The following is a 96,735-nucleotide window of genomic DNA, read 5'->3' as shown; positions in this document are numbered from 1 at the left end:
GGGGGCGGAAGGCCCTAAGGGCCTTACCCCCGGCCTGGCGGCCGGGGCGCCGCTGACGCGGCGTCAGTCGGGGGGTGACGGCTGCGCCGTCACCGTGCGTGGTGTGGCCCGGCTGCGCCGGGCTGGGCGGTGCGTGGCTGGGGGAATTCGCCGGTGGCGAATTCGTGGGCGCGGCACGCGCCGTCGGGGCGGGCGTCGGGCGTCGCTGCGCTCCGCCATTTCCGGGGCGCTGTCCCGGGCCTACGGCCCGTCAATCGGTCGGCTTTCCGGCTTTCTTGGGCTGGCCTTTTGGCGGCCCTACGGGCCGGTTTGCTGACTGGGTTTCCCGGGCTGCGCCCGGGGGTGAGCGTTGACGATGTGACGCGGAATTCGGGTAGTGGCCCATCCCTCCGATCGGGCGGGGGTGCCGGCCCGGGCCTGCGGCGCCGGGCGTTGACGATGTGTCGCGGACTTCGGGTATCAGCCACAACCTCACCCCCCTGGCCCCTCCCCCGGTACCGGCCGATGGCCGGTCAGCCGCCTGGTTGCTGGGCTGTCGGCCCATCCGCCGCCCTCCGAGCGGGGCCTGCGGCCCTCGGGGCCACCTTCCGGGCCGCCGGTCCGGCTCGGGCCTGCCCGGCCTCCGTTGCGGGCCCTCATGGGCACCCCGCACGGCGGCCCCTGACGGGCCCTCAACCACAGATTCGGGACCGACATCCGAAGCACATCCGGCGGCCTTTCCCCGGCTTCCGTACAGCTCTATCCTACCGGCCCCCGGACGAGCCCGAGACGCGAACAGCCAACCTCGCCGCAACCATCCATCCCGGCTCTATCAGGCCGCCCTCCCGGCGAGAATGCGAATTCCCTTCCGCTCTCTTCCAGGGCGAAATCAGAAAGCCCCGCGCGGCGCAGCGACAAGAAATCGAATTCAGGCACGCAGGAAAGGGGCCTACGGCCCTCGCCACCGACACCGCGACCGCCAATCCAGACCACCCGGAAAACAAGCGCACACCGTCAACCGGGTAATCCCCGGAGCGGCACCACCAAACCGAACACCGGGCCAGGACAGCGGCCCGGACGGACGGTCAGAGCGCAGCAGCAGGCAGCACGGCGGCCAGGGCCCAGCGGGGCAGGGCAGGACAGCCAGGGCGGCCGAGCCGGGCGCAGCGGGCGGGCAGGGCACGGCGGCCAGGGGGCCACCAGGACCCCGGCGGCAGGACCGCCGGACCAGGCGCAGCAGGACGGCCTGACGGCCGACCACGACGGCGACCAGGGGCCCGGCAGCGGAGCTCGGCACCAGGCGGCGCGGACGGGGGCACCGGGGAAGAGCCGAGGCCGGCGGACCGGCGCAGCCCGCTGCAACACGAAGTGCAACACGCCCGCCCCGGGCCCCTCCCGGCCACATAACGCCTGGTCAGACCCGCAACACAGCCCCGTGTTGCACCCCGGTGAAACACCGTGTTGCACCCCCGCGTGGCACCCGCCACCCAGCCACCGAGCACCACCACCCGGCCACCGAGCTCCACCACCAGGAGAAGGCCGGCCCCAACCAGCGGCCCGCCGCCCCGCCACCACCCAGCCACCCCGGACAGCGCCCCCGGGACGGCGTCGGCGGCACCGGACGGCCAGCGCCTGACGGTCGCCGGCCCCCAGGACGCCAGCCCCGCCCCGCGGCTGTCGCGGGAGCTGTCGCGCCCAGCCCACACACAGGGGAAACCGGGTATCCGCCCACGTCACACCACACGACACCACCCCAACGCGACAGGCAACACGACAGCCAGCGCGACAACCCCCACCCACCACCAGGACGACCACCAGAACAGCCACCAGGCGGCCTCCAGGGCGGCCTGACGACCACCCAGCCACGGCGCAGCAGGAACCCGGACAGCGGCCGCCCGGCAGCACCCGAACCGACCCGGACAGCGGGACAGCGCGGCCGAGCCCGGCGCAGCGAAACGGGCCTGGCGGCCGACCAGGACGACGGCCGGGCCCAACAGCGGCCGGGCAGGCGAGCGCCGGGGAGGCGGGGAGCCGCCGAGGCCGGCGACCCGGACGGCGGCCACCGAGCAGGGGGCGCAGCACCAGGGACGGCGGGCCAGGCAGGGGGCACCAGCCCGGACAGCGGCACGGCCCGGACGGCGGCGCCAGCGCCCGGCCAACCCCGGACGGCGGCCACCCGACGGCGACCACCGAGAAGCACCCGGCCCGACCCCCCGCCAAACCGAACACCGGCCCGCCACCACCCCCGGCCACCACAATTCCGACCCGAATTCACACCACCACCCGACGGCCAATCCACCAAAACAACCCGGCGGAATACCCGGCAGAATTCACACCCGAAAACCCGCCCACAACACCCCACCCGCCCCCGAGACGGCGTCAGCGGCACCGGACGACAGCCACCACCACACACAGTCACCAAACCCCACCCCACACCCGACCCCGCCACCACCCCCAACAGGCACAACCAAAGGTCCAGACAACACCGCGAGCAAGGCCAAAACACGCCCACCACACCCAACAGGTCACACCCGACGGCCCTTCGCCGGGTAGAGCTTCGCGTGCAGCACCCGCTCCTCCCACCACGGGTCATCCGGGGTGGAGACCAGCGCGGCCATCTGCTGGCGCTTGGTCGGGGCGGGCAACACCAGCAGGCCCAAGTCCTCCCGCTCGCGGTCCCATTCGCAATTCGGGCACTCCAGCCGGTCAGGGCCAGCCTTCTCGGTCAGCTCCAGCCCCGAGCCCTCCTTGCCGCCGATCGAGCCCCGGCACGTCCAGCACGGGCGCAGCACGGCGTTCGCCGACCGGGCCGCCTCCAGCCGGGCCCGGGCTTCGGCCTCCAGCTCCTCCTCGCGCCGCTCTTGGTCCTTCTCGTGGCAGTTCCAGCAGCGGCCACCCGGGCGGCGGGTCCACCTCTGTCGTCGTCCATCCGGGCCGTGCTCGTCGGTGCTCTCCTGCCAGGGCACGTTCCCGCAGTCGGCGCAGGCCAGGGTCTCCATCAGCTCGTGGTGGACCTGGTCAGCCTTCCTCTCCCTGGCCTTCTGGCGCTCGTCGTACGCCTCGCGGGTGTCCGGGCTCTCCAGCGCGTCAAGCAGGGAGTAGCGGGCTCCGTCGCGGCCGTAGCGCCACCACACCGGGCCGAGGGGGCCGTGCTCGGCCAGCAGCTCCAGCGTGGTGGCGATGACCGGCACCGCGTCGTCGTACTCGCGCCAGCCGTCCCCGCCCGCGTTGTCGGAGCGCATGGTCCACCAGGAACCGCCCCAGGCATCGCGCGCCAGGTCTGACACCGCCTGCTGCCGGTTGGTCAGCGCCGCCGGTCCGGCTCCGGTGACGACCAGGGCGACGGGCGGGTAGCCGGGCCGGGTGTGGGGGCCGGGCCAGGTCCGGCGCCACCAGTGGACCATCCGGTCGGCCGGCTCCTCGTCGGCCAGCGCCGGGTCGGTGCTCTTCACCTTCGTGCGGAACAGCTCGCGGTAGGCGGTGAACTTCGCGGCGACCCGCTCCGACGACATCGTCGAGCGGTCGACCTCGACCATCAGGACCGGCACCCCGATCTCCGGGGCCTGCCACACCGCGTCCGGGCGCACCTTGCGCCTGCCGCCCGGCAGCAGGAACTCGGCCTCGGTCTCCCAGTCGGTCACGGTGCCCACCCCGCCCGGGGCCTGCGGCGCGGTGCCGCCCATAACGAACGCGGTGATCGTCTCGTTGACCGCCATCGCGTGCTGGGCACCGGAGCGGCCGGCGCCCCGGGCCGTCGATCCCATGTCGGAGCGAGGCAGGCCGAGCACCTGCCCGGCCGCCTCCAGCCCGGCCGTGCCCTCCAGCCGCCAGGTCTTGTGCCGGTCCCGGGTGTTGCCGTCGGAGGCGACCAGGCCGTGCAGCGCGAGATCGCGCAGCGCCTGCCGGATCACGGTGTTCGACGCCGCCCGGGAGCGCAGCAGTCGCTGGAGCTGGTCGGCGGTGGCGACCTTGAGGACGCCGAGCGCGCCGAGGACGTCGGCGCGCAGCGCGGTGGTCGAGCCGTTCGGGTTGGCGGCACCGCGCCGGTACGCGGTCCGGCCCGGCCGGGACGGCTGCGGCGGTTCGACGGCTGCGGCCTGGTCGTCGTTGTCGTCGGGCTGGGCGGGGCTCTGACGGGTGCTCACGGGCGTCTCCCGGTGGTCGTGGTCGGCTGCTTCCTCTCCGGGATATCCGTCGCTCCTGACAGCGGCCAAGCCCGTTCCCGCCCGGCGCGCCGCCCCCGTCCCACCACCCCCCAGCCCGCCTTTGAGCGGGCGCGCGGCCGGCCCCGCCGGACGCAACGAGAAAGGGCTAAGCGGCCCGGGAGCGTCCGTCCGCAAAACCCGCGAACGAACTCCCCCAACCGCCAACCACAACAACCACAAACCAAAAAGCAAAAGGCAGGGAGAAAGAGGGTTGTCGGAATGCGGCTGCGGCCCGGATTCGGGCGCTGAGCTGGGCGGATTCGCCCCTCGGGCCCGAGGTGGCCGGTAGGGGCAGCGGAGGGGGAAACGGAAGGGGCAACGGAAGCGTTCCGGCAAACTCACCAGGCCCACCAAGGTACCGGTTAGTTTCCTTGATAGGCCGTCAAGGAAACTCACCGGGGCACCTTGATGGTCATCCCAGCAGGTCAGAGGCATGCCGATGGAGCCAACGGGGGCTCTGAGGTTGGGACGGGTTGGCGGACGGGATTACGGACCGCATTTCGGACCGGCAAGAACGCGGGATACCTTGGTAGTGGAAGTTATCAGATCGTTATGAGCTGCCAACCTTGATGGTGAGAAATCCGGTGAGTTTCGTGGGGTTCCATTCTCCGAGCACGGGATAAGCCCGCGCTTCGGACTGAGGGAGCACATTCGTGCACGGGGATCTGGAGACCGACCACGACGTTCTGGTCACGCTTCACCGCTTCGCGCTGGCGACCGCCGAGCAGCTCCACCAGCTGCACGGCGGCACCGCCGGGATCAAGCAGACCCAGAAGCGCATGGCCCGCCTGCACACCGAGGGCCTGGCCGAGTTCGTGACCCTGCCGCAGGCCGGCCGGGCGAAGGCCTGGCACCTCACCGCCCAGGGCGCGGCGGTGGCGGCGACCTTCCCCGAGGCCCGCCGCCCGGCCCCCGCGCCGGAGACCGAGCAGCTCGCCGTGCGGCACGGGCGCGAGCACCTGCTCGACGTCGGACGGATCCACTCTGCCTTCGTCACCGACGCCCGGGAGCGCGGCGAGGCCTGCGGCCCGCTCGACCTCCTCCCCGCCCCGGAGCTGCCGGTCGAGGGTGGCGGGGTGTACCGGCCCGCCGCCGAGCTCGCGTACACCGCCGGCACCGGCGAGGAGCGGCACCGGCTGCGGGCGTTCGTCGAACGGCACCGCCCCGGTGTCGGCGCCGAGGAGACCGCGGCGCAGCTGGCGGCCTGCGCCGCCCTGTGGGAGCAGTCGGGTCCGGGCGGCCGGGGACGGGCGTGGGAGCGGCGCTGGCGGTCCTTCCCGCGCCTGCTGGTGGTCCTGGTCGGCACGGCGGCCACCGGGATGCGCGGCGCGGTGGCGGACCTGCGCCTGGCCGCCGAGGAGAACCCGGCCGTCGCCGAGCTGCTGGCCGCCGTCCCGGCCGGCGCCGCCCGGATCGAGGACCTGGTCCAGCGCGGACCGTCCGCACCGGTCTGGCACCCGCTCGGCAGCAGCGGGCGGGCGTGTGGGTGGACGGAACTGTAGGCGGCGAGCGGGAGCCGCTGGGTGGCCTGCCGCAGGCCGTCCCGGCCGCCCTCCTCCTCGCTCCTCCTCCCGGCCGGTGGCGCCGCGAAGCGGGGCCGCCGGGCCGCCGCGCAGCGGACAACCCGGTCACGCCGTCGGCGCGCAGCATCAGGTTGCCGGATCTTGTCTCCGCTCCTGCTCTGCGCGCCGACTCTTCTGCTCCTCGTCTCCTTCCACGCTTCGGTGCCCGGACTTCACCCGGCACCCGCCAGGGTGCCCAGGGAGAAGTAGTCGGCGCCCGCCGGCCTATGGACAACGGGCGCTGAGCTGCGCAAACCCGCTTCCAGCGGCACCGCCTGACGCAACCCCGAGAAGCAAGCCCGAGAAGCAGCCCCGAGTAGCAAGCCCGAGTAGCAATCCCAGAGGCAACCTCAGAGGCAACCCGCGCCGGGCCGGCTGCGGCCTTGTGACTGTGCACCGTAGATGGCCACTTTCCAGGGTTGATGGCCAAAGTTTTCACGCTATCTGGCCAGACTGAGCAGGCTGGTTGGCCACGGGTCATGTCACTGGTTGACCGGCGTGTGCTGCCGACCGCCCTGCTGGCCGGTCCCCCGGGACCAGCAGACGGCCTGCTACCGGTCAGGCCCGACGGACGCCGTTGATGATCCGGCCGATGACAGCTGCGGCACCCTCCGGGTGTTCTTCCAACCACCTGCCGAGGTGTTGCTGGACGGCCTCTTCGATGCAGACTCGCACCGCGGCGTTGCCCAGCAAGTCGCGTATGGGGCCCTCGAACTCGGGATGGTCCAGCTTCACCGACACGACCGCGGTCAGGCCCTCGCCGATTCGATCGCCTTCGAGGTCGGGGTCCGCTGTTGTCAGCTGTCCCTGCTTCCGTGCGTACGCGGTGACCGCGGCCGCCGCTCCGTCGCGGAAGCCGCGCTCGTGGGTGCCACCGAAGGTGGGCCGGCTGTTGGCGAAGCTCCGGATTCGTTCCTCTTGGGAGTCACGCCAACGGAGGGCGACCTCCACGGTTCCGGCCATGCGCGGGTCCTCCCGTTCGAAGCCGATGATGTGCCGATGAACGGGTGTCTCTTCCGGCTCGTCGAGGAGGGTCACGAAGTCCCGCGCGCCGTCCGGGTACCTGAACCGGGCCGCCCGGGACTCGCCCGGACGACGCTGGTCGGTCAGAGAGATCTCCAAGCCCTTGTTCAGCAGAGCGAGTTCCCGAAAGCGCTCGGCCAGGCCGTCGAAGGAGAACTCCACAGCCTCGAAGATGTCGGCATCGGGCCAGAAGGTGATGGTGGTGCCACTTCCGGTCGAGGTGCCGGCCTCGGCGAGCGGGGTGATGGCCACGCCACGCGCATACCCCTGGACCCAGCGGGCTCCCCCGCTCCGCACTTCGGCCGTCATCCGGCTCGACAGGGCGTTGACGACGAAGGGCCCCACTCCGCAGAAACCGAGCGTCACGTCGTGGCGGCCTCCGGTCCCCGGCCCGGTCTGAAAACGGGTCAGCAGGGCTTCGAGGCCGGACATACCACTGGTTCCCGCTTCGTCGATACGGACTCCCCGTCCGTCGTCGGCGACACGGACACCGCCGTCGGGTGTGAGGGTGACGTCGACGCAGCTGGCGTGGCCGGCGAGGACCTCGTTCACGGCCCGGTCGGCGATCTCGAAGACCATGTGGAGCAGGCCGCGTTCACCGGTCGAGCCGATGTACATCCCGGGCCGCTTACGGACGGCCTCCCACCCTTCCAGCACCTGTATCTGGCTGGCGTCGTACTTGTTGGCTTCCCCGCTCATGATGACCCCTCCGATGCGGTCCGGCAGAACTCCTCACCCTAGGCGAATCTCTGGAAAACACCAGGTCAGGCTATGTTTGCCGAATCCACAGACGGGCAGGTGCGAGGCCGTCCGGAGGCGGTCGACCCGGGAGTCGCGAACTGGTGCCGCACTTCCGGCACGGGCCCGGCGAAGCCGCGTACGACACCATTCCCATCGGCTCCGAGGTCACCAATTTCATGAATTTCGCGCGCCGCCCAGGAGTCCACCGCCGCAGCCTCACTACAGCACTGGTCCGGTCCACTCTCCGAGCCCCTACATGGGTCAGCGGTGGGCGAGGAGGGCGGCCTGGAGCAGGAACAGCCCACCAAACTGACGGCCCGGCTGATGGGGGCCCCGAGGCGGCTGTGCCTTGCGGCGCAGCCGCCTCGGCGTCCTCCGAGCCGAGTTGGTCTGCGGCCCGCCCCGGTCAACGAGTTGCCCGCCCGCTGGCCAAGTAGCGTGCAAACCTGGCCATCTACCGTGCACAGTCACAGGCCTCCGCTCAGGGGGTCAGCGCCACCGGTAGGACGTGGTGGTCATCGCCGGGAGCAGCAGCGGCCCGCCGGTCGCGGCGGTGTCGGGCCGGACGGCTTGGTCGAGGACGGCGGCGACATCCGGGTACAGGTGGAGGCCGGCCGCGTTGGCCACCGGCAGCCACACCACCGGCGCCTCGTCGGGAGCGTCCTGCTCGGCCGCGGCGACGGCCGCCACCAGGTGGTCGGGCAGGTGGGCAACGTAAACCAGGTGCCGGCGCCGGAACGGCTCCACCTCGCCTGGGCGCGCCGTCTCCTGGTCCTGGACGAAGCGCAGCACCGGCAGCGCGGGCAGCGTCGCCAGGTCGAGGCCGAGCTCCTCGAGGAGCTCGCGGCGCAGCGCGCCGATCGGGTCCTCGCCGTCCTCGTCCTCGACCACGCCGCCGGGGAAGGAGAGTTGTGCTCCGGCCGGGCGCTGGCGGCGGATCAGGCAGACGAGGCCGTCGTGGAGCAGGACCGCGCACACCCGCACGCGGACCGTCCCGCTTGCCGTGCCGCTGCTCGTCATGGCCGGTAGGGGGTCGCCGCCGTGGCGGCTTCGTCGGCGCCGGGCGGCAGCGTCGGCAGCGGCCAGGACGGGTCCGGTGCCCAGGTCGGCCAGCCGCCGGCGAACGGCCCGGTGCGGTCGTCCAGCATGCCGATCGCCCGGCCTCGGGCCTGCTCGACCTGGCGGCCCACGTAGTCGTCGACCACGCCGAGGCGGCGCAGCTGGGCGTACTCCTCGGTGTCCTTCCAGTGGTGCCCCGACAGGTCGGGGGTGATGACCAGGTCGAGGGCGAGGTCCATGGTGTCGACGCCGAGGCCGGGGCGACGCCGGTAGGGGTGCTCGAAGTTGACGTACCAGCGCAGCGGTTCCTTGGTAGCCGCGTCCTGGAAGCAGTGCACCGAGAACCACTCGCCGTTCAGGAAGTGGGACAGCAGCTCGGTGCCGGTCCACCGGTAGTGGTCCAGGGTCCAGGCGCCGGCCGCCAGGTCTGCCAGGCCCTGCTGGCGGGTGGTGTCGTCGCCGGTGCGCGTGGAGGTGATCCAGGTCGTCGGGGCCAGGCTCTCGATCCCCGGCCAGTAGGCCAGCGTCAGCACGTGGCCGGTGTCGTCGATCACCCGTTGCGGCATCGCGGTCCACACCCGGCCGGCGTGGACGTCGCGGCGGATCGCGGTGGTGCCGGGCTGGAACAGGGTGGTGTCGGTCATGGCGGAGAGTGTTCCCGGCCTGGGGGCCGGGAAGTCCGCTCGAAGGTGTGACAGCGGGTCAGGGCTTGGGGAAGCCGTAGCGTTCGGCGGCCCAGCGGTTCGGCGGCTGCGGGGCGTCCAGGCGCTTGCGCAGCTCCTGGACGGCCCGGGCGAGCTCCTCGCGGTCGGTGGCGTTGACCGTGCTGTCCAGGAAGGCGGAGACGTCGGCGAAGGTGCCGTCCTCCCCGAGGCGGCCGGCGCACAGCTGGACGCGCAGGTACGGGGCGAAGGCGTCGATCCCGACCCACCAGCCGTCCCCGTCGTGGACCACGCGCAGCTGGGAGGGCAGGTGCCCGAGGAGCACGCGAGCCTGGTCCTGCCAGCCGCACACCTCGATGATCCACTCGGCCACCGGCTCCGGCCCCAATCGGATCGGCTGTGTCATCGGTCCACCCCTCCGCGTCGACAGTGCGTCGAGCCTATCCGCGCTGGGGTGCCGGGCGGTCCGGAACGACCCGGTCACCCGGCCGTTCCGGACGGCCGGGCCCACGTCGAGCAGACGGGCTCGTGCCAGGTCGTCCGGACGACCATCCCGCCCGGGGTCAGGTGCTCGCTGGACCAGGTCCGGCAGCACCAGCCGCCGCCCGGCCGGGCCGGGGCCGGCGGCCATCCAGCGCGGACCGGGGCGGCGGGCGCGGACGCGGTGGGCGCAGCCGGACGGCGGCGACGGTCGCGGCGCCTGGTCTGGGGTGTCGTGATGTCGCAGGCTCTGCCCACGACGCCGCAGTGCCGAACCCCACCGCCACCCGGACGGCGTACCGCAGTCCGTTCTAACCGGCCGCTGACCTGCGACGACGCCCGAAACTCACCGGGCCGGGGCGAAACTCACCGGGTCTGGCGGGCAAACTCACCAGCGGCCCGGGGTGAAACTCACCGCCTCCGGGGCGAAACTCCCCGCCGCAGGTCAGCGGGGGTGCCCAAACTCCCCAGTGCAGGTCAGCGGCTTGTCGCTCCTCCGGGGTGAGGGCGGATCGGGCGGGCTGCCGCGCTTCGGCGGTGCCCGGCCCGTGTCCGGCGGGCCGGGCCGCTCGTTGGCGCGGTGTGGGAAAGGCGAGCGGTCAGCGCAGGGCGCTGGGCCCCGGGGGCACGCTGGCGGGCCGCCTGCCCGTTCCACCTCCCCGCCCCGAGGCCCCGGCCGCACCCAGCAACTCGGCCGACCAGCTTGTCCAGCAGGTCGTGCTGACGGCCACCCACGCGGTGCGCACCGAACCCTGGCGGGCCGTACTCGATGGCCTCACCGTCGCCGAGCTGCAGAACGCGGCCATCGAGGCCACGGCGGCCGGCGCCGACCCGGCGCACGCGGTCACCTCCCGCATCCGGGCCGCGCTGCGGGCGCTGGCCCGCTGGGACGAGATGGTCGGCGAGCTGCACGCCGAACTGGCCGCGGTGGCCGGCGAGGCGGGGCTGTGCGAGAAGGCGCTCGAGGCCGGACTGGCGGAGGAGGCCCAGCTGGAGCTGGCCTGGGTTCACGTGGCCGAGGTGGTGCTGCGCTACCACCACGGAGGCGGCCAGCGCCCGAGACCCAGCCGCCGCTGGTGACCACCATGGCGGGTGAGGGCGGGTCAGGACCGGCGCCACCAGGAGCCGGTTCGCTTCGCCTCGGCGGCCGCGGCTTCGGCGGCGGCCCGCTCGCGCTCGGCGCCCTCCCGTGCCTTCCGGTCGGCGGCGGCCTGGCGGCAGCCGGCGCACAGCCCGTCGTCGCCCCAGGCCCGGGCCCGCTCCTGCTCCGCCCACCGCTCGTCCGAGAACGGCAACGTGCAGCGGGTGCAGGACGGACGGCTCGCCTCCCGTTCGGCGTCCTCGCGGGCACGGCGGGCGGCAGCCGCGGCCTGGCGCTCGACGGCCAGGAGCCGGTCGCCGTCCGGGTTGTCCAGCGCGCTGGTGAGGGTGTGCCAGCCGGTCCGGCCGAAGCGCCGCCACACCGGGGCGGCGGCGCCCTGGTCGTCGAGCAGCTGCAGCGTGGTGGCGACCACCGGCAGCGCCAGGTGGTAGTTGCCCGCCGTCACCCCCGGATACGGGTACGGCCGCGGACTCCAGAAGGTGACGGAGCCGGCCTCCACCGCGTCGAGGCGGCGCAGCAGCCGCTCGTGGTCGCGTTCGGCTTTCGCGGCCTGCTGCTCCGGGGTGAGGGGCTTGGTGCCGGGGCGGTCGCGTTTGCGGCCGGGGATGAGGACCAGGGCGACGGGCGGGTAGCCCTCGTGGCCGGTGGGCGGGTAGACGGTGCGCCAGTGCCGGTGGTCGTGGACGGCGGCCCCCTGGTGCCGGGCGGCCTTCGCCTTGATCTTGTCGGCGCCCTTGGCGAGCAGTTCGCACCAGGCGGTGTAGGTGGCGAGCTTCTCGACGAGCTGGCCGACCGTCTCGTTGTCGCGGTCGACCTCGACCAGGAGCACCGGCACGTCCGTGCCGGGGTCGCGCAGCACGAGGTCGGCGTAGCGGGCGGTGCGGCCGGGCACCGCGTGGCGGACCTCGGTGGTGAGGGTGAGCGGCGATCCGTGGCCGGCGCGGGTCAGGTGCCCGGCGGTCGCGGTGACGTCCAGGGCGTGCTCGTCGTAGCCGGCGCTCTTGTCCTCGCGGACGGTGGACAGCTTGGTGCCGGGCGGCAGCAGGCGGGCGGCTTCCTTGTGGCCGGCCTTGGTCAGGCACCAGAGCTTGCGGCCGCGGGCCCAGCCGTCCGGGCGGGCCTTGCCGGCGTCCTGGAGGTCGAGCAGCGCGTCGCGGGTCGCCTTGTCGCAGGCCTGGCCGGGCAGCGCCAGGTGCCAGAGCTCACGGCCGGTGGCGCGCTGGAACAGGACGAGCGCCACCATGACCCTCGCCCTGGCCGGACCCGTCGCCCGCTGCTTGCGCCTCGGGCTTCCAGGAGCAGCGGTAGAAGGGTTGTCGCCACTGCGGCGGCCCCTTGTCCGGGGCTGCTGGCCTGCGGAAACGGGCTTCTCGCCGCGCGGGGCGGTGGAGGTGCGGGCGGAGGTGTCGGTGGAGGCGCCGTGCGGGTCCTTGTCCCGGCCGGGCGAGGCCTTCGCCGCCCGGTCGGTCGGGTGGTCGGCGGCCTGGTCGCCGTCGTCGGGGCCGGGCGCGGCGAGCGAGGTGGTGGTCATCGGGTTGACCTTCCGTCAGCGGCAGGCCAGAACGGCGCGGTGGCCGGCCCGGCACCCGGGCGAGCACCCGGACGCGGCCGACGATGCACACCGCCCCCTTGTCCGCGGCCTGACCGAACCCCTTGACCAGCGTGTTGTCCCGCCCGATTCGCCCCGGCCTGGGGCCTTGTCCTCCCGATATGTCCGTGACCGACACCACACGGCGTCAGCAGGCCGCGCGCCCAGGAACCGGCGCGCGCGGCCGGACGCCCAGCGTCGCGCGGTGCGGTGCGCGCGGTGCGGTAGCGGTGCGCGCGGCCGCGCAGTGCGGTAGCGGCGCGACTACCGCACCGGCCTTCGCGGTGCGGTGCGGTCGGGTGCGGCATGGTGCGGACGCCCGCGCGGCGCGCGTGGCCAGCCCTTTGTCCAGGGGAAACGCGCCGTTGTCCAGGGGAAACGCGCGGCACTGGTCGGCACGGTCAGCGCGCGCGGCCGGGTGCGCGCGGACTCTGCGCGGTCTGTCCATAGGCGCGCCGCGCGCTGCTGGGACTGTCCATCGCGCGCGGGCCGGCGCGCGGTGCGGGCATGGATCGCATGGTGCGGTGCGGTAGCGGCGCGACTACCGCACCGGCCTTTGCGGTGCGGTGCGGAAGCCCGCGCGGCGCGGTGCGGGCACGCGGGTGCGGACCGCGCGGTGCGGAGCGGTCGGCGCGCGCGGAACCCGCGCGGTCTGTCCATAGGCACGCCGCGCGCTGCTGGAGCTGTCCATCGCGCGCGGGCCGGCGCGCGGCCGCGTCGGTCGGCCCGGCCTACCAGCGGGTGAGGTCCTCCCCCAGCGCCCGGCGCAGCAGGGCGAGGGCGCCTTCGGCGCCGGGGCCGCGCAGGGGTTCGCCGCTGGCGCCGTCAGCGACGAGGCTGCTGTCGATCAGAGCCGTCCAGGTTCCGCGCTGGACGTCGTACTCCTCGATCCAGCCGACCGGCCGGCCGCCCTGCTGGAGCTCCTGGACGCCCGGGTGGTCGGGCCAGGTGAGGTGGACCAGGCCGTCGCCGAGCGCCTCGCGGTCGGGGTCGCCGAGGCCGCGGGCGGACGGCACGATCCAGCCGGTCGGGCGCTTGAGAGCCAGGCGCGCAACGCCCGGCATCGCATGCTCGGGGCGCAGCAGTTCGATGTGCGTGCGGTGCAGGACGTCCAGGGCTTGGCCGACGGAGCGGTGGGTGCTGGCCCCGCTGGTCGGGTTCGTCAGGGTCACGGCGGCCTTGGAGCCCCGGTGGTGGGCGGCGATGTGCCCGGCCTGCCCCCACGGTCCGTCCGGCAGCGGCGCGGTCCAGCCGATCGGTCGGCCCCGGTAGAGCAGCTGGTGGACGTCCTCGGCCTGCGGGTCGTCCCAGGAGGCGAGCAGCCAGCCCTCACCGACCGTCAGGTCCAGGTCGTCGAGCCGGTCCGGCTCGCCGAACCGGAGCGTCGGAATGGTGCAGGCGACGCGGCGCAGCGCCTCGAAGGCCTCCGCCTGCTGCTCTTCCGTGGCGGCCGGGGCCGGCGCGGCGGCAGCGGGGCGGATTTCGGCCCGGTCCGAAAATCCCGGTGCCGCCGCCCCGGCCGACACGGGCGGCTTTTCGGCTCGGTCCGAATCAGCGGGCGCAGCCAAGGGCACGGCCTGGCCGTGATTTTCGGACCGGTCCGAATCAGCGGGCCGGGGCGGGTACGCGGCCAGGACTTCCGGGGAGACGCGAGCCAGGACGTCCGGGCGCATCAGCGTCTCTTCGGCGCGGCGCAGCTCGCGCTGCGGCTCGGTCAGGTCCGGCCAGCGGACCTCGTCACGCACGATCTCCGCCGCCTCCCGTTCCCGGGCGCTCGCCTGCACGGTGCTGCGCCAGTAGGTCTCGTACGCGGCCACCGGATCGTCGTCCACCGTGTCCAGGAACGTGCGGACGGCGTCCAGGGCCTCCTCGGCACTGCGCAGCATCTCGGCCCGGGCGCCCTCCACGGCGGCGCGGGCAGCGTCGGCGGCGTCGGCCTTGGCCTTGTCCCGGGCCGCCTTGGACTTGCACGCCGGCGAGCACCACTTCGGGCGGCGCCCGCGCTTGCCGGGCTCCGGCGCCGGCACCGTCTTCCCGCACCCCTCGCGCTCGCACACCGCGCCGACCGCCACGTCGAACAGCACGTCAGCAGCACCGGAATTTCGGACCGAACCGTTTTGCATGCCCGGATCGTAGCCTTGACGAACACCCAGGTCACAGCCCATTTCGCACCGGTCCGAAACTCCCGGCCGCCCGGGTGGCCATCAAGGAACCCGGATTGCGGACCGGTCCGAAACTCCCCGGCTGCTGCACCAGGTGCAGCGGTCCGCGCAGTGCTGCACCGCTGCTGCCGCACGGGACAGCGGTGCAGCGGGGGGAGTGCTGCTGTTGCACCTGGTGCTGCACGTTGTCCCGCTGCCCGGCGCAGCAGCACAGCATGTTGTCCCGTCACCGGCCGTAGCCGCCCGCCCCCTTGTCCTGCTACCCGCCGACCCCTTGTCCGGGGTTGTCCCGCGCAACGGCCCCGTTGTCCCGCTGCGCATGCGCAACCCCCTGCGCAACGGCGCCTTGCACATGCGCAGTGGCCTGCCTGCCAGCATGCGCATGCGCATCCGCCGGACCCGGCCCGGTGCGCAATCGGCCCGGCCGGCCGCCCGGCCAAGGCCTGCGGCGGCCGCGTCTGCGATCCCCGTCGCACCGCCCCCACCTGCGGATTCGCACCCGGCGCGATGGCGGCGCGCCCGCCGTTGCGCAGCGCGGGCCGGGCGGTCGCGATCCCGGATCGCACCGTCGCACCCGCCCGGGCCGTTGCGCAGCCGGCGGTTGCGCGGGCCGTCGCAGTCGCAGCACCCGACGGTGCAGCACGCGCCGCTGCTGCACCGCCGGAAGCAGCGGCAAGGTGTAGCAAGGGCCGCCTTGCTACACGGGAAGCAGCAGCACGCCCGGGTGCAGCAAGGGTGGCCTTGCTGCACCCGTGACCGTCCGGTCCAGCGAGCGGTTGCACCGGCATGACGACCTCTCCGCTGTCCTGGCTTCCGCTGCCCTCCCCGACCGACCGTGCCGAGGACGAGCCCGCATCCGAGTCCGAGTCCGAGTCCGACGACCAGGCGCTCGACCCCGTCCAGCTGGCAGCGCTCCACCGGGGCCGCGACGCCGGGGAGGCCGCGGCCGTGTGGGTGCGGGAGCTGGCCGGCCGCCAGAAGAACGAGGACCACGCCCGGGCCCTGGAGCACGCGGCCGCGGGGATCGAACGGGCCAGCCACCAGGAGGTGATCCCCGGCGGCGAAGGCCAGCTGACCGAGCAGCTGCGCTACACGCTCGCCGCGGACGTGCTGCTCGGCGCCACCCACACCGCCACCCTGCCCGACCTCGCGCCGGGCGAGCGGATGCCGCTGGTCGCGGTGTGCCCGCTCGCGGCCGCCATGCCGTCCTGCGTGCTCGGCGACCTGCCGCGCGAGCTCACCCTGCTCGCCGACGAACTCGACGCCGCCACCACCGCCGGCCGGGCCGCCACCACGGCCACCGGCTGGACCGGGTGAGCACGACCAGGCGCCGGGCGCTCGGGCCCGGCGCCGCCCGGGTGCTGACCGACACCGTCCGGGCGCCCCGCACTGCGCCGCCGTGGTCGCCGGCCGCCGCCGACACCGCGCTGCACACCGTGCTGGAGGAGTTCGAGCGGACCGCCGAGCCGTGGCGGGAGGCCTTCGAGGACCTGGACGAGGACGTCCTCGCCGAGACCGCCGCCGAGGCCAGCGTCTTGGGCACCGGGTACGCGCTTGGCGACCACTCGCGGTGACCACTCCGGTCCCTGGGGCACGAAGAGGCGGAGGTCATTTGATTCTCTGCCAGGTGTCCTCGCCGATGATCTTCTCAACGATGCGCAGAAGCTTCGATTTCAGCGCTCCGACGATACCTTTCGCGAAGCCCTTCAGCTCGACGTACGACTGATGTCTGAAGGTGATGTACGTGGCGGTGGAGAGCAGCCATGGAGCCACCACGAGAACATCTGCCGACCGGATGTCCAGACCACGGGTGAGGACCAGAGCCATTAGGGCGGCTCCACTCACAGTGACAGTCACTTGCAACGCGGTAGACCCGACCATCACCACCCAACATGCAGCAAGTCCGAGCACCGCGCCGGCCGCGGTCGGTAGCGGTTCAAGCCGTCCACCCACCAACAGCACTCCGCTGGGCACCGACATGGCCACCGCGCCGAGGAAGGCGATGTTCCACGGCGTCAGGAGTGTTCTCAGATTCCGACTGTCCTCCAGAACCCGTTGCTCACCGCAGACCATGCCCGGTGCCGTGCCTGGAAGTTCCAAGAGGGACAGGTGGTCCACGTGCGGCAACTTGAGGTACGAGAGGAGAAGTCGCACATGAGTCTTTCCGTGGAGCGGCCCCTGCGGGATGTACCAGCTGTCGTCGGACGTCGCGCGACAGAAGCTGGTTCCCTCGAGTAGCCAGGTCATCAGGACGAACATGACGCCGAAACAGTAGAAGTAGAACGAAGCGACGACGGAATACGGACTGTACGGCGGCTCCGATGCTGCGAAGGCTCCTACCAGGAAGCGAATAGCGTAGCCCACACCAACGATGAACCAGAGGGACAGTGCGGCTGCAGGATGGCCGTCTTCGTAACTGCGGAGGGCTTCGTACACAACGGCGAAGCCGAAGACCACCACGATGAGAATCAGAATATTTACGGTGCGTCCCAGCGCAAGGCCGACCAGCAGGGCTGCCAGGAGTCGAAGCGCAGCGACGGTGAGGCTGGAGTAAACGACGAACCGCGCGTGCTTGCGTGATTCGACCCGGGGAAGCCGCAGGCGATCGGCGCTCAACGGATGGCTACTGTCGTGCTGCAGACCGCGGATGTCGTTCCATTGGTACCGGGCCGAGTAGACGAGGAACTCGGCGACCAGCACGGCGAGAAACATGTTCTCCCAGTAGAAGTCGCGCCCCCGTCCCCAGGACGTGGTGACGAAGGCCAGTGGGATGAACAGCCACTTCACCCAGTCCTCGGGACGCGGCACCAGCAGGTACGCAGCGAGGCTCCGGCCGCCGTCTGCTTCCAGGGAAGCCCCCTGGAAGAGCCCGTAGTCCTGCTGGCGGGCAAAACGGCGGGCGATGCGGATGAACATGCTCCGCGCACCGAGAGTGATGGAGGCGACTTCGAAAACCAGGAACCCGAAGGCGATGCCGTACACGATCAGCATGGAGAAGCGATAACGCTCATCGAGCTTGAGAGCGATGTACACGGTCCCGCTCGCGAAGGCGAAGAACGTGATGAGCATGATCAGAATCGAAAGGACCCGGTACCCGCTCCTCCCTCTTCTCAGGGTCGTCAGTTCGGCCAATAGCCCCGCGTAGGAAGGCGACCGAATCTCGGCGACCGGTCCGAGCTCGGGCAGCGGCGTCATCGCGTACTGTCTGAGCTCCTTCTCCAGGGCCCTCATGTAGTAGCTGCGCAGGGCTGCGGAAGTGCCGAGGATCTGCATCAGGGCAAGTGCGGCGAGGGGGATAGAGGGAGCCGCAGCGAGGAGGGCCGATGGGGGCTTTTTACAAGGCTGCGTCTGACCCAGCTGACAGGTGTCGCTCAGGAACGCGGCGAGCCCGGCCAGCAGTGCCACCGTGAGCGCCGCGACGGCGACCTGGATGTTAAAGAACGTCCGCTCGTCTTCGCGGGCCATTTCGTAGTCGAGCGCGAGGACGTCGAACCGCTTGCTGACTTCCATCGTTCCTAGGCTCCTTGCGACTAACTCGTCACGGACACTCGGACGGTGCCCACCCGACATCATGAGATCGCATACGGATGGATCAGATGCCGTTCAACGGTCAGAGGGTCTCGCGACCACTCGTTTGGGTCCCGGACAACGCGCCAACGATCAGCAGCGGCCACCGTTGGCGCCACCACACCGGATCACCTGTTCAGCAAGGAAGTCGGCCAGGGCTGCCGCGCTCGACTACGACGAGGAGCGAATCCAGAGGCGCCGATCTCGCGCCGAGATCCAGCCGGCGCTGCTGGAGTGGTCCGGCCGCTACGACCACCTGCGGGAGGTCACCCGCGAGCGCTCATCGCGACCAGAGACGCCACCGCTGGGGCAGCAGGAGAGCCAGGTCGTCGTCCTGCGGTCACCGTTCCGCCCTTTGGCGGCGTCATCCAATGTCTTTCCCAGGCCGACATCGACCCCGACAACCGGCGCATCACCATAGGCGGGCACGTCCGCCACTCGGCAACCTGACCCAGAGGGACAAGAGCCCATGCCCATCCGGGGATACGCGACACCTCAACAGGTGAGCTCACCAGTCAACCGCCGCAGGTCAGAAGCCTGCGGCGCGGCGGCCCGAAACGGTCAGATCTGGCGGTCCGGGTCAGAGAAGGTCAGGCCGCCGGGCGAGAGGCGGCGACGGGCCGGAGCGGGTACGGCCGCGGTCTCGCCGGGCGGCTGGCGGAAGTCCGCGCCCTGCTCGACCGGCAGCCGGCGCACACCAGACTGGACGGGCAAGGGCCTGGCGGTCGCGGAGAAGGCGGGCATCGCGAGAGGACGGCGGTCGGTCATGTTATGTAGGTCCACCAGTTCTGTCCGTTGTCCGCCGTTCAGGCAGAGGTCACCCGGCTCCCCTGCTTGTCACTGATCAGCGGCACACTACGCGCATGAGCACTCATCGACATGCCGTCCGGAGGACCCTCGATCTGACCTGGGTCGAATCCATGGGCGGTCCGCTGATCGTCGTCCCGGTGTCCGCGCTGCAGCACTGGGGTGGCTGCACCGAGGACGGCATGATCATCGGTGACAGCGACCAGCCCGATGACTACGACCGGGCCTGCGAAGTCGAGGGGCTGGCTGAGGTGATCGGCCTGCGGGGCCCCGGCGTCGCCTCCGCGCTGGTGCTGGGCGACGAGCCCGCCACCACCTGCTATCTGCCTGAGCAGAAGGCCTTCATGCGCTGGCTCGCTGCCGACTCCGACACCGAGTTGCTCACCGCCACCGAAGCAGTACTGAACGACCCGGCGACGCCGTGGGAGGAGTGCGGCCTCTGGCAGACCGACGGACCAGCGGTCCTCATGGACTCAGTCGAAGCCGGCGAGAACCTCGGCATGCCCTACCCGGACGGCAGAGGCGAGCCAGACCAAGCCCCCGTCGAGCTGCCCGCAGGATGCTGGAGAGTCCGCGCGTTCCATAAGACCGGCGACTCCCCCTGGATCAGCGTGGTCCAGCTCCTCCCGGACACCTCTGCCCAGTCGACAACGGCTCCTTGACTCGCAGATCGAGGGGGCGTCATTCCAGCCGTGCTGTATTCGAAGCTGACTGATGTCAGCACGGTGTCCGGGGCGAGGGCTATGGTGCGTGGCCGTGGACGCCACTGATCTTGACTACCGGGCCCGGACGCGATCCGGCTGTATCCCGCCGGAATTGGTTGCACGACTGCTCGAACGAGGCCACCGTGACGTGGTGGAGCTGGAAGCCAGCCGCGGAGAGTGGTTCTGCGCGCTGGCGTGGGCACGGATGCTCGGAGAGCACGGCCAGCAGGCCGACGCGTTGGCTCTGCTCAACCCGTACCTCGCCACCGGCTGGTGGACGGCCACGGAGGCCACTGCCGAGTTGCTGGAGCGCTGGGGCCGGGTGGAGGAAGCGATTGTGCTCACTCGCGTCCGGATGGAGGCCGGCCACCCGATGGCCTTGGAGTCCTACGCCCGCCTCCTCGCCCGCCACGGCCGCAGCGATGAGGCGTTCAGCCTGCTGCAGCCGCACCTCGACGACTGGTCTCTCGCCAGGGCCCTGGTCGACGTGTCCGCCGGTGCCGGGCGCGACGAGGAAGCCGCCGCGCTGCTCGCCGCCCGGATCCGGGCCGACCATCATTGCTCCGACTTCCCGTTTTGCTGCCGGGGCCTGGACCCCGACACGGCGATCGGCCTGCTCGCCACGATCCGCGAACGCCAGGGTCGCATCGACGAGGCGATCTCTCTGCTGCGCACCCGCAGAACCACGTCGCTCAACAACCGTGACCAGCTCGCCGACTTGCTCGCCCGGCAGGACCGGATCGAGGAGCTGCGGGCTTACGCGGCGGCCGACGACCTGGAGCACGCCGCGCAGCGGCTCGCGGAACTGCTGGAGGAGCGTGGCGACGTGCAGGGCGCGATCGAGGTCTACCGGAAGATCGGTGAACCACTCGCCCACCGGCCCCACTCGGCCGTGCTGCTCGCACACCTGCTAGCCCGTCACGGCCGGGGCAATGAGGCGATCAACGTGGTGCGCGAACTGGCCGACTCCCGCAGCGGTGACGACTGGGTCCTCCACACCCTGGCTGACTTGTGCCTCGACCAGAGCCTCCCCAAGGACGGGCTGGCCCACCTCGATGCCCTGGCCGCACGACGAGGTGGCGTGGAGGAATGGGACCTGTTCTGGATACGGCTGCCGTTGATGGCCGCCTGCGGCCGCACCGATGAGGCTATCGATCAGGTCCGGGCCCATCCCGAGGGCGCCACCGCGTACGCCGCACCGCACATCGCCGACCTGCTGGCCAGTACAGGACGCACCGAGGAGGCTGTAGCCGTTCTCGAACAGCACTGGCCGGCCAATCGTCATACCCTGGCGCGCCACCTCATCGACCTTGGGCGCATCGAGGAGGCCTTGGCCGTTCTGCGCCGGACCGAGCCTCGGTCTCGCGTCGAGCCGTGGACCGGCGCCCGGCAGGACGAGCCGCCGTTCTAACAGCCAGCACGGTGCCCTGGCCGCTTTGCTGACAGACACCCAGACGCTTCTGGTCCGAGTTCGAGCTGTCACAGTAGGGGGCCGACTCCGCCGTCATGGCCACGGCGGCGTTCGGCGAGGCTGGTCACCCCGCTCAGTGCTTGCAGCTCGTCCTCCAGGGCGGCCTTGTCGACGGTCAGCTGGCGGATCGCCTCGGCGTAGATGCGGACCAGCTTGCGCAGGTCGCTGTTCTCACGCCGGAGGCGGGCGGTCTCGTCGTCGGGCCGGGCGCTGTTCTTCGGCGCCGTGGCCGAGCGGCGCCGGTCGGCGAGTCGGCTCTTGAACCAGGCGATCGATTCCGGGTAGTTGCGGTAGAAGGTCGCGTGGGTGACGCCGAGGCGCTTCTCGACGTTGGTGACGGTGGCGCGGCGGCCGGAGGCCTTGCTCTCGGCGAGCTCGGTTTCCATAGCGGTGCGGACCTGCGCGTCGGTAGGCAGGTAAGGGCTCACAGGTTCTCCGTCACGGTGTCCGGGTCGGTGTCGACGGTTTCGGTGAGGAAGTCGGCGAGCTCCTGTCGGCGGGCTTGGAGCCGGTGCCGGACGAACGGTGCCAGCTGGTCTCCACGGGCGAGTTCCTGGTCGTGGGCGTCCAGGGCCGCTCGCAGGTGGGCGGTGTTCTCGACGGACAGGGCGACGTTGCGGCAGCGCAGGGGTTGGCAGTCCGGCAGTGACGGGCCTTCCTTCCCGTCGGTCCGGCGGCAGAGCGCCCGGTCCGGGTTCACCAGTGTCGCAGCCCGGACGGGGTCGGGTAGGCCAGACCGCTATCACCGGTGGTAGCGGTCTGGCCCTGGCCACCGGGGCCGAACCCGAGGCCGGCCACTGTTTCAGATCTCCAGAACAGAGCGGTTAAGCCTCTGCTACCGCTTCCTGCCTGTCCGGCCTGGGCGAAGCTGGCGACAGGCCGGTGATTTGCCGGGGTGCCGCGTACGCCTCGCGGTCTGGCCCTGCCAGCAGGGCCAGACCGCTATCACCTGTGCTAGTGCTTTGGCCCTGGCCAGCAGGGCCAAAGCCGAAGCCGACCGCTCACCTGGGCCGACGCGCGGTTCGGCCCTGCAGGTAGGGCCAAACCGCTATCACGGGTGGTAGTGCTTTGGCCCTACTGGCAGGGCCAACGTCGACGGCCCGGGCGGTTGCCCGGGCCGTCGACGGTCTTCGTCCGCTACGCGCTGATACCGAGGTTGGCAAGCTGGCCTTCGTAGCGCTGCCGCATCCGCTCGCCGAACCGCTCGGGGTCGAGGGAGTCAATCTTGGGCACCGATGCCAGGCCGGCCCGCATCTTCCCGCCGGTCAGCAACGGGTGGATCTGGTAGACACCTGGCTCCAGGAGCCAGGCCAGGCCCTTGTCCGCCAGTTGCTTCACGGCCCGGTTGACGCTCGGCGCGCTCAACCCGAGCAGGGTGCCCATCTCGACCTGGGAGAGGCCGGCACACCCGGTCTCCGGATCCTGGTAGGCCAGCAGCGTGGTGAGCAGGCGGTGACTGTTCGCGGTCAGCTCGACCAGGCTGAGGACGGCCAGCGCCTCGCGGCTGATGGCCACCATCTCGGTGGTGGGGATCGGCGGGACGTACCGGGTGGTCGTCATCTGGAGTCCTCGGTCAGGGGCGCGGGCGCCCACCGGCTAGCTGATACGTTGAGCATCCAATGTCAGGTTAGGCCCGCTCCGGTGCAACGGAGCGGGCCTCGCCGTCTCTCAGGCGCTCCGGACGGCCCGAACCTTCGGGGCCGCCGCCGGCATCTCGTTCTTCTCCGCCTTCGAGCCAAGCAGCACGACGTTCGCGGCCTTGGCCACCGACCGCTGCTCCTCGCGGCGCTCCTTGCGCCAGGCCGTGGCGTACTCCGGGCCGGGCATCAGGAACTCGGGCACCTCCGCGACCCAGACGTCCTGCGCCGCCTCCTGGTCGGCGCTGGACCCGGCGAAGGTGAGGAACGGGTTCAGCTGGTAGACCGAGCGGCGCGCGGTCCGCAGCCAGCCGATCTCGTTGAAGAACAGCAGCGATTCGCCGACGTAGGTCCGCGAGACGCCGGAGGCGGCGCTGATGTCGCGGTGGGTGGTCTTCACCATGCCCAGCGGCGCCCGGCGCGGGGCCTTGCCGCTCATCTGCTGGAAGCCGACCAGGGTGCACCAGGTCCGCATCCAGGTCTGCGGGATGTCCATCTGGGCGAGGGTGAGCATCATCAGCGGGGCGTCGGTGGTGTAGCCCTTGGTGGTGTCGGACTCCGCGAAGGTGCGGCCCGAGATCTTCTGCACCGAGTAGACGACGTTTCCCCGGCTGTCGAGCCGGGTCACCAGCTGTTCGCCGTAGCCCAGCTTGGGCTTGTCAGCCATCGGCGCTCTCCAGGTTCCTTGATCCAATGCCACCAGGACACTATCACGGGTGATAGTGCTTTGGCCCTACCGTTAGGGCCGAACCGACTCGGCGAGTCGCCCGGCCGCGTCCGACGCTAGGTCCGGGAGCCTGTGGATAACGCCCGGTTTGGCCTGGCCAGCAGGGCCAAAGTCGAGAGCGTTTGGCCCTGCTGGCCAGGGCCAAACAATGCCTGATACAAAGTGGTCGTTTTCGCAGGTCAGAGCACGTTTTTGACCGGTTCTTGCGGGCGGGGCTCTCTCATACTCCCGCCGCGCGGGAGAACACGCGCTCCCGTACCCGCAGGCCCTGCGGCACCTTGCGTCACAGCAGCTACCGCAGTGGGCCTGACCTGCGGGTTTGCTTCTGGAATTGCCTCCGGCGGGCTGGCTGCCCGTGCCGCTGCCGCCGCCCGGGCCGGGCTCCGTTTGGCCCTGCTGGCCGGGACCGGCCGGTGTCACTGCGCCAGTCATGGAAGTCCGGCTGCCGCCGGACCCGGGCCCAGGGGGCCCTTTCCATGCCTACGAGGTCCAGCGGCCAGTACCCGTGCCCTGCCGCTGCTGGCGCCGGGGCTCAGTGACCAGTGCGGGCTGCGGGTAGTCCCGGCCGGCGCTCCCAGGCCGTGAAGGTGGGCAGCAAGGTGTTCGTCGTCAGGTGGGCGGTGACGTCGGCACCGGCTCGGTGGCGGGCAGGCTGCGGTACTCGGTGCAGGCCGGGTCGGCAGGTGGCCCCGCCGAGTACGGACACCCGCCGCTGCTCCAAGGGGGCGGGGGCCAGGTCGGGCCGTCCACGGCCCGACCGGTGAGGCGACGGGCCGACGGCGGGGCCGGCCACGGCCCTGCCGTCGGATCCGGCGGCTCAGGCCCTCGACCGGGGGATGGTCCAGCGCATCCAAGGCGCTGGCCACGGGTGCGGGGGGCGGAGCACGCCGCGCCCAGCCAGGCCCGGATCCGGCGGGCCGCGATGGTGACCCGGTTGCCGCCCGTACCCGGTGGTGCGGCAGGGCAGGTGGCGCGCGGTCCCGGGGTGGGGAAGAGCGAAGGGGAGGGTCTGTTGTTGAGGCAGCTGGCTGGCGGCCGGTCAGGGCACGATGTGCACGGTGACGTAGAGGTCGCCGTTCTCGCCGCCGTTGGTGCCGCGCTCGCCCAGGCCGCGGAGCCGAACGCGCTGTCCTTCGCGGAGACCGGCGGGGAAGCGGACCTGGTGCTCCTGGACGCGCTTGGGCACGAGGCCGGTCCCACGGCACAGCGAGCACCAGCCGTTGTCCTGGCGGCGGGGGTCGCCGGTGCAGTCGGGGCAAGAGCTCCGGGCGTTCTGCCGTAGCGGCACGGTGGCGCCGTGCCGGGCTTCCTCCCGGCTGAGCGTGACGTCGGTGTTGAGGTCCTTGCCGCGCCGCGGTGCGTGGCGGCCGTAGTAGCGCTCGCCGATCTCGTTGAGGGCGGTGCGCGCCTGGTGGGCGTCCTGGAGTCGGTCGTCGGGGTCCTTGGCGAGCAGGCGGGCGACCAGGTCCTCGAGTTCGGGGTAGACGTCGGGGCGTAGGGCGCGCAGGTCTGGGGGTGGCTGGGTGGCGTGCTGGTGGGCGAGGTTCCAGAAGGCGGCGCCGGTGAACGGGGGTGTGCCGGCGAGGGCTTCGTGGAGAACGCAGCCGAGCGCGTACAGGTCGGAGCGGTGGTCGAGCTCGCCGGCGAACGCCTCGGGGGCCATGTAGGCCGGGGTGCCGATGAGGACGCCGGTGGTGGTGATGGCGTGCTTGGTCTCGGTGCTCTTGGTGATGCCGAAGTCGACCACCTTCGCGGTGGAGGCGGCGGACTCGTCGTCGAGGACCATGATGTTGGCGGGCTTGATGTCGCGGTGGACCAGGCCGGCGTCGTGGGCGGCGGCCAGGGCGTCGGCGACGCAGTAGGCGATGTCCAGGGTCTCGGCTCGGCCGAGCGGTCCGTCCTTCAAGGCGGTGGAGAGCGGGTCGCCGTCGATCAGTTCCATCACCAGGTAGGCGACCTGGCGGCCGTCGTGGACGGTGGAACCGAAGTCGTGGACGGTGACGATGCTCGGGTGGGACAGGCTGCCTGCGACCGCGGCCTCGCGGGCGAACCGGGCGACCTGGCGGCTGCTGTCGGGGCTGCCGTCTGCGGTGAGGACCTTGACCGCGACCCAGCGGTCGACCTTGGGGTCGTAGGCCTCCCACACCTGGCCGAAGCCGCCCGCTCCGATCCGCTCGACGAGCTCGTAGCGTCCGTCCAGCACGGTTCCCGCCTGCACGAACTCCCCTTCCGGTAGCGGCCGGTGTGTCCGGTCCGTCGGTCACGCTACGCGGAACTCCCCGCCGGGGGCAGGGGGCGGGCGGGTCGCAGCGGGACGGCGCCGGAACGGACGGTCGCCCGGCGGTAGATGGCCGGGTGTTGGGTGTCGGCTGCGGCCTGGCGTTGCCGGGAGTCTCGTGAAATTTTGCCTGCCTGTCTCTATTTCGCATGGGATGAGCCGGTGATTTGACGAGTTTCGCTGAATCTCACTAGATTCTGGTAGCTGACAGATCATCAACTGGTGAGAGGACGGACCTGTGGCCGACACCCCCCGGGTCCTGCGGATCAGCTTCGAGTTCCACGTGCACCGCGAGCTGAGCAGGAACATCCACACCTCACGGGTCAACAAGGCGCTGGACACCATCGCCGACCGCGTGCTGGGCCTGGCCGAGGGCTTGTTCCCCTGGGCACACAGGGTCACGGTGCGCAAGGAGTGGCTCTACAACTGGAGGGACGAGTGCTACCCCGTCGACCTTCCCGCAACCAAGGACAACACGCCGGACACGCAGTAGCAGGGGTGGCCGGCACCACCGGCCGGAGCTTGGAGGGGAGATCCGTGGACGAGCAGGACGCGGCACCGGGCGTGGCGCCTGACGCCGAGACCGAGGCGGTGCTGCGCAGGCTGATCCTGCCGGAGGCGTTCGCGCGGGCGCTGCCGCAGGTACGGCCGGTGGTGGTATTCGTGGCCGGGCAGGCGGGCAGCGGCAAGACGGCTGTCGTGGATCTGGTGCACACCGCGCTCGCCCAGCGGGGCGGCGCGGTGCGGGTGGACCGCGACGCCTACAAGGCCCTCCACCCCCACTACCGCCGGTTCCTCGCCGAGGACGTCCGTACGGCCGGGGTGCGGGTGCGCACGGACACCTACGGATGGCAGGCCCAGCTGGAGGAGTGGCTGCGGGAGAGCCGGTTCGACGCGGTGGTGGAGGCAGCGCTGGGCCGCCCCGAGGAGTTCCTCGCCGAGATCGCCGCGTACCGGCGGGCGGGCTACCGCGTGGAGATCGTGGCGCTGGCCGTGGCCGAGGCTCTCAGCCAGCTCGGCGTCCTGGACCGCTACCTGCGTCTCGCTGTTGAGGGCCGGGCCCGTTACGTGGGCTGGGACAACCACGATGCCTGCGCCGCCGCACTGCCCGCCGCGCTCGACGCGGTGGAGGCCGGGCGCCTGGCCGACAGGGTGTTCGTGGTGCGGCGCGGCACCGACACCCTGCTGGAGACCGTGTACGCCAACGAGCTCGCACCGAACGGGCACTGGGCGAGCCCGGCACGCGCTGCCCAGGCCGTGGTCGCCGAGCGGACCCGCCCGTGGAACGCCCCGCAGACCGGCCGGTTCCGTCGGGAGCTGGCCGCCTGCGACCGGCGCGCCAACGACCCCCGGATCCCGCAGGACTGGGCCCTGGCGGCGAGCCGCGACGCCGAACGGGCCGCGGCGCTGGCCGAACCAGTCCGCCGCACCGCCCAGCCACTGAAGCAGGCGCCCGGCGTCGACTACCACCGGCTGTCGGCGGACGAGCACGGCTTCGTCTTTGACACGGTGATCGTGCCGTCCATGCTGGAGCCGGTCACCAGCCAGGACCATCCGGTCGTGGTCTACATCGCCGGGCAGCCCGGCGCGGGCAAGACCCGGGCAGCCCACCTGGTCTGGCGATCCCTGCGCCGACCGGTCCACCTGGCCGGCGACGACTTCAAAGCCTTGCACCCGGACTACCTGCAGCTGCTGCGTACCGATCCGCGCCGGGCCTCGGAGCGGATCCGCGCGGACTACCGGGCCTGGCAGGACCGGGCCGAGGCCTACGTGCGCGAGCGGCGCGGTGACCTGCTCATCGAGACCACCCCCGCCGACCCCGTGCGGTTCGCCGCGGCGGCGCAGGCCTACCGGCGGGCCGGCTACCGGGTGGAGCTGCTGGTCCTGGCCGTGCGCGCGGCCGACTCCCGCCAGGGCACCGCCCACCGCTACGCCCGGCTCAGCGGGCGCGGCCTGCCCGCCCGGTTCACCACCGCCGCCGGCCACGACGTCCACTACCGGGTGCTGCCCGACGTCGTCGCGGCCGCCGAGGAGCTGGCAGCGGTCGACCAGGTCACCGTGATGCGGCGCGACACCAGCGCCCTCTACAGCAGCCGACCCACCGGCGGCGGGCGGCGGCCAGAGCGCGGGGCGGCGGCGCTGGCGTTGCTCGCGGAGCAGGCACGCCCCTACACCGACGAGGAGGCGCACCGGTTCTGGGCCGTCCAGCGCGATCTTCACGCCGCGATGCCGCAGTACCGCAACGACCTCAACGCCATCGCCGCCCAGGCCATCGCGCTCATGCCCCCCGCGATGCAACCGCGCCGGCTCGATGCGCCCGCCGGTGCCGCCGCGCTGCCTGCTCTCCCTGGGACAGGGCTTCCTTCCTTCTAGCGGGGCCGGAGCCCGGGGCCGACCGACGGCCTGCCGCTGCGGCGCCGGCCTAGCCCTCGCCGGCCTCCAGGTTCCTCAGGCGCTCGGTGTACAGGTTCTTGATGCGCTCGACTTCCTCGGGTGCCGCCTCTGCGAGTCGGCGCCGGTCCTCGACGCAGGCCTGCATCCGCTCGGTCAGCTCCTCCAGGCGCTGCTGGGCGCCGGTGCGGCGCGCGTCCAGGAGTTGGCGGCCGTACCAGGCGATGACGGCAGTCGCCGCCTCCTTCGCATCCTCGTAGGGGGCGCTGCCGCCCCCCGGGGACGGGGACGATGCGGGTTCGGGAGTGTGCACGGCGAACCACCTCACGGCTTCGAACGGTCGCGGGGCGAGACGTCGCCGCCGACCGGCCCGGGCGGGCCGGCCAGTGGCCCGTTCCCGGCCCCTTTTCCGACCGATCCTGCCCCCTGACCTGGTCCATCGCCTAAATTGGCCTCAGATGACATGTCCTGGGGGCCTCTCGTGACCGACCTTCGTGCGCTGTTCAGCTCCAACGACCCGTCAGGGGTGGAGAGCGCGGAGGCGTTCACCAACCGCCAGACCCAGTGGTCCCTGGTGGCCACCGCCGTCGAGGAGCACCTGCGGACCATCGCCGCCGCGGGCTTCGATGTGGAGGACCTGGAGGCATCCCGCACCAACGTGATCGCCTTCTACGGCGTCGGCGGCATCGGGAAGACCACCCTGCTGCGCAAACTCGAGGCCTCGATGGAGGCCGCCGAACGGCGGCCCCAGCAGTGGGGCACCGGCATCGGGGCCGGCGAGCGGCTGCTGCCGGTGCGCATCGACCTGGCCCGCTCCGCGTCGACCGGATCCGACTTCGAGCGCGTCGTGCTGACGATCCGCCTCGCCCTGGCCGGCGCCGTCGGCCGCGCGATGCCCAGCTTCGACCTCGCCCTGCGCCGCTACTGGGACGCCCAGCACCCCGGCGAGCCGCTGGAGGAGTACATCCGGCGCACCGGGCTGATGGGCAAAGTCGGGGAACTGCTGCCCGGCCAGCTGCGGGCCGCCGTCGGCGAGGTCGCCGGCTCCCTGCAGCTGCCCAGCGTGGTGGGCTCCGCGGCCGGCCAGGTCGCCTCCGCGCTCGTCACGGCGCTGCGCGAACGCCGCGAGCGGGCCCGGGCCCTGGCCGGCTGCGCGCGCACCGCGGCCCTGCTGGAGGCCGACCCGGACCTCGAGGCCCTCAGCTACTACCCGCACCTGCTGGCCTGGGAGATCAGCCGGCTGCCCGCCAAGCACGCGGTGGCGCCGGTCGTCCTGCTGGACACCTTCGAGGACACCGAGGACCGGCACCGCGACCTGGAGCGGCTGCTGCAACGCCTGGTCTGGATGATGCCGAACTGCTTCTTCGTCATCGCCGGCCGCAACCGCCTCGCCTGGGGCGAGGACGCTCTGCAAGGGCAGCTCGACTACACCGGCCCCGCAGCCTGGCCCCACCTGGCCCCCCAGGAACGGCAGCCGGCCCGCGCGGCGGGCGGCGCCCGCCAGCACCTGCTCGGCGACTTCTCCCCCACCGACTGCGACGACTACCTCGCCCGCCGCCTCACCCACGACAGCCGCCCGCTCATCCCCGAGGACGTGCGCGCCGTCATCACCGCCCGCTCCCACGGCCTGCCCCTGCACCTGGACCTAGCCGTCGCCCGCTTCCTGGAGATCCGCCGCACCGGCCGCACCCCCCAGAGCGCCGACTTCGACCACACCTTCCCCGCCCTGATCGCCCGCACCCTGTCCGACCTGACCGACGACGAACGCCACGTCCTGCGCAGCGCCAGCCTGCTGGACGCCTTCGACCTCGACCTGGCCACCCAGGCCGCCGGCCTCACCCACCAGACGGCAGCCAGGCGTCTCGTGGAGCGGCCAATGGTCAGCGAGGACCCCTACGCGATCTGGCCCTACCACCTGCACGGCGCCATCCGCACCGCGCTGCAGAGCGACGACACCCACACCGCGGACCGCTGGACTCCTGCCGACTGGCACCAGGCGGCCGAGCGCGCCCTGGCCGCGCTCGGCGGGCAGTGGCGCTCCCACGCCCCTGCAGCCGGCCGGGCATGGCTCGTTGCGTGCCTGCGCCAGGGCCTGCGTCTCGCGCGCGACCACCGCCTGGACGATCTCGCCTGGCTGACGGACGCCGCGTTCGCCTACGTCGACGACTCCGTGTGGGAGCCCATCGCCCCACCCGCCCCCAAGACCGCACCGGGCCAGGGCCCGGCCGCGGATACTCCCGCCGACGCCCTGGCCGAACTCCTGACCGCGATCAGCCGCCGCCAGCACGAGCACCGCGACCGGACCGCCCTCCGCCTGACCGCCGTCCTGGACGGCGGCCTGCTCACCGACGAGCTCACCGAGCTCGCCCTCTACTACCGTGCCAAGGCCGACAAGGACCTCGGCCGCACCGCCGCCTCCCTCGATGGGATGCGCCACGTCGCCGCCGCTGGCGGGCGCCTCGCCCCGCAGGCGCAGCGCGGCATCGCCAACCTCGCCCGGATCCACGGCGACTTCCCCGCCGCGCTGGCCGCCGCCTCCACCCTGACCTGGAAGAGCCGCCGCCACCGCGTCCGCGGCGACATCCTCTGGCCGCAGGGCGACTTCACCGCCGCCGCCCAGGCCCTGCGCGACGGGCGCGCCGAGGCCGAGCAGCACGACGCTCCCGGCGAACGGGCCATCGCCCAGACCCGCCTGGCCCTGGTCACCGCGTTCACCGACCCGGCCCGGGCCGACGAGGAGATCGACCTCGCCCGCCAGTACCTGGAGCCGCTCGACCAGCGCGCCACCGGCCTGCACCTCCAGGTGGCCGGCCTGGTCCGCGACGCCGGCACCGACGACCGCGACATCGCCGACCGCGTCACCGTCCTGCGGGCCCAGATCGACGTCGCCGGCCTGCCTTGGCTCATCCCGCTGCTGGAGACCGGCCTCGCCTTCCACCACGCCGTCCTGGGCGACCAGGACGACCTGGCCGCCACCCTCGCCCGGCTGCGCGAGGCCACCGCAGACGGTGACTTCGCCTACTACCTGGACATCGCCCACTTCATGGCCGGCCTGCCGCTGCCCGCACCGTCCACCACGCAGTGGCTCGACGACGAGGAGACCGTCCGCAACCGGTGGCACGCCCTCGTCACCGAGCGGCAAGAGCGCCTTCGCACCGCGCGCTGAAATGGGTGAGGCGGCCCCCCGGTCCGGGGGGCCGCCTCACCCATTTCGCGTCGGCTGGGCTTACTCCTTGCCGCTCAGGCGGCGCAGCTCCTCCAGAACCGCCGTCTGCCCCGTCACCAGGGTCTCCAGCATCCGGGCGTGCTCCGCCTGTCCAGCGACGAGGACGCCAACGGCCTCCGCGAGGCCGGTCACCGCCTGGCGCTGTTCGATCTGGTCCTCCCGGATCGCGTTCAGCACCTGGGTGTGCCCGCGCAGGGAGGCGCGGACCTCGGCGCTGTCCCGGTCGGCCATCGCCGCCATAGTGCGCGTGGCTGCGGACTCCTCCCGAAGCCGGTCGACCTCCGCCTCCAGCGCCGCCAACCGCGCCCGCAGATCGTCCATCTCACTCATATCCGCCATCGTCCCAGGTCCCTCCCTGCTCGGCCGTCCGCCATTCAGCCTAGCCTGCCCCGCACCGCCTGCTGAGCTGGGCAAATACGGTCGGCGGCGTTGTCAGCCCACCCCGGTCAGCCCAGGTTCCAACCGTTGCGGAAGTTCTCGACCTCCTCGGTGTTCCCGGGCAGCTCCGCAGCGATCACCGCCGACAACGCAGCCTGTTCGACGGTCGTGATCCACAGGTGCCCGGCATGCACGCCCAGGCCGCTCCTGCCACCCAGCCGTTCGCCGATGAGCTGCGCGAGGGCGTCGCGCTGGTCGGCGGCCACCTCGCCGAACCCGGAGAGAAGAAGGCCGGCGAGTGCGATCTCGGTGGGACGGGCAAGGGTCAGGCGAAGCGAGCGGTCGAGGTTGCCCAGCAGGAGGTAGCCGCTCTTGGCGGTGACCGAGAAGGCGTGCCAGAAAGGGCCGCCCGGCAGCGCGGTCCCACGCCCGAGCCGCCGGGTTCACCGCTGTGATGGCCTCCTCCCCGCGCAGGCGGGGGTCAGCCGGCGTCCAGCTCGATTGCCTCGAGCGGCAGGATCAGCGGCTCCTCCGATGCCGAGCTGCCCAACACCGCCGTTTGGATCCGCCGCTTGTCACCCGGCAACGACAACCCCCGAACTCGGGCCTGACCATGGCCACTTCATGGTGCCATCACGCTGTGCCGGGCACCGGGGAAAGCGCAAATCCCCCTCGGCCTGGCCCGGCGATGCCGGGGGTCAGGGCGTCGGCGGTGGCGTGACCTGGCAGACGACGACGAGCTCCAGGCGCGGGACGACATAGTAGGCGAGCAGACCGCCGGCGACGTCGAGGTAGCGCATCGGCTCGCCGCTGCCCTGGTAGGAAGTGCCGTCCAGGTAGAGCGCTTCGGCAGCGCGGACGAGTTCGGCGGCCCGCTGCTCGACGGCGGCGAGGAAGTCGGCCGGGGCTCCGGCGGTGACGTGCTGCTCGCTGGGAAGGTACTCCCAGCTCCAGGTCACGCGTTCACCGCCGCGTAGGCGGCGCGGTAGAGCTCGGCGACGGTGGTGGCGTGCTCCCGGCACTCCTGGACGGTGCCGGCGTGGTTCGCGAGGTAGTTCGCCCGGTGGTAGGCCTGGGCGGTGGCCGGGTGCCGCTCGATCTCCACGACGGCGGCCCAGTGCGCAACGAACGAGCGGATCGGCTGGACGCTGCCCGTGCCGATGGCCTCGGCCATGGCCCTCGTCTGCCCGTCGATCATCTCCGGGAGGCGGTCCGCGGCGACGACGGCCAGGGCGGCCTTGAGAGCGGCCGGGTTCTGTTCGGGCTGGGGGATCAGCTCGACTCCGTCGTGCACGGGCTGACTCATGGCGCTACTCCATCTCTCGTCTGCTGTGAGGCTACTCGTTTCGGGGCCTGTGGTCGGCAGCCTCATGCGGCACCATCGGGCGGGCGCCCTACTCAGGCCTTCGTGGCCGCTTCGGCCAGAACGGCGCGGGTTGCTCCGGCCAGCTTCGCGGGGTGGGAGGCCAGGAGGGGGAACCGTCCCAGCATCACCATGGAGAGGGGTTCCTGCGGGTAGTCGTCGAGGAACCACTCCTCCTCTCCTGCGTAGAAGAAGAGACGCCAGCGCTTGCCGTTGTACTGGAGCTGAACGAACCCCTGGTGCTGGGGGTCATCAGGATCTTCGAAGATTTCAGCCGTAGTGCCGGGGACGACCAGGTCCGCGAGCAGTTCTGCTGTCTGGTGCAGTGCTTTCGGCGAACGTGCTGGGCATGGGCCGCAGCAGGGGAATGGAGGAGAACTGGGCGAAGAGGCGGTCTGCGGCGCGCGGGGACGGTTCCAGCTTGAACAGGTCCCTTGCCAGTTTGATCGGCTCGTCCGGGTCGTTGCCGAGCCGGGGGAGGTTCACGTCGCCGCGTTCTTCCATGGCCTTCAGGACATCGAGCAGCCGGCTTTTTGCCTGCGCGGCGTGGTGCTGGATCGTGGTCAGGGCTGCGGCGATGGCACCGGCCTGCTCGGGAGTGTGGAGGGCCCAGGGGGAGGACAGCAGCGCTGCCAGCCCATCTGCGCTGGCCACGGCGGTCTCCGCCAGCCAGGCTGCGGCCTCCGGGCGCCCTTCCGAGCCGGCGACATCGTTGATCCCGCAGCCGTTGAAGGTTCCGCCCACATCCTCCAGCAACTCCTGCCAGGACGTCTCGGTGGTGTCGCTCATGCGGCGCCTCCTTGGAGTGCGAGCAGGGCGACACGGTGGGGTCCGTGGACCGTGACGGTGTAGACGTCGTCCCAGTGCCCGTCGTTGTCGGCATCGGGGCAGACGGGACCGCCTTCTTCGCCAAGCACGACCCATACTCCGGGCCAGTCGGAGTGCCCGTCGGTGACCAGGCTGCCGCACTGGGAACACTCGCGGGCCGGCAGGCCGCGGCGGCGGAAGTCGTCGACCTGGTCGGGAGTGGGGTCGATCCGGTCGTCGCTGAAGTACTTCATCGCGAGAAGCAGCGGGCCGAAGTCGTTGCGTTCGTCGGCCTCGTCCCAGCTGGCCAGATCCTCGGCCGAAGTGGCCTTTCGGTATCCGAAGAGCGGGACGGGGCCGGCTCCTTGCTCCTGGACCACGGCGAGGCCGTCGGTTGGGGTGCCGTCCGGGACGACCGACCAAAGGAACGCCTTGACCGCTTCGGCGGTCTCGGGGTCAGGGTTGGGGTGGTTCAGCCAGGCCGTGGCGATCAGGTCCTGCCACTCCATGTGGGGGTAGATCGTGTCCTCGACGATCGCCCCGTCCCCGGTCGACAGCACCTGCCGGCGAAAGTCGATGTGCTCATGACTGGCCAGCAGCACCTCTCGGCCCTGGGCTGCGGCCTCCGCGGCCGCCCAGACAGTGGGGAACCTGGTCAGGAAGCGACGCCACTCCGGGAGCAGGCCGTCCGAGGCCGGAAGTCCGCGCAGGGACCGGGCGGTGCGCTGGCGTACGACCTTCTTCGCCTTGGTGTTCGTCGTGCTGCGCTTCTTGCCCACGGTGGCTTCCTTCACTGCGGTCGGATCGGCAGTCCAAAGTAGTGGCCGTCTGAGGTGGGGCAGGGCTGTTTGGTGTCACCCGATCAGGTGACTCAGGCCGACTTCGCGGTGCTGGCCCGTGCGACCGGGCACGCCGGACGCAGCGGGATCGCCCCGGCTCGGGTGGCGCGGGCGACGGTGAGAGCGGCGCGGTGGCGTTCGCGCTGCTGCCGGGCGTGGTCGTCGGCGTCGGTGACCACGATGTCCTCGGGCTCGCGCAGCCGGTTGTAGTTCCGGCGCAGGATCGCTTCCGGGCCGGCGGCGGCCTCGTCGAGCGCGGCCTGGCGGGCGGCGGCGTCCTCGCGCATCCGGCGGCGCAGTTCCTGGTAGGCGTGATGGTCGGCGAGCGGGGGCCGGGTCGGCTGGGCGGCGGGCCGATCGTCGCGGCGGGTGGGCTGGTCGTCAGGGTCCTGGTCGTGCTGCACCACGGGGGCGGGGCCGACGCGGACGTCGATGGCCCGGACGGTGCCAGGGCGCAGCTGCTCGAGGTCGGCGAGGATGCGGCGCAGGCCGGGGAGTCGGCGACCACGCGCAGGCGGCGGGTGGTCGGGTCGTAGCCGGCGAGGTGCCAGTGGGTGGCGGCATCGGGGCCGACGATGTCGGGCCAGCGGTCGCGCAGGCCTCCACCGGCGGTGCCGAGCGTCCAGCCGTGGGCAGCGACCAGGGCGAGGAACACGTCCGCGATCGGCTGCGGTTCCCGAGCCTCGCGGCTGCGGGCACCGGACTGCCGGATGGCAGGCGTGCCGCGCTTGGCGGGGGTGTTGCCGTTCGCGCGGGCGGCCTGGCGGGCAGCGCGCGGGGCGGTGCGGGCGAGGTCGGCGCCGCTGGTCTGGGGTTGGGTCACCGGGTGCTCACCGCCTCCGATGCCTGGAAGGCAGACGGTGTCGGAGAGAAGGACCGGGAAGGCCTAAATGCGATCGCGGTGTCGGCAGTACGCTGCGCACGTCATCGGACGGGAGAACGAGGAAGAGATCGTGCCCATCGACGGATCCGCAAACCTTCCTCTCGGCAGCGAGCGCGTGGAGAACGTGCAGTTCTGCTGGGGCTTGCACCACAACCCGGCGCGGCGTGGACAGGTCGGCTGGGGAATTTCCATCGAGCTGCCCGCGGTCATCGAGATGGTGTCCCTGGTCGCCCGGCAGAGTGCATCCGCCGAGGAGCTCCACAAGCAGCTCCTTCGCCTCGCCGAGGAGATCCGCAAGGCGTACGACGAGCCGTCGCCCGGACTGGACGGCGAACCTGTCAGCAGCGCGCCCTGGGGCTCCGACTGCCCGGTGGGGTGCACAGTCTGCGCTGATGCCAAGCCGGCATTCGACGCGCTCAGGGCTGAGGCGGTCGTTCAGGGGCAGCGTCTCACTGCCCCCAGCGAGTACCCGTACGCGGCTGGCAAGCGCACGTTGCACCGCTCCGTCTGCAAGGAATCCCAGAGTGCCGGTTCCCTGGCCGACCGCCCGGGACGGGATCCGGCGGGGCGCGAGGCGCGGCTGCTGCGGGAGTTCGCGCACCGCGGATACCAGGGCTCCAACGTGCGGGTGCTGACTGTCGATGAGGCCGCCGCGTGGGTGCGATCGCACACCGGGCCTCGGGGCGGAGCGCAGTTCCGGCTCTGCAAGCTGTGCGGGCCTGAGGCTCCGTAGCAGTCCGACGATTGAGCGCGGCTTGCTGGTGGTGGTGTCCACTCGGATCAGCACCGTCGCGGCGGGCGCCGCGCAGGCGGCGGGCACGCGGCGGAAGCAGTGGGTGGCGGCCATCAGCGGCTCCCGGCGAGGGCGCGGTCGCGGCGGCGGGCGGCCAGTTGCTCACGCAGGCTGATGCCCTCGGAGTGGTCCTCGGTCATCCAGGCCGGGACGGTGACCGGCGGCAGCTCGACGCCGTCGATCGCCCGAGGGATCCTGGGCAGGACGGGCTGGTTCGGCAACGGTGCGCACAGACCGCAAGGCAGCACGGTCCGGCGGTGGCGGTCACAGTAGGCCAAGCGCTGCTGTTCTGCCTGGTCAACCGGGCCATGGTTGTCCGTTGGCACCGGGGCCAGGGCAATGCCGGACCTGGTGTTGGCCTCAACCAGCACGAGGTCCCGCTTGGCCTGGCGCCGCATCGCGGCCCGGTGCTGCGCACCCTCGACGTGGTACGCGCACGTCTGGCAGTCCCCGCCGCGCTCGACGTCCGTGCTGGATTCGCAGCTGGGCCGGTGGCAGCCGCGTCGGGGCAGGCCGCGGTGCAGCAGCCAGGCGTACGGGTCGCGGACCTTGCCGCGCTCCAGCGAGGCGTAGCGGCGCAGCAGCCGGTCGGCGACCCGCTCGACGTCCCCGCCGGCCTCGTGGATCGCCTGGCCGATCGCCTGGGCCATCTCCCGCTGCTGCCAGCGGTTCATCCGGTCCACCAGGTCCGGCACCAGGCGCAGGACCTGGTGGACGTTGGTGCTGACGGTCACCAGCGGCAGGACGGCGGTCCCGATAGTCGGGTTGATCGTGCTCGCGATGGGGGTCTTCTGCGGTTCCGGCGAAGCCGCGATTGGGCGCGGTCCGACGGCGGCCCGCTCAGCGACGGCGGGTACCAGCTCGACCGCTGGGGCGGCCCAGGTCTCGCGCACGCCCGTGTCGCGCGGTACGGACGTGTCGGCTTTGCCGGAACAGCAACCACCAACGGCGCTGGGCGGCTTGTTCAGAAAAGCTTGATCAAGAGAGCTTGTTTGGGGAGTCGAAACGAGGGGGGTGGTGGGAACCGAAACCGGGGGGGTGGTGGGAACCGAAACGAGGGGGGTTTCTTTGCTCTCCATCAGGTCCTGCGGAGCGGGCGCGCACGACTGGGGGGACGGACCCTCGTCGGCGACTGCGGCACGCACCGGTGCCGGGTTCACGGTGTACCGGTACGCGTTCCCCTCGTCTCCGTGCCGGGTGACCCAGCCCTCGGCGACCAACTGCTTGGCGACCCTGCGGGTCGTCTCGGCGTCCAGCGAGCACAGCTTCGCCAGCTGGCTCGCCGAGGTCGTCGTGCCCAGGTGCTCGCGGTAGCTCAGCCCCGAATACACCTTGAACCGGCTCCCGGAAAGGGTGTCGCGGGCGTATGCCGAAATGCACACCGCCCGGACGTCCGGGCCGATCGGATCGACACGCCGGGCACTCGTGCCGCCACTGCGCGGCACGCTGTGCACCAGGACGCCCTCGACCTCGCGCAGCATCGCGGCCACCGCCTTCGGATGCAGGTCCAAGCTGGCGGCGATGGTGGCGTTCGCCGCCCAGCAGTAGCCGGCCTTCCCACGGGAGTAGTCCGCCACGACTGTCGCCGCGCGGACCTGATCTCCTGTCGCCAGGCCCAGCCAGGCGACGGGGAAACGGACCGGGAACGACGAGCTGACGCCCTCCTCCTGCTCAGCCGGCGCCTTGTCGGCGTCCTGCTGGCCGGTCCACCGTGCGCTGGCGGCGAGTTCGGTTCGTGCCTCCGACCGCTGGCCGGGAACGACCGGCACGGCCGGAATCCCATGGTTCGGACTCGATCGTGTGACACTCGAAGCCTCACCCGAACGAGTGATGTGTGTCACATTGTCGACAGCGTGCGCGGCGGATTCGACAACCGGTCCCTGAACCGGTCCCCCGACGAATCCCATGGCAGGAACGGGGGAGGAGATCTCTCCCCCCTCCCCGAGGGCATCGTCCGAGCTCAAACCGGGGACACCACGCCCGTCGGCCGTGGCATGGGAAGACTGGAAAGGGGTGCTGAGCTGCTGCAAAATGACAGAGCCTCCTGCTCGTACGTGAGTAAGGCAACGGCCCCCTTCGTCGGGGGTCGGTAAAGCGCCCCCTCGGGGGTGTTGGTTCATCCCGAACCGAAGTACCGCCCATCGCGAGCCCCGGCCGCCAAACCGGAGCCCGTTCCGGGCCATCGCTCGACCTGCTAGTCGAGCGGATTCGTAGGACCGCTAACGGTGGTGCCATCCACTGGAAGCGACCCGGGGTTGCTGGCCTCGCCAAAGGCCGGCGCCCCCAAGACGACTAAGTCACACCGACCCCCTGCGGGGGAGAGGTGTGTCCGAACACGACGACGGCACCCCGCCGAAGCGACCTCGAACCGGTCGACTCCACGGCGGGGTGCCGCGCGTTCATGGGGACCCTGCCACGGGTACCCTTCATCACGTCACCACCCTTCTCGTGGTTGACCGGGACGGGCCCCCGGCCAGGGGCGCCGATCCACTTCACCGCCGCCCGGGCCCTCACAGCCTGGGCGGCGAAGTCGTTTTTGATCACTTCTCGGCACAGCCTACCCCTGCGGTTAGGACGCGGAGTAGCGATGCGTTCACCGTGTCGATCTGACGCTCCAGCAGCCTGACGACCCGGCAAGCCCCCATTCACATGCGCTCCCGCAGAATCCTGAGGGCATCCTCAGCCGAGAGCTCGCGGTTGTCCTTCGTGTCCGTCCAACGCTGGAGTGTCTCGGCCACAGCACGCAGCACCTCGTCTGGCAGGCCCGCCGCCCGCAGCGTGTCGGCGGCCTCCTCCACCTCCGGCGCCCACCTCCACGCCCGGGCTGCGGTCTTGGCGATGTAGTCGGTCTCGACCAGGTAGCTGCCTGACCGCTTGCCGGCCACGTCCAGCAGCGCCTGGTCGACGCCGTGATGCTGTGCCAGACCGTACGAGAGCGCAGCCAGGACCCGGGACGCCTTCTGGTAGGCCGTGTAGGAGACCTTCAGCGCGGACGCCTGACCGATCTCCTGTCCCAGGACCGGCGTCGAGACCGCCGTTCCGGAGAACAGTCCCGAGACCAGCTGGGCGGCATCCGGCGGGCCGGAGAGGAACAACTGCGTGCTCTTGCCGCCGACCGGCGGGGAGCCGATCACCGAGCCGTCGACCACCGCCCGAGCGCTCCGGCCCACCAGGTCGGCGATCCGCCGCACCCGCTCTGGGCTGATCGCGTTGCCCTCGACGTACACACCAGCGAACCCATACCCGGCGACCTCGCTGGCGATGTCCTCGGCAACGGCCGGCGGGCACAGGCTCAGCACGACCTCGGCCCGCTCCAGCAGCTCGCACAGCTCGGCCACCGGCTCCAGCCCGGCCTGCTCGGCGCGCCGAACGGTCGCGGCGCTGCGCCCGGTCGGGCACCACAGTACCCGGGTGCCCGCCGACACCACGCAGGCCGCGACGGCCGCGCCCATGCTGCCAGGGTGCAGCACGCCAACAACCGGCTGATCCGACGTCACCGGTCACCACCGCTGCGGACGAGAGCGAGGGCCTCCACGGCAGTCCGGGCGATGAGGTCCGGCCCCACCCCGCCCGGCCAGGTACGGCCATGTGAAATCCAGACGGTGCGCAGCCCGGCCTCCCGGCCGCCGACGACGTCCAGTTCGGCGTTGTCCCCGATCATCCACCCGCCCTGGGAGAGGTCCCGGCCGACACTGGCGGCCGCGGCCTCGAAGATCCGGCGGTCCGGTTTCCGGGCGCCGATCTCTTCGGAGATACACACGTCGGCGACCACGTCGGTGATGCCGGAGGCCTTCAGCTTGGCGCGCTGGATCTGCGCGCCGCCGTTGGTGACGACGACGACCTGGCGGCCAGCCTCCCGCACAGCGGCCAGCGCCTCCACCACACCGGGGAACGGCTGGACCGACATGGCGAGCTCCGGCTCGTACCGTGACCAGAGCTCGTCAGCCGACTCCGGCAGGCCGAGCTCCGCACACAGGCCCTCGATGACGTCCCGGTCCGCCCGGATGCGCATGGCATCGAGCATCCGCTGCTCGACCTCCGGACCCAGGCCGTGCCCCGCGCAGTATCCGGTCACCCAGGTCGTCACCGCTGCGAGCCGGTCGATCAGCGTGTCGTCGAAGTCCACCATCACCAGCTCGCCGTCGCCGCGCGGCGTGGTGAGCGTCTGCCGGATCTGCGCGGCCGCCGCCGCAGGCGCGACCGAATCCGTGCGGATGGTCAGATCGAACCGGAAGCCCGGGTTGGCGTCGAGGTCGGCCCGAGTCGCATCCCACGCGGCCAGCCGCGCCGGAGTGTCCGCGTCGCCCCGGCCAGCAGACCGGGCCTCGGTCACCTCCCGCGGGCACCACAACAGGACGGTCAGCCACTGTGCCGGGTACCCGTCGAGCACGGCCCGCACCCCGTCGACCTGGCCCAGATGCATCACCGGAACCCCAGCTGTGAACGCAGTGTCCAGCCCCGGCCGATCCGTCACGTACGTGCTCTCGTACCGCGAGTTCTCGTACACGACCGCGCCCGAAGTCCGAAGCTCCTCCAACTGCTCGGGCGTGCCCATGCGGTAGCCGGCGGATCGGCCGGGCCCCACCTTCACCCGCGAGAACAAGGAGAAGGCGGAGTCGAGATCGGCCAGGGCCCGGGTGATGGTGTCCTTCCCCGCGGCCGGCGGGCCGTAGAGGATCACGCCGCGTACGGCGGGCGCCTCGTTCATGCGTAGACCTCCCGGATTGCCTGGCGGGCCTGGTCAGCGAGGGAGATCGCGGCGCCGAGCCGGTTGTCGACAACCAGGTGCGGCACGGCCGGCCGCAGGTCAGTGTCGATGGTCTGGAGGTATTCGTCCCAGCGCTGCAGCTTCCAGGCGTCCCGGGCGGCCGAGCGGAAGGTGATGTACTCGCGCATCGACTCCGGGTCGCACTGGACCCAGATCGGCGCAACGTCGACGCCGAGCGAGGAGCACCGGTTCGTGAGCCGCTGCATCCAGTCCGTGTTGGTCATCTCGGCGATGAACGGCGCGGACAGCACGGTGCTGATACGGCAGTTGATGTTGGCCCAGGCCGCCTGCATCAGGCAGTCGTACTCCACGTTGCGCACCTGGTCGCGGTACAGGTCGGTGTGCCGGTCGTTCGGGTCGCCGCCGAGTGCCACCAGCAGCCGTTCCACCAGCGGTCGGGTCAGTGGGTCCTTGTCCAGCAGTGGCCAGCCGGTCAGCTGGGCCAGGAATCGGGCGAACTCGGTTTTCCCGGACCCGGCGTAGCCGCCGACCAGGACCACGACCGGCCGGTGCGGGTCGCCGCCTGTGTGTCGGCGCTTCCAGGCGTCCAGGATCCGCTGTTGCACGCCCATGTGGTCGGCTTCGTCGTTGCCGGGGGCGATCCGGTGGATTGCCCGCTCGACAGCGAGCACGTGCGTCCCGTTGTGATCGTCGCTCGCCGGCGTCAGACGGAACTTCGTCTCTTCGCCCGGAAGTGCGGCTCGGAACCCGAGCTCAGGATCCGTCGCCCTGTAGAGAAGACAGTACGCCCGACGGTAGTGCGGGCCGGGATAGACCTCCCCCTGCTCGTGCTGCCACAACGTCTGCGGGTTCGCGGCCGGGATGCCCTTGAGTTTCGCCTCCTCGGCGACCTGGCGCAGCCGCTCCCCCGCCTTCTCCAACGTCAGCCCGTGCGCCTCCCGCTGCGCACGCAGCAGGTCAGGCCGCCACCCCGCACGTCCCTTGGCCATGCCCCCACCCTCCAGTGTCACCATGCCCGGCAGCCTAGGGCTGACCAGCCAAAACCCGTGTGTACGCAGATGTGAATACGTGTGTATGAACGTGTTGATGGAGCTGATGACGCCCATGTGATTCTTTGTCAGCTACATGGCCGCTGTGATGTATCCCATGAGAGACAGAGATCTTGAAGCAGCCGATTCGCCGTCACGTGGCCACCGGAGTCACCGGCCGATGGCCACGTGGTCAGCCGGCAATGCTCAGTGTCAGCAAATGATTCAGCGGTGTGGTGCTGACTGTCACAAAGACCGTGGACTCCTGCGGATCGCGAGCGATGCTCAGGATCCGGAAGCCCGGGGTGCCCTCTGCCACGCCGAGCGCTGCTGCTGCGGCCTGATCCATGGGCTCGGCAGAGATCACGGTGTCGGTGCGCAGCACGTTCCAGCCGAGCCAGTCAGCGAAGCGAACTCCGGCCGGGGGGGACATGCGAGTGGCACCGATCGGAGCCAGCAGGGGTGGGACCCCTTCGTGGCCCTCAGGCTGACGAGAGGCAAACTCGTAGGGCACGATGGTCAGCTTGTGCTGGACCGGGACATCGTCTACCGAGCGGACCCGCGTGCGCTCCACGACATCGGTGCCAGCGATCCCCCACGCAGCCATATGTGGCGGTGCAGGCAGTTGGCGGACAAGGGTGGTGGCCTCGCTGGCCTCACCACCGAATGCCGGCTTCCAGATCGGCACGCTCAAGTCAGGGGGGCCGAACGTGCCCAGGTGGGCTTCGGTGGTCCGGCTGGCGGTGACGACAGTGCCGCTGCCGGGCTCAGTGCGGACCATGCCTAGAGCCGCCAGCTGGGCGTAGGCCGCAGCGACGGTCTGCTGACTCACGCCGCGCTCCTCCGCCAACTTACGTACGGCGGGGAGGCGCGTCCCGTGGCGGTAGCGCCCGGCCGAAATCCCTTCCCGAATCTCGGCCGCGATGGTGTTGGCGTTCAACGTGAGTCTCCTATCGAGCGGCTGCTTGGCTACAGGCTATCGCGTCAAGCAACAAACGTCATTATCTTGACGCCCGTCACGACATGACTAAACCATCTTGACACGTGGGGAATGGATCCCTATCTTCGATTGCACCGGACCAGTTACGGTCCGCGACGACGGACGGGCTGAGCTGTAATCCCACCCGGGCGTCGATGTGCTGTCGGTAACGCCGAGCAGTACGAAAACCGCAGGTAGTCGCCGCCCACAGTTCGGGTGCCGGGTAGCTCCACCAAACCCATGCGACTGCCTCGCAGCAGTGCTGATGCGCTGTCCGCTCGTCAGGGCGCCGGACCTTCCGGCCGGCCTGGCGGGCGGAGAGAGCACCGCAATGCGGCCCTCACCTCCCTCCGCACAGACGAGGAGCACTCGATGACCACCTCGACCGCGATCCCCACCGCCCGGCAGCGCAAGAGCCGGACCCGCACGACCAACGTCTCCTCCCAGCCGGCGCTTCTGGTGTCGAAGCTGCCGCTCACCTCGGTCCAGCTCACCCATCGCGCCGAGGTCCTGGCCTGCCCGGCCTGTCGGACCTGGTGCCCGCTGACCCTGAACAAGGGGAGCCGGGAGTGGAAGATCTCCCCGCACCACACCACGAAGGCCGGCACCCCCGGTGCCCGTCGCTGCAGCAACTCCAACCGGCTGGTCATCATCGACGTCGAGCTGGTTCGGTGGCAGGAGCAGCGGGTCGAGGCCAGCGCGGACGTCGCAGCCCGCCGGTCGACCAAGGTCCTGCGCAAGGTGAAGACCCCGGTCACCCCGGCGCTGAACAGCCCGGCCACCGCCGACACCGCGTACGTGAACCTCAGCCGCCACCGCGCCAGCTGCGCGGTCTGCATCGACGAGGTGAAGTGCCGCGACGGCCTGAGCCTGCTCGCCGCCCACACGCGGCTGCTCAAGTCGGAGAAGCAGAGCGCGAAGGCGGCCCCGGCCCGCCGGGTCAAGCAGTGGGCGGACGTAGAGGAGGTCGTCAGGGCCACCGACACCACCCGTCGGGACTCGCTGGTCGGTGCGCGCTCGCCGATCCAGGGCGCGGCGGTGCCGGTCGGAGCCCGGTCGATCGCTCAGAGGCCCACCGCAGACGAGGTGCTCGCAGCGAGCCCGGTGCGCAAGCGCGCCGTCGCCTGACCCACCACCAGCACGAACGACCACGGCCGCCGCCGACCCGATCCCGGGTGGGCGGCGGCGTCACCTTGCCTGCACAACAGTCTGCCCAGCGACACCCACCACGAGGAGACCGTGATGTTCGAAAACCCCAGCCGGACGGTCGCTGAGGCCTACACCTGGTACGCGACCGGCCTGCGCGACCTCGTGCAGGAACTCCTGGACGAGGCCGGCCTCGACACCGACGAGGACACCGTCGACGACCTGTGCGGCGACCTGTGGCTGCACGCCGTCGAGTTCACCGCCACCCACGCCCTCACGTTCACCGAGGTCCTGGCTCTCCTGGACAGGAACGCTGACCTGCTGGTGAACCGCCTCCGCTACGGCCCGCCGGTGGACCTGGCGGGCCGGCTCGACACCGCCGCCGACCCGACCGCCGCCACCGAACTCGCCCTCGCCACCGCACCCGGCACCGGCACCCAGCTCCCCCGCCCGCGCCGCCGAGAGCCCCCGCCCGCAGCGCGCGGTGGCCTGATGCGTACCCACCTGATCGCCTACCTGGCCCGTAACCGTGACGGGGCGCAGCAGGGTGTGGCCCGCGTCCCGTCGGCACGCGATCGGCCGTCGTGGCACGAGTGCGCGGCCATCGTCCCCGGATACCTCATCGGGCAGTACCTCGGCGCCGCTCCCGAGCCGGACGAGACCCGGCCCGGGCGTCGCCCTGCCTGACCCACCACCAGCAGCACGAACCGTTACGGCCGCCGCCCACCCCGAGCACGACGGGGTGGGCGGCGGCCGTGGCTGCTCGTACAGCAGCCAGAACAAACAGGTACGGCCCCGGGATTGCGCCCCGGGGCCGTTGCCGGTCGCACCACCCACCAGCAGTAGACGAGAGGAACACGACCGTGGACACCATCATCGCGCACGAGGACACCCTCCTCGACCTCTACACCCGCTACTCCTGCAGGCTCCTCGCCGCCGCGACCGAGCGCCTCGCCGAGATCGGCCCGGACGCCACCAGCCTGGACGAGGACGTCACCCAGGACGTGTGGGCCGACGTCGCCGCCGGCCACTACCCCACCGACCACTGCGGCCTGGACGGCCTTCTCGTCCTGCTGGACCGCGCCGTCCGCCGGGTCCGAGCCGACCGCGCCCGCGAGTGGCCGGCCGGACTCCCCCAGGCCCGCCGGCGCACCGAGTCGCCCGACCTCCTGGAGACGATCGCCGACCGGACCACCACCGTCCCCGCCCAGCCCCGGCCGCTCCCGACCGCCGCCTCCGCCGTCGCCGCCCTGCACACCCTCCCCCTGGCCGGCTGACCCCGATGACCGATCAGGCCGCAGCCGAACTGCAGCGCCAGATCCAGGAGCAGATCGCCCGCCTGGAGGCGCAGCACGCCGCCGAGCGCCAGCTCGCCGAACAGCTCCGCCAGCAGCAGACCGGAGGCACTCAGTGACCATCACCCACGTCTGCCGCGCGTACGCCAACGGCAACGGCGGCGCCACCAAACCGCCCGCGCCCGCGCCCGCGCCCCCGGCCCCGCCCTCCCCGGCCGGCGGTGGCCGATGAGCAGCCCCGAGGACTAGGTCGAGAAGGCCGACGCCCAGAAGTGACGACCGCCGCCGACCCCTCCGGTCGGCGGCACCCCACCAGAGGGAGACCCGCTGTGCGCTGGACCTCGGCCCGGGGCGCAGCGGGCGCCCGCACATCCCGCCTTGGAGGCCGTCATGAAGCACCGCGCCCGCACCTCGTCCCCCGCCCGCCGCGCGTACTACGAGGCGGACAGCACCCGCCGCTGGATCGCCCGCGTGATCGGCCCGCGCCGCGTCGGCGGCATCTACCGCTCCGCCTACTCCGCCTACTCCACCGACACCCCCTACGAGGTCCTGGCGATCGACCCGGGCCCGCGCGAGGGCTGGCCGACCTGGCAGATCACCGTGCGCACCGTCGGCGAGGACCGGATCCGCCGGCACTGCACCGCCTGGGACCACGAGCGCGACCAGGTTATTGCGCAGCCCGAGGACGAGAGCTTCGCCCAGGCCTGGGCGGCCTGGCAGCTGACCCACGACCCTGACCCGTGGGCGCGGCGCGAGGCCGCCAGCCCGGCCTGGCAGCACGTCCTGGACGAGATCGCCCACCCGGTGACCACCGCCGCGGTCCAGCAGCTCGCCCACACCGCCTGACCCCCGCAGCGGTTGCTGTCGTTCGCCCCCGCCCCAGACCGCTGGCTGCGGGGGTGTTCGAGGGTGCCCGGCGCACCGGCTCCACCACTTCCACGGAGGACACCATGTTCGTGATCAGCCTCGGCGACTTCGACAAGATCGCTCAGCAGCTCGAAGGCCGTCACCACCAGAACTACCAGGGCACCGCGAAGACCGAGTTCAACAACCTCATCTTCACCTTCAAGCCGTTCACGGGTACCGAGAAAGAACCGGTGATGCCGGCGGAGGCATGGCGGGACGAGTCCCTCACCCATGCCGCCCGCGAGGCCCTGGCCGCCGAGTACGAGGACGCCCACAGGCTGTGGCTCGACGCCAGGTACGTCCGCGAGCTGAAGGCCGCGGGCATCGGCGCCACCGAGCCGTGGACCGCCTACACCCAGGCCCGCCAGGAGATGGACCAGCTCTTCGCCTCCCTGGACTCCACCGCCGACACCCAGTGGCGTTCGACCGTCTTCCAGCTGGTCACCGCCCAGGAGAAGGCGCTGACGGCAGCCGCGGCCTGGGACCGCAAGGCCCGGGCCATCGTCGACGTCCACGCCGCGCACAACTACAGCAACCTGTCCCAGCGCGAGGCTGCCGCGAAGGCAGGCCTCGACACCGCCTGGGAGATCGGCGCCCGCAGTGACTACGACAGCTGGGGCCGCAACCCGCTGAACCAGGACGTCTTCAACGCCGTCGAGCGCCAGCGCGAGCACCTGCGCCAGGTTGCGAACCTGACCGGCGACCACCAGGCCTGACCACCACGTCGGTTGGTTGTCGTTCGCCGCCGCGCCCCCCTTCCCCCATGCCGGGAGCGGGGCGCGGCGGTGTTCGAAGGTGCCCGACGCACCGTCCCTCCAACCACAGGAGATCAGATGTCCGAGACCGCCACCGCCCAGTCCCCCGCCGCTGCCGTGCCGCAGCAGGGTACGCACCAGTACGTCATCACCCTCCAGAAGCCGATGCCGAACGGCGTCGGCTACATGGTCTCCACGTCCTCCGGCACCTGCTCGCCGACCGGGATGAGCCGCCACGACCTCTACGCCTGGCTGATCGGCGAGATGGTCCGCCAGACCCCGCAGCTGGCCGGCGCGAGCACCCTGTTCTTCGACGTCCAGCCCAACCGGATCTGAGTTCGCCGGTTGCTGTCGTTCGCCGCCGCGCCCCGCCCCGGATCGCCGGGTGCGGGGCGCGGCGGTGTTCGACGGTGCCCGACGCACCGCCCGCCGACTCCGGCGGGACCGGAGAGGAGCAGCCCCGATGTTCGAGCGCCTGCGCAACGTCGTCACCGACACCGTCACCGAGTTCCTGGGACACCGGGAGCTCACCCGCGACATCAAGGCCCGGATCGCCGACGGCGATCTGGAGGCTGCCGCCGCCTTCCGCACCGGCACCTTCGCCGCCGCCTTCACCTGGCGCGGCTGCTGCGCCCGCGGTGAGGAGGTCGCCCGCTACGTCCGGCTGGTGATGGACGCCGACGGCAACGCCGACCGCGTCGCCTGGCTCCGCCGCCGCTGACCACCGCGTTCCCCGCGCGCATATATAGAGGAGGAGCCCTCGTGGCGACCCGACGCACCCCGGCGCGCCGCACGACCGCGGCGAAGCCCCCCACGAAGAAGACCACCCCGGTCGCGGCCGAGCAGCCCACTGCCCCGGCGCCCGTCGTCGACCAGGCGGCCGACGCGGTGCTCGACCAGGCTCGCGAGGAGCTGGCCAACGCCCGCGACCGCGCCGCCGACCTCCTCGGCCTGGCCGAGAAGGCCACCGCCGACGCCGCCGCACTCACCCAGGCCGCCGACGACCAGGCGGCGCAGATCCTGGACGGCGCCCGGCAGCAGGCGGCCGACCTCCTGGCCGGTGCCGAGCAGGACGCCCAGGCGCTACGCCAGGAGAGCGCGGCCACCGCCGGCGCCGAGGCCGAGCAGCTGCTCGCCGACGCCAAGGCCAGCGCCGCGAAGACGCTCGCCGACGCCCAGGCGACGGCCGACCAGGTCCGCGCCGAGGCTGACCGTATGGCTGAGCAGCTGCTCGCCGAGGCGAAGGAGCAGGCCCGGCAGGCGGCCGCGGCATTCACCGAGGCCGAGGAGAAGGCCGGACAGGTCGCCGAGCAGATCATCGCGGATGCGACCGAGACGGCCGGCCAGGTCGTGGAGGCCGCCGAGACCGAGGCCCGGCAGATCCGCCGCAAGTCGGACTCCGACCTCACCACCGCCCGCGAGCAGCTCGCCGACGCCACCGAGGCCCTGGAGCGCACCCGCAACCGGGTCGACGCCTACCAGGCCGAGGCGGAGAAGGACCTGGCGGGCCGTCGGGCGCTGGCCGACCAGGCCTGCCGCGACGCCCTGACCGCCGCCGACCAAGCCCGCGCGGACGCGGCCGCCGATGCCCAACGCATCCGCGACACCGCCGCCGCCAAGGCCCGCGAGCTCGCCGACGCCACCGAGGCGCAGGCCCAGGACCTGCGTCGCCAGGCCGAGGAACTGCGCGCGCGTCTGGAGGACACGGCCCGGGCGGACGCGGACGAGATCCGCGAGGCCGCCCAGGCCGAAGCCGAGCGGCTGCGCGAGGAAGCGGAGAACGAGGCCGAGACCATCCGGGAGGAGGCCGCCCGCCAGGCCGCCGGCCTGCGCGAGCGCGGCCAGCAGCACGCCGACTCCCTGCGCACCGGGGCCGAGAGCCGGGCCACCGAGGTGGAGCGCCAGGCCAAGGCGCTGCGCGGCAAGGCGGAGGCGGAGGCGCAGCGGATCGTCAACCAGGCCCGGATCGAGGCCGAGCAGCTCATCAAGGGGGCGGCCGGGCAGGTGGTCGAGGCCGAGGCCAGGGTCCAGGTCCTGGTCGCGGAGGAGCGGCGGATCGCAGCCAAGCAGGCGGCGCGCAAGCGCGGCTGGGCCTCGAAGGCCCGGCGCCGCACCACCCAGCTGACCGGCTGGGCGTGGACGAAGGCGCCGTGGCTGGCGCTGGGCGCCGGCGTCGGCCTGACCGCCAGCGGCGAGTACGCGCTGGCGATGCTGGTCGGCATCCCGGCCGCGATCGGCTGGCTCCTGCCGGTGGCGATCGACGTGTGGGCGATGTCCGCGATCCGCGCTCGCAAGCCGGGCGAGGTCGCCGTCGCGCTGGCAACAATGATCATCGCGAACGCGGTGTTCCACATCGCCGACGCTCACCTGCTCGGTGTCGAGCAGGGCGCGGATGGAACGTGGCACGCCAAGTGGCAGCTGATCGTCGGCGTTGCATGCATCGCACCGATCGTCGTGTGGCGCGTCCACGCGCTCATCCCGCACGCCCCTGCAACGCACGACGACGACACCGACTCGGCGGACGAGCCGTCTGCAACGGAGCCGAACGGGACTGAAACGGGCGCTGCAACGGCCCTGGTTCAGCCCGCCCCGGCACCGGCCCCGGCTGTTGCGCCCGCGCCCGTTGCACGGCCCGCCGCTCCGGGTGAAACCGCTGGTGGCGGGAGTCGTGCAACGGTCGGCGCTGCAACGCGGCTGGCGCTGGCGGCCGGTGAAACGGGCTGCAACGCAACGGCTGCAACGGCTGCAACGCCTGGGTCGGGCGCAACGCCCGCCGCCGCGTCGTCGAGCGCCGGTGCAACGACGGTGAGCGTTGCACGGGTCCTGACCGAGACCGACATCGAGGTCATCACTCGGCACGTGCAACGGCATCAGGGCCCGCCGGAGAAGCTGCCGTTGCAGCCGATCGCCGACGAGCTCGGCGTCTCCAAGTCCACCGCGTCGCGGCGCGTCTCCGCCTACCGCGACCTCGCCAAGGCGAGCTGACCGACGAGCACTCGGCCTCTCCGGTGGCCACCAGGGCGCGGGATTCGCCCTGGTGGCTGCCGAAGGTGCCGACGGCACCGACCACCACCATAAGACCCGGCCGTCCGGCCGGAGCCCGGGTCGACAACCTTCCCCACCAGCGCGTGAAAGGACGGCCACCGTGGCCCACGACGACGAGTACACCAGCGACTTCGGATGGAAGTCCGACCAGCTCCTCGCCCCCGGCGGCATGGCGATGTACACCGACCAGATCCGCCAGATCTTCCGCGACCACCGCGACGACTTCCGCGCCCTGGCCAACGACCTCCAGGGCGACCTCAAGCACAACCCGCCCGCCGGCGACAACGGCCTCCAGGCCGCCTTCCACGCCTGGAAGACGGCCCGGCTGCTGCACCTGATGGAGGGCCACGCGCAGGCCATCATCACCCTCGCGGGCAAGCTGCGGGCCACCCACCAGGACCTCTACGTCGAGCTGCCCAAGCGCCGCGAGGCGAAGGCCGAGGCCAAGGCCCTGGAGAAGAGCGGCAAGGGCGCGCAGGTGGCCCGCACCGCGGGCAACGTCAACGACCTGGTGCGCCAGATGGCGGTCCACGCTGCCGGGCAGGCCGGACCGGATGGGGCCGGACAGCCGGCGGGCGCGCCCGCGCAGCCCGCCTACCCGCCGGTCTTCGACATGTTCAAGACGGGCACCGGCCAGTGAGCGGCACGGCACTCGACAAGGCGGCGCGCCAGGCGATGGAGCGCCGCCTGGCGAACCTGACGAAGTTCTACAAGGACCGCCAGGACGCTGCGCAGAGCGACCAGGAGCTCGCCTCGGTGGTGCTCGACCGGGCCCGCGCGATCGCGAAATTCGCCGAGAAGAACGGCGATCCGACCAAGTGGTACGAGCTCGCGCAGTACCTCGACGCCTGGTGCAACCAGCACGGAGGGTGACCGGGCCAGGGCCCCGAAATCATCATCATCACCGGCTCCGCGAGCTCATCACGGGGCCCCAAGGCGCGCGCGCGACGCGCGCGCGCGAGGCTCCCAGACCAGTGACTGACTGTCAACATTGAGAGGAGGGCGAGTTGAGCGACTCCGACGACGGAAACGTGGTCACCCTGCACCCCCGGATCGGTCTGCGCCCGCCCATCGGGCCGCCCCCGAACACCCCCGCGCCGGCACCTTCCCCGGCGCTTGCGGCACCCGCCGCCGCGGCCTCGCCGCCCTCCTTCCCCCGGGTCCGCCACCGCCGTCCGGCGGCCCCGGCCGTCCTTCCGGCGACGCTGCCGGAGAGCGCAGCCGGGGGCGGGGAAGTGGCCGTCGCCACCACCTCCGCCTCCCCCGCGCCGGGCCCGGGCGGAGGCCCGGCCCCGGTCCGCGACGCGGTCGCGCTGTCGATGGTCACCTTCGCCGCCATCGCCCTCGCGGCGGCCCGTGGCACGGTCGGCGTCGCGTCCTGGATCAAGGCCCGCGCCGACCAGGTGAAGGAGGTCGCAGAGAAGGCGAAGGACGCCAAAGCCGCCAAGACCTCCGCCGCGACGGGCGGCGGCCGGGTCCAGTCCGGCCCGGAGTGGGGCCAGCAGGCCCGCCAGCGCCAGGGCGCAGCCGGAGGGTCCGGCCGCTCCGGCGGCGGCAGCGGCGGGCAGGCCGGCCGCGGCCCCGCCCAGGTGCCCGCCACGTTCCGCTCCAACCAGCCCGGTTCCGGCAAGGGAGGCGACCGGCCCGGCGCCCAGCAGCGAGGCCCGGGCAGCAAGACGGGAGGCGGCCCGGACCGGCCAAGGCCGGACGCCAGCCTCACGACACGGGCCGGCCGCTCGCCCGGCCGGGGCCGCGGCCTGGCGGACCGCCAGCGCGACGAGACCTCCGGCGCCACGCCGGACCGGTCGAAGCGCGGGAAGGACAAGGACCGCAAGAACACCGACGGCAAGTCCGGCGCCAACGGGAAGGACAGCACCGGCTCGTCCGGCTCGTCCGGCTCCAAGAAGGGCTCCGGCTCCGGCGGCTCGGCGGCGGGCGGCTCCACCGCCGGGGCGAAGCAGGGCTCCGGTGGTTCGTCGGGCACCGGGTCGGGCGGGTCCGCCAGCACGAAGAAGGGCGGCTCCGGCGGCTCGGGCTCGGGCGGCTCCACCAGCGGAAGTAAGAAGGGCAGCGCCGGCAGCGGGTCGGGCTCGGATCCGGGGCGCCGCACCACGCTGGGCGAGGCGATCAGCGAAGAGGCTGAGCGGCGCCTCGACAAGCGCCGCAAGAACCACACCCCGGTCTGGCGGGTGCCGAAGAAGCGCAAGCCCAAGAAGAAGGAGAAGAAGAAGCCCGCGGCGGCCACCGGATCCGGCACGCCGAAGATGACGACGGCCAGCTCTACCAAGGCCGGGGTGAAGCCGCCCACCAAGGGCAAGGCGCCCGGCGCCTCGACGACCAAGGCCACCACCGCGAAGGCGAAGAAGACCAGCGGCTCGGGCAAGGGCCCGAGGGCCTACGCGAAGCGGGCCTCGGCGAAGGCCAAGGCCGCCTGGGCGAAGCGGCCCAGGCGCGGGGCGAGCCGTCCGGCCTCCGGGCCGGCCGCGGGCGGCCCGTCTTCGACGGGCACCACCTCGGCGAAGGCCGGGACGCGGGCCCGTTGGGAGCGCACCAACGCCCGCACCTCCGCCACCGGCTCCACGACGGGCTCCCGGTCGTCGACGTCGTCGGGCACGCGGACCGGCCCGGGGCCCTCGGCGGACCGGGGCCGGGCGAAGCGGCCGCCCGGGATGGTCCACGAGACCGTGATCACCCTGGAGCGCATCCCCAAGCAGCCCCCGCCGCCCGCCCCGCCCGCCGCTCTCCCCGCCACCGGGTCCGCCGCGGTGGCTGGGGGCGGCACGACCACCGCCGTGAGGAACCACATGACCGCATCCGTCGAGGTGTACGCGCCGTCGGCCGACTCCGAACTGAACATCTACGACCTGGTGGAGGCCGACGAGGCCGCCGCCGAGGAGATCCTCGACCGCGTCGACGAGGCGAAGGACGCCGCGTCGGCGTGCGAGGACCTGGAGCACCACCTGGAGAACCTCAAGGCCCAGGTGATGCAGCTCAAGATCCCTGGCCGCCTGCTCGGCTACTGCAACCGGCTGCTGGAGAAGGCCGGCCGGGTCAAGACCGAGGCCGAGGCCCTGGCCGCCGCCCTGCCGGCCGCGTCCGAGGCCATCAAGACCGCCGCCGACAACGCCGCCGCCAAGCACCAGCGTCCCGCCGACGTCACCCGCGACCACGGCTACGCCGCTCCGGCCGAGACCCACTACCACAAGGAGTAAGCAGTGTCCGACCTGCTTCCCGCCGCCCGGGGCGCCGTCTCCGCTGCCGTCGAAGTCGTCGCCGACGGCGTCCGCTACGGCATCCTGATCGCCCGCCTCGCCAAGGCCGGCCTGGCCCTGCGCCACATGGCCGCCCTCGCCAAGTCCACGTTCGAGTACGTCGGCGACTGCGCGGCCAGCGTCGACCAGCTCGCCGAGATGGCCTCCGGAATGAACGTCGACGCCGACACCGTCGTCGAGCACCACGAGGCCGCGAACATCATGCGCGGCGCGCTCGCCAACGCCACCACCATGGCCCAGGAGTGCGAGGAGATGTCGAGCCTGTTCGACGAGGCCTCCGAGGCGCACCAGGCCGACTACGGCGCCGTCACCGAGGCGTTCCAGAACATGCCCGTCGAACCGGCCAACCGCGAGTTCTACGCCAACCGCTGACCCACCCTCACCAACCCGCCCGCTGCCCGGCACCGCACCCCGCGGTGCCGGGCAGCGCCGCACCCGCACCCGGAAGGACCGCCCCCGTGGCCCGCGACAACCGCGACACCACCAAGCCGCAGACCCTGCCCGCCCGTCTGCTGGCCGCCCTCGTCATCACCGCCGGCGCCCTGTGGCTGCTCGGCGAGTTCTACGCCCGCCTTGCCCGCTGAGAGGAGAACCCGCCGTGCCCGACAACGACAGCTACTTCCGCTTCCTGACCACCCGGCAGGAGGACCCGGCCGACGAGGGCCGGCGCCTGTTCGGCCTGCTCCCCTTCGCCGTCCTGGCGCTCCTGCTGATCGCCGCCCTCGTCCACCTGCTCGCCTCCTGACCCGAGAGGAGAATCCGCCGTGCCGAAGCTCGACCGAGCCCGCCACCTCGCGGGCCGCGCCGCCACCGCGGCCGGGGCCGCCGCCCTGACCGCCAGCATCTTCACCCCGCACGTGCTGCCCGTCGCGACCCCGGTCGTCCTCGGCACCACCGTCCTGTCCGCCGCCGTCTCCATCCAGCCCTGGCGGCGCAGCACCCCCGGCGTGCTCAGCGCCCTGTACGCGACGCCGTCCGCGATCGCGCTCGGCGAGATGGTCGCCTTCCGGATCATCCCGGGCGTGCATTGGGGCGAGGGCCTGGCCGTCGCCGTCTGGACGGGCGTCACCTGGTGGCAGCGCCCCTCCCGCCTGGCCCGCGAACTGGTCCACCCCAGCGCCCAGGTGCCCGCCACTCCGGACTACCGGCCGCAGGCCCTGGTTCCCACCACATTGGCGGATCAGCTTGTGCTCTCCTGGGCGCAGTGGGCGCAGATGGAGCGGTCCCCGGCGGCCGGCACGTTTCTCGAGCACGCGGTGTTCGAGGGCCGCACCGAGTGGCGGGCGCAGATCGTCGCCGAGGGCGGCCGCCCGGTGCCGGACATCCCGATCGCCGCGATCTCGGCGATCACCAACATCCCCGAGGAGTTCATCTCCATCTCGCCGGTGAAGGGCCACGGCGCCGGCCGCCGCCAGCTGGTCGTCACCGAGCGCACCGGCGCCGACGTCGCCAAGCAGGAGATGGACCCGTTCACCCGCTGGGAGAAGGAGATCGCCCCCGGCGCCATGCCCCACTCCCAGCTGATCGCCATCCGGCGAGGCAACACCAAGACCGGCGAGATGGAAGAGGTGCTGCGCCCCGAATGACCACCACCATGGCCCCGGCGCCGCTCGGCCTGGACGTCGATGTGATGGAGCTGGAGGTCCAGGTCCCTCCGGGCAAGCTCCTCACCTACGACCTGCGGGCCCTGGCCTCCTCCCTGGAGATCCTCGACACCTCCTGCATGGCGGTCGAGACGGACGGCCTCACCCGCGCCCTGGTCACCATCTACCGCGACCCGCCGCTGGAGAAGCTGGAACCGGTCTGCGGCGAAGACCTGGTGATCGACGCGCAGGGCTGGCTGACCGTGGGCCGCTACCACGACGGCCAGCCCGCCCAGATTCGCCTCTACGTCCCCGGCTCCGGGGCGCAGCGCGGCGCCCTGTTCGGCACCACCGGCGCCGGCAAGTCCCGCGCTCTGCAGCTGATCCTGGCCGCCGAGAAGCGCTCCGGGATCGTGTCCTGGCTCGCCGACCTCAAGGGCGGGCAGTCGGTGCCGGAGGCGGCCGGTCAGGTCGACTGGCGGGTCACCACCCAGGAGTGCCTGCTCGCGATGCTCCAGGCGGCGGTGCGCGTCGCCGAGGAGCGGATGCGCCGCTACGCCGCGATGGGCCGCAGCTCGTTCATCATCAACCGGCCCGATCCGCTGCTGTCGGTGCGCATCGACGAGGCGAACAGGGCGCTGGAGAAGGGCGCGCCGTACCGGGACAAGGTCGCCGCGCTCATCAAGGAGCTCGGCCGCACCGGCCGCTCGGTGGGCGTCGGCATCTCCATCGCGGCGCAGGCCTCGCACGTGGACGAGCTCGGCGGCTCCGACACCCTGCGCGGCATGCTCAAGGAAGGCGAGACCATCCTGCTGCGCTGGTCCAGCTCGATGATGCAGTCGCTGGTCTCCGACGGCCTGCTGCCCCCGGGCACGCACATCGTCCCCATCCCCAAGCGCAGCGGCCCGCCGCTGCTGCGCTCCCGGTTCGCCTCCGCCCGCGGCATGGTCAAGCCCAAGCCCGGCGGCAACACCGGCGGCATGGCCTACCTCCTCGGCTCCGACCGGCCGACCGCGATGATGCGGTTCTTCCCCGTCGGTTCCATGCACGAGGTCGAGGGCCTGGACCCGCTCATCCTCGACCTGTACGGGCCGGGGGAGCCCGCCCACCTGGAGTCCACCTCGCACGAGGCCGCCGGCGCCGCGTACCTGACCCGCGACGGCGACGGCCCGGCCCACCTGGTCGCGGCCGCGGAGGAGGAGACGGCCCGCCTGGCCGAGCAGGCTGCCGCCGAGCAGAAGAGCGCCGGCACCGGCAAGGCCACCGTCGCCGCCCGCGTCGTGCGCGCCCTGGAGGACGCCGACGAGGACGAGCAGCAGGTGCTCGACTTCGACGAGCTGTTCGCCGCCGTCAACGCCGACGGCGGCAAGCCCGTCAGTGCCCCGGTCCTGCGCAACAACCTCACCGCCCTCGGCAAGGCCGACCGGATCGTCGCCCTCGGCGGCGGCCGCTACACCCTGCCCAGCTGACACCCCACACCCCGGCACGGGGCAGCCCGACACGGCTGCCCCGGCCCCGTCCTGCCCTGGAGCCCCCGTGGTCGTCTCCGCTTCCCTCGCCATCGTCTTCGGTATCGCCACCGTCTTCCTCTACCGCAGCGGAGCCGTCCGCATCCTGTCCGGGCTGACGCTCATCCTGTTCGGCTTCACCCTCGCCAGCACCGGCCTGGGCCCGACCATCAACCAGCTCCTCACCGGCCTGGTCCACCTCATCGGCAGCATCCGCGTCTGACCACCCGCCCGCCCCGCCCGCCAGCACCACGACCGGAAGGACCCGCCCGTGAACACCCCCGCCGCCCACTCTCCGCTCGGCACCGGTCAGATCGGCGCCGTCGACCTGTTCCTCGCCGAGGCATCCCTCGACCCGCGTGTGCGGCTGCGCCCGATCGGAGAGTGCACCTTCGAGGAGGCGCTCACCGCCCTGCGCGCGGCGATGGAGCTGCGCCACCGCAGGGCGCTGACCGCCGCGCCCCGACGCCCCGAGCTGCCGCCCGGCCTGCCCCTCCGGGTCGTCTTCGTCGCCGACGAGGCCGCGTACCTGTTCGGCAGACCCGCACTGGCAAGCAGTCCCCCGAGGCGGCCCGCCTGATCCGCGAGATCCTCGCCGCCGGCCGCACCACCCGCCGCCCCGACTGACCACCCACGCCACCCCGACCGTGCCCGCCGCCCACCACAGGGCGGCGGGCACGACCCGTCTACCGAAGGGACATCACGCCATGACCTCCGCCCACGCCGCCGAGCGCTACGCCGAACTGACCCGCGAGCACCAGGAGACCTCCCAGCTCGCCGACCCGGCGCCCCGCCCGCCGGCCGACCAGCTCATCGACACCGCCACCGGCACCGTCGCCATCGGCCGCTACGCCGACGGCACCGTGGCCCGGGTGCCGCTGTGGAACACCAACGGCACCGTGAACCTGCACATCAGCGCCCGCACCGGCGCCGGGTCCAGCACGCTGATCGACCACCTGGTCGCCGCCGAGCACGCCTGCCCGCTCACCGAGCCGTGGGTCGCCGACCCATACGGCGCCCGCCCGGGCCTGGCCGCCCGCACCGCCACCACCAAGACCGACACCGTCACCCTGCTGCGCGAGGCCGCCGGCCTGCTGCGCGGCCGCCTGGGCGACCCCGGCGACAACACGGCCTACTTCCCCAGCCCCGAGCACCCGCTGATCACCATCACCCTCGGCGACTGGCCCCACCTGTCCACCGACGAGGAGACCGTGCGCCTGGCCGAGGAGATCGCCAGCACCGGCCGGGCGGCCGGGATCAGCCTGCGCATCGAGACCTGGGGCGTGGTGTTCCAGCCCCCGCTCCCGCTGACCACCACCGCCCTGCGCCACGCCCACCAGATCACCATGACCGCCCGCCTCACCCCGGGCCTGGGCACCCACGCCCCCCACCCGGCCGCCCCCGCCCGCCTGTTCCGCACCTGGACCCCCGAGCAGTAACCCGCCCGCTCCCGGCCTCTCCGGGGGCCGCCGGACCCGCCCGCCACCCGGCGGCTGGGCCCGGCGGCCCCAGAAGGCGCCGCGGCGCCCCCGCACCCGCACTCACCTCGAAGGAGATCGCCGTGCCCGGCACCGACACCCCGAACAACGACTCGCAGGTCATCCTCCTGGAGCGCGGCTACGCACCGACGACCATGGACGGGCAGCTCGTCGCCGTACCGCTGAGCCCGGACTGCGGGGACGCCACGTGCGTGCCCGCGCTCGTCGACGGCCAGGCCGTCGCCGTGCCCGTCTTCGACATGAGCGCCCATCTGGACGCCATGACCGCCCGCCTGGCCGACCACCGCCGCGCCGCCGACGCCCTGGACCCCGTCCCCGCGGCCGCCCAGCCCGTCGACCCGGGCCTGTCCCTCGCGGTGCGCCAGTACGTCCTGTACGGCTCCATCGCCTCCCTCGCGGCCGGCGGCGCGGTGTGGATGCTCGGCGCCGCCGTCGCCGAGGTCGCCCCCCACGCTGGCCAGCTCGGCGAACTCCTCAAGTGGGCCGCCATCTTCGTCGCCGCCGTGGTGCTCGGCGTGGCCGGCCTGCTCGGCAAACTCCGCTCGGTCGCCTCCGGCTCCGCGTCCGGGGCGGGCGCCAGCGCCACCGGCGACGGCGCGTCCGCGACCGGCACCGTGCTCGCCCTGGTCCACCGCACCAACCAGACCCACATCGGCCGCCAGTCCGCGGGCTGGCGCGGCTCCATCACCAACAACATCGGCTGAGAGGACAGACGTGACCGACCCGACCGGCCCGCGCCGCTTCCGCGTCCACACCGACGGGTGCGAGCCCCAGGACTGCACGCTCCACCCGGACGGCCGGATGACCATGGAGCTCGGCGGCCGGACCTTCGTCAGCTGGCTGTCCCTGGAGGACATGCTGGAGATGAACTGGGCGGACTCCCGCATCGAGTGGGACCCGGACCCCGTCGCCCCGGCCACCTCGTCCGCCATGGTGCCCGACGCGCAGGCCCTCCCGATGTTCTGACCGGCCGTCCGGCCTCGCCCCCGGCCCACCCGCGCCCGCCCCGCCGACCCCGGCTGGGGCGGGCGCGGCGCGTCCGGGGACGGGACCGGCCGACCGGCCGACCCCGCCCGATGAGAGGGACCGCACCATGCAGCAGCCCGCCGCCCGCCCCGCCACCACCCCGGCCCCCGTCAAGCCGGCCCTCGGCACCTACGTCCTGTTCCGCGACATGGACCGCTACCTGACCGGCCGCCCCGACCACACCCAGATCTGCAAGGTCCTGGCCGACGCCCACCACCTGGAGGACAAGGCCGACCTGCTCGTGCTGGTCACCCGGGAGGTCATCCGTTTCGCCCCGGTCGAGTTCATGCGGCCGCTCGACCCGGCCGAGCTGATGCACGACATCGACACCGCCCCGCTGGACGCCCTCGGCGACGGCCGGCTGATGACCGCCGCCGGGGCCTGGCTCGCCGCCCAGGCCCGGCAGGGCAAGACCCACTCCCCCGCCGCGCTGCCCGCCACCCGCGACTGACCAACCCACCCGTCGCCCGCCCCGACCGCACCCCCGGCCGGGGCGGGCGGCGTCGCACCACCCTCCGATCCGCAGCCGGCATCGACCGGCCACCCCGCAGAGAAGGAGACCCCGGCCGTGCGCGCATCCGACCTCGACCCCTCCGGCGAGCACCACGGTGGCCTGCCGACCTGGCCCTGGCGCTACGCCGACCCCGGCCTGCACACCCGCCGCCAGCTGCGCGCCCTGGGCCTGCGCCCCGGCGGCCAGGAGCCCGCCGCGCAGGTGGTCTGCCGCCGGGGAAAGCGGATCGCGTACCTGTACCGGATCGACCAGGCCCTGCCCGTGCGACCGATGACGCCGCGTCGGGCCGAAGCCCTCGACCGGGCGATGGCCGCCCGCCAGACGTGCCCGCTGTGCCTTACCCGCTACGACGCCTGCCTCCCGCTCAAGACCCTCGGCTCCTGCGTGCCGTGCAGCGAGCTGTCCGACGACGAGCGCGAACAGCTCGCCGCCCTCACCAACGCCGCCTGATCCACCGCCACCGTCCTGGAGGACACCGTGAAGCTCCGCGTCTTCGCCAACGTGCTCGCCGAGGCCGTCGCCTTCGCCGCCCGCGCCCTGCCCACCCGCCCGCCGGTCCCGGTCCTGGCCGGCATCCTGCTGCGCACCGACGAGCGCGGCCTGCACCTGGCGGCGTTCGACTACGAGACCGCGGCGACCACCCGCGTGGACGCGGAGATCGCCGACGACGGCACCGCGCTGGTCTCCGGCCGCCTCCTCAACGAGATCTGCAAGACCCTGCCGAAGGCCGCCGAAGTCGACATCGAGCTGTCCGGATCCCGGCTGCTCGTCACCTCCGGCACGGCGAAGTTCACGCTGCCGACCCTGCCGGTCGAGGAGTACCCGCAGCTGCCCGGCGTGCCGGACACCGTACTCACCGTCCAGGCCGACGCGCTCGCCGACGCCGTCGCCTAGGTCGCCGTCGCCGCGAGCACCGAGGAGAGCCTGCCGGTGCTGACCGCCGTGCAGCTGCTCCTCGAGGACGACCGGATCACCCTGGCCGCCACCGACCGCTACCGCTTCGCCGTGCGCGAGCTGACCGTCCAGCCCACCGGCACCCTCCCGGCGGTGACGCCCAAGACCGGCAAGAAGAAGGACAAGGCCGACGACGGCGCCGTCCTCATCCCGGCGAAGTTCCTCGCCGAGGCCACCCGCGCGATGACCGGCGAGCACCCGGTCGCCGTCGGCTGGTCGGACGGCCAGCTCACCCTCACCACCGCCGGCTCCTCCATCGGCACCCGGCTACTCGACGGCGACTTCCCGCGCCACCGCGGCGTGTTCCCCACCCCGGCCGGCGCGGAGCTGACCGTCACCGTCCCCACCGAAGAGGCCCTGGCCGCGCTCAAGCGCGTCGCCCTGGTCGCCTCCGACAAGACCCCGGTCCGGCTGACCGTCACCGACGACGGCAGGCAGCTGCTCCTGGAGGCCGGGCACGGCGACGACGCCCACGCTGTCGACCGCATCCCCTGCAACACCACGGGCCACCTCGACGGCGGCACCATCGCGTTCAACCCCGGCTACCTCGCCGACGCCCTCAAGGCGCTCGCCGCCCCCGAGGCCCGCCTGCACGCCACCTCGGCCACCAAGCCCGCCCTGCTCACCGGGCACTCCGGCGAACTCACCGACACCGACTACCAGCACCTGCTGATGCCGATCCGCCTCAACGGCTGACCCCGAAACACCCGCCCGCCCCGCGCCGCCGGGGCGGGCCCCGGCACAACCTCCGGCACACCAACCCGAACAGGAGCAGCACCCCGTGAACCAGCACACCGAGCCCGCCCCCCAGGAGCAGCCGAGCGCCAGCGTCCGCGAGGCGGCCGGCCGCCGGGTCCGCGCCATGACCGCCCCCGGCGGCTGGCTCGACCGGCGCCGCCGCGAGCTGGCGGCCGGCCTGGACGACTTCGCCGGCGCCGAACCGTGGGTGCGCGCCTTGGCCTACCTGGCCGTCATCACCCTCGCCGTCCTGGTGCTGGGCACCGTCGGCGGCATCCTGCTCAAGGCCGCCGCCGCCGTGATCGACGCCGTGCACCTGCCCCAGGACCTGCCCGCCGGAGGCGACGGCCTGCGCGTCGCCGTCACCGGCCCCATCCACGCCTACCTCATCGCCCACCAGGCCTACCCGCTCACCGCGGCCACCGCCTACGGCGCATGGAAGACGCTGGGCCTGATCGCCGCCCTGCTGTCGTTCATCACCCAGAGCGCCATCGCGCGCGCCAGCTGGACAGCCTGGTCCTGCGCCACGCTCGCCATGGTCTGGTCCGCCGCCCCCGAGGCCGGACGCCCGGTCGCGGTCGGCCTGACCGCCGCGGCCATCGCGGTCGTCTCCCTGCCCGCCCTACGCGGCCTGACCTTCTCGCTGCGCCCGATGGTGATCAACCGCACCGACGTCCAGCCGCAGATCACCATCCAGGCCCCCGAGTGCAAGACGGCTCGGCCCCGGCCGGCCGTCCCGGCGCCGGGCTCGCCCTTCGACCAGCGCTGACCCTCCCAGCCGGGCCGGTGCCCTGGCGCACCGGCCCGGCCGCCTCTTCCCCCTGCCCTGTCCTGCCGACCGAGAGGCACCCACTGTGGCCCTGGCCATCTCCCGCGACGCACAGATCGCGGCCCTGTACGAGAAGCTCCACCACCGCTCGGCGATCCTGTCCGGCCTCACCCCCGGCAGCAAAGCCCACGCCGGAATCCAGGCCGAGTGCGACGCCATCCACGCCGAGATACGGCGCCTGGAGTCCACCACCAGCATCTCGCCGAAGGCCGTCCTCGTCGGGATCGCCGTGATCCTGCTGCTCATCTGGAGCGCCGTCCACTGACGCCCGGGCACTGACGCTGCCCACCACCGCGCCCGCCGCCCCCGCCACCCAGGCCGGGACGGCGGGCGCCGTGGTGCGCGGCGCGGCCACCCGGCCGGCACCAACCATCCAGCCCACCCCCTTGGGAGGAACCGTGAACGGCCGCCTGCTCCGCCTGCTGCCCGCCCGCCTGCTCCGCCGCCTCGGCCACGGCCTCGCGTACGCCGACCAGGACGCCCTGGCCGCCGCACTGGAAGACAACCTCGACACCGCCCGCGCGGGCCACCCGGCCGACCTGTCCAAGGCCCTGCGGCGGCTGACCTCGCCGCTCGACTTCCAGCCCGGCCTGGTCGGCCTGCACCAGGAGAGCGCCGACATCGTCGTCTACCTCTGCGGCCTGGCCGCCGCCTCCGAGACGCACCTGGACCTGCGCGACCCCGACCAGCACCGGCTTTACGAGGACCTGGTGGCCGCCGTCCGGGCCGCCGAGGAGCTCCGGCTCCGGGTCGTCACCGCCGCCACCCACACGCTGCCGGCCGCCGACCGGGACGCCGTCGAGCTCCAGCACAGCTGACCCACCTCCGGGCACTGACGCTGCCCACCACCGCGCCCGCCGCCCCCGCCACCCAGGCCGGGACGGCGGGCAGCGGTGGTGCGCGGCGCGGCCGCCCGGCCGGACCCCGACAGGAGGACTCCGTGACCACCGACACCACCACGTCCACCCTGGCCGCCACCGCCTACGAGCCGTTCAACCAGCCCGGGAGAACCTTCCGCCAGGACAGCATCCTGGGCGAGGCCACCGACTGGGAGCTGGCCCGCCTCGCGCTCTCCGAGCGCAGCTTCGCCACCTACAAGGACGACCCGCGCGCCGACGAGGCCCGGCGGATCGGCGAGCAGTTCACCGCTGAGGAAGCGCAGCGCGTCGACGCCTTCCTCGCGGCCGGCATCCAGGACACCGGCCACCTCGAGGCCGTCGCCGCCGCCGAGGAGCTCACCGGCGAGGACCGGGACTGGCTCATCGGCCAGCTGCGGCTGGCCTGGGACCGCCTGGACCGCCTGCACGACTGCCTCGACGACTCCGGCAGCCTCCTGACCAACACCTACGCGGCGAGCAGCGTCGACTACGTCCGCTGGTCCCGCAAGCCGCAGGCCTTCTCGCCCCTGCTCGGCGGGCGCACCGGCCGCCCGACCACCGCCGGCTGACCAGAGACACGAACCCCGAGCAGGAAGAAGGAGAAGGATGAACAGCACCCTGTCCCCGGAGGAGCAGCTGGCGCTGGCCGTGGAGTTCCGCGTGCCGATCCCCCAGGGCCCGGTGGGCGGCTACGGCGAGGTCGTCGTGCGCCGCGACGAGACCGGTACCGGCTGGGCGGTGACCGACGGCGCCCTGGTCGGCCTGCGGGCCTGGGTCGAAGGCGAGGACGGCGGCTGGCAGCCCGTCAGGGACATCGGCCGCGCCGCCGCCTACAAGCACACCCGGGAGCAGGCGCTGGCCCTGGCCCACCGGGTCGCCGAGTACGAGGCCATCAACCACCAGGTGCTGCTCGGCGTGATCGCAGACCCCCTCGGCCACGCCATCCGCACCCGGCAGTACACGATCACCTGCCCGCGCTGCCAGACGCCCGGCGCCGAGGAGTACGGCGAGCCGGCCTGGAACAGCGACGACTACGCGGACTGCGCCCGCTGCCGCGCCTGCGGTCTCGAATGGGCCCTCGACCCCGGGGCCGACGCCTCCTGCACCACCTGCGGCGGCAGCGGCATCCCCGGCGCCGGGCCCATCCGCCAGCGCACCCCCAGCGGCTGGGAGCCCGCCCCGAAGTGCGAGTGCCACGAGTCCGGGCGCTGACCACCGCGCTGACCGCCACAGAGAAACGCATACTCTGGACATGCATAGCCTGAGTCTGCATACTTGGTTGTGCGGGAACCCCTCCCGCCCAACCGGGAAGGAACTGCCATGGGCATCTACTGGGGCGAGAACACCGGACACCGCAGCTGCCTCACCACCCAGCGCCTCGCCCGCAGGCTGCGGTGGGCGCGCATCGGCGACAGCGCCACCATCCGCACGTTCCTCACCGCCCTGGACGGCGACTTCCGCAGTGAGCTCGTCTTCACGGCGGACCAGGCCCAGCAGATCATGTTCGCGCTGCGCTGGGCCGCGGACCGGATGCGCTGGTTCGCCCTCCCGGGCTGGACCCGCCTGGCCCGGATCCTGGCCAACGACGCCGAGCGCGCCTGGCGCAGCGGCGGCTGGACCATCGAGTGACCACCGCTCGGCCCGCTCCGGCCGCACACAGGGCAGACTGCGAGTCTGCATTCTCCGTGAATGCAGACCAGCAGCCGCCCACACGCCAGGAGCCCGCTATGCCCCGTCCTGACCAGACCACCCGCGCCGAAGGCCGCACCCGGATCGCCGCGCTCAAGAAGATGCGCGACAAGATCCACGCCGACGCCGAGAAGGCCAAGGCCGAGGCGGACGCCGAGATGTGGGCCGCCATCGGTGAGCTGATCCGCACCGGCCAGGTCCTCCAGGCCGACGCCGCAGCCGAGACCGGCTTCACCCGCGACCACGTCCTCAAGCAGACCAAGCGCTACTGCGACGGCGGCTGACCAGCCGCCAGCGCGTCTCCGGCACCGGCCGGCGAGGGTTCACGACCCGGGCGCGCACCATCCGGGACACCGCGCCCCGGAGCAGCCTCGGGAGGGAAGACCCGATGAGCAGCACCATCACCAGCACCGTGTGGACCGCCGCCTGGCCCGAGAACGTCCTCGCCCGCTACCTGACCGTCGGCGGCGCCCACGTCGATCTGACGAGCCACCGCTTCACCACCAGGTACCTCGCTAAGGGCCGCCCCTACGTCGGCGACACCTACCACGAGGTGGACGGCTTCACCTGGAAGTGCCAGGGCTGCGGCACCACCGGCGGCGTGGGCTCCTTCCGCGACCCGTACCTGCCCAACGAGCGCCAGGACGCCCACCAGGACGCGAACGCCCACGCCAACGAGTGCCGCTCGATGCCCAAGCCCACCAGCTGACCCGCCAGCGCGTCCCCGGCACCAGGCCGGCGCGGGCTCACGACCCGGACGCGCACCACCCCGTTACCGGCACCGCCGGCCGCGCACCCGACGGCCGGTCACCCCGCCGCGCCCGAACGCGGCCTATCCCCGCAGCCCGCCCGTGACACCAGCACGCCCGGCGACCAACCCGCACCACAACCACCTGGAGGAATCCGTGACCGCCACCGACCGCGCCGCCCGCTTCGCCACCTCCTACGCCCTCCTGCGCGCCGCCGCCGCGATCGGCGACATGTGGGTCCAGACGGACACCTGCGCCCGGATCAAGGGCGCCACCGACACCAACCCCGTCGTCGATCGCGACGAGGAGGCCGGCACCGAGACGGTGTACGGCACCCGCGAGGGCCGGCTCGCCTGTGTCCACCACTGCGCGACCTACACCGCCACCCAGGCCGGCGCCCTCCTGATCGGCTCGCGCCTGCTGGGCCTGCGCCTGAGGCCCGGCCGCGTCGCCGCCGCGCTGGCCCTGTCCTTCGCGACCCACTACATCGCGGACAGGCGCCAGCCCCTGTCCCGCCTGGCCAACGCCACCGGCAAGGGCACCTTCTACGAGCGCCTCACCCCCATCTGCGGATCCTTCGAACTCGATCAGGCCTGGCACCACGGCTGGGAAACCGCCGCCCTTCTCCTGGCCCGCTGACCCGCGCCGGACGTTCACGCTGCCCACCACGCCGCTCCGCCCCCCGGCCCGCCAGGCCGGGCGGTCGCAGCGCCGTGGTGCGCGGCGCGGCCGTCCGGCCGGACCCAACGCCGAGAAGGGAACCGATCACCGTGTCGGTCTCGAACTGCGCCTTCTGCGCCATCGTCACGGGCCAGGCGCCCGCCGACGTCGTCCGCGAGTGGAGCGACGCCATCGCGATCCGCCCGCGCAGCGGCGGTGTCGCCGACGGGCACCTGCTGGTGATCCCCCGCCAGCACGCGGCGGACGTCGGCACCGACCCGGCCGTCTCCGCCGCCACCATGGCGCGCGCCGCCGAGCTCGCCGCCGACCTGCCCGCCGCCAACGTCATCACGAGCCGGGGCGCCGCGGCCACGCAGACGGTCTTCCACCTGCACCTGCACGTCGTCCCCCGCACCGACGGGGACGCCCTGCCCCTGCCCTGGACCCCGCAGCACGCCGCCCGGAACGGAGCCACCGCATGAACCTCCACCTCGTCATGGCCCGCGAGCCCCTGCCCACCCACGGCCCGTCCGTGTTCCTCGCCGGCCCCACCCCCAGGCTCGGCGGCCCCGTCGACTCCTGGAGGCCGGCCGCCTACGCCGAGCTCGGCGCCCAATGGGCCGGCCCCGGCCCGCTGAACGTGCTCTCCCCCGAATCCCGAGGCGGGCGCCGCGCCGCGCACTACGACGACCAGGTCGAGTGGGAGACCGCCGCCCGGGCCAGCGCCGACGCGATCCTCTTCTGGATCCCCCGCGACCTCGAGCACATGCCCGGCTTCACCACCAACGTCGAATTCGGCCTCGACATCGGCACCGGCCGCGTGGTGCTCGGCTGCCCGCCCGACTGCGCCGCCCCCGAGCGCAACCGCTACCTGATCTGGGTCGCACACCGCCACGGCGCCCCCGTACGCGACACCCTCAGCGACACCGTCGCCGCCGCCCTCGCCCTCACCACCAGCCGCACGCCCGGCCAGACCACCACCAGCCAGCCCGGCCCCGTCGACAACCCGGCGCCCGACGACCCCACCGGCGCCTGGCTCTGACCACCCACCACACCACCCCGGAGGCCCCCGCGATGACGACCACCACCCTCGCCACCGCCCGCTCCCGCACCCTCGAACCCGTGCAGCCCGGCGACCTAGTCGCCATGATCGGGTGCGCGGCCAGCGGCAAGTCCTCGGCCCTGCGCACCGTCCCGCCACACCAGATCGTCAGCCTGGACACCCTGCGCGCGATCGTCTCCGAGCCCGGCGACCAGGACGCCACCGCCGACGCCGTCCTGCTCCAGCACCACATCCTCCTGACCCGGGCGCGCCGGGGCGCCACGACCTACGTGGACAACACCTCGGTCGAGGCGCAGCACCGGCTCCAGATGGTGGAGCTGGCCCACCAGCACGGCCGCCGAGCCGTCGCGGTCCTGGTCGACGCCCCGCTCGAGGAATGCCTCGCCCGCAACGCGACGCGCCCGGCGCAGCAGCGGGTGCCGGAGGACACGGTCCGCTGGCAGCACCGCATGGCCCGCTCCGCCCGCGAGCTGCTCCCCCGCGAAGGCTGGGACGAGATCCGCCACCTGCGCACCGCCTGACTGGACCGCCACGCTGCCCACCACCGCGCCCCGCCCACCGGCCAGCCAGGCCCGGGCGGAGGGGTGCCGTGGTGCGTGGCGCGGCCGCCCGGCCGGACCCCGCCACACGCGCCCGGAGGAACGATGACCACCAACCCCGACCCCGCCGCCCCGCAGTACCGGGTGGACCTGTCCGACATCGAAGCCCTCGCCGCCCGATGGGCCGCCAAGCGCGACGGCCGCCCCATGCCGCCCCTGGACCAGGCCACCCGCAAGTCCCTCATCCGCGTCTACACCGGGGCCGCCGCCCTGGGCGCGGGCGCCAACCCGGCGGCCGCCCGCGCGGCCCAGGAGCAGGCAGACCGGCTGCGCGCCGAACTGGACTGACCGCCGTCCCGGACGCTGACGCTGCCCACCGGACCCCCACCGCCACCCGGCCACCAGCCGGGCACGGGGCGGGTTCCGGTGAGCGGCGCGGCCGCCCGGCCGGTACCCACCCGCTCCCCTGGAGGCACCTGATGACCGAGCAGACGACCCGTGCCCGACTGCTGAGCAACGCCCTCGACACGGCCGACAACATCGCCATCGCCGCCGCAGCCGCCACCGCCGGCCTCACCACCTACCGCACCCTCGCCGCCCGCCCGGCCGAGGTCCGCTTCACCCTCGCCGCGGCTGCCGCCGGTCTCGCGGCCTGCCTCGCCGACCAGGCGACCACCCAGCTCCGCCGTCCGCTGCGCCACCGCCTCGGCGTCCCGGCCTACGGCTACGCCCCCGCCGCCGCTGCGCCCGTTCCGGCGCCTTCGAGGGAGCAGCTCGCCGAGGAGGTCGCCGCCGACGCCGCCCACCGCGCGGCCACCAGTGCCAACGGCCTCGACCACAGCGGCGGCAGCCTCACTGAGGCCGCCAACTGGACCGGCTCGCAGGACGGCACCGCGACGTGCGAGCTGCCCGGCGGCGCCCACCTCCTGTGCGTGCCCTCCCCCGCCGACCAGCACGGCTACAGCACCCGCACCTACCTGCTCGTGCGCGACGGCGAGCAGCAGATCCGAGTGCGCAGCATCAGCGAGCTGGTCGCGCTCCTGGAAAGCTCCGCAGCCGACGCGGCGCAGCCCGACGACAACGAGGACCAGGCCGACGACCCGTGGTCCGCCCTCGGCAGCGACCTCGCCATCGCCGAGCTGTGCCCCGCCGAACCGCTCGACGGCGAGGACCAGGCCGACGAGGACGACGACGTCGACCAGGAGGCGGAGGCCCACGCCGCCGGTCTGCTGTAGCCCGACAGCAGCCCTCGCGGCGGGCCAGCCTCCACCAAGGACCGGCCCGCCGCTCCCTCCCCCGCCCCGCCGCTCAGATCAGGGAGACCACAGCCATGGCCCGCACCGCCACCTGCCGCACCGCCCCGGCCGCCAACCACAAGCCGGTCCTGATCGCCCTCCCCACCGTCTTCGCCGACCCGTACGCCGGACCCGCTGGCCGCCGCCACTACACCTGCACGCCCTGTGAGACCTCCTGGGCCGGCGGAGAACAGGACTGCTTCAACTGCGGAAGGCCGGCCACCGGCGAGCACCCCAACATCACCGCCGCCCTCCAGCTCCTCCTGCACCGCCCCACCGCCCGCCACGCCTGACCACCCGCCAGCACCCCGGCCCCTCCCGCACCCCAGCAGGCCGGGCCGAGACCCGTCGAAGGAGACACCGCAGATGACGACCACCCCCACCCTGACCCAGGCCGGGCGCCGTGGCCTCTTCACCGCCGACCCCGCCGACCGGCTGCGCCCCGGACGCCCGGACCGGCCCTGGGAGCTGTGGCTCACCGGCCCCGACACCCTGCTGGAGATGCCCGACCTCGCCACCGCGCTGATGGCCGCCGCCGAACACAACGCCGCGGCCGCTGACCTCGACGACGGCTCCCCGCTCCAGCCCGTCAGCCACGCCCTGGTCCTCCACCACGGCTACGCCTGGCGCCGCGAGGGCACGGCCCGCTCGGGCGCCGGCATCGCCGTCCCGTCGCTGTGCTGGACCGCCAAGTGCAGCATCTGCGGCGACCTGGTCGAGGACGAGTTCATCCCCCACCACGACATCCCCGAGAACGCCGCCGACGACGCCGTCGGCAGCCGCGAGTGGCACGAACTCCCTGACGGCCGGCTGATCTGCGACCGCGCCGACGACGCCCACGATGACGCCCGCACCCAGGCCCGCACCGAGGGCACCCCCGAGCAGCCGGATGAGAACCAGCTCCCCCTCCTGTAGACCCTGCCCACCCGATGGAGGACTACATGCACCGACCCGTCATCGCTCCCCGCCCCGACAGCCCGGCCTCCCACGCCGTCGGCCTCGACTTGGACGGAACACTCGCGGTGGATGGCGGATGGCAGGGAGGCCGCATCGGCCTCCCCCAGCCCGGCGCCATGGACGCGCTGCGCATGCTCGCGCGCCACAGGGCGGTCTTCGTCTACACCGCGAGGCCGAGGATCTGGCTGCCCGAGGTGGCCGACTGGATCACCTGGTACTCCGGCATCGCGGCGTTCGTCGACCCGGATCCTGCTCGGGCGTATTGGACCGCGGTGGGCGGCCCGATCCTGGTCACCAGCACCAAACTCGGCGCAGCCGCGTACGTCGACGACCGCGCCGTCCACCACGCCGGCGACTGGACCGCGACCCTCGCCACCGTCACCCGGGCCATCGGTCTGGACGGTGCCGTCGGCACCATCCCGGCCTGATCTACCAGAAAGGGCCCGCCTCCCGGCGAGGGGCGGGCCCTTTCGCGGTTTCCGGGGCCGGACCTGCGACTTGGGGAGCGTCGTTTCCATTGAGTCCAGCCCGCGGTCGTGTGGCTGAAATGGCGGTCTTGCCCGATCTTCCGTCTGGCCTCACCGTGCACGCAGGGCCCGCACGTGGCCCAGGTGAGGAGACGGCCATGTCCACCAACCCGACCGCCGCCAGACCAACCACTGCTGCCCAGCTCCGTGTCCGAGCCCGCACCTGGGAGGGCATCGCCCTCGGCTGGATCGCGGTCGCACTCCAGCGCACCGTCGCCGGCGCCGGGATCCGCCACAAGTACAAGGCCCACCGCGACCGCGCGATCCGTGCCGCCCTCCGCCGGGACGTCCCGATCGACAGCCTCGCCGGACGGCTGGGCCTGGCTCCCAAGACCATCCGCGCCATCAAGCGGGGAGAGCGGACCGCAGAGTAGCGCCGCCGGATCCGCAGAGCCGGGGCCGGCGGGCGGATCGTCCCGGCCTGACCCGAGCACAGCGAAGGGCCCGTTTTCCGGCGAGGGATGCGGGCCCGTTTTTTGAGGGATGGAGCCATAACCCGGTTATAGCGAGGCCTCCCGGCCCTGGCGTTGTGCGTTGCTGCCACCGGGGCAGCTATAACCGGGTTATGGGTGGCAGGAACTCACCTCGCCCCGGGCTGACCTCGGCGTCTGCGAGGGCACGGCCGTGACCGGTCATGCTGCCGCAGGCCGTTAACGGTCGGATTGGCCATCGCAGGGCTCTCCAGGTGCGCGTGGGCCTGGTCCGAATGTCGTTCAGTCAGCGGCTGGCGGCGTCCCGTCCGATCGTCAGTACAGTGAAGGGCCTGTCTCCTCAGCGGTGGCTGACGAGACAGGCCCTTCTGCGTTTTCGGGGGCTGGAGTCATAACCCGGTTATAGCGGTGCTTCCCCGGAGCACAGGCTCTGCGACCGGGCGGCTGGCTATAACCCGGTTATGGGGGTCAGTCCCGGAGGCTGTCGATCAGCGCCTCGGCCAGCTCGTACACCTCGTTCTTGTCGAGGACCGACCGGACCGCGGCGACGAAGGCATCAATGTCATGCCAGTCGACGTCGGATACCGATGCCGGCGCCGTGTGCGGTGCGCGCTGCTCCGGTAGGTCGGCTGCGGGCTCTGCAACCGCCACCGGCGAGTCCTGAGGCGCAGAGGCCTGGTTGTCTGCGGCGCTGTCGGGCCTGCGCGTGGTCCCCGATGCCGTCGACGTTGTCGGCGACGGCGTGGCCGTCCGGGGAGTCGGAGTACCTGTTGGTGGGGGAGTAGCCGGAACGTTCTTTCCCGTTTCGGCGGGGGAAGCGGCTTCCGACGAAGGAGCAGCCAGCGTGAGCGCGGACTTGGCCAGAGACGCCATGTAGGCGTTGAGCTGCTCCTCGGCTGGAAGGCTCGTGAAAGCCCGTGCGGCCTTCACGCCCAGCTCGCCGGAGGCCACCTTCGACTGGAGCTCGGGCACGAGTCCAAGCAGTGCGATACGGAAGGAGACGAAGGCCTGGGTTTTGCCGATGCCCTTGGCGACCTTGCCCTGCGACATCCCTCGCCCGGCCGGGGGCTTGTCCGTCAGAACCCGCAGGGTGTGGGCCTCCTGGATCGGAGTGAGCCCCACACGGAGCAGGTTCTCCGCCACCGCCCAGACGAGCGGATCCTCTGCCGCCTTGTCGTTGATAAACGCCGGTACCTCGGTGAGTCCTGCCTGACGGGCGGCCTCGAGCCGGCGGTGACCCGCGACGACGACGTACTGGTGGCCGGCGATCCGCTTCGAGTGCTGGGGGTTGTGCCTGAGGAACTCGGCGGCGGTGCAGACGGTCAGCGGGGTGATCACGCCGACGCTCTCGATGCTGGTCGCCAGGTCCAGGAACTCCTGGTCGGTCCCGTCGATGACGCCCCGGGGGTTGTCCGGGTTGTGCGAGATCTGCTTGACGTTGAGGACCGGGGGGCGGGGCTCGGCCTGGGTGGGTTCGTCGAGCGGCTCGCCGTCGAGCATGTCGGCGAGGTTGACGCGGCGGCTCATCGGGCGGATCCGTTCAGGTTGAGCTCCAGGGCCAGCTTGAAGAAGTCCTCGCGGGCTTCGAAGCTGGCCCGGTTGGGCTTGTACTGGGTGACGACGAGGCCTTCGGCGGCCGCGCGGGAGTGGACCTTGTAGTGCCGGACGACGCTCTTCGCCAGCGGGAAGCCGTTCTTCTCGACGAATTCCTGGGTCTGCCGAAGGTCGACGTCTCCATCGCGCGGGTCCCAGTTGTTGATGACGACGGTGTAGGGCAGGCCGCGGGGCTCGACGATCTGGCGGACCGTGCGGACGGTCGGCTTGAAGCCCAAGGGTTCCGGCTCGATCGGCAGGATCACGCTGTCGGCGTTGTCCAGCACGGCGCGCAGGATGTCTGCGGCCTTGCCGTCGCCGAGCGGGTCGGCGGTGGTGTCGTCGTCGGACAGGTCGAGCCAGCCCGGGGTGTCGACGAAGATGTGCCGGACCGACTTGACGGCACGCAGCTTGCGCAGCGATCCGAGGTCGTTGTGTGCCTGGGTGAAGAGGAAGGGGAGTTCGTCGCCGACGCGGTTGGACCACCACGCAGTGGAGCCCTGCGGGTCGACCGAGACGGCGAGGACGGGGGGTTGTTCGCCGGCCTTGCGGCCGATGACCTCGGCGGTGACCGCGGCGAGGTTGACAGTCAGCGTCGACTTTCCGACGCCGCCCTTCTGGTTCAGAAGGACATGCACGTGTGCCATGGAAGCTCCGTGTGATTCCCAGTTGGCTGGTACTTCGGACCGACACAGGATGTCAGAAGATCCAGCTCAGGGCGCATATGGGTCGGTATGCAGGCGTGGCGCGGCCGGGATCAGCGATCACCCGGGCCTCTCCGCACTTCATCGTCTTCCGCCTGGTGGCTGGCATGGCGGCACCCCCGAGGCAGCGAAGTGAAACGGCTCGTGCTGACACGCACGGCCTCCGGGCGAGTCGACGCCTGCCAGCAACGAGCCAGTGCGGTACACATGAGACGGGCAGCGACAGGGCGCCCGGCCGGCAGCCGCCAAGTGACCCCGCGGCGGCATGCATACGGCCAGAAGCAAGCGGCACACACCCTGGGCAGTACACGGACAGCAGGCAGGCCGGAAGCACACCAGCGCGCAGCCAGGGGGTCGGGTCGCGCGCGGAAGTGGCATCCGTGTCCCAGCACCACCGCCCATGGATCGGCGAAGCCAGCCTCCGCTACGCCGCTCGCAAGCGCAGGGCATGCACCGGCGAGCCATACGCTGCCGTCCGCGACTTCCTCGCCCAGCGCGCCCCGGGCGAAGCGCTCATTCCCCGTGCTGCTTCAAGCTCCCAGGCCTTCCTCGAGACACACATCGCCGAACGTGGACGAGGCCTGGGCCTGCTCAGCGCTGACCCCATGGGCATCCACGCCGTTCACCCGGGACCGCACGGCCTGACCATCCGGCTCGATGCCCAGCCGTTCGTCGTACGCCACTGGGCCGAGCGAATGCTGCCTGTCGATCCCGCCGCTTCCGATGAGATCCACGGCATCTGCGGCCTCCGGTTCCGCACCACCTACCACCACGTGCTGCTCTACCAGCCCGGTCTCGACACCTCCGTACGCCTGACTGGCTTCCCCACCCGCTGGTGGCACCAAGCAGTCGACGCCATCATCGCCAACGCCCACCACCACCGAGCCGAGCCCTGCTTCCTCCAACCCGACCGATGGACGCCAGCGGAACAGCAACTCCAGACGTGGCGGACCAGCCGGCACCTCGATCCGCACGTCGGTAGCACGCTGCTGCGCCGGATCCGCCTCACCACCTGCCCTGACGGCTACGGCGGTACGGACATGTGGTCAGATCCATGCCACGACGGCCGCACGAGTTGGGTGCTGGAGATGCTCCGGGGGCCGGATCACGATCAGCTGCTCGGCCTGCTGACCGATCCCGTGCTCGGGTCCGGCCTCCATCTGCAGGACAGATGGTGTTGGTGCTCCGTCTCGAGAAGCGGAGAAGGCTGCAGGATCATGCTGACCACGGCTGACGGCACGCAGCGCCTATTGCTGCGCGACCTGGGATGGGACAAGCCCGACAGCACCGACGCGGAACAGCGTGGGCAGATGGTCGCGGAGTGCAACGAAGCCGCCTTCTCGTGAACTCCGCAACTATCCCCCGGTAGCGCTGCTCGTTGTGTCGGTGGGCATACCGGCGACTTCCTCGAGAGCCAGAAGTCCAGCTGCGCGGCATGCTTGCGTGCGCCCTTGACGGTCCGTCGGCATCGGAGGAGCGTCGTGCAAGTCCGTGTAACCGACTTGGTACGGGAGGTCACCATGACGCTACGTTTTCTGGGGATCTGGCCGAACACCCCATCCGACCAGTCCCCGACGATCTGGCTGGAAGAGGAGACCGGGGATTTGATCATTCAGTCCTGGAAGGCGGACGAGGCCACGATCCGGGAGGCGCAGGAGGTCGGCTCGGTGCCCGGCCACACCACGGACATCCCGGAGCACGAGGGCGTGTTCCGGCTGCCCGCCAACATGCTGCAGTTCATCCCCCGGCCCGACGGAGAGGCGCCACATGGCAACACCGGTTCGTAAGGCACTCGCCCGGGCGCAGCGTTCGGCGGTGCACTTGGAGATGCGCGACTCCTACATGCTGGACGATCCGGAGTTCATCGCCTTCCGGCAGGGCAAGCGCCTGGACCCGGCTGATCGTGGTTCGTGGTGGCACGGGTGGCACGATGCGGTGGCCGAGGCGGTTGGTCGTGGGGTGGTGGTGCGGCGGGCGCGGATCGTCTCCGAGCCGGTGCACGACTACATCCGCTACGAGCACGACCTGACCTACGGGAACCTCGCCGCCGGCGAACAGGTCCGCTGGCTGCCGCGGCGGCACACGAAGGACCTGTGCCTGCCGGGCCTGGACTTCTGGGTCTTCGACGACCAGGTGGTGCACTACCACCACTTCACCGGCGACGGGCAGCTCGCCGAGCAGGGTGAGGAGATCCTGCACGACCCCGCCCTGGCGAAGCACTGCGCTACGGCGTTCGAGGCGGTGTGGGAGCGCGCCGTGCCGCACGACCGTTACACGGTCTGACCCGAGCACCCCCACCCGCACCGGCAACCGGTTCCCATGCCCGCTTCCTCGTCGTCCAGCGCCCAGGCCGCTCGTAAGGCCGTCGCTCAGCGCTTGCGCGAGCTCATGCTGGACGCCGGTCTCAACGGCAAGCAACTGGCCGCTCGGTGCGGGTGGACCCCCGCCAAGACCTCCCGCATCATCAACGCCAAGACCCCGCCCTCCGACGCGGACATCCGCGCTTGGTGCGCGGCGTGCAGTGCCGACGGCCAGGCAAACGACCTCATCGCCCAGAGCCGCCAGGCCGACGCGATGTTCCTGGAGTGGCGCCGCATGGAGCGCACCGGCCTTCGCCAGGCGCAGGAATCCGTCCGGCCCCTGTACGAGCGCACCCGCGCCTTCCGGGCCTACGCTCCCTGGATCATCCCCGGCATCGTCCAGACCCGCGCCTACACCACCGCGATCCTCACCGCGATCCGCGACCGCCGCGGCCTGGCCGACGACGTCGAGCCCGCCGTCAACGAGCGGATGGACCGCCAGCACATCCTCTACGAAGGCCGGCACCGCTTCGCCCTCCTCATCGAGGAGAGCGTCCTGCGCAACGGCCTCGGCGGCCGCCCGGTGATGCTGGAGCAGCTGCGCCACCTGCTCACCGTCGGCCGGCTGCCCAACGTCAGCCTCGGCGTGGTGCCGATGCGGCCGGACCGGGACAACGGCTGGCCCGTGGAAGGGTTCTGGATCTACGACCAGACCCAGGTCAACGTGGAGCTGGTCTCCGGCTACCTGACGATCACCCAGCCCAGCGAGATCGCCATGTACGAGAAGGTCTTCGCCGAGCTATCCGACGTCGCGGTACGCGGCGCGCCGGCACGGGCCCTGATCACAGCGGCGATCGACGCCCTCGGATGAATCCGTGTAATCCCGTGCAACTTCGTTGAGTGACTACTTCGCTACTCCCTACCGTCGTTGATGCCGCCCGGTGCGAGGACTCAACCGATCCCCCTCGGCACCGTGGACGCCCCGGGCGGCAACCAACCTCCGACGCCCTGGAGTACCGCCATGCCCGCGAGCAGACCGCATCTGAGACACCCCGGCGGCGACCTGGTGGTGACGGTCGACGGCAGGACGGTAGTCCACATCGCCAACCACAGCGTCGCCTACCGCCGAGCCCGGCTGTTCCGCGAGCTGCGCAGCCGGGCGGCGCGGTGAACAGCGCCGACTTCGTCCCGCCGGCCAATCGCCGGCGGGGCCTGACCATCCGCACCTACTGCCTCGGCCCTGATGGCACCCGGTCCCACGACACCGGCCAGGTCGCCCTCGACCCCGACGACGTGAGTCCCGACGCCCACCACCCGTCAGCCACCTGGCCGATCTGCCCGTGCCCCGTCCACGGAGGCGACCATGACCGCGCTCACTGAATTCGACGGCATCCTCGGCCAACGCGGCATGAGCTCGCCCATCGCGTGGTCGACACCCGGTGCGGCGCGCGGCCGCGGCGCTCTCCTGGCCGCCGAGCACCGCGCGAGCGGCCAGGAGATCCTCAGGAACGCGCACCTCACCGAGGACTGGGCCGAGTTCGCCGTCCGCACCCCGAACCTGCTCGCCGCCGTCCAGGCCGTCCTCGGACCGGACGTCGCAGTGGAGAACACCTTCCTCGTCATGAAGTGGCCGGGCCGCACCTTCGAGATCCCCTGGCACCAGGACGGCATCGACGCCCGCCTGGAGCTCCACCCCGAGCGGTCAGTGTCCGCGTGGCTGGCCATCACCGACGCCACCCGCGGCCAACGGGTGCCTGCACGCCGCCCCGGGCTCCCAACGGCTCGGCTACCTACCGGTGGAGAAGGAACCCCCGAACGGCACCAGGCGCGGCCGGGCCGACCAGGCCCACGACTTCACCCCCGACACCACCATCCCCGTGCCGCTGCGCGCCGGCTGCGCCGTCCTCATAGACAGCCGCCTCGTGCACCGCTCCGGCACCAACACCAGTAGCGGCGCCCGCATCGGGCTGAACGTCCGCTACACCGCGCCGGGCGGCATCCTGCGGCGCGACCCCCAGAGCCTCAGCGTCGTGCCGATCAGCGGCACGGGCTGGAAGTCCGGCAGGACAAGGGAGAGGAGAGCACCACTGTGACCATCCTCGACACGCTCGACCAGGCGACCGCGGTGAACCGCGTGCGCGTCCTGACCGGGGAGGACGCCGACGCGGCCCGCCGCGCCGACAAGACCCCGATCGGCAAGTCCGACTGCACCTACTACTGCCCCGACGCCGCCACCGCCGAGCGGTGCATCGAGGCCCTGCGCGCCTCCGACGAGCGCCTGCGCAGCCGCCCGGAGGAGCTGATGCTCTGGGACTGGCAGTGCACCTACTGGGAGCCCGAGATCGACAACCCGAACGGCGGCGGCACCGTCCTGCTCGGCGTCGCCTGGTACGACCCGGCGTTCTTCGCCGACCGGCGCGACGCCTGGTTCGGCGCGATGCACCAGCGGATCTACCAGCAGCTGGGCATCCCGCTGGAGGACATCACCGTCACCCACTGGTCCCTGATCGCGTGATCTGAGACCGACAGCGCGAAGGGCCGGCCTCCCAGAGGGAGACCGGCCCCGCTCGCGTCCTCAGCCGACCACGCTCTCCAGCACCGGCTCCGCGCCCGGCAGCGGCGTGCGGGCCTTCGCCCACCACACCACGACCACGCACCCAACGATGCCCACCGCGGCGGTAGCGAGGCCGCCCGCGGTGAACCCGGCCCTCGGATGGGCCGCGGCCAGCGCGGGAATCCCGGCCATTGCGAGGGTGCCCATCGTCCGGATGACCGTCTGGTCGACCGTCAGCAGCCGGCGCCGGGCGGCCGGAGGGAACTGCGCCAGGTGCGTGGACAGCGCCACCGCCAGGAACGGCGACACGGCCCCGTAGGCGGCCGACACCGCCACCAGCTCGGCGACCGTGCTGACCGACCCGGTCACCGCCATCAGCACCCCGGAGACGGCCCACGCGACGCAGTAGAACGCCGGCAGGGACCGCGGCAGCCGGACGTTCCCGGCCACCGCGTTCCCGACGATCGACCCGGCCCCCGTGGCGGCCAGCATCACACCGTAGGTGCCGACCCCACCGCCGAGCCGCACCGCCACCAGCGCCGGCATCACGATCGACACCGCACCCGCGAAGATCGCGATCCCGTGGACGGCCAGCACCACCCCGGTCTCCGGGTGCGTGCGCACCAGGGCCCGGGCCCGCGGCACCAGACTCGGGGCAGCCGTGGCACCGGCCGGGACGGCCTCCCGGCGGCATGCGGTCCCGGCCCCCAGGGCGGCCAGTGCGACAGCAGACAGCGCGAACGTGCCCGCGTCCAACCAGAACAGCCCGGCCATCGGCATCACCGCGAGCAGCACCCCGGCCGAGGCGGGGCCGGCGACCCGCGCGATCCGAGCGGTCAGGTCCATCAGCCCGTTCACGGCCTGCACCTCCCCCGGCCGCACCAGGTCCGGCACCAGCGCGCCGAGGTTCGGATCGAACAAAGCCCCACCGACCCCCAGCAGGCCGGCCGACACCAGCAGCCCCGGCGTCCCGAACGCCTCCCACGTCCACGGCAGCCCGGCGACCAGCACCATCCGGACCACGTCCACCACCGCGAGCGCGCGCAGCGTCGTGAACCGCTCCATCACCCGCCGACCGACCGTCCCGAGCACGATGTACGGCACCGACTCCGCGATCGCCACCAGACCCATCGCCGCGCCGCCGGATCTCTGCCACGCGAGCCACATCACCGCCAGCGCGTACAGCCGGTCACCGAACACCGATGCCGTCTGCGCGCTCCACAGGAGAACAACCGGGCCCCGCCGCAGCAACCGCACGTATCGCAAGATCCACACCCGTCCGGAAAGCACGAAGTCCCGGCAGCAGGCTCGCCACCGGGAACTCCCTTAACCCTAGGGCAAGTTGAAGACTGCCTGTCGCAGACTCCCCGATCGCCACAGGCACCGGGCCTGGGCGCGCGGCTGCGCCTGCTCCACGCCGCCCGGCACGTACACCCCCACGGGCCGGGCGCCGCGCGGTGAAGGCTCCGGGCGGCCGGGCCTGTTCAGCCCGGCCGCGTGCGGGCTGCTGTCCGCGGAGGCGGATCGGTTGACCTGCGGTACGGGATGCGATCAGGATGCGGAGCGCAGCCGCTTGCCCGGAGTGGCCTTCTCCACGGCCTTCTCCACGGCTTTCTGGAGTTCGTCGCGGCTCATCGTTGAGCGGTGGGCGATGTCGAGGTCGGTGGCGCGCTGGTAGAGCTCGGCCTTGGTGAGTTGGGACAGTTGCTGCTTGCCGGTGGCGCTGGTGCGCTTGGCCGTGGTCTTCGCGGCGGCGGTCTTGGTGGAGGTGTTCTTCTTGCCGCCGGTCTGCTTGGGGGATCCGCTGGCACGGGCGGCCTGGGTCCGGCGGGTGGATTTCTTCGGGCCCTCGGTCGTCTCGCCCTTGCGGGCGGTCTCGAGGCTGCGGCGCAGCATGTCCATGAGGTCGACGACGTTGGTGGCCTCCGGTGCGGGGCCAGTGGAGACGGCGATCTCTCGGCCGGCGAGCTTGTCCTCGACGAGCTTCTTGACCTGTTCCTCGTAGGTGTCGTGCCACTGGTCGGGCTGCCAGTCGATGGCGAGCATGCCGATCAGCTGCTCGGCGGTCTTGATCTCCTGCGCGGACAGCTTGATCTTCTCCGGCAGGTCGCCGACCTCGTGGCGGGGATCGCGGACCTCGTCGGCGAAATGCATGGTGTGCAGCTCGAGGAGGCCGTTTTCGGAGCGCACTGCGGTGAGGTACTCCTTGCTACCGCCGCCTCGCCAAGGTCTCTTGACCGCCCTGCTCAACAGCCATCCACCGGGCGTGCGGCGACAGACACAGGGCTTCACGAACCGCGCGGCCGTCGGTCAGGATGATCGCCATGAACGATGGCCTCATCCAGTTCGTGCGAGCGAAACTCGACGCGGACGAGCACAACGTCGTGATGATCACGTCGCTTGCTCCCCCCGACACGGACGTGCACCTCGACAGCACGATCCCAATGATCGACATGGTTCGCGCGGTCACAGATCTCTACGCACCGGTCGCACACCTCGACATGCCAGCTATGGCCGCCACCAGCAAAGACTTTGACGCCGGCTGGGCCGCCGGTCTTGGAGCGGCGGTCAGACTCCTTGCCCAGATCTACCACGATGCCCCCGACTACCGTGAGGAGTGGCGTCCTCAGACACTGCCCTAGGAAGCCCCGCCCGTCCCAAGTCCTGGCCGCACGAACCGGGGAACTGGCGAGGCCGTCAACGTTTCGCTGGCACGAACTGGGCAGCGGTCAAACTTCAGTGGCAATCGGTCAAGGTCCAGTGGCACGGGACAGTGCCCCTGCCGCCGGGGTGCGGCATGCCGGGACAGTACCGCACCGGTGGGGCTGTGACCTGCAGTAACGACCTTCGATCGAACGGGTGACCGATTTAATGAGAGATGCGATTCCGCTTGCTCATTTTCGTACGCATGTTCGATGCTGGGGGTGTGCACGCAACCCTCGCAGCTCTGGCCCCCCGGCTCCAGCTCTCCCGTCCCGGGCCGCTGGTCCCGGTGCTGCCCGCCCTGGAGGACCTCCTTCCGGAGCGGGGGCTGCGCCCGGGCGCCGTCGTGTCGGTGACCGGCGGCGCGACCGCGCTGGTGCTCGCGCTCGCCGCCGCCGCGACGACGTCCGGCCTGTACTGCGCGGCGCTCGGCTTCGACGGGATCGGGGCGCTCGCGGCAGCGGAGCTCGGCGTCGACATCGGCCGCCTGGTGGTGGTCGACGCCCCACGCGAACGGCGGGCCGAGGTCGCGATGGCACTCGCCGACGGATTCGGGATCCTCCTTCTGAACGGCGCCCCGCCGCCCGGTCCGGTCGCCGAGCGCCTGGTCACGGTGGCCCGGCGCAGCGGGTGCGCGGTGGTGGTGGCGGGGCAGTGGCCGGGGGCCCGGGTGCGGCTGCGGGTGGTGGCGCGGCACTGGGAGGGGCTGCGGCAGGGGCGCGGCCGGCTGCGGGCACGGCAACTGGTGGTGGAGGCCGGCGGGCGGGGCGCGGCTGCGCGCGAGCGCCGGGTCGGCCTGTGGCTTCCGGACGCGCAGGGTGTGGTCCGCGCCGTCGAGCAGCCGGCCGCCACTGTGGGCGGGACGGACCGGCCGGTGCTCACGGATCGGGCTCCGCTGGTGGTGGTGTGAGATGGGCGAGGACGTGGCGCGGCTGATGGTCGGCTGGGTTCCGGACTGGCCCGTGGTCGCGGTACTCGGTGAAGAGCCGGAGCCGGGACGGCTGGCGGCGGTGGCCGAGCACGGCCGGATCCTGGCCGCGAGCGGCGCGGCCCGCGCTGCCGGGGTCCGCGGTGGGCAGAAGGTGCGCTCCGCCCAGTCCCTGGTCGCGGATCTGACCATCTTCGACCGGGACCTGGACGCCGAAGCACGCCGGTTCGAGCCGGTCGCGGATGCCGTCGGCGCGCTGGCCGCGCACCTGGAGGTGGTGCGCCCGGGGCTGCTGGCGCTCGCGGCCGCCGGTGCGGCGCGCTTCCACGGTGGCGAGGACGTGCTGGCCGAGCGGGTGATGGACGCGGTCGAGGCCGCCGGGCATCCCTGCCGGGTCGGCGTCGCCGACGGGTTGTTCGCCGCACGGCTGGCCGCTCGCACGCAGCGCATCGTCCCCGAAGGGGAAAGTGCCCGTTTCCTGGCTCCGTACCCGGTGGCCGAGCTGGGGGACCAGAGGCTGGCCGACCTGCTGGGCCGGCTCGGACTGATGACGCTCGGCCAGTTCGGGGCCCTGTCGGCCGCGAGCGTGGCGGACCGCTTCGGCCAGGCGGGCCTGCTCTCGCACCGCCTGGCGCGCGGCCTGGAGGCCAGGCCGGTCGTTGCCCGGCCGCCGGGGGTGGACCTGACAGCCGAGGAACGGTTCGAGGAGCCCATGACGCTCGCCGAGCCGATGGTCTTCCACGCGCGTGGCCTCGCGGAGCGCCTGCACGCAGGCCTCGCTGCAGCAGGCCTGGCATGCGAACGCGTCGAGGTGGAGATCGAGTGCGCCGACGGCACCACCGCCGGCAGGGCGTGGCGCCACGAGGGTGTCCTGTCGGTCGGGGCGGTCGCCGAGCGGGTGCGCTGGCAGCTGCAGGCCTGGCAGCAGTGCGCCCTGTTCGACGAGCGGGCGGGCGGGGTGACGGTGCTGCGCCTGGTTCCCGACGGTCTGGTGCGCGACCCGGGCCGTCAGCTCTCCCTCATGGACGGTGACCAAGAGGCGCGGGAGCGCGCGGAGCGGGCGGTGGCTCGCGTGCAGGCGATCCTCGGTCACGGCGCGCCGGTGACCCTCGACCTGGCCGGCGGCCGGGCACCGGGTGACCGGGTGGTGCGCACCCCGTGGGGCGACGCCCATCGGGAGCGCCGTGCGGACGGTCCCTGGCCCGGGCGGCTTCCCGCGCCGTCCCCGACCCACGTGCCGGCGGCGCCGTCGGCGGTGCGGCTGCTGGACGCTGACGGACGCGACGTCGAAGTGACCGCTCGCGCCGAGGTGCGCTCGGCCCCGGCACGCCTGGTGCTGCCTGGCGACAGTGCGCGGGTGGTGGGCTGGGCCGGGCCGTGGCCGGAGCAGGAACGCTGGTGGGATCCCGAGCAGGCACGGCGTACCGCCCGGATTCAGGTCGTCGTCGAGGACGGGCGGGCTTTACTGCTGGCCGTCACGGGTGGGCGCTGGACGGTCGAGGGCGACTACGACACCTGACACCCGCTCACCGACCGGGCACCGCCGGCCCTGTCCACGACCGAGAACCACCACCTGGACGAGCACGATGGGCTTCACCAACCACCCCCACACCCCCTGGGGCGAGCTGCACCGCCGCCTGGCCGGCGCCCCGCAGCCCCGCGGTGACCGTACGGTCCTTCCTTTTCCCGGCCCGGGCCCGCAGGCCGAGCCCGCCCCTCCGCCGCGGCCCGCCGCGCCGCCGGCCGGACCGGGCTGGGCAGAACTCCACGTCCACACCACCTACTCCTTCCTCGACGGTGCCAGCGACCCGGCCGCCCTCGTCGACGAGGCCGCCCGCCTCGGCATCGAGACCCTCGCCGTCACCGACCACGACGGCCTCTACGCAGCCCCGGTCCTCGCCGCCGAGGCCCGCCGCGCCGGCATCAGCACGGTCTTCGGCGCAGAGCTGACGCTGGACGCAGCGCTCGCGCCCACCGGTGTTGCGGACCAGGACGGCGAACACCTCCTGGTACTGGCCCGCGGCGCCGAAGGCTACCGCCGCCTCGCCAAGGTCATCGGCGACGCCCACCTCGCCGGCGGCCAAAAACGCCGCCCCCGCTACGACCGCGACCTCCTCGCCCACGCCCACCAGGGCCACTGGGCCGTCCTCACCGGCTGCCGCAAAGGCGCCGTACGCCGCGCCCTGGACACCGAAGGCGAAGCCGGCGCCGAACGCGAACTGCGCGCCCTCGCCGACCGCTACGGCCACCACAACCTCTACGTCGAACTCACCGACCACCGCATGCCCGGCGACGACGACCGCAACGACACCCTCGCCACCCTCGCCACCCGCCTCGGCCTGCCCCTCATCGCCACCACCGCCGCCCACCACGCCTCCCCCGCCCAACTACGCCTCGCCCAAACCCTTGCCGCGCTGCGCCAGAACCGCTCCCTGGCCGACGCCGAGCCCTACCTTGCCGCCGCCGGCACCGCGCACCTGCGCTCCCCGCAGGAGATGGCCGCCCTCCTGACCCCCTGGCCCGGCGCCCAGCAGGCCACCGTCGACCTCGGCCGCGCCTGCGCCTTCGACTTCCGCGACCTCTCCCCAGCCCTGCCCGGCTTCCCCGTCCCCGACGGCCACACCGAGGCCAGCTGGCTGCGCGACCTCACCCTGCGCGCCGCCGCCGAGCGTTTCGCGCCGGACAACGAGAAAGCCCACCGCCAGATCGCCTACGAGCTGCAGGTCATCGACCAGCTCGGCATGGACGGCTACTTCCTCATCGTCCACGACATCGTCGACTTCGCCCGCCGCACCGACATCTGGTGCCAGGGCCGCGGCTCGGCCGCCAACTCCGCCGTCTGCTACGCCCTCGGCATCACCAGCGTCGACCCGATCCACTACGGCCTGCTCTTCGAACGCTTCCTGTCACCCGAGCGGGACGGACCACCCGACATCGACCTCGACATCGAGCACCGCCGCCGCGAAGAGGTCATCCAGTACGTCTACGACACCTACGGCCGCGACCACGCCGCCCAGGTCGCCAACGTCATCACCTACCAGCCCCGCCTCGCGATCCGCGACGCCGCCCGCGCCCTCGGTTACGCCCCCGGCGACCTCGACCGCTTCGCCCGCGAGACCGGCTGGCACGAGATGCCGCCCCCTGACGCCCCGGTCCCGGCGGACGTACGCGACCTCGCCGCCCAGCTGCGCGGACTGCCCCGTCACCTCGGCATCCACTCCGGCGGCATGGTCCTCACCCGCGAGCCGATCGCCGAGACCTGCCCCACCGAGTGGGCCACCATGCCCGGGCGCTCCGTCCTCCAGTGGGACAAGGACTCCGTCGCTGAAGCGGGCCTGGTGAAGATCGACCTGCTCGGCCTCGGCATGCTTTCCGCCCTCCACGACGCCTGCGACCTGATCGCCGAACACCACGGCGTCCGCTACGACCTCGCCACCATCCCCTCGGACGACCCAGCCGTCTACGACATGCTCTGCCGCGCCGACACCGTCGGCGTCTTCCAGGTCGATTCTGTGTCAAGTCTGTGCGTGTTGCCGATGCGCGCCCTGCCTACCGACCAGCGCGAACACCCGGTGCTGGACGAGGACATCGTCTGGCTGTCCCCCGCTGCGGCACGCGAGCGTACTCGGCCGCTACAGCTTCCGCGGCAAAGTCAGCTCCGGAACGCTCGCGCCCCAAAGATGACTCACGCAGACTAGTTGTATGGGTCTCTCCTTGACAGGGGAGCCAGCAGGAAGCTCTACAGGTGCAGGGGTGCGCAAATGGAGAGCGATCGAAAAAATGAAGGAGCGACTCAAAGCGCTCAATGCCCTTATTGCGGCGAGAATATTGAATCCTTTGTTCTTTTCTGGAATTCGGTCCCTATCGACATGTGGGATCTTGATGCGCCAGGATTTCTAGGGATCGCCGACGAGCCCGACCACTGTCCGTCGTGTGGCGCACAGATAGTCGGGTCAAGGCCAACATCCATCCTGTATGACAGTCAAGGCAGCGCAGATGATCCCGTAGACGTCTATCCGGCGGATGGAATCACGATTGAAGCGCTGCAGCGGTTAGTATCCAGAAGGCTTGGAAAAGAGTCTGCCGCCCTACGCATCTGCGAGACGGCTGAAGATCTGAGGACGGCAGCAGCAGATCGCATTTCCCCGGGTTTGCAAATGATGGAGGATTTTTGGAGAATCCCCGAGGGGCGCCTTGGGTGGCTGGAAGATAGGTGGAGTGAATTTTATGCTCCAACATTCACATTCCTCGCAGATTTTGGCCGCAGGGCCGAAAGTGACGATCAAGTTCAAGCCATCCTGGATTGGTCTGGAAAATTTCAGGGCGTTCTATGGAAAGCAATAGCCCTCACCGCTGGCCGTGACTCTCATCCATCTCTGGCATCTGCGCTGGAGAAATTCGTTCGGAAGGGGGCGATTCTTCCTGGTTCCCTAGAAATGCTACGCAGTTACCCGGTGGAGCCGGCGGACTATACATTTCACGCCGTAAATGCGGCAGCATGCGCGGCGGCCGAGCTGGAAAATCCTTACGCAGGGGACTGGGTCGAATGCTACCTGGTAGTTGAACTTGGGCGTCGAGATGGCGATTTTGGGGAGGAGTATAGCGAATTATTCCTCCCCTATTCAATGGTCGGTCCGACTATCGACTTCAATCGACTTGTCGAAGCGGTTGAGAGCAGATTTCACAGAGATTCAAAACTCGATGCAGAGCTGGAGAGTATCTGCGTCAACCTTGGTTTTCCAGAGGTCATATCTCAGGTGCTTGAATATGGGAAATTGTTCTCCATTGGACCCCACGTGACGGCAGGAGAAATTTTTGCAGCCATCCAGTCCACCTACGGCTCTCGATCGCCAAGGGGTCGAGCCTTCGCCTACTTTAAGTTTATGCAGCAACTAAAGCGTGATGGCCGCATAGACGATATGGAGGAGATTTTCGATCTGGGAGGGTCGGAGCTTTCCATGTCTGGCGATGTGAATGCATATGGAGATTTGGTCGCTCGATTTGGACAGATGTGCACAGAGCTGAGAAATCCAATTAAATATTTGGACCGAGTCGGAATTAAGCCTCTTCCAGGTGAAGTGCATCTTTCTGCAGATACGCGCTGCTTCATTGGCATCTACCGTGGAATCGCGATGCATGGCTACGGGTATGACCAGGAGGCGCGCAAAGTTCTTGATGCCCTTGTGTCCTTGGAAATAGATGTCGATTTGCGTAGGCTTCTCCAGATGAGTCGTGCGGACGTGCTGATGACGACCGGAGAACCAGATGTGGCAGTTGCAATTCTTGAGGAGCTACTTCCCGGAGCTACCGGCGGTGACCGATTTATACTCCTCGAAAACCTGATTCACGCTCACCTGGTCATGGGGCATGAGGATGCGGCACTATCCGCTGCCCGAGCGGCCGCCGCGCTTACTGGCGGCAATTGGGCTGCCCAGAGCACCTACTTGCGGGCTGTGCTCGCTCACAGGAAGGACGCTCAAGAGGCTATCCACGAGTTGGAGGCCTTGGGGGTACCAGAGGAAGAAGAAGCTCTGCTATTGACTGCCAGTGCGTGGGCTTCGGTCTTGCAAACTGACCGGGGCGCATATAGGCAGGTTGTTGACAATGTGGTCAACGCCCTTGTTGTCGCTACAGATCGGGCTCTTGCTCGCGGTGATAGGCGCTATGTAGCAGCAGGCTATAGAAGCCTAGCTTTGATTGCGGAATCTCTTGAACTTTTCGATGAGTCCGAAAAAATGTGGCGGTACGAAATAGCAGTTCGACACATGATCGGCATAGCTGACGCTGTGGCCTTGGCTGAAGCGGCTCGCCTCGCGGTGCGCCGCGGCGAAGAGATAGAAGCATATGGAATGCTCCTCTTCATTCCTGGGGCAATGTCTGTTGCTCTCGGAAGGGTTTCTAATGCGAGCGCGGCGATTGACGCAACTGATCACCTCGGCAAAGTATTGCGCGATTTGGCTGCTCACCTTGTCTTCAAGCAGCCGCGTCACCCAATGGTCCGTATGGTTTCTGAGCTTCAACGCGACGCCACCGGTCGCGCTTTGATGGTCGCCCAGGCAACTGGCGGTTTCCAAAACCTGGCGGCGCTCCCAATGGGACTCGACGTTGACGCACTTCGACCCATCGCACCCTCCTCGGGAGCCTTGCATGTAATTGAGTGGCTAGATGTGGGAAATTCCGGCCACTATCTTGGATTCCGGACTACAATCACGGCCGACGGTGAGGTTCGATCAGACTGGGTGCCACCACTACCCGCCGGGGTCAACCTGGCTCGGATCCCGGAGCATCTTCAGACTCGCCTCAACGGGTGGCGCCTTAGTCGTGCGGGGGATCCGCTGGATTACCCAGCATGGCAGGCAGCCCAGTCATGGCTGACTAAGTTTATCTGCGATATCCGAGTTTCCGATAATGATCATGTGGTCATCATTGATCATGCAAGGCATGCCGGACTTCCGTGGCACATTTGTGAAAGTGGACTCTGGACCACCTCGTACATCCCAAGCTGGTCGTCCCTGCTGTCTCTCGGTGATTTAGCGCAGGATGGCGAAAAGTCTATTGGTGTGGTAGTGGTGCCGAGCGCAGGGGAGGGGGCTGCTGTGATAAGTGCGTTCGAGGATGCAGTCGCCAGAATTCGCAAAATAGGTGAGCAGGCGGAGCTGGAAGTTAGAGTTTGTCAAGGCGTGGACGCAGAACGCGAACGGGTTAATGATTTGCTGGAGTCGGTTGATATTGGGATCTTTCTCTGTCATGCCTACGTAGATCCTGAAGAGCAGGACGTCGCCCTAATGCTTGCTCATGATGGTCGACTGCCAACAACGCACGCGGTTGCTGCCAAGGCGGCCCGCGGCCGACAGCATCGATGGTCATGGCGGAACGCCGCGCAACTTCGCCGCGCGCCTCGGCTCGTTCTATCCGCGGCCTGCTCATCAGGGACGACGCACATGGCAGGGCTAGGCGAGCGCCTCGGATTTTATGGCGCGCTGAGATTGAGAGGTACGCGAACCATTGTGGCTCCACTTTGGGATGTGGTTCCATCGGATGCGACATTCCTACTCGCGGAGTGCCTTGAAGCTCATATCCAGAGAGCGATACCCATGGCCAACGCGGTTCGGGAGGCAAGTCGGAGATTGCAGGAATCCGGTGTTCCCCACTGGAGAAGCTACTTTTGTGGAGTTGAAGGAGACTGGAGATGAAGCAGAGCTTGGCGCAGTTTCTGACGGACGAACAGGCAGATCCGGCCACGGTCCAACACGCCGTACGATTTCTTGTTTCGGAGCTCTCTGGCGACCTTACTGTTAGTGCCATGCAGGAACAGATTGCAACTTCGGCGAACGGAGGGGAGTCGACAAGCAAAGCACTGGAAGTCATGGGTTCGGATAGCGCCCTCCTTCTGGAAGCAGACCTGACAGTGCTTGCGGCATTTTGGGACGACGTAGACACTCAGGAGCAGGTCCGAGGCGCCATCAGGGAGGCGAAGTATAAGCTCCCGGTCGTAGAGGTGACGATAATTCTGACGTGCGCTCTCTATGGACTCTATCTCCTCGTTACGGGCGGGAAGAAAAAACAGGTTCGCAAAGTGGTGAGACGTCCAGATGGATCATGGGAAGAGACAGAGGAAATTGAATTTGCAGATCCAAGCGGGCCGCTAAGCGGCCTGAAGGACTTGTTTAGCCAACTTAAGGAGTGATTGCAGGATCACCTCCGCCGGGCATCGCCCCCGATTCGTCAGCGGCTGGCGCTCGGTGTATTACCGGCGGTTCGCCGATAATGTCACCTCACCGTTGCCGTCGAGCTGGGCCGTGACATGAAGCTGGGGGTACCTGTGGGGATGGTGTCGGCTGACGTGTGGAACCGGATCGAGCCGTTGCTGCCGGTACGGCAGCAACGGCTTCGGAAACTCGGTTGGCCGGCGCTGGACGACGGGGGCTGCTTGCAGGAGCGGCGTCGAGCTGGTCCGTGCGGAGTCAGTGGCGAGGGCCTGGGAAGGTCCTGATCACGCTGTCGGCCTTGGACGCTTGTCGCAGTTGGTGGTTCTCGACTTCCAGTACGTGAACCACGCGGGCGAACTGCTCGATGTCTCGGGCGAGCTGGTCTCGTTCGGCTCGGAGCCTGGCGTTTCGGCGTTTGAGCTCGTCGTTCTGTTGTTTGAGTGAGTCGGCGATCCTGGGGCGGGCGTCCTGGGTCCGGACCAGTGCATAGAAGAGGTCCTTGAGCCCGGTGTGTTTGTGTGTGAGCTTGTTGCGTTTCAGGCCGGCTTCGTCAGCGAGGGACTTGACGGTGAGCTGACCGTCGGAGCGCATCGGGGTGCCGATGAGGAGGCGGATCATCGCGTCGGTGATGGCCTGGACCTCGGCAGCACCGTCAGCCGAGATGGTATTGCCGGACGCGGCGGCGGCCTGGGCAAGGACAGCTCCGACCGTTTCCGCGATCCCCGCTGTCAGCGAGGGCGAGGCGCTCGGGGCGTCGGTCTCCGCGGTGATGGCCGAGGTGCTGGTCATGCGGGGCTCCCTGCAGGGTGGGCGGTCTGCTCGTGCCGGCGGATGAGTTCGAGGCGGGCTTCTTTGCACTGCTGCTGGCGGTGCCGCAGTGGCTGCGGCAGGAGCGGGTCGGCGAGTTCGTCGTCGATGGCGTCGATCTGGGCCTGGGCCCGGCGCATGTGGCTGTCGGTGCGGGAGATGTTCGCGCAGGCCGCCTTGCAGCGGCTCCGGTCGGGAGCTCGCCGCCCGTCGGGGGCATCAATGCTGCAGAGGGCTTTGAACGGGTCGAAGTTGCAGGTCAGTAGCGCCTCGGAGTCGTCGAAGATCCGCAGGCGGGAGTTGTTGCGCAGGGCCTTCATCTGGCTCTTGGTGGCGAAGGCGCCAGGGAAGCGGGCGGCGAACTCGCGGGCCGCCGCGATGTAGCGGTCGGCCGCGGGGCCGCTGACGGCCTCGCTGGCGTCCAGGCGGTCGCCGGCCTCGGCGAGGGCGTCGGCCATGGCGAGAGTTTCCTCGAGATCGAGGACATCGGTCATGTCCACCGTGGTGCGGCCGCCGTAGCCCTCAGCCATCGATGTGCCAACATGCCCGTATTGCAGTCCGAGCGCGATCCGCCCGCCCGGGCGTCGGTAGATGAACCAGGCGACCGTACGCCGCAGCCGTCGAAGTGTCACCGGCCCGTGCGGGTCGGCGGGGATGGCTTCGTGGGGACGGTTCTGCCGCTGGGCTTCCCGGTTGGCCCAGGCGATGAACCCGGTGATCCGCTTACGGGCGATCTGCGGGTGGATGCCCTCGCCCGGGGAGGCGTCCCCGGAGCGGGGCGTGCGAGGGAAGAGCAGATGGTGGTCGTGGAGCTGTTCGAGGACGGTGACCGCCCGGCTGACCAACTCGATGACGGTCCAGGGTTCGAGGCGGATCTCCCCGCCCGGGACGGTGTTGCCGACCTCGTCGGTAACGCCCTTGAAGTGCCGTCCGGTGATCTTGTAGCGGACGGTGCCGTCGTCTTTCTCCTCGGGTTCGCAGCAGCCGCGCTCCAGGTGGAGGACCTCCTCCGGGCGCATGCCGGAGAGATAGCCGATCGCCAGCAGACTTGCCGTAGACAGCTGCAGGGCCAGGTTCGCGGCCTCGGAGAAGTCGATGGTCTCCCTCCAAGGCCGGCCGTCGATCGTGCCGACGGGGGTGACGTCGAGCGGGGCGCCAGCACCGAACTCGTAGCCGTCCAGTTCCGGGCCGAGTTCGTTCACGGCCCGGGTGACCTGGTTGATCGTCACGTTCAGCAGACCGGCGAGGTAGGTGACCGCGATCGGCGGGCGGTCCAGGCTGCGACGGCGACGCGCGACGTGCTGCCCGATCTCGCCGATATAGGTGGGAACCCGTCCTCCTTCCGCTTGCAGCTTCCTGAGGTGGTCGACCACGAGCCCCTGTTGGCCGTTCACCGTCGTGCCCGGGGGCCGGACGCGGGTGTCCAGTCGTTGGTATTCGCGGTGGGCGGCCAAGATGTCGGGAGCCAGGTCCAGGACCAGCCGCAGGGACCAAACCAACAGCGGGGACATCGTCGCCGGGTGGATGACCTCAGTGCGGTTCTCCCCTCGCGGCGACTGGAAGTCGTCCAGGAAGTCGGTGATCGCGCTGCCCGGGTCCTCCCAGGGCGGCATGACCAGCCGGTCGCCGGGCAGCAGGAACGGCGCGTAGGCCCAGATCCGGGTCAGGGCGAACAGCCTGCGCTCGTCCTGCGGGTCGGTGTGGCCCTTGGCCCCGAGGTCGGCAGCGTAGTCGGCCATCGTCTCCTGGGTGACATCGCTGATCCGGGTGATCTGGCGCTTCTCCAGCCAGCGGGCGAAGTGCCGGAACACGGTGAACGTCTGGACCAGGGATCCGTAGGCGAGCTGGGGCCGGGCCCTGGAGTGCAGCCGCTGGTGCAGGATGTCCGGGGTGGGGATGTTGACCACCGCCCAGGCGATCCGCTTGAACGATGCCCGCAGCAGGTCGGGGAAGTTCGACCACCTGAAGGCGTTGTTGCGGGCGGCGGCGGACTCGTGGACCAGCGAAAGGTTCCAGCCCTCGTCCCCAAAACGCGACAGGTCCTCGGACCGGGTTCCGGAGCGGACCCGGTGCAAGGGGAACACAAGAGTGTCGGGCGCGGGGTCGACCAGGACGAGCGGCAAGGCTCCGGCCGTATCGGTGGTGGTCATGGCTGCAGTCTCCGTTCCAGCACACTGTCGATCAGGTCCTTCTCCCGGGCGGTGACGGCTGCGGCCAGGACCGGCCAGTCCGCAGGGTCCGTGTGCTGGCCCAGCAGGTGGCCGATCCGGGTGTGATGCCCGGCCCAGTCCTCCGCCCAGACCTTTGGCGCCACCACCGAGCGGCGGGCCTCCAGCGTCTGGAACAGATAGACGATCCTGGGCAGGTGTCGGCGGGTGGCCAGCGCGTTCGGGCAGGCGAAACACAGCATGAACGACACTGTGCAGGGGCCGGTCGGTGCGATCGGCCGGTTGCCAATGTCCTCGCAGGCCGCGACCGCGGTGTCGAGCTCGCCGCGGACCACCTGTCCGGCGACCTCCAGCGACACGCCCGTGCTTGCGGCGACCATCACCGCCTCTGCGGCCTCGTCCCCGTCGGTGTCCGTGGCGACGCGCATCAGCACGTTCTCGCGTGCGTGCTTCACCGCCTCCTCCAGCGCGGCCGCCACCACGTCCCGCGAGGACTCGATGACGGCGGCGTCCCGTCGCTCGTACTCGTTCTCCTGAATGGCGGCCGTGTTGTTGCGCGGCCCGCCGAACAGGACCTGGGCGGTGTGCCGCAGCCGACGCGACGTCACCCCGGTGGGAAGCTGAGCGCCGGTCGTTCGTGCCTGCTCGGCCCAGATTCCGATTGCGCTGAACATGTCGGAATCCGACATGTTGCTGAACAGGGACGTGCTGCGGCCGTTGCGGGACCACAGCAGCAGGTCCGTGGGCCGGCCCAGGTGAGCGAGCGTGGCGCGGGCCTGGCCGGTCATGTCGATGACCGCCTGCATTGCCCAGCCGGGTGTCCCCTCGCCGAGGTTGACCAGGTTGTTGCTGGCATGGCGCCGTCGGCCGCGGCGGGGCTTGTCGGTGTCGACCCGGTGGATGACGGGCTCCTCCTCCCCGCCGTCGCCGTTGGGCCACTGCGTGGGGACCGTCAACCGCTCCAGGACCGACAGGTTCCAGCCCTCATGGCAGGTCAGCAGCACCGCAGCCGCCGCTTTCTCCGACACCGTCGGGAACAGCGTCGCCACCGCGGCCGCGTAGCCGCCGCCCGTGCGCTCGTGGAACACCTCCAGCGCCGACGCCAGTGGCTTGCCGCTCGACCGCCGACGGGTAGGGCAACGGGGAAGATCGGCGGTGCGGGCCAGGTGATCGAGCAGTTCGCCGAACGCCCAGTCCCCATCGCCGGGCAGGATCTGCCCAGCCCGCCACCGCTCCAGTACGGACGTGTTCTCACGGATCCGCAGCCGGGCCCGGCGGACCGTGCCAGCCGCCGCGTCCCTGATCTGCTTCATCTCCGCACTCGTGAACCCCTCCTTCGTCACCCACCGGGTCGTCGTGCGCCGCTTCGACATCGCCGCCGCGACCCCAGTGGCCAGATCCGGGTGTTCCCGCAGCAACTGCTCCATCTGCCGGACCGCGGTCGGATGCTCACTGCTGGCCCAGGCCTCCCAGGCCTCCAGAGTGAGCTCGGCGACCGCCGCCGGCGGACAGTCCCACTTCGCCATCTCCTTCACGAACCGCCGCACCGTCTTGGCATAGGTGTCGCAGCTCTTGAAGGTGTTCCAATGGCCGCGGGCCCGGGCGTCGAACACCGCCGCCAGCTCCCTGCACAAACTCTCCGGGCCGGGCAAAGCGGAGAAGTCCCAGATGCCCAGCTCCTCGCCGCCCTGGGCGACCGGGCTCACGACCAGGCCCGTCTCGTCCAGCGTCGGCCGACGCCGGTAGAACGGCGGCGGCATGGACGCCTTGTTCCCCCGCCCACTCATGCCGCGTCCAGCACGAGGCCCGTGCGCCGGGAAAGCTCCGCGAACAGCTCCGTGTTGCCCGGATCGTCCGTGTCATTCAGGAGCGTCTCGATCTGCAGGCCCCGCACCGGCTCCAGGTAGATCTCCTTCGTCGTCAACACCGACCGATGCCCCAAGAGATCCTTCACCATCGCCCAGACCGTGCCATAGACCTGCTCGTAGCGCTCGCGCTCCGCAGGAGTCAGTCCCAGACGCCGATCCAGGGCCCTCATCAGCGACAACAGCATCCGAAGCGCCATCGAGTGCCGCAGCATGTGCGGGGTCGCGAAGACCCTCAGCCCCGCCCTCGCGCACCGCTCAGAGCCCCGCTCGAACACCTTCGTCCAGCTCTTGTAGGCCATCGGCATCCCCGACTCCGTCAGCCACAGCATCGCCGGCTCCAAACCGTCCTCGCCCTCGACGAACATCAGCATCCGCTGGCGGGCCGTCAGCAGGTCCACATGAGCGGAGAACGTCCGCCCATCCGGACCGCTCCAGATCGCGGTGCGGTCCCGACGCATCTCCCGCAGCAGCAACAGCCGCCCCGCCAGCGCCTCGTAGAGCCCCCGGCTGCGGGCCCGGCCCACCGCCGCCTCCCGCGCAGACAACCGGTAGAGATCCGCGCCCCGCACCGCACCGTGGCTGACGTAGTAGAAGCGCCCGGCCCGCTTGGCCACCGCCTTGCCCACCCAGCCCGGGTAGTAGGCACGGCCCGTCACCGCCGGCAGCTCCGGCAACAGCAACGTTCCCGCTTCCCGCCGCCGCAAGCCGCTGGAGTAGACGTAGTCCGCGAACGCCGTGTCCCGTCCGTCATTGCGGCCGGGCCAGCTCTCGTCCTCCAGACCGCCCGGACGCATCCCGCCCAGGCCGACATCCCGCCACAGCCGGAACCCCCGCGGCGACAGCCACTTCACGTTCGAACTGCGAACGTCGTCCGGCGCGAGCTCCGCAACCTCCACCACGCCGTCAGGCGTGTTGACCGACCGCGTCAGCACCGGCGACGCGGTCAGGAACTTCAGCTTCACCGCGATGTCGTAGAACAGCCGAAGCGCAGCCAGCTCACGCGCCCAGGTCGCTCCACCGATCCGCCCCTCGTTACTCTCCCCGCGCAGCCGCCAGTCCTCCCAGTCCTCCAGATCGGACGCCTTCACCCGGTCCCAGCCCAGCCCGCGCTGCCACAGAAACGAGAAGAACAACCGATAGGTCGGTGCGTACGTCTCCTTCGTTCCGTCCGCCTTACGGGCGAAGTCGTGGTGCCGGAACACCGCGCTCAGCCGGCCGTCGGAACGACCCGAGGGATCGATCAGGATCGGCTGACCGGTGCGAATCCTCAGCGCCCGCTCACGATCCTCCAGGTCCCTCCACCGCTCCAGAACCCCCGTACCAGCCCCATCTGGCACGCCCCCAACACCTGCCCAGAACAGACGCCATTCACCCAACTCGGCTCACTCCATGCGCAACACGACCTGTGACAACACGCGCAACGTACACAGAAGGTCGAGTCCCGCGCCCAGGCCACCGCACTCCCACGGATGCGCCCGCGCCGCTTCTACGACCTCGTCGTCCAGGTCGCCCTCATCCGCCCCGGACCCATCCAGGGCGGATCCGTCCACCCATACATCCGCCGCCGCAACGGCCGCGAGAAGGCCACCATCCCGCACCCCCTGATGGAGCGAGCGCTGAAGAAGACTCTCGGAGTGCCGCTGTTCCAGGAACAGATGATGCAACTGGCCATCGACTGGGCCGGGTTCACTCCCGCCGAGGCTGACAAGCTGCGTCAGGCGATGGGCTCCAAACGCTCCCACGAGCGGGTCGCCGAGCTGCGCGAGCGCCTGCTCGCGGGGATGGCCGAGCGCGGTATCCCCCGCGAGGTCGCCGAGGATGTCTACGGCAAGATCGAGGCGTTCTCCGGCTACGGCTTCCCCGAGAGCCACGCCGCTTCCTTCGCCCTGCTGGTGTACGCGAGTGCCTGGCTCAAGCACCACTACCCGGCCGCCTTCACTTGCGCCCTGCTGGCCAACCAGCCGATGGGCTTCTACTCACCGCTGACCCTGGTCGCCGACGCCAGACGCCACGGCGTCACCGTCCTGCCCGCCGACGTCAACGCGAGTGACGCCCAGCCCACCCTCGAGCCCGACCCCGCCGGCACCGGCGACGCGGCAAGCGGGCCGGCGATCCGCCTCGGCCTTGCCGCCGTCCGGGGCCTCGGCACCGAGCAGGCCGACGCGATCGCCGCCCACCGCCCCTACGCCGATCTGGAGGACTTCGCGCGCCGCACCGACCTACCCGCACCCCTCCTCGAAGCCCTCGCCACCGCCGGAGCGTTCGCCGGCCTCGGCGTGACCCGCCGCCAGGCCCTGTGGTCGGCAGGCCTGCTCGCCCGCACCAGCGACGGCATGCTGCCCGGCACCGCTCCCGCTCTCACCGCCCCGGCCG

General features: G+C 71.4%; 103 protein-coding genes and 2 pseudogenes. 70 read left to right on the top strand and 35 right to left on the bottom strand.

The window, feature by feature from the left end; translation table 11 throughout:
• Nucleotides 1–2,504: 2,504 nt before the first annotated feature.
• Nucleotides 2,505–4,124, bottom strand: a complete 1,620-nt coding sequence (locus tag ACZ52J_RS34380; RefSeq protein ID WP_465624376.1) for a replication-relaxation family protein — start codon at nucleotides 4,122–4,124, stop codon at nucleotides 2,505–2,507.
• A 713-nt stretch (nucleotides 4,125–4,837) separates the two neighbouring features.
• Between ACZ52J_RS34380 and ACZ52J_RS34375 the strand changes: the two genes are divergently transcribed.
• Entirely contained in the window at nucleotides 4,838–5,686 is an 849-nt protein-coding gene (locus ACZ52J_RS34375) for a replication-relaxation family protein (protein ID WP_465624375.1), read from the top strand.
• A 618-nt stretch (nucleotides 5,687–6,304) separates the two neighbouring features.
• Here ACZ52J_RS34375 and ACZ52J_RS34370 read toward each other — a convergent pair.
• From ACZ52J_RS34370 to ACZ52J_RS34355, 4 genes are all read right to left on the bottom strand, one after another.
• Nucleotides 6,305–7,468: an ATP-binding protein gene (locus ACZ52J_RS34370; protein ID WP_465624374.1), complete on the bottom strand. Its 1,164-nt coding sequence runs from the start codon at nucleotides 7,466–7,468 to the stop codon at nucleotides 6,305–6,307.
• Nucleotides 7,469–7,999: 531 nt separating this feature from the next.
• Nucleotides 8,000–8,530 carry an NUDIX domain-containing protein gene (locus tag ACZ52J_RS34365; protein WP_465624373.1) on the bottom strand — a complete coding sequence of 177 codons (531 nt, stop codon included), beginning with the start codon at nucleotides 8,528–8,530 and terminating at the stop codon, nucleotides 8,000–8,002.
• On the bottom strand, nucleotides 8,527–9,213 hold the full coding sequence (locus ACZ52J_RS34360) for a DUF402 domain-containing protein (RefSeq protein ID WP_465624372.1): 687 nt from the start codon (nucleotides 9,211–9,213) through the stop codon (nucleotides 8,527–8,529). Before ACZ52J_RS34360 ends, ACZ52J_RS34365 begins: the two co-directional genes overlap by 4 nt.
• Before the next feature lie 58 nt (nucleotides 9,214–9,271).
• Nucleotides 9,272–9,637, bottom strand: coding sequence for a hypothetical protein (locus ACZ52J_RS34355; RefSeq protein ID WP_465624371.1), 366 nt, complete (start codon nucleotides 9,635–9,637; stop codon nucleotides 9,272–9,274).
• A gap of 656 nt (nucleotides 9,638–10,293) precedes the next feature.
• Here ACZ52J_RS34355 and ACZ52J_RS34350 point away from each other — a divergent pair.
• Nucleotides 10,294–10,791: a hypothetical protein gene (locus ACZ52J_RS34350; protein ID WP_465624370.1), complete on the top strand. Its 498-nt coding sequence runs from the start codon at nucleotides 10,294–10,296 to the stop codon at nucleotides 10,789–10,791.
• A 23-nt stretch (nucleotides 10,792–10,814) separates the two neighbouring features.
• Here the strand turns inward: ACZ52J_RS34350 and ACZ52J_RS34345 are convergent, their stop codons facing one another.
• Together ACZ52J_RS34345 and ACZ52J_RS34340 are read right to left on the bottom strand one after the other, a co-directional pair.
• The gene (locus tag ACZ52J_RS34345; protein ID WP_465624369.1) at nucleotides 10,815–12,344 is read right to left on the bottom strand and encodes a replication-relaxation family protein; all 1,530 of its coding nucleotides are present in this window, start codon (nucleotides 12,342–12,344) and stop codon (nucleotides 10,815–10,817) included.
• Between the two features lie 788 nt (nucleotides 12,345–13,132).
• Nucleotides 13,133–14,524, bottom strand: coding sequence for a hypothetical protein (locus ACZ52J_RS34340; RefSeq protein ID WP_465624368.1), 1,392 nt, complete (start codon nucleotides 14,522–14,524; stop codon nucleotides 13,133–13,135).
• A gap of 825 nt (nucleotides 14,525–15,349) precedes the next feature.
• On the opposite strand from ACZ52J_RS34340, the gene ACZ52J_RS34335 reads away from it, so the two are divergent.
• Nucleotides 15,350–15,880, top strand: coding sequence for a hypothetical protein (locus ACZ52J_RS34335; protein WP_465624367.1), 531 nt, complete (start codon nucleotides 15,350–15,352; stop codon nucleotides 15,878–15,880).
• A complete protein-coding gene (locus ACZ52J_RS34330) occupies nucleotides 15,877–16,137 on the top strand; it encodes a hypothetical protein (RefSeq protein WP_465624365.1) in 261 nt (86 codons plus the stop codon). Before ACZ52J_RS34335 ends, ACZ52J_RS34330 begins: the two co-directional genes overlap by 4 nt.
• A gap of 34 nt (nucleotides 16,138–16,171) precedes the next feature.
• On the opposite strand, the gene ACZ52J_RS34325 is transcribed toward ACZ52J_RS34330, so the two are convergent.
• Both ACZ52J_RS34325 and ACZ52J_RS34320 read right to left on the bottom strand, forming a co-directional pair.
• Entirely contained in the window at nucleotides 16,172–18,073 is a 1,902-nt protein-coding gene (locus tag ACZ52J_RS34325) for a hypothetical protein (RefSeq protein ID WP_465624363.1), read from the bottom strand.
• A gap of 618 nt (nucleotides 18,074–18,691) precedes the next feature.
• Nucleotides 18,692–18,898 carry a hypothetical protein gene (locus tag ACZ52J_RS34320; RefSeq protein ID WP_465624361.1) on the bottom strand — a complete coding sequence of 69 codons (207 nt, stop codon included), beginning with the start codon at nucleotides 18,896–18,898 and terminating at the stop codon, nucleotides 18,692–18,694.
• Nucleotides 18,899–18,993: 95 nt separating this feature from the next.
• Between ACZ52J_RS34320 and ACZ52J_RS34315 the strand changes: the two genes are divergently transcribed.
• Both ACZ52J_RS34315 and ACZ52J_RS34310 read left to right on the top strand, forming a co-directional pair.
• Nucleotides 18,994–19,599 carry an Imm21 family immunity protein gene (locus ACZ52J_RS34315; protein ID WP_465624360.1) on the top strand — a complete coding sequence of 202 codons (606 nt, stop codon included), beginning with the start codon at nucleotides 18,994–18,996 and terminating at the stop codon, nucleotides 19,597–19,599.
• An 88-nt stretch (nucleotides 19,600–19,687) separates the two neighbouring features.
• A complete protein-coding gene (locus ACZ52J_RS34310; RefSeq protein ID WP_465624359.1) occupies nucleotides 19,688–21,052 on the top strand; it encodes a tetratricopeptide repeat protein in 1,365 nt (454 codons plus the stop codon).
• 68 nt (nucleotides 21,053–21,120) lie between these two features.
• On the opposite strand, the gene ACZ52J_RS34305 is transcribed toward ACZ52J_RS34310, so the two are convergent.
• The 5 genes from ACZ52J_RS34305 to ACZ52J_RS34285 all read right to left on the bottom strand — a co-directional run bounded on the left by ACZ52J_RS34305 (nucleotide 21,121) and on the right by ACZ52J_RS34285 (nucleotide 25,694).
• Nucleotides 21,121–21,498: a hypothetical protein gene (locus ACZ52J_RS34305; RefSeq protein ID WP_465624357.1), complete on the bottom strand. Its 378-nt coding sequence runs from the start codon at nucleotides 21,496–21,498 to the stop codon at nucleotides 21,121–21,123.
• A gap of 38 nt (nucleotides 21,499–21,536) precedes the next feature.
• Complete coding sequence (locus tag ACZ52J_RS34300) at nucleotides 21,537–21,812, bottom strand: hypothetical protein (RefSeq protein WP_465624355.1); 276 nt, start codon at nucleotides 21,810–21,812, stop codon at nucleotides 21,537–21,539.
• 437 nt (nucleotides 21,813–22,249) lie between these two features.
• Nucleotides 22,250–22,672: a winged helix-turn-helix transcriptional regulator gene (locus ACZ52J_RS34295; RefSeq protein WP_465624353.1), complete on the bottom strand. Its 423-nt coding sequence runs from the start codon at nucleotides 22,670–22,672 to the stop codon at nucleotides 22,250–22,252.
• A 108-nt stretch (nucleotides 22,673–22,780) separates the two neighbouring features.
• On the bottom strand, nucleotides 22,781–23,416 hold the full coding sequence (locus ACZ52J_RS34290; RefSeq protein WP_400799922.1) for a hypothetical protein: 636 nt from the start codon (nucleotides 23,414–23,416) through the stop codon (nucleotides 22,781–22,783).
• A 1,099-nt stretch (nucleotides 23,417–24,515) separates the two neighbouring features.
• Nucleotides 24,516–25,694, bottom strand: coding sequence for a serine/threonine-protein kinase (locus ACZ52J_RS34285; RefSeq protein ID WP_465624351.1), 1,179 nt, complete (start codon nucleotides 25,692–25,694; stop codon nucleotides 24,516–24,518).
• Nucleotides 25,695–25,992: 298 nt separating this feature from the next.
• Between ACZ52J_RS34285 and ACZ52J_RS34280 the strand changes: the two genes are divergently transcribed.
• Entirely contained in the window at nucleotides 25,993–26,247 is a 255-nt protein-coding gene (locus ACZ52J_RS34280) for a hypothetical protein (RefSeq protein WP_465624349.1), read from the top strand.
• Between the two features lie 44 nt (nucleotides 26,248–26,291).
• Nucleotides 26,292–28,127 (top strand): zeta toxin family protein, encoded by a 1,836-nt coding sequence (locus tag ACZ52J_RS34275; RefSeq protein ID WP_465624348.1) that lies wholly within the window; start codon nucleotides 26,292–26,294, stop codon nucleotides 28,125–28,127.
• Between the two features lie 49 nt (nucleotides 28,128–28,176).
• Here ACZ52J_RS34275 and ACZ52J_RS34270 read toward each other — a convergent pair whose 3' ends face one another.
• On the bottom strand, nucleotides 28,177–28,458 hold the full coding sequence (locus ACZ52J_RS34270; protein ID WP_465624347.1) for a hypothetical protein: 282 nt from the start codon (nucleotides 28,456–28,458) through the stop codon (nucleotides 28,177–28,179).
• Nucleotides 28,459–28,626: 168 nt separating this feature from the next.
• Here ACZ52J_RS34270 and ACZ52J_RS34265 point away from each other — a divergent pair, with 168 nt between their 5' ends.
• Nucleotides 28,627–31,311, top strand: a complete 2,685-nt coding sequence (locus ACZ52J_RS34265; protein WP_465624346.1) for an ATP/GTP-binding protein — start codon at nucleotides 28,627–28,629, stop codon at nucleotides 31,309–31,311.
• A gap of 60 nt (nucleotides 31,312–31,371) precedes the next feature.
• Here the strand turns inward: ACZ52J_RS34265 and ACZ52J_RS34260 are convergent, their stop codons facing one another.
• The 7 genes from ACZ52J_RS34260 to ACZ52J_RS34230 form a co-directional block, all read right to left on the bottom strand.
• Nucleotides 31,372–31,701 carry a hypothetical protein gene (locus tag ACZ52J_RS34260; protein WP_465624344.1) on the bottom strand — a complete coding sequence of 110 codons (330 nt, stop codon included), beginning with the start codon at nucleotides 31,699–31,701 and terminating at the stop codon, nucleotides 31,372–31,374.
• A 116-nt stretch (nucleotides 31,702–31,817) separates the two neighbouring features.
• The gene (locus tag ACZ52J_RS34255) at nucleotides 31,818–32,015 is read right to left on the bottom strand and encodes a hypothetical protein (protein ID WP_465624343.1); all 198 of its coding nucleotides are present in this window, start codon (nucleotides 32,013–32,015) and stop codon (nucleotides 31,818–31,820) included.
• A 432-nt stretch (nucleotides 32,016–32,447) separates the two neighbouring features.
• A complete protein-coding gene (locus ACZ52J_RS34250) occupies nucleotides 32,448–32,708 on the bottom strand; it encodes a hypothetical protein (RefSeq protein ID WP_465624342.1) in 261 nt (86 codons plus the stop codon).
• The gene (locus tag ACZ52J_RS34245) at nucleotides 32,705–33,055 is read right to left on the bottom strand and encodes a hypothetical protein (RefSeq protein WP_465624340.1); all 351 of its coding nucleotides are present in this window, start codon (nucleotides 33,053–33,055) and stop codon (nucleotides 32,705–32,707) included. The genes ACZ52J_RS34250 and ACZ52J_RS34245 overlap by 4 nt, the downstream gene beginning before the upstream one ends.
• A 327-nt stretch (nucleotides 33,056–33,382) precedes the next feature.
• The gene (locus ACZ52J_RS34240) at nucleotides 33,383–33,901 is read right to left on the bottom strand and encodes a hypothetical protein (RefSeq protein WP_465624339.1); all 519 of its coding nucleotides are present in this window, start codon (nucleotides 33,899–33,901) and stop codon (nucleotides 33,383–33,385) included.
• The gene (locus tag ACZ52J_RS34235; RefSeq protein ID WP_465624337.1) at nucleotides 33,898–34,698 is read right to left on the bottom strand and encodes a hypothetical protein; all 801 of its coding nucleotides are present in this window, start codon (nucleotides 34,696–34,698) and stop codon (nucleotides 33,898–33,900) included. The genes ACZ52J_RS34240 and ACZ52J_RS34235 overlap by 4 nt, the downstream gene beginning before the upstream one ends.
• A gap of 92 nt (nucleotides 34,699–34,790) precedes the next feature.
• Nucleotides 34,791–35,165 (bottom strand): hypothetical protein, encoded by a 375-nt coding sequence (locus ACZ52J_RS34230; RefSeq protein ID WP_465624336.1) that lies wholly within the window; start codon nucleotides 35,163–35,165, stop codon nucleotides 34,791–34,793.
• Nucleotides 35,166–35,711: 546 nt separating this feature from the next.
• Here ACZ52J_RS34230 and ACZ52J_RS34225 point away from each other — a divergent pair.
• A complete protein-coding gene (locus ACZ52J_RS34225; protein ID WP_465624334.1) occupies nucleotides 35,712–36,374 on the top strand; it encodes a hypothetical protein in 663 nt (220 codons plus the stop codon).
• Nucleotides 36,375–36,487: 113 nt separating this feature from the next.
• Here ACZ52J_RS34225 and ACZ52J_RS34220 read toward each other — a convergent pair whose 3' ends face one another.
• The 5 genes from ACZ52J_RS34220 to ACZ52J_RS34200 form a co-directional block, all read right to left on the bottom strand.
• Nucleotides 36,488–38,341, bottom strand: coding sequence for a hypothetical protein (locus ACZ52J_RS34220; protein ID WP_465624333.1), 1,854 nt, complete (start codon nucleotides 38,339–38,341; stop codon nucleotides 36,488–36,490).
• 738 nt (nucleotides 38,342–39,079) lie between these two features.
• On the bottom strand, nucleotides 39,080–39,904 hold the full coding sequence (locus ACZ52J_RS34215) for an NAD(P)-dependent oxidoreductase (protein WP_465624380.1): 825 nt from the start codon (nucleotides 39,902–39,904) through the stop codon (nucleotides 39,080–39,082).
• A gap of 23 nt (nucleotides 39,905–39,927) precedes the next feature.
• On the bottom strand, nucleotides 39,928–41,142 hold the full coding sequence (locus ACZ52J_RS34210) for an HAD family hydrolase (RefSeq protein WP_465624331.1): 1,215 nt from the start codon (nucleotides 41,140–41,142) through the stop codon (nucleotides 39,928–39,930).
• Nucleotides 41,139–42,152 carry a P-loop nucleotide/nucleoside kinase family protein gene (locus ACZ52J_RS34205; protein WP_465624378.1) on the bottom strand — a complete coding sequence of 338 codons (1,014 nt, stop codon included), beginning with the start codon at nucleotides 42,150–42,152 and terminating at the stop codon, nucleotides 41,139–41,141. The genes ACZ52J_RS34210 and ACZ52J_RS34205 overlap by 4 nt, the downstream gene beginning before the upstream one ends.
• Before the next feature lie 232 nt (nucleotides 42,153–42,384).
• Nucleotides 42,385–43,131 (bottom strand): GntR family transcriptional regulator, encoded by a 747-nt coding sequence (locus ACZ52J_RS34200; RefSeq protein WP_465624330.1) that lies wholly within the window; start codon nucleotides 43,129–43,131, stop codon nucleotides 42,385–42,387.
• A 411-nt stretch (nucleotides 43,132–43,542) separates the two neighbouring features.
• Between ACZ52J_RS34200 and ACZ52J_RS34195 the strand changes: the two genes are divergently transcribed.
• The 45 genes and pseudogenes from ACZ52J_RS34195 (at nucleotide 43,543) to ACZ52J_RS33975 (ending at nucleotide 70,971) form a co-directional block, all read left to right on the top strand.
• Nucleotides 43,543–44,298 carry a hypothetical protein gene (locus tag ACZ52J_RS34195; protein WP_465624328.1) on the top strand — a complete coding sequence of 252 codons (756 nt, stop codon included), beginning with the start codon at nucleotides 43,543–43,545 and terminating at the stop codon, nucleotides 44,296–44,298.
• Between the two features lie 114 nt (nucleotides 44,299–44,412).
• Complete coding sequence (locus ACZ52J_RS34190; RefSeq protein ID WP_465624327.1) at nucleotides 44,413–45,003, top strand: hypothetical protein; 591 nt, start codon at nucleotides 44,413–44,415, stop codon at nucleotides 45,001–45,003.
• 176 nt (nucleotides 45,004–45,179) lie between these two features.
• Complete coding sequence (locus ACZ52J_RS34185; protein WP_465624326.1) at nucleotides 45,180–45,593, top strand: hypothetical protein; 414 nt, start codon at nucleotides 45,180–45,182, stop codon at nucleotides 45,591–45,593.
• A 5-nt stretch (nucleotides 45,594–45,598) separates the two neighbouring features.
• Nucleotides 45,599–45,730: a hypothetical protein gene (locus tag ACZ52J_RS34180; protein WP_465624324.1), complete on the top strand. Its 132-nt coding sequence runs from the start codon at nucleotides 45,599–45,601 to the stop codon at nucleotides 45,728–45,730.
• A 271-nt stretch (nucleotides 45,731–46,001) separates the two neighbouring features.
• Complete coding sequence (locus ACZ52J_RS34175) at nucleotides 46,002–46,457, top strand: hypothetical protein (RefSeq protein ID WP_465624323.1); 456 nt, start codon at nucleotides 46,002–46,004, stop codon at nucleotides 46,455–46,457.
• A gap of 104 nt (nucleotides 46,458–46,561) precedes the next feature.
• Nucleotides 46,562–47,233 carry a hypothetical protein gene (locus ACZ52J_RS34170; protein ID WP_465624321.1) on the top strand — a complete coding sequence of 224 codons (672 nt, stop codon included), beginning with the start codon at nucleotides 46,562–46,564 and terminating at the stop codon, nucleotides 47,231–47,233.
• Between the two features lie 117 nt (nucleotides 47,234–47,350).
• The gene (locus ACZ52J_RS34165) at nucleotides 47,351–47,608 is read left to right on the top strand and encodes a hypothetical protein (protein ID WP_465624320.1); all 258 of its coding nucleotides are present in this window, start codon (nucleotides 47,351–47,353) and stop codon (nucleotides 47,606–47,608) included.
• 127 nt (nucleotides 47,609–47,735) lie between these two features.
• The gene (locus ACZ52J_RS34160; RefSeq protein WP_465624319.1) at nucleotides 47,736–47,993 is read left to right on the top strand and encodes a hypothetical protein; all 258 of its coding nucleotides are present in this window, start codon (nucleotides 47,736–47,738) and stop codon (nucleotides 47,991–47,993) included.
• Nucleotides 47,994–48,034: 41 nt separating this feature from the next.
• The gene (locus tag ACZ52J_RS34155) at nucleotides 48,035–50,257 is read left to right on the top strand and encodes a coiled-coil domain-containing protein (protein ID WP_465624317.1); all 2,223 of its coding nucleotides are present in this window, start codon (nucleotides 48,035–48,037) and stop codon (nucleotides 50,255–50,257) included.
• A 160-nt stretch (nucleotides 50,258–50,417) separates the two neighbouring features.
• On the top strand, nucleotides 50,418–50,957 hold the full coding sequence (locus tag ACZ52J_RS34150) for a hypothetical protein (RefSeq protein WP_465624315.1): 540 nt from the start codon (nucleotides 50,418–50,420) through the stop codon (nucleotides 50,955–50,957).
• Complete coding sequence (locus ACZ52J_RS34145) at nucleotides 50,954–51,190, top strand: hypothetical protein (RefSeq protein WP_465624314.1); 237 nt, start codon at nucleotides 50,954–50,956, stop codon at nucleotides 51,188–51,190. The genes ACZ52J_RS34150 and ACZ52J_RS34145 overlap by 4 nt, the downstream gene beginning before the upstream one ends.
• A gap of 134 nt (nucleotides 51,191–51,324) precedes the next feature.
• Complete coding sequence (locus ACZ52J_RS34140) at nucleotides 51,325–53,529, top strand: hypothetical protein (RefSeq protein WP_465624312.1); 2,205 nt, start codon at nucleotides 51,325–51,327, stop codon at nucleotides 53,527–53,529.
• A gap of 3 nt (nucleotides 53,530–53,532) precedes the next feature.
• Nucleotides 53,533–53,961, top strand: coding sequence for a hypothetical protein (locus ACZ52J_RS34135; RefSeq protein ID WP_465624310.1), 429 nt, complete (start codon nucleotides 53,533–53,535; stop codon nucleotides 53,959–53,961).
• An 86-nt stretch (nucleotides 53,962–54,047) separates the two neighbouring features.
• Entirely contained in the window at nucleotides 54,048–54,173 is a 126-nt protein-coding gene (locus tag ACZ52J_RS34130) for a hypothetical protein (protein WP_465624308.1), read from the top strand.
• 14 nt (nucleotides 54,174–54,187) lie between these two features.
• Complete coding sequence (locus tag ACZ52J_RS34125) at nucleotides 54,188–54,334, top strand: hypothetical protein (RefSeq protein ID WP_465624306.1); 147 nt, start codon at nucleotides 54,188–54,190, stop codon at nucleotides 54,332–54,334.
• A gap of 19 nt (nucleotides 54,335–54,353) precedes the next feature.
• Nucleotides 54,354–55,175 carry a hypothetical protein gene (locus tag ACZ52J_RS34120; protein ID WP_465624304.1) on the top strand — a complete coding sequence of 274 codons (822 nt, stop codon included), beginning with the start codon at nucleotides 54,354–54,356 and terminating at the stop codon, nucleotides 55,173–55,175.
• Nucleotides 55,172–56,641 (top strand): DNA/RNA helicase domain-containing protein, encoded by a 1,470-nt coding sequence (locus ACZ52J_RS34115; RefSeq protein WP_465624302.1) that lies wholly within the window; start codon nucleotides 55,172–55,174, stop codon nucleotides 56,639–56,641. The genes ACZ52J_RS34120 and ACZ52J_RS34115 overlap by 4 nt, the downstream gene beginning before the upstream one ends.
• Nucleotides 56,642–56,708: 67 nt before the next feature.
• Nucleotides 56,709–56,903 (top strand): hypothetical protein, encoded by a 195-nt coding sequence (locus ACZ52J_RS34110; RefSeq protein WP_465624300.1) that lies wholly within the window; start codon nucleotides 56,709–56,711, stop codon nucleotides 56,901–56,903.
• Between the two features lie 48 nt (nucleotides 56,904–56,951).
• Nucleotides 56,952–57,260 carry a hypothetical protein gene (locus ACZ52J_RS34105; RefSeq protein ID WP_465624298.1) on the top strand — a complete coding sequence of 103 codons (309 nt, stop codon included), beginning with the start codon at nucleotides 56,952–56,954 and terminating at the stop codon, nucleotides 57,258–57,260.
• 127 nt (nucleotides 57,261–57,387) lie between these two features.
• The gene (locus ACZ52J_RS34100; protein ID WP_465624297.1) at nucleotides 57,388–58,119 is read left to right on the top strand and encodes a hypothetical protein; all 732 of its coding nucleotides are present in this window, start codon (nucleotides 57,388–57,390) and stop codon (nucleotides 58,117–58,119) included.
• A gap of 122 nt (nucleotides 58,120–58,241) precedes the next feature.
• Complete coding sequence (locus tag ACZ52J_RS34095) at nucleotides 58,242–58,883, top strand: hypothetical protein (protein WP_465624296.1); 642 nt, start codon at nucleotides 58,242–58,244, stop codon at nucleotides 58,881–58,883.
• A 10-nt stretch (nucleotides 58,884–58,893) separates the two neighbouring features.
• Nucleotides 58,894–59,145: a hypothetical protein gene (locus tag ACZ52J_RS34090; RefSeq protein WP_465624295.1), complete on the top strand. Its 252-nt coding sequence runs from the start codon at nucleotides 58,894–58,896 to the stop codon at nucleotides 59,143–59,145.
• Between the two features lie 127 nt (nucleotides 59,146–59,272).
• A complete protein-coding gene (locus tag ACZ52J_RS34085) occupies nucleotides 59,273–59,656 on the top strand; it encodes a hypothetical protein (RefSeq protein WP_465624293.1) in 384 nt (127 codons plus the stop codon).
• A gap of 117 nt (nucleotides 59,657–59,773) precedes the next feature.
• Nucleotides 59,774–60,169, top strand: a complete 396-nt coding sequence (locus ACZ52J_RS34080; RefSeq protein WP_465624292.1) for an RRQRL motif-containing zinc-binding protein — start codon at nucleotides 59,774–59,776, stop codon at nucleotides 60,167–60,169.
• Nucleotides 60,170–60,196: 27 nt separating this feature from the next.
• Nucleotides 60,197–60,613 carry a hypothetical protein gene (locus ACZ52J_RS34075; protein ID WP_465624290.1) on the top strand — a complete coding sequence of 139 codons (417 nt, stop codon included), beginning with the start codon at nucleotides 60,197–60,199 and terminating at the stop codon, nucleotides 60,611–60,613.
• A gap of 12 nt (nucleotides 60,614–60,625) precedes the next feature.
• A pseudogene (locus tag ACZ52J_RS34070) lies at nucleotides 60,626–60,949 on the top strand (DNA polymerase III subunit beta family protein); the annotation flags it as partial.
• Nucleotides 60,950–60,973: 24 nt separating this feature from the next.
• The gene (locus ACZ52J_RS34065) at nucleotides 60,974–61,369 is read left to right on the top strand and encodes a hypothetical protein (protein ID WP_465624377.1); all 396 of its coding nucleotides are present in this window, start codon (nucleotides 60,974–60,976) and stop codon (nucleotides 61,367–61,369) included.
• 85 nt (nucleotides 61,370–61,454) lie between these two features.
• The gene (locus ACZ52J_RS34060; protein ID WP_465624289.1) at nucleotides 61,455–62,180 is read left to right on the top strand and encodes a hypothetical protein; all 726 of its coding nucleotides are present in this window, start codon (nucleotides 61,455–61,457) and stop codon (nucleotides 62,178–62,180) included.
• Between the two features lie 85 nt (nucleotides 62,181–62,265).
• A complete protein-coding gene (locus ACZ52J_RS34055) occupies nucleotides 62,266–62,505 on the top strand; it encodes a hypothetical protein (protein ID WP_465624288.1) in 240 nt (79 codons plus the stop codon).
• A gap of 133 nt (nucleotides 62,506–62,638) precedes the next feature.
• Nucleotides 62,639–63,058 (top strand): hypothetical protein, encoded by a 420-nt coding sequence (locus ACZ52J_RS34050; RefSeq protein WP_465624287.1) that lies wholly within the window; start codon nucleotides 62,639–62,641, stop codon nucleotides 63,056–63,058.
• A 122-nt stretch (nucleotides 63,059–63,180) separates the two neighbouring features.
• Complete coding sequence (locus tag ACZ52J_RS34045) at nucleotides 63,181–63,687, top strand: hypothetical protein (RefSeq protein WP_465624285.1); 507 nt, start codon at nucleotides 63,181–63,183, stop codon at nucleotides 63,685–63,687.
• Between the two features lie 37 nt (nucleotides 63,688–63,724).
• The gene (locus ACZ52J_RS34040) at nucleotides 63,725–64,330 is read left to right on the top strand and encodes a hypothetical protein (protein ID WP_465624283.1); all 606 of its coding nucleotides are present in this window, start codon (nucleotides 63,725–63,727) and stop codon (nucleotides 64,328–64,330) included.
• Between the two features lie 108 nt (nucleotides 64,331–64,438).
• Nucleotides 64,439–64,747, top strand: a complete 309-nt coding sequence (locus ACZ52J_RS34035; protein WP_465624282.1) for a DUF7739 domain-containing protein — start codon at nucleotides 64,439–64,441, stop codon at nucleotides 64,745–64,747.
• A gap of 98 nt (nucleotides 64,748–64,845) precedes the next feature.
• The gene (locus ACZ52J_RS34030; RefSeq protein ID WP_465624280.1) at nucleotides 64,846–65,091 is read left to right on the top strand and encodes a hypothetical protein; all 246 of its coding nucleotides are present in this window, start codon (nucleotides 64,846–64,848) and stop codon (nucleotides 65,089–65,091) included.
• Nucleotides 65,092–65,195: 104 nt separating this feature from the next.
• Nucleotides 65,196–65,516: a hypothetical protein gene (locus ACZ52J_RS34025; protein ID WP_465624279.1), complete on the top strand. Its 321-nt coding sequence runs from the start codon at nucleotides 65,196–65,198 to the stop codon at nucleotides 65,514–65,516.
• Between the two features lie 196 nt (nucleotides 65,517–65,712).
• Complete coding sequence (locus ACZ52J_RS34020) at nucleotides 65,713–66,195, top strand: hypothetical protein (RefSeq protein WP_465624277.1); 483 nt, start codon at nucleotides 65,713–65,715, stop codon at nucleotides 66,193–66,195.
• A gap of 131 nt (nucleotides 66,196–66,326) precedes the next feature.
• Entirely contained in the window at nucleotides 66,327–66,698 is a 372-nt protein-coding gene (locus tag ACZ52J_RS34015) for an HIT family protein (RefSeq protein WP_465624276.1), read from the top strand.
• Entirely contained in the window at nucleotides 66,695–67,258 is a 564-nt protein-coding gene (locus ACZ52J_RS34010) for a nucleoside 2-deoxyribosyltransferase domain-containing protein (RefSeq protein ID WP_465624275.1), read from the top strand. Before ACZ52J_RS34015 ends, ACZ52J_RS34010 begins: the two co-directional genes overlap by 4 nt.
• Before the next feature lie 32 nt (nucleotides 67,259–67,290).
• Entirely contained in the window at nucleotides 67,291–67,800 is a 510-nt protein-coding gene (locus ACZ52J_RS34005) for an AAA family ATPase (RefSeq protein WP_465624273.1), read from the top strand.
• A 123-nt stretch (nucleotides 67,801–67,923) separates the two neighbouring features.
• A complete protein-coding gene (locus tag ACZ52J_RS34000; RefSeq protein ID WP_465624272.1) occupies nucleotides 67,924–68,166 on the top strand; it encodes a hypothetical protein in 243 nt (80 codons plus the stop codon).
• Nucleotides 68,167–68,297: 131 nt separating this feature from the next.
• Nucleotides 68,298–69,053: a hypothetical protein gene (locus ACZ52J_RS33995; RefSeq protein WP_465624270.1), complete on the top strand. Its 756-nt coding sequence runs from the start codon at nucleotides 68,298–68,300 to the stop codon at nucleotides 69,051–69,053.
• Between the two features lie 95 nt (nucleotides 69,054–69,148).
• A complete protein-coding gene (locus tag ACZ52J_RS33990) occupies nucleotides 69,149–69,406 on the top strand; it encodes a hypothetical protein (protein WP_465624268.1) in 258 nt (85 codons plus the stop codon).
• Nucleotides 69,407–69,479: 73 nt separating this feature from the next.
• A complete protein-coding gene (locus ACZ52J_RS33985; RefSeq protein ID WP_465624266.1) occupies nucleotides 69,480–70,028 on the top strand; it encodes a hypothetical protein in 549 nt (182 codons plus the stop codon).
• A 26-nt stretch (nucleotides 70,029–70,054) separates the two neighbouring features.
• Entirely contained in the window at nucleotides 70,055–70,498 is a 444-nt protein-coding gene (locus ACZ52J_RS33980; RefSeq protein ID WP_465624264.1) for a hypothetical protein, read from the top strand.
• A gap of 197 nt (nucleotides 70,499–70,695) precedes the next feature.
• Complete coding sequence (locus ACZ52J_RS33975) at nucleotides 70,696–70,971, top strand: hypothetical protein (protein ID WP_465624263.1); 276 nt, start codon at nucleotides 70,696–70,698, stop codon at nucleotides 70,969–70,971.
• Between the two features lie 525 nt (nucleotides 70,972–71,496).
• On the opposite strand, the gene ACZ52J_RS33970 is transcribed toward ACZ52J_RS33975, so the two are convergent.
• Both ACZ52J_RS33970 and ACZ52J_RS33965 read right to left on the bottom strand, forming a co-directional pair.
• Complete coding sequence (locus ACZ52J_RS33970; RefSeq protein ID WP_465624261.1) at nucleotides 71,497–72,555, bottom strand: ParB/RepB/Spo0J family partition protein; 1,059 nt, start codon at nucleotides 72,553–72,555, stop codon at nucleotides 71,497–71,499.
• Entirely contained in the window at nucleotides 72,552–73,268 is a 717-nt protein-coding gene (locus ACZ52J_RS33965; protein ID WP_465624260.1) for a nucleotide-binding protein, read from the bottom strand. Before ACZ52J_RS33965 ends, ACZ52J_RS33970 begins: the two co-directional genes overlap by 4 nt.
• Before the next feature lie 437 nt (nucleotides 73,269–73,705).
• Here ACZ52J_RS33965 and ACZ52J_RS33960 point away from each other — a divergent pair, with 437 nt between their 5' ends.
• From ACZ52J_RS33960 to ACZ52J_RS33925, 8 genes and pseudogenes are all read left to right on the top strand, one after another.
• Nucleotides 73,706–74,671, top strand: a complete 966-nt coding sequence (locus ACZ52J_RS33960; protein WP_465624258.1) for a hypothetical protein — start codon at nucleotides 73,706–73,708, stop codon at nucleotides 74,669–74,671.
• 174 nt (nucleotides 74,672–74,845) lie between these two features.
• The gene (locus ACZ52J_RS33955) at nucleotides 74,846–75,112 is read left to right on the top strand and encodes a hypothetical protein (RefSeq protein WP_465624257.1); all 267 of its coding nucleotides are present in this window, start codon (nucleotides 74,846–74,848) and stop codon (nucleotides 75,110–75,112) included.
• Nucleotides 75,093–75,608, top strand: a complete 516-nt coding sequence (locus ACZ52J_RS33950; RefSeq protein WP_465624255.1) for a DUF6879 family protein — start codon at nucleotides 75,093–75,095, stop codon at nucleotides 75,606–75,608. Before ACZ52J_RS33955 ends, ACZ52J_RS33950 begins: the two co-directional genes overlap by 20 nt.
• Nucleotides 75,609–75,644: 36 nt before the next feature.
• On the top strand, nucleotides 75,645–76,496 hold the full coding sequence (locus tag ACZ52J_RS33945; protein ID WP_465624253.1) for a helix-turn-helix domain-containing protein: 852 nt from the start codon (nucleotides 75,645–75,647) through the stop codon (nucleotides 76,494–76,496).
• Between the two features lie 150 nt (nucleotides 76,497–76,646).
• Nucleotides 76,647–76,796, top strand: a complete 150-nt coding sequence (locus tag ACZ52J_RS33940) for a hypothetical protein (RefSeq protein ID WP_465624252.1) — start codon at nucleotides 76,647–76,649, stop codon at nucleotides 76,794–76,796.
• Nucleotides 76,797–76,988: 192 nt separating this feature from the next.
• Nucleotides 76,989–77,306 (top strand): annotated as a pseudogene (locus ACZ52J_RS33935) (phytanoyl-CoA dioxygenase family protein); the annotation flags it as partial.
• Nucleotides 77,307–77,421: 115 nt separating this feature from the next.
• Nucleotides 77,422–77,718, top strand: coding sequence for a phytanoyl-CoA dioxygenase family protein (locus ACZ52J_RS33930; RefSeq protein WP_465624250.1), 297 nt, complete (start codon nucleotides 77,422–77,424; stop codon nucleotides 77,716–77,718).
• Complete coding sequence (locus ACZ52J_RS33925; protein WP_465624248.1) at nucleotides 77,715–78,140, top strand: hypothetical protein; 426 nt, start codon at nucleotides 77,715–77,717, stop codon at nucleotides 78,138–78,140. The genes ACZ52J_RS33930 and ACZ52J_RS33925 overlap by 4 nt, the downstream gene beginning before the upstream one ends.
• Before the next feature lie 60 nt (nucleotides 78,141–78,200).
• Here ACZ52J_RS33925 and ACZ52J_RS33920 read toward each other — a convergent pair whose 3' ends face one another.
• Nucleotides 78,201–79,436 (bottom strand): MFS transporter, encoded by a 1,236-nt coding sequence (locus ACZ52J_RS33920; RefSeq protein ID WP_465624246.1) that lies wholly within the window; start codon nucleotides 79,434–79,436, stop codon nucleotides 78,201–78,203.
• A 294-nt stretch (nucleotides 79,437–79,730) separates the two neighbouring features.
• Complete coding sequence (locus tag ACZ52J_RS33915; RefSeq protein ID WP_465624245.1) at nucleotides 79,731–80,369, bottom strand: hypothetical protein; 639 nt, start codon at nucleotides 80,367–80,369, stop codon at nucleotides 79,731–79,733.
• Nucleotides 80,370–80,503: 134 nt separating this feature from the next.
• Between ACZ52J_RS33915 and ACZ52J_RS33910 the strand changes: the two genes are divergently transcribed.
• The 6 genes from ACZ52J_RS33910 to ACZ52J_RS33885 all read left to right on the top strand — a co-directional run bounded on the left by ACZ52J_RS33910 (nucleotide 80,504) and on the right by ACZ52J_RS33885 (nucleotide 89,497).
• Nucleotides 80,504–80,821: a DUF6221 family protein gene (locus ACZ52J_RS33910; protein WP_465624243.1), complete on the top strand. Its 318-nt coding sequence runs from the start codon at nucleotides 80,504–80,506 to the stop codon at nucleotides 80,819–80,821.
• A gap of 284 nt (nucleotides 80,822–81,105) precedes the next feature.
• A complete protein-coding gene (locus tag ACZ52J_RS33905) occupies nucleotides 81,106–81,792 on the top strand; it encodes a hypothetical protein (protein WP_465624241.1) in 687 nt (228 codons plus the stop codon).
• A 1-nt stretch (nucleotide 81,793) separates the two neighbouring features.
• On the top strand, nucleotides 81,794–83,329 hold the full coding sequence (locus ACZ52J_RS33900; protein ID WP_465624240.1) for a DNA polymerase Y family protein: 1,536 nt from the start codon (nucleotides 81,794–81,796) through the stop codon (nucleotides 83,327–83,329).
• 67 nt (nucleotides 83,330–83,396) lie between these two features.
• On the top strand, nucleotides 83,397–85,508 hold the full coding sequence (locus ACZ52J_RS33895) for a PHP domain-containing protein (RefSeq protein WP_465624238.1): 2,112 nt from the start codon (nucleotides 83,397–83,399) through the stop codon (nucleotides 85,506–85,508).
• Between the two features lie 63 nt (nucleotides 85,509–85,571).
• Nucleotides 85,572–89,003: a CHAT domain-containing protein gene (locus ACZ52J_RS33890; RefSeq protein WP_465624237.1), complete on the top strand. Its 3,432-nt coding sequence runs from the start codon at nucleotides 85,572–85,574 to the stop codon at nucleotides 89,001–89,003.
• Nucleotides 89,000–89,497, top strand: a complete 498-nt coding sequence (locus ACZ52J_RS33885) for a hypothetical protein (protein WP_465624235.1) — start codon at nucleotides 89,000–89,002, stop codon at nucleotides 89,495–89,497. The genes ACZ52J_RS33890 and ACZ52J_RS33885 overlap by 4 nt, the downstream gene beginning before the upstream one ends.
• A gap of 277 nt (nucleotides 89,498–89,774) precedes the next feature.
• Here ACZ52J_RS33885 and ACZ52J_RS33880 read toward each other — a convergent pair whose 3' ends face one another.
• The 4 genes from ACZ52J_RS33880 to ACZ52J_RS33865 form a co-directional block, all read right to left on the bottom strand.
• Nucleotides 89,775–90,308 (bottom strand): coiled-coil domain-containing protein, encoded by a 534-nt coding sequence (locus ACZ52J_RS33880; protein WP_465624233.1) that lies wholly within the window; start codon nucleotides 90,306–90,308, stop codon nucleotides 89,775–89,777.
• Nucleotides 90,305–92,476 carry a hypothetical protein gene (locus ACZ52J_RS33875; protein ID WP_465624232.1) on the bottom strand — a complete coding sequence of 724 codons (2,172 nt, stop codon included), beginning with the start codon at nucleotides 92,474–92,476 and terminating at the stop codon, nucleotides 90,305–90,307. Before ACZ52J_RS33875 ends, ACZ52J_RS33880 begins: the two co-directional genes overlap by 4 nt.
• Nucleotides 92,473–94,200, bottom strand: a complete 1,728-nt coding sequence (locus ACZ52J_RS33870) for a hypothetical protein (RefSeq protein ID WP_465624230.1) — start codon at nucleotides 94,198–94,200, stop codon at nucleotides 92,473–92,475. Before ACZ52J_RS33870 ends, ACZ52J_RS33875 begins: the two co-directional genes overlap by 4 nt.
• A gap of 77 nt (nucleotides 94,201–94,277) precedes the next feature.
• Nucleotides 94,278–95,738 (bottom strand): site-specific integrase, encoded by a 1,461-nt coding sequence (locus ACZ52J_RS33865; protein WP_465624228.1) that lies wholly within the window; start codon nucleotides 95,736–95,738, stop codon nucleotides 94,278–94,280.
• A 93-nt stretch (nucleotides 95,739–95,831) separates the two neighbouring features.
• Here ACZ52J_RS33865 and ACZ52J_RS33860 point away from each other — a divergent pair.
• Nucleotides 95,832–96,735: helix-hairpin-helix domain-containing protein (locus ACZ52J_RS33860; protein WP_465624226.1), on the top strand; the 904-nt coding region annotated here is incomplete at its 3' end.

This window comes from Kitasatospora sp. NPDC034035 (assembly GCF_055575755.1).
The sequence above is the reverse complement of the archived record's forward strand: the minus strand, read 5'-3'. Positions and strand labels throughout refer to the sequence as shown.

Coding starts and splice junctions, on each gene's coding strand:
- ACZ52J_RS34355 (WP_465624371.1), bottom strand. CDS start 9,637: ATGACACAGCCGATCCGATTGGGGCCGGAGCCGGTGGCCGAGTGGATC.
- ACZ52J_RS34320 (WP_465624361.1), bottom strand. CDS start 18,898: ATGACCGACCGCCGTCCTCTCGCGATGCCCGCCTTCTCCGCGACCGCC.
- ACZ52J_RS33985 (WP_465624266.1), top strand. CDS start 69,480: ATGACGACCACCCCCACCCTGACCCAGGCCGGGCGCCGTGGCCTCTTC.
- ACZ52J_RS33885 (WP_465624235.1), top strand. CDS start 89,000: ATGAAGCAGAGCTTGGCGCAGTTTCTGACGGACGAACAGGCAGATCCG.
- ACZ52J_RS34175 (WP_465624323.1), top strand. CDS start 46,002: ATGAAGCACCGCGCCCGCACCTCGTCCCCCGCCCGCCGCGCGTACTAC.
- ACZ52J_RS34295 (WP_465624353.1), bottom strand. CDS start 22,672: ATGACGACCACCCGGTACGTCCCGCCGATCCCCACCACCGAGATGGTG.
- ACZ52J_RS33955 (WP_465624257.1), top strand. CDS start 74,846: ATGACGCTACGTTTTCTGGGGATCTGGCCGAACACCCCATCCGACCAG.
- ACZ52J_RS34340 (WP_465624368.1), bottom strand. CDS start 14,524: ATGCAAAACGGTTCGGTCCGAAATTCCGGTGCTGCTGACGTGCTGTTC.
- ACZ52J_RS34180 (WP_465624324.1), top strand. CDS start 45,599: ATGACCGATCAGGCCGCAGCCGAACTGCAGCGCCAGATCCAGGAGCAG.
- ACZ52J_RS34305 (WP_465624357.1), bottom strand. CDS start 21,498: ATGGAAACCGAGCTCGCCGAGAGCAAGGCCTCCGGCCGCCGCGCCACC.
- ACZ52J_RS33890 (WP_465624237.1), top strand. CDS start 85,572: ATGGAGAGCGATCGAAAAAATGAAGGAGCGACTCAAAGCGCTCAATGC.
- ACZ52J_RS34315 (WP_465624360.1), top strand. CDS start 18,994: ATGAGCACTCATCGACATGCCGTCCGGAGGACCCTCGATCTGACCTGG.
- ACZ52J_RS34345 (WP_465624369.1), bottom strand. CDS start 12,344: ATGACCACCACCTCGCTCGCCGCGCCCGGCCCCGACGACGGCGACCAG.
- ACZ52J_RS34290 (WP_400799922.1), bottom strand. CDS start 23,416: ATGGCTGACAAGCCCAAGCTGGGCTACGGCGAACAGCTGGTGACCCGG.
- ACZ52J_RS34260 (WP_465624344.1), bottom strand. CDS start 31,701: ATGAGTGAGATGGACGATCTGCGGGCGCGGTTGGCGGCGCTGGAGGCG.
- ACZ52J_RS34000 (WP_465624272.1), top strand. CDS start 67,924: ATGACCACCAACCCCGACCCCGCCGCCCCGCAGTACCGGGTGGACCTG.
- ACZ52J_RS34160 (WP_465624319.1), top strand. CDS start 47,736: ATGTTCGAGCGCCTGCGCAACGTCGTCACCGACACCGTCACCGAGTTC.
- ACZ52J_RS34005 (WP_465624273.1), top strand. CDS start 67,291: ATGACGACCACCACCCTCGCCACCGCCCGCTCCCGCACCCTCGAACCC.
- ACZ52J_RS34170 (WP_465624321.1), top strand. CDS start 46,562: ATGTTCGTGATCAGCCTCGGCGACTTCGACAAGATCGCTCAGCAGCTC.
- ACZ52J_RS34360 (WP_465624372.1), bottom strand. CDS start 9,213: ATGACCGACACCACCCTGTTCCAGCCCGGCACCACCGCGATCCGCCGC.
- ACZ52J_RS34030 (WP_465624280.1), top strand. CDS start 64,846: ATGCCCCGTCCTGACCAGACCACCCGCGCCGAAGGCCGCACCCGGATC.
- ACZ52J_RS34325 (WP_465624363.1), bottom strand. CDS start 18,073: ATGGAAGTCAGCAAGCGGTTCGACGTCCTCGCGCTCGACTACGAAATG.
- ACZ52J_RS33910 (WP_465624243.1), top strand. CDS start 80,504: ATGAACGATGGCCTCATCCAGTTCGTGCGAGCGAAACTCGACGCGGAC.
- ACZ52J_RS34210 (WP_465624331.1), bottom strand. CDS start 41,142: ATGAACGAGGCGCCCGCCGTACGCGGCGTGATCCTCTACGGCCCGCCG.
- ACZ52J_RS34085 (WP_465624293.1), top strand. CDS start 59,273: ATGCAGCAGCCCGCCGCCCGCCCCGCCACCACCCCGGCCCCCGTCAAG.
- ACZ52J_RS34165 (WP_465624320.1), top strand. CDS start 47,351: ATGTCCGAGACCGCCACCGCCCAGTCCCCCGCCGCTGCCGTGCCGCAG.
- ACZ52J_RS34240 (WP_465624339.1), bottom strand. CDS start 33,901: ATGAGCGACACCACCGAGACGTCCTGGCAGGAGTTGCTGGAGGATGTG.
- ACZ52J_RS33950 (WP_465624255.1), top strand. CDS start 75,093: ATGGCAACACCGGTTCGTAAGGCACTCGCCCGGGCGCAGCGTTCGGCG.
- ACZ52J_RS34190 (WP_465624327.1), top strand. CDS start 44,413: ATGTTCGAAAACCCCAGCCGGACGGTCGCTGAGGCCTACACCTGGTAC.
- ACZ52J_RS33990 (WP_465624268.1), top strand. CDS start 69,149: ATGGCCCGCACCGCCACCTGCCGCACCGCCCCGGCCGCCAACCACAAG.
- ACZ52J_RS33970 (WP_465624261.1), bottom strand. CDS start 72,555: ATGAGCCGCCGCGTCAACCTCGCCGACATGCTCGACGGCGAGCCGCTC.
- ACZ52J_RS34365 (WP_465624373.1), bottom strand. CDS start 8,530: ATGACGAGCAGCGGCACGGCAAGCGGGACGGTCCGCGTGCGGGTGTGC.
- ACZ52J_RS33995 (WP_465624270.1), top strand. CDS start 68,298: ATGACCGAGCAGACGACCCGTGCCCGACTGCTGAGCAACGCCCTCGAC.
- ACZ52J_RS33900 (WP_465624240.1), top strand. CDS start 81,794: ATGGGCGAGGACGTGGCGCGGCTGATGGTCGGCTGGGTTCCGGACTGG.
- ACZ52J_RS34205 (WP_465624378.1), bottom strand. CDS start 42,152: ATGGCCAAGGGACGTGCGGGGTGGCGGCCTGACCTGCTGCGTGCGCAG.
- ACZ52J_RS33980 (WP_465624264.1), top strand. CDS start 70,055: ATGCACCGACCCGTCATCGCTCCCCGCCCCGACAGCCCGGCCTCCCAC.
- ACZ52J_RS33945 (WP_465624253.1), top strand. CDS start 75,645: ATGCCCGCTTCCTCGTCGTCCAGCGCCCAGGCCGCTCGTAAGGCCGTC.
- ACZ52J_RS34245 (WP_465624340.1), bottom strand. CDS start 33,055: ATGAGTCAGCCCGTGCACGACGGAGTCGAGCTGATCCCCCAGCCCGAA.
- ACZ52J_RS33940 (WP_465624252.1), top strand. CDS start 76,647: ATGCCCGCGAGCAGACCGCATCTGAGACACCCCGGCGGCGACCTGGTG.
- ACZ52J_RS34370 (WP_465624374.1), bottom strand. CDS start 7,468: ATGAGCGGGGAAGCCAACAAGTACGACGCCAGCCAGATACAGGTGCTG.
- ACZ52J_RS34195 (WP_465624328.1), top strand. CDS start 43,543: ATGACCACCTCGACCGCGATCCCCACCGCCCGGCAGCGCAAGAGCCGG.
- ACZ52J_RS33895 (WP_465624238.1), top strand. CDS start 83,397: ATGGGCTTCACCAACCACCCCCACACCCCCTGGGGCGAGCTGCACCGC.
- ACZ52J_RS34035 (WP_465624282.1), top strand. CDS start 64,439: ATGGGCATCTACTGGGGCGAGAACACCGGACACCGCAGCTGCCTCACC.
- ACZ52J_RS34220 (WP_465624333.1), bottom strand. CDS start 38,341: ATGGGATTCGTCGGGGGACCGGTTCAGGGACCGGTTGTCGAATCCGCC.
- ACZ52J_RS33965 (WP_465624260.1), bottom strand. CDS start 73,268: ATGGCACACGTGCATGTCCTTCTGAACCAGAAGGGCGGCGTCGGAAAG.
- ACZ52J_RS34335 (WP_465624367.1), top strand. CDS start 15,350: ATGACGACCTCTCCGCTGTCCTGGCTTCCGCTGCCCTCCCCGACCGAC.
- ACZ52J_RS33975 (WP_465624263.1), top strand. CDS start 70,696: ATGTCCACCAACCCGACCGCCGCCAGACCAACCACTGCTGCCCAGCTC.
- ACZ52J_RS34025 (WP_465624279.1), top strand. CDS start 65,196: ATGAGCAGCACCATCACCAGCACCGTGTGGACCGCCGCCTGGCCCGAG.
- ACZ52J_RS33875 (WP_465624232.1), bottom strand. CDS start 92,476: ATGACCACCACCGATACGGCCGGAGCCTTGCCGCTCGTCCTGGTCGAC.
- ACZ52J_RS33880 (WP_465624233.1), bottom strand. CDS start 90,308: ATGACCAGCACCTCGGCCATCACCGCGGAGACCGACGCCCCGAGCGCC.
- ACZ52J_RS34100 (WP_465624297.1), top strand. CDS start 57,388: ATGACCTCCGCCCACGCCGCCGAGCGCTACGCCGAACTGACCCGCGAG.
- ACZ52J_RS34040 (WP_465624283.1), top strand. CDS start 63,725: ATGAACAGCACCCTGTCCCCGGAGGAGCAGCTGGCGCTGGCCGTGGAG.
- ACZ52J_RS34115 (WP_465624302.1), top strand. CDS start 55,172: ATGACCACCACCATGGCCCCGGCGCCGCTCGGCCTGGACGTCGATGTG.
- ACZ52J_RS34010 (WP_465624275.1), top strand. CDS start 66,695: ATGAACCTCCACCTCGTCATGGCCCGCGAGCCCCTGCCCACCCACGGC.